We start from the raw sequence: 114,709 nt of genomic DNA, 5'->3' as shown, positions 1-114,709 counted from the left end.
TCGACCGGGTGATCAACCCCTTCTACGGCGCCCCGCAATCCATCTACTCCGACCATTTCCAGTGGGATGACGGCGCCACCGGGCGCATGTCCTACAAGCTGGAAGTGCCACCGTTGCAGCCCGCGCTCACCACCACCCTGCTGGGCCGCTTCGGCGTCGACAACGCCCTGCGCATGGAGCAACTGCCCCACACCAACGTGATGCTGGCGCTGATGCGCGACGGCTTCCACCCGGACAGCGCCGAAGGCACGGTGGAGCTGCGAGGCGACGGCAGCCCGGTGCTCGACTACCGCATGACCGACTACACCTGGGATGGCATCCGCCGGGCCTTCCACGTCATGGCCGAGATCCAGTTCGCCGCCGGCGCCCGCGCCGTGCTGCCGCTGCACAGCGACGCCGACTACGTGAAGACCCTGGCCGAGGCGCGCAGCCTGATCGACGGCCTGCCCATGGAGCTGTACCGCGCCCGCCTGGGCAGCGCCCACGTGATGGGCGGCTGCGCCATGAGCGAGGACCCGCAGCAGGCGGTCACCGACAGCCTTGGGCGCCATCATCAGCTGGGCAACCTGTCGGTTCACGACGGATCGCTGTTCCCCACCAGCATCGGCGCCAACCCGCAGCTGTCGGTCTACGGGCTGACGGCCAAACTGGCCAGCGCCCTGGCCGCACGGCTGGGCCAGGCGTAGCGAACCTCCCGGCAAAGGACACCGATCGGGTGGCCCTGGCCTGCCCGGTCCCGGCGCGATCCTCTGGCATGTCCGTCGGCCGGCTGCCGCAGGGTGAGCCCTCGTCTTGGCCGCCGGGGCCCGCTGCGCTACCATCCGAATCCCTTTCGGCCCCCTGTCAGGACGTGGCGATGAACCGAGTGTTGTATCCGGGCACCTTCGACCCCATCACCAAGGGTCACTGCGATCTGATCGAACGCGCCTCGCGCCTGTTCGATAGCGTGGTAATCGCCGTAGCCGCTAGCCCGAAGAAGAATCCGCTGTTCAGCCTGGAGCAGCGCGTGGAACTGGCCCGCGAAGTCACCAAGCACCTGCCCAACGTCGAAGTGGTGGGCTTCTCCACGCTGCTGGCGCATTTCGTCAAGGAACAGAACGCCAATGTCTTCCTCCGTGGCCTGCGCGCGGTCTCCGACTTCGAGTACGAGTTCCAGCTGGCCAACATGAACCGCCAACTGGCGCCGGACGTGGAGAGCATGTTCCTCACTCCGTCGGAAAAGTACTCCTTCATTTCCTCCACCCTGGTGCGCGAGATCGCAGCCCTGGGCGGCGACATCAGCAAGTTCGTCCATCCCGCGGTGGCCGCGGCGTTGGCCGAGCGCTTCAAGCGCTGAGAGTAGCCCTGCGCGATCGGCGCGTGCGTCGATCGCCCCAATCCGGCACAATTCCGCTATTTTCTGTTCTAGGCCGCCGCTTCAATGGCGACGGCAGGAGTTGTTCCCATGTCCCTCAAGATCACCGACGACTGCATCAACTGCGACGTCTGCGAACCCGAGTGCCCGAACGGCGCGATATCCCAGGGCGAGGAGATCTACGTGATCGACCCCAACCTGTGCACCGAATGCGTCGGCCACTACGACGAACCCCAGTGCCAGCAAGTCTGCCCCGTCGACTGCATACCGCTCGACGAGACCCATGTCGAAAGCAAGGATGAGCTGATGCAGAAGTACCTGAAGCTCACCGGCAAGGCCTGACCCATGGGCCGCCCGGAACGCGGCGCGTACCGTGGTGCGCTGCTCGCGACGCTGCTCCTGCTCTGTGCGGGCGCGCTGCAGGCAGCCGAGCCGGGCCGTGCGGCGGTGGCCACCCCCAGTCCGTCGGCCACGGTAGCCGGCCTGGAAACCCTGGCCCAGGGCGGCAACGCCTTCGATGCCGCAGTGGCCATCAGCGCCGCCCTGGCGGTGGCCGAGCCCTACGGCTCGGGCCTGGGCGGCGGCGGTTTCTTCCTCCTTCGCCAGGGCGGCGACAAGCCCGTCTATCGCTTCCTCGATGCCCGCGAACGCGCGCCTCTCGCCGCCCATCCGCGTCTCTACGTGCGTGACGGCAAGGTTGACGCCAAGCTGTCCCTGGATGGCCCCATGGCCGCCGCCATCCCCGGCCTGCCGGCCGCCCTGGCGGACCTCGCCAGCCGTTACGGCCGCCTGCCCCTGGCCGACAGCCTGACCCCGGCCATCCGCCTGGCCCGCGACGGCATCTCGGTGGACCGCATCTACCGCGAACGCGCCATCTGGCGCCTGTCCTCCCTGCGCGACGACCCCGAGACGGCACGGCTGTTCCTCGACCACAATGGCGAGGTTCCGGAAGAGTTCAGCCTGCTGCGCCAGCCGGAACTGGCCAACACCCTGGAACGCATCGCCCGCTACGGCAAGGCCGGCTTCTACAGCGGGCAGACGGCCGAGAAGCTGGTGCAGGGGGTGAACGCCGCCGGCGGCATCTGGAGCCTGCGCGACCTGGCCGATTACCGCACCGTGGAGCGCCAGCCGATCCGCTTCCGTCTCGCCGAAGGCCGCGAGCTGATCAGCGCCCCGCCACCGTCGGCCGGCGGCATCGCCCTGGCCCAGAGCCTGGCCATGCTGCAGCAGCTGCCCTGGCGCAAGGCCGACCGCGTGCAACGCACCCATTACGTGGTGGAAGCCCTGCGCCGGGCCTACCGCGACCGTGGCCTGCTGGGCGACCCGGATTTCGTCGCCATTCCCCAGGCCAAGCTGCTCGACGCCAGCTACCTGAAGAGCCTCGCCACCGGCATCGACGCCCGCCGCGCCACCCCCAGCAGCAGCCTGCCACCCTCACCGCCCTGGCGCGAAGGCGACCACACCACCCATTTCACGGTGATCGACAAGGACGGCAATGCGGTGGCCGCCACCCTGTCCATCAACCTGCCCTTCGGCGCCGCCTTCACCGTGCCCGGTACCGGCGTGCTGCTGAATGACGAGATGGATGATTTCGCCGCGAATCCGCAAGGCGCCAATGCCTACGGCCTGGCCGCCAGCCAGGCCAACGCGGTGGGTTCGGGCAAACGCCCGCTGTCCTCCATGAGCCCCACCTTCATCGAGAGCGAACAGGAGTTCGCTGCCTTCGGCACGCCGGGGGGCAGCCGGATTCCCAGCATGGTGCTGCTCTCGGTGCTGGAGTACCTGGACGGCCAGCCGGTCAGCCGCTGGCCGGCGGTGGCGCGCTATCACCACCAGTACCTGCCGGACCAGATCGAGCACGAGCCAGGCGCCTTCAGCAGCGCCGAAAGCGCCGAACTGCGGGCCCGTGGCTACAGCCTCAAGCCGCTGGAGCGCAATTACGGCAACCAGCAGGTGCTCTACTGGAACAAGGCCAAGGGCAGCCTCGAGGCCGCCAGCGATCCCCGCGGCCTGGGCCGTTCCGAAGTGCTCGAAGTCGAGACGGTCAGGTAGGAGCGAATTCATTCGCCTGGGGCCGCGCAGCGGTCCCGTAGGGTGGACCACGCTTCACCGGTCCACCGTTGCCCCGGCGCGATCGCGATGGTGGATAGAAAAGCGCTATCCCCCTACGGAGGCCGCAATCCCGCCTGAAGCCTCCCGCCCCCAGTCCTAGAGCACGATCAGCGACTCCTCGTCCTGTTCCATGCGCCGCAGCTCGCGGAACAGCAACTGCCCCTCCCCCAGCATCAGCACATTGCGCAGGCTCTGGAAAATGCGGCTGGCATAGCCCAGGTCGTTCATCAGCGAGCTGGTCTGCAGGCCATCCAGCTCGCCGCTGCGCACGGCGTTGAACAGGCGGGTGCGGAAGGCGCTGTCGAAGGCCGCGGCCTGCTCGTCGAGCCACTTCAGCCGCTGGTTCCAGGCGTCCTCGGGGAGGTCCGAGCGGCCAAGCTCGCGCAGCTCGTGGAGCATCGCCAGCAGGTGCCGGCGCAGGTCCACGTATGCGTTGCGGATGGGAGACGGAGCCTGGTCCAGGTAGCGCCCGAGGTTCTTCTGCAGGTGCTTGGCGTCCTTCACCGCGTCCACCAGCTGCAGGGCGGCGAGCTGGCTGCCGACCCAGAATTGCTGGTGGGCCTCGTCCAGGGGCAGTTCGAGCCGCCCCATGAAGCTCAGCAGGTCGCCATAGACGCCCTTGATATGCCGCTGGTAGAGCGCTTCGGCATCCAGGTGGTGGGGTTCCGGCCGGGCTTGGAGCAGATGCTCGTCGCCCTGGACCCTGGCCAACTGGTCCACCGGCAGGTAGAGGGCGTGGCAGATCACCTCGAGGCTCAGGCGCGCCAGATGGCGCAACTCGCGCACCACGGCATTGGTGGCAGCATCCACCGAGTCCAGGGCGCGCTCGTTCAGGTAGCGCGCGCGAGTGCGCTCGGGGACCACGGGCCCGGCGGCCAGCTCGGTGATCAGCACCTGGGGCTCCTCGCGCTCCGGCAGCCAGCGCACCAGCCACCGGGCGAGGCGTTCCTGCAGCGGCCAGAACAGCAGGACGCCCATGGCATTGATCAGGCTGTGGAACATCGCCAGCTGGATCAGCTCGTTGCCGCCCAGGCCGGTCAGGTCGGCGCTCCGCCCCACCAGCCAGCCGAGCGGCCCGAGCAGGATGAAGGCCAGGGTGCAGGTGACCAGGTTGAACAGTACATGGGCCAGGGCCAGGCGCTGGCCGCTGCGGTTGCCGCCGAGGGAGCCGACGAAGGCGGTGGTGACACTGCTGCCGACATTGGAGCCGATGGCGATGGCGAAGCCCTGGACGAGGTCCAGCTGGCCACCGGCCAGGGCGGCGAGCGTCAGCATCAGGGTGGCGTGGCTGGACTGCAGCACCACGGTCACCAGCAGGCCGACCAGGGTGAACAGCAGGCTGCCCAGCAGGCCGTCGGCCTGGTAGGCGGTGAAGTCCAGGCCATCGCCGAAACTGGCGAATCCCTCCTTGATCTGGTCGATGCCGAGGAAAATGAAGGCGATGCCGAGGACGATGCGCCCGGCGGCCTTGCTCCTCTCGCCGACGAAGCCGCCGAGCACGCCGAACACCAGAAGCGGCAGGGCCAGCGGGCTGAGGCTGAGGTTCTGCCCGGCCAGGGCAAGCAGCCAGATGCCGCTGGTGGCGCCCAGGTTGGCGCCGAAGAGAATGGCGATGCCGCCGGCCAGCTGGATCAGCCCGGCGCTGATGAAGGCGATGGTGAGCAGCGATACCAGGGTGCTGGATTGCAGCAGCAAGGTGCCGCAAATGCCGAACATCAGGCCCTTGAAGGAGGTGGAAGTGCTGCGTGCCAGCAGTTGCTCCAGCTTGCCCCCGGCCAGCTGCCGCAGGCCCTCCTCCAGGCACTGCATGCCGAACAGGAAGAGCGCGAGGCCCGCGCAGAGCTCCAGCCAGCCGGCACTGAACCAGAAGCTGAAAGCCAGCCCGACGGCGGCCAGGACGAGCAGGAGAATGCGGGAGTACTGCTGCATGGGCGGTTTTCCTTCACCAGGACCAGGCCCCAGCTATTACCCGAAGCGCTGGCCGGCCGGCAAGTCACCCGCGAAACGCCGACGGCCCCGCCCGGGAAGGGCTGGGGCCGTCGCTCTTTGGCAGGGGACTCAGTAGCTTTCGCTGGAAGCGTCGTGCCGGTAACCGCTGATGGCGCAGCCCAGGCAGCGTACGAAAGCCTCCCGGCCCGGCACGCCAACCAGCTCGTTGGCGGCTTCCTCGACGTTACCGCCCAGGGCGGAGAAGGGCAGGCTGATGATGAACAGCCCGGCGCCGATCACCGTGGCGCCGATCAGCAGCGGCCGCGCGATGAGGATGTCGCCGGCCATGCGGTAGCCGGTGGGGGCGTCGGCGGTGTACATGGGGTCGCCGCTGACGTTCTCCTGCACAACTTCCGCGTTTGCCGGCAGCGCCAGCAGGCCGGTGGTCAGCGCCAGGACAGCAGCGGTGGTGCGGAACAGGTTCATGCGGACGATCCTTCAGCAATGGGGGTGCGGAAAACTATAACAGCGCATGGCAGGCCGACAGCGTGACGGCCTTCAATCGCCATAGAAAGCGTAGTCCGGTTTTTTCGGCACGTCGGGGCGGGAGCAGGCCGGCCACTGGCGCAGAAGCCGGGACCGGCGCCCGGCGCGGATTCAGCGCTGGCAGCGCGGGCAATAGACGCTGGCCCGCTGGCCAAGGCGGATTTCCCGCAGGGTCGAGCCGCAGACCTTGCAGAACTCGCCGGCACGGCCATAGACGAAGAGTTCCTGCTGGAAATAGCCCGGCTTGCCGTCGCCGCCGACGAAGTCGCGCAGGGTAGTGCCGCCACATTCGATGGCCTGGGCGAGGATGCGCTTGATCTCGACGGCAAGCGCCAGGTAGCGCGCCCGGGAAATCGACCCGGCTTCGCGACGCGGGTCGATGCCGGCTGCGAACAGTGCCTCGGCGGCGTAGATGTTGCCGACGCCCACCACCACGGCGTTGTCCATGATGAAGGGTTTGACCGCCATGCTGCGGCCACGGGACAGCTGGAACAGGCGCTCGCCATCGAAGAGCTCCGTCAGGGGCTCGGGCCCCAGGTGGCGCAGCAATTCATGGTTCAGCGGGTCGATGCTCCAGAGCAGGGCACCGAAACGCCGCGGGTCGGTATAGCGCAGGGCCATGCCCGACTCCAGCTCGATGTCCACGTGCTCGTGCTTGGCCGCGGGCAGTCCGGCCTCCACCAGGCGCAGGCTGCCGGACATGCCGAGGTGGCTGATCAGGGTACCGGCCTCGGCTTCGAGCAGCAGGTACTTGGCGCGGCGCTCGACATGCAGGATGCGCTGGCCGGAGAGGCGCACGTCCAGGTCCTCGGGAATCGGCCAGCGCAGGCGGCGCTCACGCACTATCACCCGGCTGACGCGCTGGCCTTCGAGGAAGGGCGCGATGCCGCGGCGGGTGGTTTCGACTTCGGGTAGTTCAGGCATCGGTTTCTCTGGGATCGGTCGGTAACACGGGTTGGGAGGGTTTCAGCTCGCCCCCAGCTCGCGGATGCTTTCCTTGAGATTCTCGAAGTCGTACTCCGAGAGCCCCACATAGTCCAGCACCTGGGTGCGGATGCTCAGCCACTCGTAGTCCTCGGCCTGGTTGCCCAGCACCAGGTGGGAGGCGCAGATGTGCTCGGCCATCTTGAGGATCGCCAGGAGCGTCTTGAGCGGGGCATCGCGGCCGGACTCGTCGCTGAAGATGGACAAGGCGTTGTGGTGGTTGGCGATGGCCTCGCAAAGGTGTTCCGGCAGCCGCCAGGAACGCGCGGTGAAATAACCCACCACGGCGTGGTTGGTGTTCAGCAGCCGGTTCTCGGTATCCACCACCCGACGCTCCGGGCCGGCGCAGGCGTAGGCCTCCTCCAGCACCATCATGTAGTCGGGGAAGCGCTTGAGCATCAGCGGGATGCCGCAGTTGTGGAACAGGCCGAGGGCATAGGCCTCGTCCGCGGACTGGTAGCCGATGCGCTTGGCCAGGGTCAGGCAGGTCATGGCCACGTCCTGGGCGGTGTCCCAGAAGCGGTTCAGGGTGACGATGGTCTCATCGCTCATCTCGCCCTTGATCGACTGCGCGTTGATCAGGTTGATCACGGTGTTGCAGCCGAGCAGGTTCACCGCCTGCTGGATCGAGGCGATACGGTTGGCCAGGCCGAAGAACGGCGAGTTGACGATCTTCAGCAAGGCGCCGGACAGCCCCGGATCCTGGCTGATCAGGCGGGCGATGGTCTTCAGGTCCGGATTGGGCATGACCTGCTCCATTTGCAGGTCGACCATGATCTGCGGCTGCGGGGGCACGCTGATGCCCTGCAGCACCTGGCGAATCTGATCTGCGGAAAGTTCTTGAGCCATGGGGATGAGGAAGCCTCCGAGCGAGGCGACAGTCTACCCGGTTGCTTCCGCCCATTGCGCGGGATTTCCGGCCGGATACGAGCCCCGCCGGGCGGCCCCCGGCGCCGGTGCGGGCTGGGGTATAATCCCCGCCTTTTTTCCGGAGAGCGACACATGTCCCTGCCCAGCCTGCGCCTCAAAGCCAATGCCGATCGACGCCTGCGCGCCGGCCACCTGTGGGTCTACAGCAACGAGGTGGACGTGGTCGCCACCCCGCTGAACGCCTTCCAGCCGGGCGACCAGGCCATCCTCGAGGCCGCCGGCGGCAAGCCGCTGGGCGTGGTCGCGCTCTCCCCGAACAACCTGATCTGCGCGCGCCTGGTGTCCCGCGACGTCAAGCATGTGCTGGACAAGTCCCTGCTGGTGCACCGCATCAACGTCGCCCTGAGCCTGCGCGAGCGCCTCTTCGACAAACCCTTCTACCGCCTGGTCTACGGCGATTCCGACCTGCTCCCCGGCCTGGTGGTGGACCGTTTCGGCGACCATCTCGTCGTGCAGCTCGCCTCCGCCGCCATGGAGCGCAACAAGGACGCCGTGCTCGACGCCCTGGTGCAGGTACTCAAGCCCCGCGGCGTGCTCTGGAAGAACGATTCCAGCGCCCGTGACGCCGAAGGCCTGGAGCGTTACGTGGACACCGCCTTCGGCGTGGTACCCGAGTGGGTCGCCCTGGAAGAGAACGGCGTGAAGTTCGAGGCCCCGGTGATGGAAGGCCAGAAGACCGGCTGGTTCTACGACCACCGCATGAACCGCGCGCGCCTGGCGCCCTACGTGAAGGGCAAGCGCGTGCTCGACCTGTTCAGCTACATCGGCGGCTGGGGCGTGCAGGCCGCGGCCTTCGGCGCCACCGAGGTGTTCTGCGTCGACGCCTCGGGCTTCGCCCTCGACGGCGTCGAGCGCAATGCCACCCTCAACGGCGTGGCCGAGCAGGTCACCTGCGTGGAAGGCGACGTCTTCGAGGCCCTGAAGGAGCTCAAGGCCGCCGAGGAGCGCTTCGACGTGGTGATCGCCGACCCGCCCGCCTTCATCAAGCGCAAGAAGGACCTGAAGAACGGCGAAGCCGCCTACCGTCGCCTGAACGAACAGGCCATGCGCCTGCTCAACAAGGACGGCATCCTGGTCAGCGCCTCCTGCTCCATGCACCTGCCGGAAGATGACCTGCAGAACATCCTGCTTTCCAGCGCCCGCCACCTGGACCGCAACATCCTGCTGCTGGAGCGCGGCGGCCAGGGTCCGGACCACCCGGTGCACCCGGCCATCGCCGAAACCCGCTACATCAAGAGCCTGACCTGCCGCCTGCTGCCCAACAGCTGAGGACAGGACGCCTGATGGTGGGCTGAAGCGTGTAGGGTGGATAACGCTCTTTTATCCACCAGCGGAGTCGAGCCGAGTATCGCCCGGTGGACAGAAAAGCACTGTCCACCCTACGCAACAGGGCCGCCAGGGCTCGCCGCCAAGCTGCGGCAGACCTTCGGCCTGCTTGGCGAATGAATTCGCCCCTACAGGATTCAGTGCAGGATCTGCGACAGGAACGCCTTCGCCCGCTCGCTCTTCGGGGCGTTGAAGAAGGTTTCCGGCGGGCTGTCCTCGACGATGCGCCCGCCCTCCAGGAACAGCACCCGTTCCGCCACCTGCCGCGCGAAGCCCATCTCGTGGGTCACGCAGAGCATGGTCATGCCGCTGCCGGCCAGCTTCACCATCACGTCCAGCACCTCGCCGACCATTTCCGGGTCCAGCGCCGAGGTGGGCTCGTCGAACAGCATGATCTTCGGCTCCATGCACAGCGCCCGGGCGATGGCCACGCGCTGCTGCTGGCCGCCGGAGAGCTGGCTGGGATACTTGTGCGCGTGGCTTTCGATGCCGACCTTGCGCAGGAACTCCCTGGCGCGCGCCTCCGCCTCCGTGCGGGACAGGCCACGCACCGACATCGGCGCCAGGGTGCAGTTGTCCAGCACGCTCATGTGCGGGAACAGGTTGAAGTGCTGGAACACCATGCCCACCTCGCGCAGCGCGGCGGCGCCGCGCGCGGGATCGGCCTGCGGGTCGCAGCCGTTGATGAGGATGCGCCCGCCGCTGATGCCTTCCAGCCGGTTGATGCAGCGGATCAGGGTCGACTTGCCGGAGCCCGAGGGCCCGCACAGGACGATGCGCTCGCCCGGCCGGACCACCAGATCGATGCCCTTGAGCACGGCGAAGTCGCCGTACTGCTTCTCGAGGCCCTCGATCACCACCGCCGGAGCCTGTGGCACGGCACTGAGGCGGGGCGGTTGGGCGGGGGCGGCTTTCATGCTCGATAACATCTTGTTGTCCTCTTTGTTGCGTATCGGCAAGTCGGAACGCCCGGGCGCTCAGCGGAAACGCTGGGCGCCGTAGGGCGTCGGGTCGGTGAAGGGGCGGGCGCCGGTCATCATCTCCGCCAGCAGGCGGCCGCTGACCGGCCCCAGGGTCAGGCCGTGGTGGGCATGACCGAAGTTGAACCAGAGGCCCGGGTGATCGGGCGCCGGGCCGATCACCGGGCGCATGTCCGGCAGGCAGGGGCGGCGCCCCAGCCAGGGCTCGGCGTCCAGGCGGCGGCCCAGGGGGAACAGTTCGCGGGCGAGGCGTTCGGCACGGCGCAACTGGATCTCGTTGGCCGGGTCATCGGGAGCGGCGAATTCGATGCCGGTGGTCAGGCGGATGCCGCGCGCCATGGGCGCCAGCACGTAGCCGCTCTGGGCATCGCAGACGGAATGGCCCAGTTCGGCGCCTTCGGCCGGCGCGTAGTGCATGTGGTAGCCGCGCTTGATCGCCAGCGGGATGCGATAACCCAGGGCACGGAACAGATCGCCCGATTGCGGCCCCATCGCCACCACCACATCGGGCGCGCGCAGCTCGGCGCCGTCCACGCTGAAGCTCCAGGCGCCGTTACGCTGGCGCAGGCCCTTGGCGTCGCCCGTGAGCAGGCGCCCGCCGCGCCGCACGAAGAGCTCGGCGTAACCGCGCACCAGGGCACCGGGGTCGAGCACCGTCTTCGGGTCGTGCCAATGGATGCCACCTGCGGCGATGGAGCCCAGGTGCGGTTCGCGCTGGCGCAGGGTTGCCCCATCCAGCACCTCGAAGCGCAGGCCGAAGCGGTCCAGCGCGCGGGCTTCCGCCACGGCCTGGTCGAGTGCCTCGCGGCTGCGGTAGACGTCCATCCAGCCCCGCGCGCGAATCAGGTGCCCGAGCCCGGCTTCGGCCACCAGTCGGTCATGCTCCTCCACGCAGCGTTCCACCAGCGGCAGCATGGCCCGCGACGCCTCCTCCAGCCGGCGCGCGGAGGAGTTGTGCCAGTAGGACGCCAGCCAGGGCGCGAGCTTCGGCAGGTAGCTCGGGCTGTAGCGCACGTCCGGCTGCCGGTTCAGGCCGTAGCGCAGCAATGCCGAAAAGCTGCGCGGAAAGGCGTAGGGCACCACGCTGGAACGCTCGATCAGGCCGGCGTTGCCGTGGCTGGTGCCCGAGCCCGGCTCGGCGCGGTCCACCAGGCAGACGTCACGGCCGCGCGCCTGGAGGTGAAGGGCAGTGGAAACGCCGACTATGCCGGCGCCCAGGACGAGAATGTCGCAGTCCATGAAAGGATCCTTCGATGGGTACCCCTGAGGGTGCCTGGATGTGGGTTGGTCTAGTTCAGGTGGCGGCCGAGGCGCCCTTCGGCCAGCAGCAGGCCGCGCCGGATCAGCTCCACCAGTACCAGGTAGAGGATCGCCGCCCAGAGGTAGAGCTGGAAGTCGAAGGTGCGCGAGAAACCGGCCTTGGCCACGCCCATCAGGTCGTGGATGGTCACCAGGGAGGCGATGGCGCTGGCCTTGATCATCAGGATCAGCTCGTTGCCCAGCGGCGCGATGGCCACCAGCAGCGACTGCGGCAGCACCACCTTGAAGAAGGTGGTGGCACGCGACAGGCCGAGCGCCGAGGCGGCCTCGTACTGGCCGGGGGCGATGGCCAGCAGGCTGCCGCGGAAGATCTCCGCCTGGTAGGCGGCGGTGTTCAGGGTGAAGGCCGCCAGCGCGCAGTACCAGGCATCGCGGAAGAACCACCAGAGCCCCACGTCCTGCCAGAACTCGCGGAAGGAACCCACGCCGTAGTAGAGCAGGAACAGCTGGGCCAGCAGCGGCGAGCCGCGGAACAGGTAGATGTAGCCGCCGCTGAAGCCACGCAACAGCCTGTTGCGCGAATTGCGCGCCAGCGCCAGCAGCAGCCCCAGCAACATGCCCAGCGTGAAGGAGATGGCCACCAATCTGGCGGTCACCAGCAGGCCGTCCAGCAGGCGCAGGCCATAGCGGTCGAACAGTTCGGGATCGACGAAGAAATGCAGGAACTCGCTCATGCGCGCTGACTCCTGTAACCGAGGCTGTAGCGCTTCTCGGCGTAGCTGAAGACACGACCGGACAGGGCCGAGAAGAGCAGGTAGATCAGGCAGGCGCTGCCGTAGAACAGCATCGGCTCCTTGGTGGCGCTGACCGCCAGGTTGGTCTGGCGCATCACGTCCACCAGGGAGATGGTGGACACCAGCGAGGTGTCCTTCAGCAGGCTCAGCCAGTTATTCGACAGGCCCGGCAGGGCGACCCGGGTCAACTGCGGCAGGATCACCTTGAAGAAGGCCGTGGCGCGGGACAGGCCCAGCACCTGGGCGGCCTCGTACTGGCCCCGGCCCACCACCTTGAAGGCGCCCAGCCAGACCTGGCTGGAGAAGGCGGCGAAGACCAGGCTGAAGGCGACCATGGCGGCGAGGAAGGCGTTGATGGTGACCTCGGTGTGGTGACCGAAGTGGGCCAGCAACTTCTGCACGCCGATCTGGCAACCGTAGTAGACGATCAGCAGGGTCAGCAGCTCCGGCAGGCCACGGAACACGGTGGCGAAGGCCAAAGCCAGGCCGCGCCGCCAGCGGCGCGGCGAGCGGGCACCGAGGGCGACGATCAGCCCCAGGGAGAGCCCCAGGGGCACGCAGGCCAGCGCCAGGGACAGGGTGACCAGGGCGCCGGCCAGCAGGGCCATGCCCCAGCCGCCCTCGCCCAGGGAAAGTAGAGCCAACTGCTCGAACATGATTCAGGCCTCGCATCGAGGTGCCCGGCCGGGGCCGGACACGCGGCGGACTATCAATAGATGTCGAAGGGGAAGTAGCGGCTGGCGATCTGCTTGTAGGTGCCATCCTCGATGATTTCCGCCAGGGCCTTGTTCAGGCGCTCGCGCAGGGCGTTGTCTTCCTGGCGCACGGCGATGGCGACCTCGTCGTCGGTGCCCTGGATGTCGCCGAGCAGGGTGCAGCAGTCCTTGCCGTCCTTGGCCAGCCAGTCGAGCAGGGGGAACTTGTCGTGGACCAGGGCATCGAGTCGGCCGGTGTTCAGGTCGGCGTTGGCTTCGTCCTGGGAGGGATAGAGCTTGACCTCGGCGCCGGCTGCGCCGAACACGTCCTCGGCGTACATGCCCTGGGTGGTGGCGGACTGGGCGCCGACCACCAGGCCCTTGAAGTTCTCGGGGTTGGTGTCCTTGAGTTCGGAGCCCTTGGCGACCGCCACGGCGAGGCGGGTGCGGTAGTAGCGATCGGTGAAGGCCACCTTCTTCTGGCGCTCTTCGGTGATCACCATGGAGGCGACCACGGCGTCGTATTTCCTGGCCAGCAAGGCAGGGATGATGCCGTCCCAGTCCTGGGCCACCAGCTCGCATTCCACCTTCATCTTCGCGCACAGGGCATTGGCGATATCGACGTCGAAGCCGTGCAGCTGGTTGCTGGAATCCACATAGTTGAAGGGCGGGTAGGCCCCTTCGGTCGCGATGCGAATCGTCTCGGCCTGAGCGGTCGCGACGGCGCCGCAGAGAGCCAGGGATGCCAATGCCAAGCGGGTGAGTCGTTTCATCGGTGCTGCCTCTTTCTTATTAGGGTTGTTCTAGCGGGGTGAACCGGGTGAGGAGGTGTAGCCAACAAACTCGTTGTGCAGGGCGGCGACGGACTCCAGGCGCTGCTCGACATCGGGGCCGAGGCACTTGAACACGTCGTTGAGCAAGAGATTGACCAGGGAGAGCATCGGGCCGGTGGACTCCCAGAACAGTCCGAGGTCCGTGGGTACGCGGAAGACCTCGTCCGCGTGCTGCTCCGCCCAGTCGCAGTAGTCGTCGGTGATGAGCGTCACCGGGATGCCCGCCTCCCGCGCATGGCGGCAGAGGCTCAGGGCATGACGTGAGTAGCGCCGCGCCTCGAAGACCACCAGCGCAGCCTGTCCAGGGGCGGACAGCAGCACATCCCCGAAGTAGCCGGACGAGCCATCCACCAGCTGCACGCCGTCGCGCAGGTACTGCAGCAGGTGGACGAAGGACACGGAAATGCCGCGCTCGGTCTGGAAGCCGGCGGCGTAGACGCGCGGAATGCTCGCCAGGCGCTCGCAGACCGTGCGCCACTGCGGCGTGCGGCTGTGTTCGTAGACGCGCACCAGGGCGGCCATCTCCCGCTGCAGGCTGACCGACAGGGCATCTTCGCCGGCCACTTCCTGCTGGCGGAATTCCTTGAGGCGATCGCCGATCAGCCAGGGGCTGTCGCCCAGGTCGTCCTTGAGGTCGGCCTTCAATGCCTTGAAGTGCTCATAGCCGAGGGCGCGACAGAAGCGCCCGACGGTGGACTCGCTGATGCCGAGCTTGCCGGCGATGGCGGCGGAGGTCTCGAACGGCAGCTCCTGCAGGTTGGCCAGCATGTAGTTGGCGATCGCCCGCGACGACGCAGTGCGGGCGGACAGGCTGGTTTCCAGGCGTTCTTTGAGGGATCGATTCATGAGGACCTCCGGTGGCGAGGAAAATGATTGTTTTCTGTCACCAAGTCAATATTTGACAGATAACTTGCAAATCTTATGATGCGGGACCATCGACCAACCACGAGAGCCCATCCATGCAGAGTCACTCCGGCGACACGGTCCACCTGTCCTTCAATGAGCTGCGGGACCTGCTCGCGCGCATCTTCGAGCGTCACGGCACCTCATCGACAACGGCCGCCATCCTCGCCGAGAACTGCGCCTCGGCCCAGCGCGACGGCTCCGACAGCCATGGCGTGTTCCGCATCCCCGGTTACCTGTCGTCGCTGGCCAGCGGCTGGGTGAACGGCCAGGCCGAAGCCGAAGTGGAAGATGTGGGCCCCTCCTTCGTGCGTGTGGATGCCGGCGGCGGCTTCGCCCAGCCGGCGCTGGAAGCGGCCCGGGAATTGGTCATGGCAAAAGTGCGGGCAAGCGGCATGGCGCTGCTGGCGATCCGCAACTCCCACCACTTCGCCGCCCTCTGGCCGGACGTCGAGCCCTTCGCCCGCGAGGGCCTGGTGGCGCTCAGCTTCGTCAACAGCATGACCTGCGTGGTGCCCCACGGCGGCCACAGTGCGCTGTTCGGCACCAACCCCATCGCCTTCGCCGCACCACGCGCGGGTGGCCATCCGCTGGTGTTCGACCTGGCCACCAGCGCCATCGCCCACGGCGACGTGCAGATCGCCGCCCGCGAGGGCAGGACCCTGCCGGAAGGCTACGGTGTGGACGCCCAGGGCCAGCCGAGCCGCGACCCGAAGGCGATCCTGGACGGCGGCGCCCTGCTCTCCTTCGGCGGCTACAAGGGCTCGGCCCTGTCGATGATGGTGGAGCTGCTGGCCGCGGCGCTGACCGGCGGCAACTTCTCCTTCGAGTTCGACTGGTCCGGCCACCCCGGCGCCCAGACGCCCTGGACCGGCCAGCTCGTGATCCTCATCGACCCGGACCGTGGCGCCACGCGCCCCTTCGCCGAGCGCTGCGAAACCCTGATCAGCCGCATGCTGGAAGCCGGCCAGGAGCGCCAGCCGGGGGATCGCCGCTACCGCCAGCGCGAGCGTGCCGAACGTGAGGGCATTGCCCTGCCGGCGGCCGAGCTGGCGCGCCTGCGCGAGCTCGCCGACCGCTGAGCGGCGCGCCCCCGCGCCTTTCCAGTGCCGCGCGGCCGGGGTTAGAATCGGGCATCCCTCGCCAGCTACCCTTCGGCAGGCCGAACGAGCCCCTGCCGGGCACGCGGAGACCCCGCTACCCCGGCACCCTGCAGACGCGACCATCACCACGCCTGCACGCGCCCCGGGCTCCATACGCACATGACTCTTACAAGCGGGTCGTGCAGGACTCGCAACCGTATCAGCCGCAGGAATCCCCATGCCCGACTATCGCTCGAAAACCTCCACCCACGGCCGCAACATGGCCGGCGCCCGCGCCCTCTGGCGCGCCACCGGGATGAAGGACGAAGACTTCAAGAAGCCGATCATCGCCATCGCCAACTCCTTCACCCAGTTCGTGCCCGGCCACGTGCACCTGAAGGACCTGGGCCAGCTGGTGGCCCGCGAGATCGAGAAGCACGGCGGCGTGGCCAAGGAGTTCAACACCATCGCGGTCGACGACGGCATCGCCATGGGCCATGACGGCATGCTCTATTCCCTGCCGAGCCGCGAGATCATCGCCGACTCCGTGGAATACATGGTCAACGCCCACTGCGCCGACGCCATCGTCTGCATCTCCAACTGCGACAAGATCACCCCCGGCATGCTGATGGCCGCCCTGCGCCTGAACATCCCGGTGGTGTTCGTCTCCGGCGGCCCGATGGAAGCCGGCAAGACCAAGCTGGCCAACCACGGCCTGGACCTGGTGGACGCAATGGTGGTGGCCGCCGACGACTCCTGCTCCGACGAGAAGGTCGCCGAGTACGAGCGCAGCGCCTGCCCGACCTGCGGTTCCTGCTCCGGCATGTTCACCGCCAACTCGATGAACTGCCTGACCGAAGCCCTCGGCCTGTCCCTGCCCGGCAACGGCTCCACCCTGGCCACCCATGCCGACCGCGAGCAACTGTTCCTGCGCGCCGGCCGCCTGGCCGTCGAACTGTGCCAGCGCTACTACGGCGAAGGCGACGACAGCGTGCTGCCGCGCAACGTCGCCAGCTTCAAGGCCTTCGAGAACGCCATGACCCTGGATATCGCCATGGGCGGCTCGACCAACACCATCCTGCACCTGCTGGCCGCCGCCCAGGAGGCGGAGATCGACTTCGACCTGCGCGACATCGATCGCCTGTCACGCCGCGTGCCGCAGCTGTGCAAGGTGGCGCCGAACATCCAGAAGTACCACATGGAAGACGTGCACCGCGCCGGCGGCATCTTCAGCATCCTCGGCGAGCTGGCCCGGGGCGGCCTGCTGCATACCGACGTGCCCACGGTGCACAGCCCGAGCATGGCCGACGCCATCGCCCAGTGGGACATCACCCAGACCAGCGACGAAGCCGTCCACACCTTCTTCAAGGCGGGCCCGGCCGGCATCCCCACCCAGGTCGCCTTCAGCCAGGCGACCCGCTGGCCGACCCTGGACCTGGACCGTGCCGAGGGCTGCATCCGCAGCGTCGAGCACGCCTACTCCCAGGAGGGCGGCCTGGCCGTGCTCTACGGCAACATCGCCCTGGACGGCTGCGTGGTGAAGACCGCCGGCGTGGATGAATCCATCCATGTGTTCGAAGGCACGGCGAAGATCTTCGAGAGCCAGGACGCCGCCGTGAAGGGCATCCTCGCCGACGAAGTGAAGCCGGGCGACGTGGTGATCATCCGCTACGAAGGTCCGAAAGGCGGCCCGGGCATGCAGGAAATGCTCTACCCCACCAGCTACCTGAAGTCCAAGGGCCTGGGCAAGCAGTGCGCCCTGCTCACCGACGGCCGCTTCTCCGGCGGCACCTCGGGCCTGTCCATCGGCCACGCCTCCCCGGAAGCCGCTGCCGGCGGCGCCATCGGCCTGGTGGAAGATGGCGACAAGATCCACATCGACATCCACAATCGCAGCATCCAGCTGCTGGTCAGCGACGAGGAGCTGTCCCACCGCCGCCACGCCCAGGACAAGAAGGGCTGGAAGCCGGCCGCACCCCGCGCGCGCCGCGTGACCACCGCCCTCAAGGCCTACGCCCTGCTGGCCACCAGCGCCGACAAGGGCGCGGTGCGCAACAAGGCGATGCTGGAAGGCTGATCGACCCTGCCCCAGAAAGCCCGGCCCCGCGCCGTAATGCTGTTCATATAAGCATTTGAGCTGCAGCTGGGGCTCCCCGAAAATCCGATGCCATACCTCTGGCATCGGATTTTTTATGTCCTTTCAACAGCAGTTGCTCGACCTGGGCGAGTTGTTTCACTTCTCCGATTTGAGCACCTTCACCCAGAACATCCCGGTCGAGTGGGTGGCGTCTGCGCTGGACCTTTCTTCCCAGGCCACCATCCGGCGGCGGCGCCTGCCCAGCGATCAGGTGCTCTGGCTGGTACTCGGCATGGCCTTGTTCCGCGACGAGCCGGTCCATGAGGTGGCGCGGCGCCTGAACATCTGCGCCCAGGGCCTGGCCTCCGACCACCTGCTGGCCAGAAGTGGTGTCACCGAGGCACGCAAACGACTGGGGGCTGATCCGGTTGAATGGCTGTTTCGCCAGACTGGCCAGCAATGGGGTTGCGAGCGCTATGACGGCGATAGCTGGCAGGGTCTGCAGGTATTGGCCGTGGATGGTGCGCTCCTGCGCACCCCGGATACCCCCGAACTCCGAGAGCATTTCGGCTCCGGCAACACCTCCACCGACCGCCAGACGCCGTATCCCCTGTTGCGGCTCGTGGCGTTGATGAATGTGCGTTCGCACCTGATTCTGGATGCCCAGTTGAGCCCCTACCGGCGCAGTGAAATGCGCTTGGCCGATACGTTCATGCAGCAGATTCCCGACCACTCGGTGACACTGTTCGACAAGGGGTTCTGGAGTGCCGACTTGCTGCTGGGGCTGGCCACGCAGGGTGACAACCGGCATTGGTTGATTCCGGCGCGCAAGGCACTGGTCAGTGAAGAGGTGACGCGTTATGGCAAGGGGGATCGCTTACTGCGTATGAAGGTGTCGGCCCAGGCCCGAAAGCGCAACTCGAACCTGCCAACGCACTGGGAGGTGCGCGAAGTCAGTTGCGAGATACAGGGCAAGGTCAGAACCCTATTGACCTCTCTGCCAGCCAGCCGCTACAGCGCCAAAGCTGTCGCCAAGCTGTATCAGGAGCGCTGGGAGATCGAATTGGGCTTTCGGGATATCAAAAGCTCCCTGCAGCAGAACGCAGTCACCCTGCGCAGCAAGGTAAAGGACCTGATCTACCAGGAGGTTTGGGGAATACTGCTGGCCTATAACGTCATCCGCCGCGAGGCGAGCCAAGCCGCAGTGGCTTTTGGCCACTCCCCCTCCGACATACGTTTTAAACCGGTAGCCCAATACATCGCCGTACAGTTGATTGTGATGGCGGCGGCCAATCCGCTTTCAGCAACGGGAAGACGATTGTCGGAGTTGAGGGCGGGAATCGGAGGGCTGTTTCTGGATCACCGCCCAAGGCCCTCAAGGCCAAGGACGGTGAAGATCTCGAAGTCCCGCTATCCGGTGGACCGCAATGCTGCTCCTCTAAAGTGAACAGCATTACGGCCCCGCGCCGGGCTTTTTGCTTTTCTGTAGGGGCGAATTTATTCGCCAAGCAGGCCGCAGGTCTGCCCTGCGAGATCTCAGGGGGCAGCTGCGCCGCCCTTGGCGAATGAATTCGCCCCTACAAGAGCCAGCGCCCTCACCAAACCTGACCGCTCAGGTAGAATCGCCGCTTTTTTTGCGGTCGATCGCCATGACTTCACTGGAAAAGCCCCCCATTCCCGACGCTCGCAACGAGCTGCTCTACGGCCTGGAAGACAAGCCGCGCCCGCTGGCCGCCCTGCTCGCCGCGCTGCAGCACCTGCTCGCCATCATCGTCCCCATCGTCACGCCGGGCCTCTTGATCTGCCAGGCGCTGGGCGTGTCGGCGCGCGATACCAACCTGATCGTCTCCATGTCGCTGGTGGTCTCCGGCATCGCCACCTACGTGCAGTGCAAGCGCTTCGGGCCCTTTGGCGCCGGGCTGCTGATCGTCCAGGGCACCAGCTTCAACTTCGTCGGCCCGCTGATCGCCGGCGGCGCACTGATGGTCAAGCAGGGCACGCCGGTGGAAGCGGTGATGGCCGCCATCTTCGGCGTGGTGATGGCCGGCGCCTTCGTCGAGATGGGCATCTCCCGCGTGCTGCCCTTCGTCAAGCGGCTGATCAATCCGCTGGTGACCGGTATCGTGGTGCTGATGATCGGCCTGACCCTGATCAAGGTGGGCCTGATCAGCATGGGCGGCGGCTTCGGCGCCATGGCCGACGGCAGCTTCGCCAACGGCGAGAACCTGCTGCTGTCCGGCACCGTGCTGGGGGTGATCCTGCTGCTCAACCGCATCCCGCTGGTGTGGATGCGCAGCTGCGCCATCGTCATCGCCCTGCTGGTGGGCTACGCCCTGGCCGCCTGGCTCGGCCGCCTGGACTTCAGCGGCCTGCACGATGCGCCGCTGGTACAGGTGCCGGCGCCGCTGCACTTCGGAGTGGGCTTCTCCTGGTCGCTGTTCGTGCCGATGCTGGTGATCTACCTGGTGACCTCGCTGGAAGCCATCGGCGACGTCACCGCCACCAGCAAGGTGTCGCGCCAGCCGGTGGAAGGCCCGCTGTGGATGCAGCGGATCAAGGGGGGCGTGCTGGTGAACGGAGCCAACTCGCTGCTGGCGGGCATCTTCAACACCTTCCCCAGCTCGGTGTTCGCACAGAACAACGGCGTAATCCAGCTCACCGGCATCGCCAGCCGCCACATCGGCCTGTGGATCGCCCTGATGCTGGTGCTGCTGGGCCTGTTCCCGGCGGTGGCCGGCGTGCTCCAGGCGATTCCCGAGCCGGTGCTGGGTGGCGCCGCCATGGTGATGTTCGGCGCCGTGGCCGCCTCCGGCATCAATATCCTCGCCGGCACCACCCTGGACCGCCGCGCCCTGCTGATCATCGCGGTGTCCCTGGCCCTGGGCCTGGGTGTGTCCCAGGTGCCGGAGTTCCTCGCCCACATGCCGGCGGCCCTGCGCAATATCCTCGAATCCGGCGTCGCCACCGGCGGCCTCTGCGCCCTGCTGCTGAACTGGTTCCTGCCGGAAACCCCGCAGTCCCGCTAAGTGGCAGAATGGGCCCTGTCTCCCGGCAGGGCCCCGTCCATGTCCATCCTTCGCATCGGCCTGATCTCCGACACCCACGGCCTCCTCCGCCCCCAGGCCCTCGCTGCGCTGCAAGGCTGCGACCATATCCTGCATGCCGGCGACATCGGCAAACCCGGGATACTCGACGCCCTGCGCCAACTGGCGCCGCTCAGCGTCGTACGTGGCAACAACGACCGCGAGGATTGGGCCGATGCCGTCCCGGAAGTGGAAGAACTCCGCCTGGGCGGGGTCGGCATCTACCTGGTGCATGACCAGGCGGATATTCCCGCCGATCTCGCCGAGCGCGGCTTCGCCGTGGTGGTCACCGGCCACTCCCACAAACCATTGATCACCCAACGCGCCGGGCTGCTGCACGTCAATCCGGGCAGCGCCGGGCCACGGCGCTTCAGCCTGCCGGTGTCGGTGGCACTGCTGAGGATCGGTGGACGCCGGATCGAAGCAGAGCTGATCACCCTGGCTATTGACCATTGAACCCTCTACTCCGACCATCCCCATTTTTCGTTCCGGGCATCCCCAAATGAGCACACCTTCCCCGGCCATCACGGCCCTGCCCGCTGCCGGTCGCGCCGTACTGTACTCACTGGCAACGACGGCGTCCGGCAGGGGCAAGAACAGCCTGCTCAAGCGACTGCAGGCCCAGCAGGTCACCATGCCGGACGGCAGGGCCGCCAGTAACGAGAACCTCTCCGCCCTGCTCGACCTCCTGGAGCACGCCGGCTGGATCACGCGGACGATCACCACCAAGGGACACAGCAACCGGTTGGTGGAAGGGCAACGCTATGCCGTCCTGCTCCATCTGCATCAGTGGCCCGACGCCAGGTCCTGGCTCCAGGCAGCGCGCAAGCACCTCCAACCGGCCAATTCCTGGCAAGGGATTCCCCTGGACGCCGCCCAGGAGCTCGTCTGGCTGGAGTTGCTGGAAGGCGGGCTCCCCGGGGTCACCCATTCGCTCCAGACGCTGAATCGTTACATGTCGCTCGAGCGCCTCCACGCCATTCACCCCATGCATCAGTTGTCGAACGATGCACAGGGACTGGAGCTGTTCTGCCGTCTCGGCGATGAAATACGGTTGCTGCTGCTCGAGGACTACCTGGACCTGTGCAACCAGTACCTGACGCCCTGCCGCGCAGCCTACGAACTGGGGCTGGAGCACGCTCGCCGCATACCTCCGGAGGAGGAAGGCGAGCTGCATTTCCAGCTTATCCTCCAGGCATTCTGGCGCGGCGACTGGCACAGCCTGGAAAGCCTGTGCCGGAACGGCTACAGCCAGTTCCACGATACGTTCGCCAGCTTGCTGAAGGGCGATACCGCACGCACCCTGGAGCTCGTCCAGGACTGGATGAGCGACCTGCGCAAGCAGACCGGCAAACGCAAGATCAACCTGCCGCCTATCCTCAATGCGCTATACGGCCTGGCCCTGATCGGCGGCTACCAGCCCGCGCATCGCACCGCACTCAAGCAAGTGCTGTCGACAGGCCTCAAGGCCGGCTACGGTTCCGCCTACCCCGTTCTGGAACGCTACTTCGAACGGCTCCAGGGCCTTGCGCCCCAGCAGCGGAGCCTGCACCTTCCAACCCGGCTCAACGGACTCGACGGCCTGATGCTGGCACTCGGGCTGTACTGGCAGGACGCGGAACCCTCGCGAACCAAGGAATGGCGGAACGCCCTCGAGGACTATCGCCGGACGCTGGAGGACGCCCATCTCGCCTGGCTCGCGGCGGAATTCGACGCGCTGCTGGCGGCGCAGTTCGGCGAGCCGCGCCGCCTCGCGCATGTCCACCGGGAAGCCGGACTGCGCCCGCTGCTGGAGCTCCAGCAGCGGCAGGAATCCTGGCAGCAGGCGCTTCAGGCGCTGGCCAGGCTCAAGCCGGCCAACGCCAGCGCCGCGTCGCCCAACACCAGGACTTCGCGCCTGGCGTGGTTCATCGAGTCCTCCACCTACCGACGCAGGGTCGAACCACGGGAGCAGAAGCTCGGCGCCAGGGGACAGTGGAGCAAGGGAAAGGCAGTGGCGCTGCGCCGCCTGGTGGAAGAGGGCCAGGCAATGGAGTTCCTCACGGAACAGGACCGCCTGGTCATCGGCAGGATCCAGATCGTCCAGAACTTCTACGGCTCACCCACTTACGAATTGCCGGCCGACGCGGCCTTGCCGGACCTGGCGGGGCATCCCTCGTTGTACTGGATGGACGCACCGGACGTGCGCCTGGAGCTCGTGGCGGGTCAACCCCGGCTGCAGTTGCGGGCAGAGGGCGAGCAGGTTCAGCTGCAGCTCCACCCCGATGGACTGGGCGCGGGACAAATGCTGGTCATCCACAAGGAGACGCCGACACGGATGTGCCTCTACCCCTGCACCCCGGACATCAGGCAGATCGCCGCCATCGTCGGCAATGGCCTGAGCGTGCCGCTCTCGGCCAAGGCGCAACTGGTCGAAGCCATGGCCTCGGTCGCCCCGCTGCTGGCAATCCACTCGGAAATTCCGGATCTGGCCGGCGAACTCGACACCATCCCGGCGGACGAACGGCTCTACGTCCACCTGCTGCCTCTGCAGACCGGCCTGCGCCTGCAGCTACTGGTCCGCCCTCTGCGCAGCGGCAGCTGGTTCCGCCCGGGCCAGGGCAGCCGCAGCCTGGTGGGGGAGCAGGAAGGCAAGGCGGTGCAGGTCCTGCGGGATCTCGAAAACGAGAGAAAGCGCTTCGAGGACGTGCTGGAAAAGTGCCCCGGCCTGTCCCTGGCCGAGAGCGACGGCACCGAATGGCAATTGCAGCAGCCCCAGGACGCCCTGCAAGCCCTCGGCGAACTGAAGGCCCTGGAGGGCGAAGCGCTGCAGTGCGTCTGGCCGGAAGGCGAACACATGCGCATCAGGGGCCGCTTCGCCCTGGGCCAGTTGCGCCTGGGCCTGAAGCAGCGGGGCGACTGGTTCGTCCTGCAAGGCGGCATCGACCTGGACGACGGCAAGGTCCTGCAGCTGCGCCAATTGCTGGAGTTGCTCAAGGCCTCTCCGGGGCGCTTCATCAACCTGGGCGACCGCGACTGGCTGGCCCTGGACGACCGCCTGCGCAGGCAGCTGGAAGAGCTCGGCGGCCTGGCCGAACGCATCACCGACCGAGGCCTGCAACTCAGCACCCTCAGTGCGCCACTGCTGGAGACGCTGGCCGGCGAGGCCGGCGCCTTCGAGGCAGACAGCCACTGGCGGGCCCACCTCGAGCGCCTCGCCGCGATGCGCAACCACCAGCCACAGCTGCCGCGAACGCTGCAGGCCCAGTTGCGCGACTACCAGCTGGAGGGCTTCTGCTGGCTGTCCCGGCTGGCGCACTGGGGCGTCGGCGCCTGCCTGGCCGACGACATGGGCCTGGGCAAGACGGTGCAGATCCTGGCGCTGCTGCTGGAACGGTCGGCCCAGGGGCCCCAGCTGGTGGTCGCCCCCACCTCGGTGACCCTCAACTGGCGCGCCGAATGCGCCCGCTTCGCCCCCGGCCTGAGAACGCACCTCTACCACGAAGCGCGCAGCCTGGAAGACCTGGGCCCCATGGACCTGCTGATCGTCAGCTACGGCCTGCTGCAGCAGGACAGCGAAGCCTTCGCCGCCCGCCGCTGGACCAGTGTCGTGCTCGATGAAGCGCAGGCCATCAAGAATGCCCAGACCAAACGCTCCCAGGCGGCGATGGCCTTGCAAGCGGACTTCCGCATGGTGGCCACCGGCACTCCGCTGGAGAACCACCTGGGCGAACTGTGGAACCTGTTCCGCTTCATCAACCCCGGCCTGCTCGGCAGCCAGGAAAGCTTCACCGCCCGCTTCGCCACGCCCATCGAACAGGGCGATGCAGCGGCACGCCGCGCCCTGCGCAAACTGATCCAGCCATTCATCCTGCGCCGCCTGAAGAGCCAGGTGCTGGACGAGCTGCCGGCACGCACCGAGATCACCTACCGGGTATCGCTCTCCAGCGAAGAGGCGCATCTGTACGAGGCTCTGCGCCAACAAGCGCTGGACACCATCGAACAGGTCGCGACGGACGGAGCCCGTCCCCTCCAGGTGCTGGCCGAGATCACCCGTTTGCGCCGCTTCTGCTGCCACCCTTCGCTATCGGTGCCCGGCAGCCCGCTGGCCGGAAGCAAGCTGCAAGCCTTCGCCGAGATCGTCGAAGAACTGCGGGAAAGCGGCCACCGGGCCCTGGTCTTCAGCCAGTTCGTCGACCACCTGCAGATCGTGCGCGCCTGGCTGGAGCGCGAGGGGATCGAACACCAGTATCTGGACGGCTCGACAGCCACCAAGGAGCGCCAGAGGCGCGTCGAGGCCTTCCAGGCCGGAAGCGGCGATCTGTTCCTGATCAGCCTCAAGGCGGGAGGCAGCGGGCTCAACCTGACCGCCGCCGACTATGTGATCCACCTCGACCCCTGGTGGAACCCGGCGGTGGAGGACCAGGCCAGCGACCGCGCCCACCGCATTGGCCAGCAACGGCCGGTCACCATCTATCGGCTGGTGACCGAAAACACCATCGAGGAACAGATCGTTGCCCTGCACCGGAAGAAACGCGATCTGGCCGACAGCCTGCTGGAGGGAGGGGAGATGAGCGCCCGACTGGATGCCGACGCCCTGTTGCGCCTGCTGCGCGGAGAGGAGGACTGAGGCGGTAACGACCGCCTCGGAATCGTAGCCGGATGAAATCCGGGAGCGGCGCCTGGCTTTCCCCGGATTCCATCCGGGCTACTTACTGCTGAGACTATTGCGCGGCGAATCGGACTGAAGCAGCGTCAGCGCCGCTCCCACACCTCGAAGGCATAGGCGGGTGTGTCCGTCGTCGCCTCGTGCTCGATGCTGAAGGCCAGCCGCCAATCCTGCTGCGACACTTCAGGGAAATAGGCATCGCCTTCCGGGGCGAGCTCCACGCGAGTCAGGTAGAGGCGATCAGCCAGTGCCAGGCCTTCGGCGTAGAGCTGGGCGCCGCCGATCAGCATCAGCTCCTCGGCCTCCTCTTCGCGGGCCCAGGCTTCGGCGCGTTCGATGGCCGCTTCCAGGCTGGGGAAGACTTCCGCCCCCTCCAGCACCAGGTCGCTCTGGCGGCTGACCACCAGATTGAGCCGGCCGGGCAGCGGGCGGCCGAGGGAATCCCAGGTCTTGCGGCCCATGATGATCGGCTTGCCGAGGGTCATGGCCTTGAAGTGCTTGAGGTCCGCCGGCAGGTGCCAGGGCAGTTGGTTGTCGCGGCCGATCACGCGGTTCTGCGCGAGGGCGGCGATAAGGCAGAGGGGCAGGGTCTTGTTCATGGCGGCGAGGATACCGGCTGGCACGGTCCAGAGAAAGCCAACGGACGTTGGGCGCCCGAGGCCTGTCCGGCCGAGTCCCGGGTGGACTTCGCGACCTCGCTCCCCCTGTACCTCGGCACCATTCGTCGCCAATCCCGTTCCTGATCATAAGGTCAGCTACCTGTTTCCCACAGATCAGAGAAGTTGTTTCGCATTACCCAGGAGATTGGCGAAAAAGCCCGCTTTAAAAATTGTATACAAACCACTAGTCAACGGTTGCATTAATTGTCTACAGTTGCCGCCACAATAACAAAAGCGAGTGCTCACCATGACAGTCCCATCCGCAAGTCCGTCTCCGGTGCAACGCCCCGAAGACGAAAACCTCGGCATTGGAGCCAACCTCGCCTATGGTCTGCAGCATGTGCTGACCATGTATGGCGGCATTGTCGCGGTACCCCTGATCATCGGCCAGGCGGCAGGGCTATCGCCCGCCGACATCGGCCTGCTGATCGCAGCCTCACTGTTCGCCGGTGGCCTGGCCACCCTGCTGCAAACCATCGGCCTGCCGTTCTTCGGCTGCCAGTTGCCGCTGGTCCAGGGCGTCTCCTTCGCCGGCGTGGCGACCATGATCGCCATCATCGGCAGCAACGGCGCAGGCGGAATCCCCGCGGTGCTGGGGGCGGTGATCGCCGCCTCGTTGATCGGCCTGCTGATCACCCCGGTGTTCTCGCGCATCACCAAGTTCTTCCCGCCCCTGGTGACCGGCATCGTCATCACCACCATCGGCCTGACCCTGATGCCCGTGGCCGCTCGCTGGGCCATGGGTGGCAACAGCCAGTCGCCGGAGTTCGGCAGCATGGCCAACGTCTGCCTGGCCGCCTTCACCCTCGGCACCGTCCTGCTGCTGAGCAAGCTGGGCAGCGCCGCCATCTCGCGCCTGTCGATCCTGCTCGCCATGGTGATCGGCACCGTGGTGGCGGTGTTCTTCGGCATGGCGGACTTCTCCAAGGTGCTCGAAGGCCCGCTGGTGGCCATGCCCACCCCGCTGCACTTCGGCATGCCGGAATTCCATATCGCGGCGATCCTGTCGATGCTGATCGTGATCATCGTGACCTTGGTGGAAACCTCGGCCGACATCCTCGCGGTGGGCGAAATCATCGGCACCAAGGTCGACTCCAAGCGCCTCGGCAACGGCCTGCGCGCGGACATGATCTCCAGCTCCCTGGCACCGCTGTTCGGCTCCTTCACCCAGAGCGCCTTCGCCCAGAACGTCGGCCTGGTGGCCGTGACCGGGGTGAAGAGCCGCTATGTGGTGGCCACCGCCGGCCTGATCCTGGTGACCCTCGGCCTGCTGCCGGTCATGGGCCGCCTGATCGCCGCCGTTCCCACCTCGGTGCTGGGCGGTGCTGGCGTGGTGCTGTTCGGCACCGTGGCCGCCTCGGGCATCCGCACCCTGGCCCAGGTGGACTACCGCAACAACATGAACCTGATCATCGTCGCCACCTCCATCGGCTTCGGCATGATCCCGATCGCCGCGCCGACCTTCTACCACCACTTCCCGGCCTGGTTCGAAACCATCTTCCACTCCGGCATCAGCTCGGCGGCGATCATGGCCATCGTGCTGAACCTGGTCTTCAACCACCTGAAGGCCGGCAACTCGGACCAGCAGTCGGTATTCGTCGCCGCCAGCGAACGCACCCTGCGCTACCAGGACATCGCCGCCCTGCACGAGGGCGACTATTTCCGCGACGGCAAGCTCTACGATTGCGAAGGCAACGAAGTGAAGATCACCGGCCACGACGACCACCATGGCGCGCCGCCGGCACCGCCCCGCAGCAAGGTGGCGGCGGGCTCCACCACGGGCTGAATCGGCAAGGCCGGCGCAATGCGCCGGCCTTCTTCTGTCGATGGGGCCCGCCACAGCGGTTATTCTCTGGGCTCACCCTTGGCCAAGAGGCCCTTCGTGAGCGAACCCAACACCCTGTCCACCTCCCTCTCCCGCCTCGACCGGCTCTGGCTGACCGAAGCCATCCGCCTGCGCGAGGAACACGCCGGCCCCCTCGAAGACGCGGAAGCCAATCGTCGCGCCAACGCCGCCGGGGGCGACCTGGCACAACGCATCCAGGCCCGCGCGCTCTGGCTCGCCCAACGCGACGGCCAGTCGCAGGCCCTGCCGCACTGGCGCCAAGGCGCGCGGCTGGCCGGCCTGCTGCTGGCGATCCTGGCACTGGCCGGCGGCGCCGGCCTGGCAGTCGCCGCCCTGGGCGACGGCCAGCGCCCGGTCAACCTGTTCTGGGCCCTGGGCAGCCTGCTCGGGCTGCACCTCCTGATGCTGCTGGGCTGGGCCCTGACGTTCGGCTTGGGCAGCAGCGCCAGCCTGCTCGGCCGTCTCTGGCTCTGGGCGAGCGGCAAGCTGGCGCGCGATGCCCAGGCCGCACACCTGGCGCCCGCCCTGCTCCTGCTGCTGCAACGCCAGGGCCTGACCCGCTGGGGCCTCGGCGCCCTGGTCCACGGCCTCTGGTCGCTGACCCTGGGAGCGGCCCTGGTGATACTCCTGCTGCTGCTCGCGACAAGGCGCTACGGCTTCGTCTGGGAAACCACCATTCTCGGCAGCGACACCTTCGTCTTCCTCACCCAGGCCCTCGGCGCCCTGCCGTCCCTGCTGGGCTTCAGCCTGCCGGACGCGCAGACCATCCGCGCCAGCAGCAGTGCGCTGGCCGAGGAAGGCGCGCGCCAGGCCTGGTCCGGCTGGCTGTTGGGGGTCACCTTCACCTACGGCCTGCTGCCACGCCTGCTGCTCGGCCTGTTCTGCCTCTGGCGCTGGTTGCAGGGCCGCGCACGCCTTGGCCTGGATCTCGGCCTCCCCGGCTACAGCCTGCTGCGCGATCGCCTGCAGCCGGCCAGCGAGCGCCTCGGCGTCTGCGATGCCGCGCCCAGCGAACTGGCCGCACCCCGCGCCGGCAACCTGAATGGCGACAGCCGGGGAGCCCTGCTGGTGGCCATAGAACTGGACGACCGCCGTCCCTGGCCACCCGTCCTGCCCAAGGGCGTGGGCGACGCCGGCGTGCTGGACAGCCGCGAGCAGCGCCAACGCCTGCTGGACCAGCTCAGCCGCTTTCCGCCGGAGCGACTGGCGGTGGCCTGCGACCCACGACGCTCACCGGACCGCGGCACCCTGGCACTGATCGGCGAACTCTCCCGCAGTGCCGCGGCGACCCGAATCTGGCTGCTGCCCGCGCCTCCCGGCGAAGCCCTGGACGCGCAGCGCCTCGAGGACTGGCAGCAGGCCCTGGAGCGCCTGGCGCTGCCCCACGCCCAGGGCGCGCCGATGAACTGGCTGGAGACCGGCCATGACTAAGCCGCTGAAGCTGGCCGTGGTCGGCCATACCAACGTGGGCAAGACCTCGCTGCTGCGTACCCTGCTGCGGGACCGCGATTTCGGCGAGGTGTCCCACCGCCCCAGCACCACCCGCCACGTGGAAGGTGCGCGGCTCTCGGTGGACGGCCAGCCACTGCTAGAGCTCTACGACACCCCCGGACTGGAAGATGCCATCGCCCTGCTCGACCACCTGGAACGCCTGGAGCGCCCTGGCGAACGCCTGGATGGCCCGGCCCGGCTCGCCCGCTTCCTCGACGGCAGCGAAGCGCGCCAGCGCTTCGAACAGGAAGCCAAGGTGCTGCGCCAGTTGCTGGCTTCCGATGCCGGGCTCTATGTGATCGACGCCCGGGAACCCGTACTGGCCAAGTACCGCGACGAGCTGGCGGTGCTCGCCATGTGCGGGCGGCCGCTGCTGCCGGTACTGAACTTCGTCGCCAGCGAGGGCCACCGCGAAGCGGAATGGCGCGAAGCCCTGGCCCGCCTCGGCCTGCACGCGCTGGTTCGCTTCGACAGCGTGGCGCCGCCGCTGGATGGCGAGCAGCGCCTCTATGACAGCCTGGCCCTGCTGCTGGAACGGGCGCGCCCGCAGCTGCAGCGACTGGTGGAAGACCATCAGGCGCAGCGCCGCCTGCGCCTGGAAGCCGGCAGCCGCTTGATCGCCGAACTGCTGCTGGACGTGGCCGCCTGCCGTCGCAGCGTGCCGGCCCAGGAGGCGGCGCTGCAGGCCGCCACCGAGGCCCTGCGCCAGCAGGTGCGCCAGCGCGAGCAGCGCTGCGTGGAAGCCCTGCTGCGGCTCTACGCCTTCGGCCGGGACGCCGCCGCCGCCAGTGACTTGCCGCTGCTGGGCGGCCGCTGGGGCGATGACCTGTTCAACCCGGAAACCCTCAAGCAACTGGGTGTGCGCCTGGGCGGCGGCATGGCGGCGGGCGCGGCGGCCGGCGCCGGCGTCGACCTGCTGGTGGGCGGCCTCACCCTCGGCGCCGCCGCGGCCCTTGGCGCCATCGCCGGCGGCGCCTGGCAGACCTTCGGCCACTACGGCGAACGCTTGCTGGGCAAGATCAAGGGACAGCGCGAGCTGACCGTGGACGATGCCATCCTGCGCCTGCTCGCCCTGCGCCAGCGCCAGCTGCTGGCGGCCCTGGACGCCCGTGGCCACGCCGCCTTCGAGGCGATCCGCGTGGGCACGCCGGAAGAGCAGCAGTGGCGCGAAGGCAAGCTGCCGGCGGTGCTGGGCAAGGCGCGCGCCCATCCGGAATGGTCGTCGCTGAACCCTGGTGCCGAGCTGGAGCAGGCGGAACGCCAGGGCTGGGTAGCCAGCCTGGCGAAAGGACTGGAACCCTAGAGGCCGCCCGCTTCGATCAGGATACGGTCGGCGCGACACTCGCTGCGGTCGCTCGGCCGGCGGCTGGCGAACCGGCCGTCGACCACGCCCACCAGGCTGTCGGCCGCTTTCAGCTCGCGGGGCAGCGAAACGCGGATTTCCTGCAGGTACTGGCCGCTGCAGATGAGCAGGAAGTTGTTCTGCGCCTCCGTGCTGCCGAACTCGTCCTCCACCTTCTGGTAGAAGGCGCGCCTGGAGATGGCGCCGCCGATATTGGCGACCACATACCGCCCCGCCTTCGACTCGTCCAGCTGGCGCACCAGGTCGGCGGCACGGCGGAAGTAGGCGTCGTCGTCCATCTGCGTCTGGCAGATGCCGTGCTTGTCCCACTGGTAGCGGCCGAAGCTGGTGCCATAACGGAAGTTCGGCATCCAGGGCCGCACATAGGCCAGGGTGTCGGCGCGGAGGTCCAGCCCCGGGCCGTCGCAATGGCCGTAGTTCTTGCCGCAGGACTGGCGGTTGGGCCAGAGGCCGTGCAGGGTCAGGTGGGAGATCTGCAGCTCGCCCGATTCCAGGCCCTCGCATTCGGGCTTGCTGCCCTTGTAGGCGGCGTGTTCGCAGAAGCCCGGCTGCCAGGTGGCGGCCAGCACGTAACCGTCGTGCTGGTCCGGCAGGCTGCAGATATCGCCGCCAGCGGCCGGCGGCGCGGCCTTGCCGGTATTGAAGCCCAGACCCTCCACCGCGCCGCAGTCGGCGGAGACCCAGCGCAGCGGTGTGGCTCCGCCCGGAACACGGATGCGCAGCCAGTCGTAGTCGCGCCTGTTCACTTCCACCACTTCGTAGCGCTGGCCCGGTTTCACTTCGAGCCCGTCCGGGTTGCTCTGCTTGCGGATGGACTGGAAGGCCTCGCAGCGCTGGCTGGCGACGAAGCTGCCTTGAGCGGGCTCGGCCCAGGCGGCGAAGGGGGACGCGAAACCGACAAGCCCCGTGAGCAGGGCCGCGAACGGGGCTTTCATGGACACTCCTGGCGGGGAACGGCCGGGGCGGGGCGCCCCGGCACGCGGGGTCAGACGGCGACCGGCGCCTTGATATGCGGATGGGACTGGTAGCCCACCAGCTCGAAGTCCTCGAAGGTGAAGGCGAACAGGTCCTTCACCTCGGGGTTGAGCTTCATGGTCGGCAGCGGCAGCGGCTCGCGGGTCAGTTGCAGGTCGGTCTGCTCGATGTGGTTGGCGTAGAGGTGGCAGTCGCCGCCGGTCCAGATGAACTCGCCCGGCTCAAGATCGCACACCTGCGCCACCATCAGGGTCAGCAGGGCATAGCTGGCGATGTTGAAGGGCACGCCGAGCCCTCTCTTCACCCCTACTTTTCGCACATTACGCCTAGCTACACAGCCTTCCAAGCGATTAGCTATATGTTCATTATTCATAATGCACATAACGGATGCAAGCTTTTTTTTCAAGAGCCGGAGCCTGCCGGCGCTGCCGCCCCCAGCGGCCCCGGACTCTACAACCGCATCGCCTGGCCCAGCGTCCGTGACCTTGCGGTTGACGCTCCCTTATTCCTCGACCGGAAGATTGAGCTTCTCAAGCACCAGATCGAACTGACCCCAGAGCTCCTCGGCCTGAGACTCCTTGAATCGGAACATCTCTGTCACTGAGCCGACCATGTAGTTAGGGGGGAAATACTCCTTCAAATTGTCCCCATCCCTGAAGCAATGGATGACCCGATGGAACAGCTCTGGTTCCAGAGGGATTGCCGCGTTGGGGTTGTGAAACATGAAGATCCCGTCATGCCAAGCTTCGTGATATCTGGGGTCTTCCACGACAGCTTTGAAAGGCTGTATTACGCCTTGCGCGTCCGTACGAAGGCCAGAGACCTTGGCCATGGAGGTTTTGCTCCGAATCCCTGCGAGCCGCCCCATACGATTGAATTTCGGTATCGTTGCACCTGTAACCAACATGACTGCCGAAACGTGCCTGTTTCCTGCCTGAGCAAAGAAGTTCGAAGAAATAGTCCTTCCGTTGTGCTCATGCCGCTCAATAGGCACCATCTTGCCGTCGACCAGTTCCAGGCCATAGAGTAGTTTTTGCAAGGCGCCTTGGGATGCGGCCATCGACAGCCCCATCGAATAATCGTGGACAGCGATGACGAAAGGATGCCCTTTGGTATGGGGCAACTCCCAATACGGCACCTTCAACGGCTCTGGTTTATGACGAACCTTTTTGGCTAGCGTTCGCTGAAATTTGAAAGGCATTTCATTTTCAACGTGCTCGAGCACAGCGGCGATTGCTCCTTCATCAAGCCGCTTTTCAACTCTCTCCTCTTCACCTTCTAGTTCTGCCACAGTTGCGGCCTCTACCGCGACAACCATGCCGCCCTTGGAGAGCAAGTAATCCGGCTGAGGATGCGAGTGATCAATCAGAAAATCCAGTTCATAAAATGCAGCCTGCAAATATAGTTCAAACAGGCGCGAATTGAACTCATTGCCTTGTAGACCGCGAATGAATATCCCATCAGGATCTTCAAACCAATGCGCCAACTCCTCCATAGTGACCCTGGCCGGATAATAAGTCGGATCATTGAGTAGCATCTTAAGATAGCGATTTCGCTTATGCTCAGGAACTTTGGCCGCAAAGATAGAAAAGGGGCTTTCTTCTTCATCGCCCTGCGCTATTAATCCATTCACAGCCGAATCTACGATTTTTTGAATATGTTCGGACGCTTTCTGAATCGCCTCATCAATTGAGGGCAAAGATGACTGCACATTAACGGGCCGAAATCGCTTATTGAGATCTCTCGCCAAAACAATGGCATTGTAGTCCTTGTCGATGTGACAGAACAATATCACTGCCAGCAGTGTTATATCTTCAGACTCAAAAGAGTACCATTTTGTTTCCGTTGTAAATTGCTTTACATAAGGCGAGCGCCCGTAAAAATAGGTTTCAAATTTTCGCCGACTAATAGACTTAAACATTTACAAGGAACTCCAAGAAACAGTGCGAACCATCCGGAAACGGACTCAAATCCCAACAGCGAGCGAACGCATGAAAGCACCGACATCACTCCCGATATATTCGAAGCCAGCCCTATTTTTGAAGCTCTCGTTTTCCAGATATGTAGCACACCTCATCGATATAGGAATTTGATGACCCTCGCCATCAAGCGAAAAATAAGTTTCTGCCTGATAGATAACACCCATCACATCATCATCCATCTTGCAGTCTTGGCTTCGACCATCAAACATACTATGGAAGGAGAATTCAAGAATTGCGCAACTAATATTCTGAAGCGCCCCTCTAAAATTTTTGTCATCCTCCGCAAGCTTCAGCAAGGCCTCTTCTTGGCCGAACCCTAGCTTACGGTAACCCTCATAAAACAAAGGAATAGTATTTCTTGCGATCTCTCTGAAGCCCTGATGATCAAAAACATTTGTCAACTCGAAGGCAATAAGACCATTCTTAACACTATCATCCCGGGCTATTCTCGTAACTATTTGTTTATTTGCAGTCCTAAAATTTCTGCGAAAGGATTTAACAGAATGAACCTTCTTGCACTCAATCGCGGTCTCCTTATTGAAGATCACGTCAGTTTCGGTGCCATCAATTTTGGAGCCAATATCTATCGTGCGAAAGGATGTTAACTTGTGCAGTCGCGCCGCAAAGTCAAATTCGAAAAATGCATCCTCTGATTCATCGCTATAAAACGGTGCAATCTCAGAGCCCTTGAGCATTTTCTTTAGATCATTAACACTTAGATTAACCTCTGAATCTTCAATTATCCCTCGTACTCTTTTGAATCTATTGGCTTCAATTAGGTACCTGCAATAGTCAGAGCCATCCATCCCCCGCTCTTTTATTATCGAATGAATTCTCTGTAGCTTAGTGCTTGCTATATCTTTTACACCAAGACCAGCAAAGTACTCTAGAAGCGCTTCGTAACTAGACAGAAGCTCATCTATTTCAGATCCACTGACGACGTCATTGCTTTTTTTGTCCACCAAAAACTCTCCTTGTCGTTATGCATTGATCTAATGGGATGCCTGAGAAGACCCCGTCCTGCGAAGACACTGCCTTGTAGCAGATGTAATTAATGCAGGGGCTGAGGTCTGGATTCTCCAGACCAGCGCTAGTTGGGATGTTACTGGTTCAGAAGCCTGTGGGAACTGTCATTCCTAGAGGGGCAATGATGTGGGCCCCGATGGCCTCCCTGGGGACATGGAATGCGCGCCCCGGTTCGAGCTGGATGACCATCCAGATCAGCTGCATCCTGGTAGGCCTCTCGCTGCTCACTGCCTACCCCAGTAACGCAACGACATTATCCCGGGAAGCCAGACGCTCATTGAACTGAGCGGACACCTGGCCCCTCTCAACCGGCTGACTCTTGAGGCCCAATTAGACCTGCTTATCTTGCTGTTTCCGCTCTTTCTTCTCCCTGTCCCGATCTATTCGGAAAGCAGTCACCCGCTGGGCTGTTTTCAACAGATCCTCAAGATTGTTCAGCGATAGATCGGGAGAGATCAGTGGACATCCCTGCACGTCGTTGACGGTGAAGCCAACCTCGCACGGTGAGGCCTGATGTTCGAGCCAGAGTATCCTGTCGTCGTCCTCCTCGACTGGAATTCCCTGTGCACTAAAGCGATACCAGTATGTCGCAAGGTCGTCGCCATCAGCCGTCAACTCCTTCCGGCGGAGCCTAGAGACACGTCGACAGTCGGGCACGCATAGTTCTGCAAGCTCCTCAGCCAAATGCCCGAGAATGGGCTCGATGACCAGATTCAATACAGAATCCGGTACAGGGCCACTCTCCCGTTCTGCAATGAAGGTTTTTAGAAACCAGGCAATACCTGCCGCTGAGGTGTGTCTCAGCGCGTTGAGGAGAACGTAGGTCAACGATTTGAAGATCGGGGCTTGGTTAGCACCGGCCCTATGCATACGCAAAAACAGGTAATAAACGTTCAACAATGCAAGCTGAAGCGTATCCACAGCTGCTTCCGGCGTTGCGGCAGCACCCCAAGGGCGCCTCTCAAGGGTTCTGTTCGCGCATTCGTTTGCAATCAGGGCGAACCTTTCGAGAGGGCCCAAGTCGAGCGAGTCGCGATTCGCCCATAGATCTTCAAGCAACCTGATCGGAGCGTATTCCAGTCGACTCCAGAATCTCGAACTCAAGGCTTGAAGGCGTCCCGAAAGGCTCAGTGAGTCGCTAAAAAGTCGAAGGACAACGCTGGGCTGGCGGGAGATCAGCTGTTCGAGTTTTGATTTGTCCCACAGCTGAACTTGCGGCCGAGGGTGAGTGCGATTCCAAGCCTTGACCCAGTCCACGGTCGGGTTTGAAAAGGTGGTGTTGGTGGCGATAACAATAGTGTCAACGTGGCTGTAGGCCAAAGCGTTGACCGCAGCATCCTTCACCGCCTCTCGCTCAACTGTGCCTTTCCTGCCTTTGCATTCGAACCAGAACGTCTTGGGCGTCAGGTCACCGTCCTCCGACGGCACAAGAATCTTCGCCTCCAGGTCTCGCCCACCATCAGAAGCCCCGCCTCCTGTACCACCTACCCGCCACTCAATGTCCTGGGCGCCCATCGCGTCCAGCAGCCAGTAAACGCATTCCTCAAGGTCTTTGGCCTTGAGTTCTTCGAATGGAATGGAGGCGGGAATGAGCCAGTCCACGTCATCCTTGGTAGTCATGGTCATGTTGCTCTGAGGGTAGCTGGTAAGTTCAATTTCCTGAACAGCAGACGATGCACCAAAGCTCGGCCTCCCGCCAGTTCCCCTCCGCTCAGGACGCTGAGAATCGATGCGCCATGTCATTCCGATCATCCGGACTGGCGCGATCCATTCCGGATGGGCCAAACCATGCCAGGAACAGTGAGCGAGCGAGTAGGTCGGCCAGGGTGGGATGGCCGCAAGGACACTGCTGCGCCTCCTCAAGCTCACTCAAACTCCCAATCTGGCAGACCTTGGGGTTACGAATTCATCAGGTTCTTCACCGAGTTGGAATCCGATCACGTACAGCACGGTCACAGGTATCGCGCGCTGCCCGTCAGCGTCCGACTTCCAGCTGAAGTTGAGTTTTCTCGTCGCGTACCGAAGACCTACCCCCTGTTCTGAAAGCAGACTGATATGGGATTGGAGCTCATCGTAGACCTCAAGCTTACTGGTCTCGGAGTACACATCAGCGCAGTCGCGGAATTCCCGCAGATAATCCGCAAGCTGTGCGAAGGTCTCCACTGCTTCGCGGTTCATTTCGAAGGCCGGTTCGATCAAGTCGGCCGCACTTTCCTCGGCTAGCTTTGCCAACTGCCTCCCCGTCGTCACAGGGTGGGCCTTCAGCGTAACGAAGTCCTTCTCGAACTTCTCCTTCACGGCCTTAAGCTCATCGTCCGAGAGGATGGGATAGGGCTTGTTGAATAGGTCGATGTCTTCGAAATCGAAAGCGTTTGCCAGTGCGCGGAGGGTGTCAGGGCTTGCCCCAGAGCCAGCTTCTACACGTTGAACTGTCCGGGGCGTCACCTTGGCGATGCTGGCCAAGGTTTCTTGCGACCACTTCCGCATCTCGCGGTAGTGCTTCACAAGCAGCCCGAGTTCGGCCTTCGTTAGCAGACGTGGTTCGGGGATCTCGGTCGTATTCATTTTTCTCTCACTCAGTGTGGTGGGTGAGGCCGAGTATGGAGTGAGGCTTCCTCGGGTAACACGACAGTCGCACGACAGTGAGCCGACAGCTAGGCTTGACTCCCGCTAAAGAGGTTTGGCTCATCCAGGCAATGGGGGGCCACGCTTTTAAGGGCTCCCTGTATACCTAGTTTTTTCTATAGTCCGAGTTCACTCGGAGACAGTTCTGGCTCTTGATAATCGTACGCAAATTCAAGCGCAAGCTCATAAATCTCATCCAGCGCGGCGTGCCATTCATCGATAGTGATCTTGCATCGGCCGTTCTTGTAAAAGAACTCGGAACACATGTCCTCATCAAGCTTTGTCCTCATTTCGTCGGCAAACTCCTCGGGAGATTCGTCGTCGCTAATCCATCCCCCAAAATCTTGTTCTGCGCGGGTGATGATAGACTCGACTAAGGAGGACATGGATTATCTCTTTTGGTTTGTTGTTATAGTTCTTATTTTAACACTGCGATTGATTGCCTGGTAGTTTCCAACTCGGCGAAACTTAGTTATACATCCGACTTTATTGGAGTCGAGCCGGCGTGAGGTGTACAGAAGACTGTAGGTTCTTCAGGAAATACTGAAGGGAGGGCCTCCCCTCGTATTTCTTGAATGACACGATGACGTACCGGCTGTTCAACGTCGTCAGTACCCAGAACGGCCCTTCCTTCCTGGCATACCTCACGTCAGATGTTCTGATGAGATGCCCATCCGCGAAACGGCCAAACACGTCGGCGCGAACATGCCCATAAACAAAACCAAGACCGCTCGCAGAAACGATCCGGACGTGAGTCAGGTATCCGGTGACGGGCTCGACGAAGGCGTGCGACATCGCCTCTTTGAGCCGCCTCCTAACTTTCCCTGACATTGGCCTCACGAGCCGGCCTGCATACACCGTGTCCATCCTTTCTCCGTTGGCCGGCGTGGCTAGTAATCCCGGTGTGTTCGCTTGGATCCGTATGGACTCAGTGCGGCGTGGCCATGGCAGGCACCACAGTCGGACGCACATAGAGCACCCTCCAGTCGCGTAGCTGCTCGAGTTTCAGCGTATCGTCCGGCAGGTCGTAGTAGGCATGGCCATCGACTGTCGTGTAGATGTGCGCGACTTCATGGCCAGGAGTTTTTGCTAGCTCCAGTTTCGCCAAAGGCTCCATCAGCCAACGCCCTTTTTTGTTCAGCCGCTCCGGAGTGACTACTTGCACATCGACCACTTGGACAGGGCCTTCTGGCTGGTTTAGCAAGTCAACGAACAGCGACACGTCGCCTGGCATAACCGTGTGCGTCGAGGTTTGACCGTCGGCGAAGCAGCACAGCGTCAAATGGAACCACGGCGTTAGCTCATTTCGTTCAACCATTCTCCAGTACGTACGGTCTTCGCTGAAGAACCGCATAAAGCCCAGCTCGTGGCTGTGGTGAGTCGTGAACATCAGAAATCCTCGCCGGCCCTGAACCAGCATTTAATTGGCAACAATTGACAGATACCTCAGGTATGCGGCACACCTGGCGGGACACAAGGTAATGCTACGGCAATAGGATATGTCCCGTCAAAGCTGGCTTGATGCTTTCTTTTTGGATTCAAAGAGATGCGCTACGAGCAGGTTTTGGGCGAGGTGATTCGGGACGTGAGGCTGCAAGCCGGTCTTACCCATGATGCTTGTGCAGAAGTCATCAGTGAGATGCATCTGCGTCAGGTTGAGAAGGGGCTAGCTACTATCAAGATCGATACGCTGATGGCGCTCTGCGGCGTGCTTGGGGTCACACCCAGCCAGTTGCTCTTGGTCGTGGAAGCGCGCCTTGCCAATCAAGATGTTGAAGAGCACCTGGCTTCGAGCACAGCGCAATTCCGTTCTCTCATCGATGCTGGGCGCTTTGAACGTGTTGCTCTGGAAGATGCCGCCCGAGGTATCAGAGGCCGGAAAGCGGATGAGACACGCGATGAGACGCGGCGCTTGCAAGCCGATGGCCTCACGAAGCCGGAGATCGCACGTCGTTTGGGTGTAACAGTTCGAACTATTCGTCGCTATTGGACGAAGCCCGCACGCGATACAGGCATGGACGACGAGTAAGACGAACGCGTTCTGACAGTCGCTGATGGGAAATGCGTTCCCTCCTAGCGCATTAAATCAAGCGTTGCTCGGCCTGCTATCACGACAAGAATCGCGACATGGCGTGTCGCCTAATAGTAGTTGGGCCCATATGAAAGCTTACACATATTTCATCATTGAAAATGAAGAAAACAAAAGTCATCGAATAAAAATAGGGTTCAGCAATAACCCCAGCAAGAGGATTAAAACCCTTCAAACCGGAAACTCAAGAAAGCTTGCTCTTATGGGCTGGATTGAATGCGCTGACAAATCTCTAGAAAAGCATCTTCAAAGTAAATACAAGGGAAACAATCTAAATGGAGAGTGGTTTTCTATCGAGCCATGCGATGTTCTTGAAGAGCTAAAATCTCAAAGCACATCATCATTCATTTGCGTTCAATCTAACGTAGGAAAATTTCTTGGCTGCGATAAGGATGCGACTCCAGAGTACTTGGGGCCGTGGGAGTGGTTAGACACAGAAATTGAAGAGTTTTGCCCCCGATGCGGTTGGGGTGGCGGAGTTCATTACAATGACGCACTCGGGGCAGAAAACTGCTTAAGGTGCGGCTATCCACAATTCTGAGCGAAGCGCTAACAGCGCGCTCAACTGTCACTCACTTCGCTCCATGCCCCTTTTCAACGTGTTACACGGCTTAAGTTATACTCATTTATGTACCTACTTTGATTGTGCTCGCAATAGTCGACAATATCCAGCTTAAACTGGTGAGAGTGGATGAAGGCCTCCCTAACTCGAATGCCAAGAGCACGACATTTCTCGTTCACTTCTTTTTTCTGCTCGACTGGCATTTGGCATCCAAGAATCACCGACTTGATCATATTTGGTTCAAGGGCATAAAAGAGCAGGACTTTACCTTTTACTATCTGACTCTGAGCGTGATCGATAGGAAGGAGTAACCTCAACTCTTTCTCGTAACTCCATTCAGGCGACTTAACGAACCAAGATTCTGTATTATATTCAAGCTCTCGTGGATCCAGGTATGTTGGCCGTTCAATCTTGTACTCAACGGGCCTTAGCACACCTATATTTTCGTAGCAGTCTTTTGAAGGCTTTCCTTTCGAAAAAGGCGATGGAGCATCCTTGTACTTTCCATTGAATAGGTCTGCATTTCTATCCAGCTCAATGCAGATCCCTTCATGGTTGTTAGCATAATGGGCCCACATCAACAAATTATCTTCTTTTGACGCGAAGCATAAGACACCCACACTGGCTCTTACACCACATTGAGCATCCCCCGCAGCATCGATATATGAGGCACAGTCAGATAACACGCATGATGACTGCATGATTTCATCATGCTCTTCTTGAGAGATGGAATATAAATAATTCCCCATGACCATCTCAAAAGGGTCGTTAAAATCCCCAAACCTCGATAATTTGAGAAAGAAATTATCGAAAAATTCCGACCTATACTGCGTATATTTATATATAGATGCCACGATTTCCCCCGAACGCATTCCACAGAAGGGCTAACTATAAGTAAGCGCCATACGGTGCGTCCATGTGGTGCATAACACGACGCGTTGAAGCTAGTGGAGGGCAGTGGTGAAACAGTAGATTACCCCACTGATGACACGCGGTGGATCACGCAGGGGCAAGGGAACACTCCGTCCCCTGAGGTGCGCCCAGGACACCTGATTGGAGCATGCGGCGCGAGTGGATGAGTCAGAGCTCTACGACGTGGCCATCTGCGGACTGAAACGTGCGGGGGCGGCGAGAGATATGGCTACAGTCTTCCTTAAGCCGACTCGGGTTGAGGTTACCGAACCGGCGTGCGAACGTGGCTGAGCAATGCCTGTATCGGATGAGCGATAAGTAAACCCTCATGGCGCTTCACTTGGCTGCGGCACGAATAGCCATCCGCGACCAATCGCCCTTCTGCGGCATGCGCCTCTACCAGCGGATTCCACGACTGCCTGTAGATGGTTTCGGAGGTTTTCGCATTTTTGGTTTCGTGGCCATAAGTGCCGGACATCCCGCAGCACCCGCTCGGCAGCACCTGGAGCTTCAATCCCATCTGCTCGAACACTTTCTGCCAGAGGCCAATGCTGCCTGGTTCGTTGGTCTTTTCAGTGCAATGGGGAAGAAATTTATAGGTTTCGGCAGGCGGCATATGGGGCAGCGGTTGAAGGGAGGTGGCCAGCCACTCCTGCGGCAACAACACGTTCGGTGCCAACTGGTCGCCCAGGGTCTTCCGGTACTCCTGCCGATAGACGAGGGTCATCGCAGGATCCAGGCCTACGAGGGGTACTCCGTAGTCCTGCAACTGACGCAGCGACTTCGCATTGAACTGAGCCGCTTTCTCGAACGCCCGTAAGAAACCTTGGACTTGGAGAGGCTTTCCATTTGGAGAAAATGGAGCCAGGTAAACGCGGAAGCCGAGTCGGGCAATCAGCTCGATCCAGTCTGCGGCCAGTTGGGTTTCGAAGTAGCGCGTGAAGGCATCCTGGACAAGCACAACGCTGTGCTTGCGCTGGTCGGCGGTCAGTGCTGCGAGTTTTTCTGGTGTGGCGATCTCAACGCCCCAACGTTCACATGCCGACTGGAAGTCGAATCGGCTTAGCAGAGGACTGTCCACCATCCCGGCGAGCTTCTCGAGAAGGAAGCGCACTGGACGGGCTCCCATCAAGGCGTTGTAGACGCGCGGGACTCTGGCGAAATAGGGAATGCTGAACTCAAGCGAGCCAATCAGGTAGTCCTTGAGCGGACGCAGGTACCGGCTGTGATAGATCTCAAGAAAGCGAGACCGAAACTCCGGAACGTTCACCTTCACCGGGCATTGTCCCGCGCACGACTTACAGGCCAGACACCCAGCCATCGCGTCGTAAACCTCGTGCGAGAAGTCCTCACGACCAGCCAGGCGAGCTATTGAATTAGCGGTGCGACGTACGACGCTGGCAATCCCAATCGATGAGCGCACCTGTCGACTGACCGCGAGTACGTCGACGCCATTCTTGCCCTGAAGACGCAACCATTCCCGAATCAACGAGGCTCGCCCTTTGGGTGAGTGAATCCTGTCGCGGGTGGCCTTCCAGGACGGGCACATCGCATCATCGAAGTCGTAGTTGTAGCAGGCACCGTTACCGTTGCAGTGAACGGCCGATTCGTAGCTTGCCCACACGCGCTCGTCGATAGTGCGGTCTAGCTCTCCCCGCAACTGGACAGCATCCACAAGGGTCAACTGCGCCGCAGGTGTTGTCTTTGGCGTGGCGATTTTCCCGGGGTTGAGCTGGTTAAATGGATCGAACGAGGCTTTGAGCTCCTGGAGGGCGGGGTACAGTTCGCCGAAGTAGGCGGGGACATATTGGGAGCGAAGTCCCTTGCCGTGTTCCCCCCAGAGCAGACCACCGTACTTGTGCGTGAGGGCGGCCACCGCATCGGAAATTGGGCGAACCAGCGCCGCTTGAGCGGGATCTTTCATATCCAGTATCGGCCGTACGTGCAGCACACCCGCGTCGACATGACCGAACATACCGTACTGGAGCTCGTACCCATCCAGCAGTGCGCGGAACTCCTGGATGAAGTCGGCGAGGTTCTCCGGGGGCACTGCCGTGTCCTCAACGAACGGCTGCGGACGTGCTTCCCCTGGCACATTTCCAAGCAACCCGACTGCCCGCTTGCGCATGGCATAGACCCGCTTAACGGCACCTTCGCCGATTGCCAAGGTGTGGCCCAGGCGGATGACGGATTGGTCGGAGTTCAGGTGCTCAATGAATTCATGGACACGCTGCTCGAGGGCCGCGAGATCATCGCCACAGAACTCGATGAGATTGATGCCAAGGGTTGGGGTGTCTGAACTCTCTGGAAAGTACTCGGCGACGCCATGCCAGACGATGTCCTTCATGGCCAGCAGCAACACCTTCGAGTCTACCGTCTCAATGGACAGCGGCTTCAGCTCCATCAGGGCCTTGGCGTCCCGAAGTGCGTCCATGAAGCTGGCGTAGCGAACGTTCACCAGGATGGTGTGCCGAGGAATCGGCAGCACGTTGAGTTTGGCCTCGACAATGAAACCGAGCGACCCCTCAGAACCACACAGCACACTGTTGAGATTGAAGCGTCCGTCTGCTTCGCGCAGATGAGCCAAGTCATACCCGGTCAGGCAACGATTCAACTTTGGGAACGTGGCCGCAATCAGGTCGGCTTGATGGTCGGCAATGCCGGTGGCGCATCGGTAGATCTCTCCGATCCGATCAGCACGCCCCTTCGCAAGTTGCAGGTCGCGTTCGTTCAGCGCCTTGCTGCTAAGGAAGTCGCCGCCCAGTAGAACAGTGGAGAGTTCGAGTACGTGATCGCGTGTCTTACCGTATGTGCAGCTGCCCTGACCGCTCGCATCGGTATTGATCATGCCCCCAACCGTCGCGCGATTGGAGGTCGACAGCTCTGGTGCGAAGAACAGTCCGTGCGGTTTCAAAGCCGCGTTGAGCTGATCCTTCACTACGCCGCCTTGTACGCGAACCCAGCGCCCCTGAACGTTGATTTCCAGAATGCGATTCAGGTGACGAGACAGATCCACAACCACCCCGTCGGTAAGCGACTGGCCGTTAGTGCCTGTACCACCGCCGCGAGGCGTGAGCACAACATCTCGGTGAGCCGGCTGCGCGACGAGTCTCGCGAGGATCTCAACATCAGCCTGGTCGAGCGGGAAAACTGCCGCCTGAGGCAATCGCTGATAGATCGAGTTATCAGTGGCCAACACCGTACGAGCACCGTAGTCCCGAGCGATCTCACCTCGAAATCCTTTGATCTCAAGTGCACGCAGAAACTCATCGTACTGCGCATGCTGTTCACGATTGGGGGGCAAGACTGCAATCATGGAGAGTCAACCTGAGTAGGAAAGGAATGAGGAGTCGACAACCCGGGCAGACGCCTCAGGAGGGACGTTGGTGATGGAGGAGAGGGAGGACGACGAAGTCGTCCTCCGCATGGGGTCAGGAGTGGTTAGCTCCCGCCAGGATCAGGTCAGCCGCGCGCTCCGCAACCGCCATCACTGCTCCCTGAATGTTCCCCGAGACCATGGAGGGTATTACCGAAGCATCCACGACACGGAGACCTTTCAAGCCACGCACGCGAAGCGACGAGTCCACCACGGCATCAGCGTCCTCGCCCATCCGGCAGGTACCTAGCGGGTGATAGATGGTCTGGCCATTCTCGCGGGCGAAGTCCAACCATTGGCTATCGTTGCGCGTTCCGTTACCCGGGCTCACTTCTGACTGAACGAGATCACGAATGGCAGGCTGCTCCATGATCTGGCGAGCGGTTTTCATCCCATTGATCAGGCTCACCCGATCCTCTTCCTCGGCCAGGAAGTTGGGGCGGATTGCTGGCATCTGATTCGGGTCGGCAGACTGAATGTGAATGCTGCCTTTCGATTTCGGGCGCAGTTGGCTGACGCCGATGGTCAGGCCCGGATGCTTGTCCAGAATGCGCTCCGCCGCGTTGGCGTAACTCGCATGCACGACGAAGTACTGCACATCAGGAGTCGGCATGGAGGCTTCGGTTTTCACAAAGCCGTGTACCAAACCGGTGCCCAGCGTCAGGATGCCTGTACGCTTGGTGAAGTACTCTGCAACAGCCAGTCCCAACCTCCAGCCTTGAGCCATCTCGTTGAGGGTGACTAAGCCGTCCTTGAGGCGCCAGTTCATGCGCGTCGCGAAGTGGTCGATGTAGTTTTCGCCGACACCGCTCAACTCGTGGCGAACCTTGATGCCGGCCTTCGAGAGAACGTCTCTCCGACCGATGCCCGACAGTTCGAGGAGCTGTGGCGACTGGATGGCACCCGCGCAGAGGATTACGTCGCGGGCTGCTTTGACCGTAATCTCCTTGCCGTTCTTCCGATAGGTGATGCCACTGCATTGCTGGCCCTCGAGCTCAATCCGCAGCACATGTGCGTTGGTCTCGATCTTCAGGTTGCCGCGCTTACGAGCTTGCTTCAGGTAGCCATCCACAACGCTCCAGCGACGCCCTTGGTGCTGGATGACCTGGTAGTAACCAAAGCCGGTCTGGTCTTCACCGTTGTAGTCTTCGTTGAACCGGTGACCAGCTTCATGTGCTGCTTGCATGAACGCATCGGACACAGGGAAGCGCTCGCTGACCTGATGAATATGCATCGGGCCCTCATGACCACGATTGCCGTCGCCGCGAGCGTAGTTCTCGAACTTCTTGAAGTAGGGCTTCAGGGTGTCGAAGTTCCAGCCTTTAGCACCAAGGGCTTCCCACTGGTCGTAGTCACCTTTCTGGCCGCGCACATAGATGCCGCCATTGATCAGCGTCGAGCCGCCCAGCCCCTTTCCTCGCGGCACCGAGATCTCACGGCCCAAGGTGGCTTCTTCCGCCTGGGTCTTGAAACGCCAGTTGTATTCCTTGTTGGTCAGCAGCTTGCTAAAGCCCGCCGGAATGGGGATCCAGAAGCCATTGGGTTCTCCCCCAGCTTCCAAAACCAGTACACGGAAACGCCCAGAGGCAGTGAGACGATCCGCAAGAATGCAGCCGGCGGTGCCGCCACCAACGATGATGTAGTCGAATGTGCTCATGGTTACGCTCGTTCTTATTTGGACGCCATCGCCGCTGCCATCAGCTCGATCTGGCAAAGCAGCATCGGAAGACCTTCATGCACTCGGCAGCCAACCTCCTTGGCGGCTGCCAGCAGCGGCGTAATGGCCGGCTGCATGATGATTTCGGCCACGATCTGGTTCGGGGTCAGCTTGCTTGCCTCGCAGGGCAAGGCGTCACCGGGTCGTAGACCCAGCGAGGTACCGTTGACGACCAGGTCGTGGCCTGACGGGTCAGCGGTGCCGACAGCGAGTTCGACGGAGGAGAAGGAGCCGGCGATGCGTTCGACGAGGTCTTGCGCTTTTTCGGCTGTCCGGTTGGCGATGGTCAGGCGCTTCACACCGGCCTCTGCCAAGGCGAAGGCGATTGCGTTGGCAGCGCCGCCGGCACCGGCGAGGTAGACAGAGAGGCCTTTCGGCTCGATGCCCGCTTGCCGCAGACCGGCAACGAAGCCCGCCCCATCCAGGATATCGCCGTGCAGCTTGCCTTCCTTGGTTCTGGTTACGACGTTCACCGCGCCGACGATTCTTGCTGCCTCGGTTACCGAGTCGCAGAGATCGACAATGGTGGTCTTGTGCGGGACGGTAACGATAAAGCCCTCTAGGCTACGGATTCCCCGCAGGCCGGCGACAACGGTCGCCAGATCTTCCGGAGCCACGTGGAAAGGAACCAGCACGCTGTCATCTCCACGTTCAGCGAAGAGGCTGTTCATGGCCCCAGGCGTTTTCACATGGTGAATGGGGTCAGCGAGGATGGCGAATACCTTGGTGTTGCCACTGATCTTGTTGATATTGGTCATGGCGTCACGCGAGGGTGTAGGCAGTTTTGACGGAGGTGTAGAACTCGCGAGCGTAGCTACCTTGTTCGCGGGAGCCGTAGCTCGAGTCCTTTCGCCCACCGAAGGGCGCGTGATAATCCACACCGGCAGTGGGAACGTTCACCATCACCATTCCGGCGGTGGAGCGCTCTTTGAAGTCCGTAGCGTGCTTCAGCGAGGTTGTACAGATGCCGGAAGACAGGCCGAACGGGGTGTCGTTGGCAACAGCGACAGCCTCGTCGTAGTCGTTCACGCGAATGACACTCGCCACTGGCCCGAACACCTCTTCGCGGTTGATCCGCATCTGATTGTCGGTATCGACGATCAGCGCCGGAGAGAGGTAGTAGCCAGGAGTGGCACGCTGGAGAAGCTCTCCGCCGAACACAACTCGGCCACCCTCATCGCGAGCGATCTGGATGTAGTCGCAGTCCTGCTTGAGTTGCGCCTGCGAAACGACCGGGCCGATGTCGCAGCCTGCCGCCAGTGCGTTATCGACCTTGAGACCAGCCAGTCGCTGAGCAACCGCCGCGACGAATTTGTCATGGATGCCGTCTTCAACGATCAGTCGGCTGGATGCGGTACAGCGCTGTCCTGTCGAGAAGTAGGAGCCCGATACCGCCACTTCGACCGCCTGCTCGAGGTTGGCGTCATTCAGAATGATCAGCGGGTTCTTGCCGCCCATTTCAAGTTGGACTTTGGCCCCGCGCTCGACGCAGGCCATGCCGATTCGCCGCCCCGTATCGGTCGAGCCAGTGAAGGTGATGGCTTTGACCTTTTTCGATTTGGCGAAGACGTCACCGACCTTCGATCCCGGCCCCATCACCAGGTTGAATACGCCGGGCGGAAGCTGGCCGGCTCGGACAATGATCTCGGACAGGGCCCAGGCACTACCGGGAACCAGGTCGGCAGGCTTGAATACGACGGAGTTACCGAAGGCCAGTGCGGGGGCAATCTTCCATGCAGGAATCGCAATGGGGAAGTTCCAAGGGGTGATGATCCCCACCACGCCTTCCGGCTCGCGGCGAACATCCGCCTCAACCCCGGGGCGAATCGAGACCAGGCGCTCACCCGAAAGCCTCAGCGCTTCACCAGCAAAAAACTTGAAGACGCGCCCGGCTCTCACCGCTTCGCCGATGCCTTCGGCGAGGGTCTTGCCCTCTTCGCGTGCGAGCAGAGTGCCGAGCTCCTCGCGGCGACTCAGCACCTCGCTGCCAATTCGATCCAACGCATCGCTGCGTTGCTCGGCGGTCAACTTTCGCCATCCTTGGGCAGCATCGTATGCCGCATCAACTGCAAGCTCAGCCTGGGCGGCATCCGCCCGCGCATACTCGCCGACGATGTCGTTGGTATCGGAAGGGTTGATATTCAGATTGATGTCAGCACCTGAAACCCATTCCCCGGCTATGTAGTTCTTATGCATACGTGCTCCTGTGGATGGCAGCGGTGAAGCTGGGTGAAAACACTTTCCTCAGGACGAAGAAAGGCGCGAAAACAAGTTCCGTGAAAAAGTGATATTCAAAACCCAGAAAGTTATGTGGCGAGCTCCTGATTCGCTCAGGCGCTATCAGCAGGCGTCAGGCGAATTGGGGCTCGTGGCCCGAACAGTATTTCAGGCTATTTACCAAGTCTAGGCATTCAGCTGTGACGGGGCGTCATAGCGGATATGACGAAAATCACCTAATGGCCAACTCATTCATCTGCTTGGAAATTTAGATGCGCACCGGCAGAAGCCAAAGAGCATCGCGCCTCCTTTCAGGGCCTGTATCAGCTCCCTGATGGGGATCACGGGAGAGCTGTAGGCCTGATGTGGCGCGGCCTTGCGCATACACGTGTCGTAGCCATCGCCTCCCTACTGACCGCTGCTGTGAATTCTCGTCATACCCGCTATGCGTTTGGCTGGGGTTATCGACTTTTCGTTCATCTGTAGCATTTGCCGACCACGCCGCCAGGCGATGGAACAAATACAAAAACAGTCCTTCGTGCCGAGGTATAGCCGATGAACGAGAGAAACTGCGCTGGCCAAAAGAGCGGTCAGTTGGGCCATGGACTAAAAGGCCGACAAGTCACCATGATCTCGATTGGTGGCGTCATTGGAGCCGGCTTGTTCGTGGGCTCGTCCAACGCAATTGCCGCCGCAGGGCCGGCAGTCATCATCTCCTACCTTGTTGCTGCGGCGATTGTCGTGCTGGTCATGCAGATGCTGGGCGAGATGGCCACTGCCCGACCGGACACCGGTTCCTTCTCCTCCTATGCGGATCAGGCAATGGGCCGCTGGGCGGGCTTCTCCATTGGCTGGCTCTACTGGTGGTTCTATGTCCTGGTGATCGCGATTGAGGCCATCGTTGCCGGGAACATTCTTGGCGCCTGGTTGGGGATCCCACACTGGGTTGCAGCACTGGGCATCACATTGGTGCTGGTGGGCACCAACTGCCTGAGCGTGGGGAACTACGGGGAGCTCGAGTACTGGCTCTCGTTCTTCAAGGTTGCGTCCATTGTCACCTTCATCATCCTCGGGGTGCTGGCCATCTTCGGCATGCTGCCGGGCTCTTCTACCAGTGGCATTCAAAACCTCTATTCCAATGGCGGGTTTGCTCCGCAAGGCAACGTGGCGATAGTTGCTGCGGTGCTTACGGCGATGTTCAGCTTCCAGGGCAGCGAGGTGGTCACTATCGCAGCAGCTGAATCCGAGAACCCGAAGGCCAACATCAAGAAGGCAATTCGTGCGGTGGTTTGGCGCCTGGGTCTGTTCTATCTCGGCTCGATGTTTGTGGTCGTGTGTCTGGTGCCGTGGAATGCCCCCGGCCTGTCCCAGGGCTCCTACCAAGCTGTACTCAGCGCTATGAACATCCCCGGCGCGGCCGAGATCATGGGCGTTGTGGTACTGGTCGCCGTCACCAGCTGCCTCAACTCGGCCATCTACACCGCCTCTCGCATGTCGTACTCGCTGTCGATCCGTGGCGACGCTCCCAAGGGCCTCTCCCGCACGTCCAGCAAAGGCGTACCACTCGTTGCCGTTAGTTGCACCACGGCGGCCGCACTGGTGGCCCTTGCAGCCAACTACATCCTGCCCAAAGCGGTGTTTGAATTCCTGCTGGCAACCAGCGGTGCCATCGCTCTGCTCATGTACCTGGTCATCGCCGTAACTCAGCTCTGCATGCGCAAAAAGCTAATCGCTGAGGGTAAAGAGCTTGAGGTCAAGATGTGGATGTTCCCGTACCTCACCATCTTCACCATCGCGTTCATCATGGCCATCTTCGCGATCATGGCCATCTTCCCGGGGCATCGCGTGGAACTGCTGTCGACGTTGGGGTTGGCCAGCGTTCTGGTGATCATTGGCGTCGCTCTGCAACGCCGGCAACCTGAGATTTCGCGCCAACGCGCGCAGGCAGCTTCACGCCCCGCGTTCGCCTGACTCACCACGTTCTGAGTTTTCTTGCTCAACCGCCGCTAGGAGGGCTGGCTCCCCCTGCGGCGGCTTTTTTTGATGCTGTGACTATTGAGTGCCCGAAGGAAACCCTGCTCCTCCTTCGGATGGCACGCTATCGCCCGGACGCGCCCACCATCGCCACACGCGCAGCAGCCAGATTCTTGAGCATACTGCGCAGCGGAGTGCAGTCGGGATACGAGGAGACCAGGATCGAGTGCACTCGATCCACGGCCATCAACTGATCTTCAACCGTCTGGTAGCGCACGGTTTCTTCACCGCCGTAGTAGACATCGTTCTCCGTACTCTCGCGCTCCTCCCAGCGGTCTTCTGCATACATCCAGTCTTCGAGCTCTGACCGAATGGCGCCGAGCTTCCGATGCGCTGCATACGGCGTGGGGGACAAGTACAGGCGCTTGAACTCTTCACCCACCACAACGTGATTGGCCAGACTCATAGGCCGATCAGGGCGCCACAATGAGCGGTGCCCCACACGACGCACGTACTCAACAGCGTTCTTGCTCGTCCCATACGTGGTACCGAGACGCGGCTTGCGTTTAGTGCCAGCGGCTTGCCTTGCGGGACTCACAAATTGAGACCAGTACTCCTGGGTGACCCCTGCCCACTCAACCAAATCTCCCGCTACAACCGATGGCAGGGACTCTACAACCCCTACCACCTGGTCGAGCAGCGCCCGGTCGGCCGCAATCAGATGGGGGATGGCGCGACCAGGGTAATAGAGCCCGTTCCAGGCAGGCCTTGCCCAGTGCAGGTTCTGTTCCGTTACCCAAGCCTCCCGCGCCCCCAAATACGGCTGCTCAAGGACGTGTTCATAAGGCTCATCCAGAACAATCCATTGCCCGGTTTGCGCCACCCAACGAGATTGGTGATCTATACGGGGAAGCGCCTCTGCGCGCTTCATGCTTTTCCGCTGAAGCTTAGTCGTCGCAGGACGAAGCCCGCTTGCTTCAATGAACTGCAAGGTAAGCGCTGCCCGGTAAAGGAGTTTGCGAGCCCGCTCCTGCGAATCCGCATTCGAACGCATTTCGACATGGTCTTCGTACTCGATGTAGAAGCCTTCGAGATTGCGAGCGCTGCTGCATTGATGCTTTAGCAGGAAGGAAAGGAGCGGCCTCGGCAATTCGATTTTGAGCGTTTCAAGACCTGCGTCCACCGGCTTCTTCGACGCATCGCGCCAGTAGGCGGAAAGGAAGATGCTGTGGGAATGCTTGAAGGGGACGAAAGCTTCCGCACGCTCCAGAGTGCGCCGGGCATGATGGAAATTCTCATAGCCGCAGCGTTGAGCAACTACGTCAAGCGCTTGGAAATGTGGGATTTGATCCTGCCGGCTGATGGACTTCGCCAACCGTTTGATGCCGGAAAGGGTGGAAGGAAGTACGGATTGAGGGAGATGGCGCATGTATTCTTCTCCGCCCCTCTTTGCAAACGTCACCCGCCTACGCCGCTACGGGGCCTCGAAAAAATCATGGCCTTGAGCTTGAGATCCTACGGGTAGTGCCGTTTCCAGCTGCCACGGACGGGTGAGTTGCGCCTACCCAGCGCGACCTCAATCTAACAACAGGGCAGTTTCAGAGCAAGAGGCTCCGGCTTTCGCGAAGCCACATGCCCCGGACAGCATCGGCCGGCATCCTGCTGTTTTGCTCCCAGAGCGCTCATGGCTCTGGCTCGCAAGTAGGCCAAGACATCGGTCGGCTCTAGGTCAACCAGGAAACGTCGCATCGTTTCTTAGCACGGCTGGCATCCTCGCGCCGAAGATAGTGTGTCCAAGGCTTACTGGCTTCAGGACGCCCGCCCCATCACTTCCGACAGCTGTGAACCACGATCACACCTAGTGTGACTTTCAAGCAGTTTTTGTGAATGCTTGATTGAAATACGCTGCCTGCAACTGGAGACCCAAGCAGCAGTTTTCGGCTCCGGTGATTAGACTTTTCCTGTTTGAGGAACCTACGATGACCGCCGCGCCGAAGCCCGATGAACTCGCAATCCCCTACCAACTGCCCCAGGTGCCCTTCATGTCGCCCGACATGGTGCATCCGGGAGTCATGACCAAGTGGCTGGAAGACGACAAGCTCTGGGTACCTGTGACCAATAGCGTTTCCTTCAAGCCGCTGCTGCTCAGCGTGAGTGGGGGTTACTACATCAACCTGCTGCGGGTGCGTCAGGCTGGTGTCCTGTCGCGTCATCGCCACACCGGCGCGGTTCACGCCATCGTGTTGAAGGGTCGCTGGTACTACCTGGAACACGACTGGATTGCCGAAGAGGGCTCCTTCGCTTACGAGCCGCCGGGCGAAACCCACACCCTGTTCGTGCCGGAAGATGTGGAAGAGATGATCACTTGGTTCCACGTTCAAGGTGGTTACACCTACGTTGATCCGCAGGGCGTTGCTGTCGGCTACGAGGACGTGTTCACCAAGCTCGAAGCCGCGCGTAAGCACTACAAAGAGATCGGCCTGCCGGACGACTACATCGAGCAGTTCATTCGCTGATCTTGGCTCCCCCCCGAAAAAGCGCGCCTCTGGCGCGTTTTTTCTTTGCGGGCAAGGCGGGATGGGATGGCCTGATATCATCGAAGTAATCATGAGCGCTGGGTGACTTCATGGATAACTACTCGCAGATGCTGGCCTTCATCTGGGCTACCGAACACGGAAACTTTTCAGCGGCAGCCCGAGCTCATGACATGTCTCCGTCTGCGATCAGCAAGCTCATTTCTCGCTTGGAGGATCGGCTTCAAGTGCGGCTGTTCCAGCGCGGAACCCGTAGCCTCACCCTGACCGAAGAAGGCAATGCGTATCTGCGTAGCGCCAGAGCAGTGATGGATGCCATGGCGGAAGCGGACTCCTTGGCAGAAGCGTTGCCGTCGAGGGTGAGTGGCACCTTGCGGCTTCACACCATGACTACGTTCGCCAAGCATCAAATTGTGCCGTGGCTATCGGAGTTCCTGAGTCAGTACCCCGCGCTGTCCGTGGAGATTCAGGTGGGCGCCCAGTACGTCGACCAGTTCGAGCAGGGATTGGATCTGGCAATCCATAGTGGGGTCTTGCCCAGCTCGTCCCGGGTGGCGCGGAAGATTGGTGAAAGCGAATGGGTGACCTGTGCCGCGCCTGCATACTTGGAAGCATACGGAGAGCCTCAGCATCCCAAAGATTTGTTGCAGCACACGTGCTTCAACTTCAGCTTCGACAGCCCCTGGAACAATTGGTCTTTTAACGTAGACGGGCAGCCGGTGACGGTGCCTGTTGCCCCCAAGTCCACCTTTGCCCAGGGTGATCTTCTACGTGACATGGCGTTGTCCGGCGCCGGCATTGTCAGACTGGCTGACTTCCACATCGGCGCCGATATCAAGGCAGGCAGGCTGGTACCGCTGCTGGGTGAGTTCCGACTGGGTATCAAGGAACCGATCTACATGATCTATTCCAACCGGAAGAATCTCAGCCCCAGGATCAAGGTGTTCCGGGATTTCCTGGAGGAGAAATTGGGGTCGCATCCCTGGACGCTCTGAAGCGCCCAAAGGAAGAGGCTAGATCAGAAGGTCGGCGGGGAAACGGCGCTGACCACAACGCACTCTTCGTCGAACGGATTTCTCATGCGGTGGGGCAGGCGGCTGTCGAAGTAGTAGGCGTCGCCAGTTTCCAGGATGCGTGTCTCGTTTCCGACGGTCATTTCCAGGCGGCCCTTCACAACTACACCGCCTTCCTCCGCTTCGTGGGCGTAGAGCTCTTCACCCGTGTCGGCATTCGGAGCGTAGCGTTCGTGAAGAATCATCATGGAGCTGTTCAGCAGGTTGGCGCCGACCTGGCGGTACGAAAGCAGCTTGCCATCGGCCAGTTCAACAAGGTCGCTGGCCTTATAGAACACCGCACGATCCAGCACGTCCGAATCCGAGAAGAAGGTGCTCAACGTGACGTTCATAGGCTCCAGCAGGCGCTTCAGGATACTGACGGAGGGGCTCGAACCATCGCGTTCGATCAGCGAGATATTCGGATGGGAAACGCCGCTCAGTTCAGCCAGCTTCCGTAGGGAGAGGCCTCGTGCCTGACGCAATGTCTTCAGGCGCTGACCAACTGAGGGGGCGGCCTCAGGCTCCTTATCAATCACGCCAAGCGTGGTTCTCTCAACGGCTGCGGACATCTCAGTCACGTCTATTTCCTCGGTACGGCTCTCAGGTGTCCCTGTTACCTCTCTAGCGGGGGCTGCGGGGGACTGGCGGTAATCCAAATCATCGTAACACAGCATTTTGGACTGCCGATTTCCGTTCGCGCCCCTCTGAATCTGTCACCGAAATGCCCCGCTCTGGTAACACGTGTTTCTTCTTGGTGCTCACGTGTAACGCGGGAAGGGCTTTCGACGACCGAGCTAGAGAGGTCAGACAGGGAAGGCTGGCGTGATGCTGCTGAGAAGGGCGCGGCGGATGATGCTGAGAGGTACAAACAAAAAGACGAGCAAAAACAACCGCTTACCTTATAACCGATAGCGATTGCGGCGTAGGGCGATCACAACAAAATAAACCTTGATCGGGCTCAACGCAGAGTGGTAAAAATTCTTACCGGTGGTAGAAATTCTTACCACCCTTACCAACCACCCTGGTCGAGGTCTAACAATGCACAACTCATGCCGCACCCTGGTTGCTATTGCTATTGCTGTGTCGTCCGCCGCTGTAACCCAAGCCGCCGTTGCCCGAGATCTGACCATCGTCTCCTGGGGCGGCAACTTCCAGGACGCTCAGCGTGAAATCTACTTCAAGCCCTTCGGTAAGCAGATCGGCAAGACCGTTCTCGATCAGAGCTGGGATGGTGGCGTGGGGGTGCTGGACGCCAAGGTAAGCGTCGGCAGCCCGAACTGGGATGTTGTTGAGGTCGAGGCCGAGGATCTGGCGCTGGGCTGTGACTCGGGCCTGTACGAGAAAATCGACTGGGCCAAGATCGGTGACAAGAGCCACTTCATCCCCGAGGCAGTGAATGAATGCGGTGTCGGGGCCATCGTCTGGAACACTGGCCTGGCTTATGACGCCGACCGCCTGAAGACCAGCCCGACCTCCTGGGCCGATTTCTGGGATCTGAAGAAATTCCCGGGCAAGCGTGGCTTGCGCAAGGGCCCGAAATACGCGCTGGAGTTCGCCCTGCTGGCTGATGGGGTGAAACCAAGCGAGGTGTACAACGTCCTTCGCACTCCGGAAGGCGTTGACCGGGCCTTCGCCAAGCTGAACGAGATCAAGCCAAGCATCGTCTGGTGGGAGGCCGGTGCACAGCCCCTGCAAATGCTGTCAGCCGGGGATGTGGTGATGAGCTCCGCCTACAACGGTCGTATCAGTGGCTTCAACCGCAACGAAGGCAAGAACTTCAAGCTGGTCTGGAACGGCAGCGTCTCCGCCGTCGACTCCTGGGTCGTCCTGAAAGGCAGCGAAAACAAGGGCCTGGCCATGGACTTCATCGCCTACGCGAGCAAGCCCGAAAACCAAGCCAAGCTGCCGCAGTACATCGCGTACGGTCTGACCAACAAGCACGCCAACGACCTGGTAGCGGCTGAACTCAAGGCCGAGCTGCCGACCGATCCGAAGAACATGGCGGAAGCCCTCCCGCTGGATACCGAGTTCTGGGTAGAGAACGTTGAGTCATTGACCGAGCGCTTCAACGCCTGGATCGCGCAGAACTAACAGCTAGCACGTCCCGACTGATCACTCGACTTCAGGTGCTGGAGTCGAGTGATTCACCTCCTACGACACCACCACGCCGGCGGCTCCTACAGCGGTCGGGCGACAACGTATTGCTTCTTCATTTCGCATGAATAGGCAGGTTGGTTGAGTGAAAGGCCTCGCGCCTATTCAAAGAATGAGGGTTGCCTTGTGAACAATCTGGTCAGCTTCCGAAATATTCAAAAAACTTACGACGGTGAAAAACTGGTCGTAAAAAATCTCAACCTGGACATCAAGGAAGGTGAGTTCGTCACGCTGCTGGGCCCGTCCGGCTCGGGCAAGACTACCAGCCTGATGATGCTGGCCGGCTTCGAAACCCCGACGCAGGGCGAGATCCTGCTGAAGGACAAACCTCTGCATAACCTGCCGCCGCACAAGCGTGACATCGGCATGGTGTTCCAGAACTACGCCCTGTTCCCGCACATGACCGTCGAAGAGAACCTGGCGTTCCCCCTCTCGGTGCGCAAGATGAATCGGCTCGAAAGCGCCGAGAAAGTCCGTCGCGCGCTGTCGATGGTGAAGTTGAACGACCTGGCCAAGCGCTATCCGGCGCAGATGTCGGGTGGCCAGCAGCAGCGGGTGGCCCTCGCACGAGCCTTGGTGTTCGAGCCCAAGCTGGTATTGATGGACGAGCCACTGGGAGCGCTGGACAAGCAGTTGCGCGAGCACATGCAGCTGGAGATCAAGCATCTGCACAAAGAGCTCGGCCTGACCGTGGTGTACGTCACCCACGACCAGAGCGAAGCGCTGACCATGTCGGATCGCGTCGCCGTATTCAATGATGGCGTGATCCAGCAGATCGATAACCCAGCCACCATCTACGAATCGCCAAACAACTCCTTCGTGGCGCGTTTCATCGGTGAGAACAACTCGCTTATGGGCACGCTGGAATCCGCGAACGGGGAGCACTGCCATGTGCGCCTGGGTGACGGTTCCATCATCCAGGCACTCTCCGTGGTGCCGGTTCCGACCGGTCACAAAGTGGCGCTGTGCATCCGCCCGGAGCGCGTGCAGGTGCGTCCTTTCTCCGGTGCTCAACTGACTGCGCGAATTCAGGAGTACATCTACCTCGGCGACCACGTTCGCATGATCACGGAGGTCGCCGGACAGTCCAACTTCATGATCAAGCTGCCCGCTGCGCAAATGGATAGCAGCTGGACTGTCGGCAGTCTGATCGGCTTGTCCTGGGCGCCCGAACATGTCCGGGCCCTCGATGCCACCGAGCACTGAGGATACCGACCATGAGCCAGACAATTACTGCTGCCATGCCGGCAGAACTCGAGACCGGCAGCTTGAAAGCAAAACTGAGAAGGGCCGAGCGCAACTACAAGCTGAAGTCGATTGCACTGATCGCTCCCTTGTTCCTGTTCGTCCTGGTCTGCTTCGCCTTTCCGATTGGCACCATGCTGACCCGCAGCGTCGACAACCCCGAGGTGAACACTGCGCTACCTGACACGGCAGTGGCTCTCCAGACATGGGACGGTGCGTCGGTTCCTGACGAGGCTCTGTTCACCACCCTGGTGAGCGACCTGCGTAACGCCAAGGAGGCCGGCCAGATCGGTGCCCTCTCCAAGCGCCTGAATTATGAAGTCAACGGCTTCCGCAACGTCATCACCAAGACCGTGCGCAAACTGCCCGAGACGCACACCACGGGCCAGCGAGACGCCTTGATTGGGATCGACAAGGCATGGGGCGATGTCACCTATTGGCGTGCGCTCAAGCAGGCTGCGTCCCCCACGACTTCGCTGTACCTGCTTGCTGCCTTGGATCACCGTATCGATCCCGCCCAAGACAAACTGGTCAAGGCGGACGCCAACCAGGCGATCTACCTGGATATCTTCGCGCGCACCTTCTACATCGGCGGCATCGTCACCGTACTTTGCGTCCTCCTCGGATTCCCGGTGGCCTACTGGCTGGCGAACATGCCTGAGGGGAAGAGCAATCTGCTGATGATTCTCGTATTGCTGCCGTTCTGGACGTCACTGATTGTGCGGACAGCCGCGTGGATCGTTCTGCTGCAATCGGACGGCCTGATCAATCGCTCGCTGATGCTCCTTGGCATCGTGGATGAGCCAATCCAACTCGTGTTCAACCGTACCGGCGTCGTCATTGCGATGACCCATGTGCTGCTGCCCTTCATGATCCTGCCGCTCTATAGCGTCATGAAGAGCATCCCGCCGAGCTATGTGCGCGCTGCTGTTTCACTCGGTGCCCATCCGTTTGTGGCCTTCTGGCGGATCTACATTCCGCAGACCCTGGCAGGCCTGGCCGCAGGTGGATTGCTGACCTTCATCCTCGCCATTGGCTATTACGTCACCCCCGCGCTGGTGGGCGGTGCAGCCGACCAGATGGTGAGCTACTTCGTCGCCTTCTACACGAACAAGACCGTCAACTGGGGAATGGCCTCAGCACTGGGCAGCCTGCTGCTGATCGCAACCCTCTTGCTCTACATGGTGTACGGGAAGCTCGTCGCCACTAGTCCCAACTCGGTGAGGAGGTAATCCAGATGCTGCAACCCTATGCATCCCCGGTAGAGAAGCTCGTACGGTTCGGCCTGGTCGCTTCCTGCATCCTGATCCTGGCCTTCCTGATCGTACCAATCCTGGTCATTGTGCCGCTGTCGTTCAACTCGAGTTCGTTTCTGACCTACCCCATGGATGGCTTCTCGTTCCGTTGGTACGAGGAACTCGCGAATTCGGCAGAGTGGCGCCAGGCGTTCAAGAACAGCTTCATCATCGCTCCCGGCGCAACCTTGCTGGCGATGGTGCTCGGCACCACTGCGGCGGTCGGGCTGTGCCGTGGGGAGTTCCCCGGCAAGAACATCGTGATGGCCTTCATCATCTCGCCCATGATCGTGCCGCTGATCATCGTCGCTGTCGGCCTGTACTTCTTCTTCGCGAAGCTGAACCTGCTCAATAGCTACTTCGGCCTGATCCTCGCGCACGGCATGCTCGGTGTGCCCTTTGTGGTGATCACCGTGACGGCTACGCTCCAGGGCTTCAACACCAACCTCAGTCGCGCAGCTGCCAGCCTGGGCGCGCCGCCGCTGACAGTGTTCTTCAAGGTGGTGCTGCCGCTGATTGCGCCGGGGGTGATTTCGGGCGCGCTGTTCGCCTTCGCCACCTCCTTCGACGAGGTGGTGGTGACCCTCTTCATGGCCAGCCCGGTGCAGAGAACCCTGCCCCTGCAAATGTTCGCCGGCATTCGGGAAAACATCAGCCCGAACATCGCCGCCGTGGCGACCATCATGGTCATCATCTCGGTGCTCATGCTGCTGACAATCGAGTTGCTTCGTCGCCGCAGTGAACGCCTGAAGTTAGGACAAAAATAAGACGGCTCCGGGCGCTCCCGGAGCGCCCTCCAGTGTCCGCTCTTTGCTCGTCGCTGAGCCGTGCTCAGCGTGAAACAATCTTTTCTGAAATTCTGGAGTCTTGTATGCCTAACTTAGTTGGAGACGTATCGAGCGCAGCGCGCATCCTGCCGGATCTCAACGGCGAGAAGCTGTTCATCAGCCACGGCAAAGGTGCCTACCTGTGGGACGAGCATGGCCGCAAGTACATCGATACTGCCCTCGGTTTCGGTGCTGTTCTGGTCGGGCACTCCAATGATCAGGTGATCGCCGAAGTCACCAAGGCATTGAATGATGCTGCCGCGCCTTCGTGGGCTCACGTTCGTGAGCACGGTGCTGCCACTGCACTGGCCTCGCACACCGGGGCGTTGGAGAAGGTCATCTTCACCAACTCGGGCAGTGAGGCCGTGCACCTGGCTTGCCGTGCTGCCCGGGCCTACACCGGCAAACCCAAGATCGCCAAGATGGCCGCCGGCTTCGATGGTTGGTTTGACGAAGTCAGCTTCGGCAACGTCCATTCCAAGGAGGCGGAATTCGATCCCAACCAGCGCCCGACGTCCGAGCGCACTACGCTGCTGCGCTTCAATGACTTCGAGGACGTCGAGCGGCTGTTCGCCGAGAACAACGACATCGCAGCCGTGCTGATGGAACCGATGCTGGCCAATGCTGGTTGCATCATGGCCGCGCCGGGCTACCTGAAGCACGTTCAGGACGTTGCGCATAAACACGGCGCCCTGGTGATCTGCGATGAAGTGCTGATGGGGTTCCGCGTCCACGCCGGTCTCGCTAGTCTGCGCGAAGGCCTGGATCCTGACTTGGCTACCGTGGGCAAGGCCATCGGAAACGGTGTCCCGGTTTCCGCCGTCCTGGGTAAGCCCGCCATCCTCGCCGGCTTCGAAGCGGGCCGCGTGCAGCGCGGCGGCACCTTCAGTGGCAACCCGCTGGCGTGTGCAGCGGTTACCAGCACCCTGACTCAACTCGACAAGGCCGACTACGAAGTGCTGATTGCTCGGGGTAACGAGCTGCGCAAATCGATTGAAGCGATCTTCAAGGCCAATGGTCTGGTACTCACCACGACGGGCTACGGCAACGTCTTCGGTATGTGGCTGAGCGACAAAGCGCCCACCAGCTACGCCGAGGCGGCGAAGATTGCCGATTCGAGCTTCACCAAGGCTCTGCATCTGGCGCTGCGCAAGGCTGGCGTCCTGATCATGCCGTCGCCCTATGGCCGCATCTACATCTCGTTCGAGCATACCGACGAGGTCATCCAGGAAATGAAGGCTGCTTTCGAGGTGGCCGTTAAGGAAGTCGCCAAGGACTTCGCTCGCTAATCACCCTCCACGTTTGGGAGGCCAATGGCCTCCCTTTTTTTGCCCGCACACCGATGACGCCCAGACGCCGATCAACTGCCTCGCGTTGACTCCGGAGAGCGTGCTTATGGGCTCAGTCGAACTGAGCTGTACCCGCGACAGGACAGGAAGACCCTGATGAACAAGAGCCTGAAGTTCAGCCAGAAGATTTTGCTGGCGGCCCTGGTAGTTGTGCTCACCATCTTTGCAGTGTTCGCCCTCTACAACGACTCGCTGCTTCGCTCGACGACAAAGCAGAACACCGAGGCCCACCTTCGCGACATCGGGCAGGTGATCGCCAGCAATATACAGAGCTGGATGGGGGGCAGGATTCTCGCAATCGAGACGATGATTCAGAACATCGAGCTTGATCCAAGTCCCGAGCATGTCGACGCCGTGTTGGCCGCTGCCTCTCTGAGCAAGACCTTCAATCTCACCTCCCTCGGTGGAGAGGATGGTTCGTTCCGTACCAACCCGCCCTCGGATATGCCGGATGGCTACGACCCGCGCGTGCGCCCCTGGTACAAGAACGCAGTAGCGGCCGGCGGCACAACGCTAACTGAGCCCTACATCGATCTGGCAACCAACGCCTTGGTGGTTTCGATCATTGCACCGGTACGACACGACGGCCGACTCATCGGCGCAGGTGGCGGCGACCTGAGTCTCGAGGCCTTGGTGAAGATCGTGAACTCCCTCGACCTGGGAGGTTTGGGTTATGCCTTCCTCGTCAGTGGCGATGGCAAGGTCTTGGTCAGTCCGGAGAAAGACCAGGTGATGAAATCGCTGGCCGAGATTTACCCGCAGCGGACACCCGCCCTTAGCCAACAGTTCAGTGAGGTAGAGCTCAACGGCTCGACCCGTGTAATCACCTTCACCAAGATCGATGGATTACCTTCGGTCAACTGGTACATCGGGCTCTCAATCGACAAGGAGGGGGCCTACGCCGCGCTGAATGACTTCCGCTACTCGGCCATCGTGGCGGTCGCCTTCTCGGTCAGCCTGATAGTCGTGCTGCTTGGCCTACTCATTCGCTACCTGCTTCAGCCTCTGCGCGACATGAGCTCGACCATGCGGGACATCGCCGATGGCGAGGGCGACCTGACCAAGCGCCTGGCGTTGAAGTCGCGTGATGAGTTCGGTGAATTGGCGCAATCCTTCAACCGCTTCGTCGAGCGTGTGCACAGCTCGATTCGAGAGGTTTCCACAGCCACCGACGGTGTCTCCCTGGTCGCGCAACATGTGCTCGCGGCGTCCAACTCTTCGCTCACGAACTCGGACGAACAGGCCACACGCACCAACAGTGTCGCGGCGGCCATCAACGAGCTTGGTGCTGCCGCGCAGGAGATCGCACGAAACGCGGCGGATGCCTCTCAGCAAGCCTCGAACGCCCGGTCACAGACGGACGAGGGCCGGCGAGTCGTCGAGCACACCATGAAGGCGATGAGTGAGCTCTCGGAGAAGATCAGCTCTTCTTGCAGCATCATCGAGACCCTCAACAGCAAGACCGTGAACATCGGTCAGATCCTGGAAGTCATTAAGGGCATTTCGGAGCAGACCAATCTCTTGGCCCTGAACGCGGCGATTGAAGCGGCGCGCGCTGGTGAAGCAGGACGCGGATTTGCGGTGGTCGCCGACGAGGTTCGGAGCCTGGCCCACCGCACCCAGCAGTCTGCGCAGGAGATCCATCGCATGATCGAGGAGCTGCAAGTCGGTGCGCGCGAAGCGGTGGTGACGATGACGGAAAGCCAACGTCATAGCGAGGAGAGTGTGCTGATTGCCAACCAGGCCGGCGACCGCCTCGGCAGCGTGACGCATCGGATAGCCGAGATCGATGGCATGAACCAATCGGTAGCGACCGCTACCGAGGAACAGACTGCGGTGGTCGAGTCCCTAAACGTCGACATCACCGAGATCAACACTCTGAACCAGTCCGGCGTGGAGAATCTGCAAGCCACCTTGAAAGCGTGCTCCGACCTGGATCGGCAGGCAGCCCGACTCCAACAATTGGTCGGCGGCTTCCGGATCTGAAGGATCACCGTGGCTCCATTTCGACGCAACGTCTCTGAAGGGGTTACAACCATGTTCCAGGATTTGAAGGGTGCTCTTGGTATCACACTGATGCTGCTGGCCTCCCAGGCTTCAGCTGACTACCTCACCGTGATTACGTTCGGCGGGGTCAACAAGGACGTTCAGAAGGAAGCATTCTTCAAGCCGTTCAAGGCCGAAACAGGCACTGGGGTCGTGCACGGCTCCTACAACGGCGATTTGGAGAAGCTGAAGCACATGATCGATATCAGCCACGTCACTTGGGACGTAGTTGAGGTCGAGGCGCCTGAGTTGGCCAGAGGTTGCCAGGAGGGAGTCTTCGAGCCGCTGACCCCCAACGTGGTCGAGAACTCTGCCGACTTTGTCCCAGGTGCAATTCAACCGTGCGGCATCGGTGCATTCATCTGGTCAACCGTCCTGGCGTTCGATTCGTCCCGACTGAAGTCGGCACCTGCCGGTTGGGCGGATTTCTGGGATACCCGCTCCTATCCTGGCAAGCGCGGCATGCGGTGGGGCGCCAAGTACAACCTGGAGTTCGCCCTGATGGCTGACGGCGTGGCACCCGCCGACGTGTATCGCGTGCTGGAGAAGCCAGACGGCGTGGAACGGGCCTTCCGAAAGCTGGAGCAGCTCAAGAACAATATTTACTGGTGGAAGGCAGGCGCGGAGCCCGTCCGGGCCCTGAAGGATGGCAAGGTCACGATGACCGTTGCCTACAACGGCAGGATCTCCATTGCCAGGCAAGAGCAGCCTTCGATTCAGATGGTTTGGAACGGCAGCATCTACGACTTCGATTACTGGGCGGTGCCGAAGGGTTCCTGGAAAGGTGATCTCGCGCGCCGGTTCATTGGGTTCGCCAGCCAGCCCGAGCCCCAGAAGAACTTTGCCGAAGGTATTTCCTACAGCCCGGTGAACAACAAGGCCATCCCTCTGATCCGGTCGGACATCCTCGAGACGCTTCCCACCGCCCCCGCCAACCTGGCTGGTTCAGTCCCTATGAACGCTGAGTTCTGGGCCAAGCACGGCGCGGAACTGGAGCTGCGATTCGAGGAGTGGGCGGGGAGTTAGCCTCACTACCCAATCCCGCAGGCTGGCAGAACCGGCCTGCAATCCGAGCATGCGCTCTCCCGCAGCCGTCTTGTGTCGGCAAACTCAGTGGTTGCGGGAAGCGCAGCACCCTTTGCGTCAGCAAAGGCACCTGATACGCCCACAAAGCAAGTCAGGTTTCTTCAGTCAGGTCGCAAGACCAATCTGGAAAGCCGGTAGTCGCCATCCGCGACTGCAATGGTGATCCTGGTACCGGAGGTGCCTGCATTCTCCGGTACCTTCTCCCCGCGCTCCTACTCAAGCCAATCCCATTCGTCAGGCGTCCCGTTGTCGGAAAGGTCTATCGTCTATTACTGTATATAAATACAGTAATCGGACAAATCCTATGGCCTTTGACGTTGTTGCGCGGCTCGTAGCCCGTAACCTTCGGCATCCGCTCTTCTCGTTTCGTGTGCCTGCTGGCTTTCCTTCACCGGCACAAGACCATCTGGAGCGGACTATTTCCTTGGACGAGATTTTGGAGATACGTGCGCCACATACCTACCTCGTTCGTGCCGGCGGAGACAGCATGATCGGCGCCGGCATTTACGACGGCGACCTCATGGTGGTGAACCGCTCCAAAGAGGCTGTATCTGGCGAGATCGTTGTGGCGGCGGTGAACGGCGAGCCGACGGTGAAGCGGCTCCACCTCGACGATAGCTGGCCGAAGCAAGTGTCGTTGCGCCCGGAGAACCCGAAGTACGCGCCGCGCTACATCCTGGAGGGCGATGAGCTGCTGATCTGGGGCGTTGTTGGCTACAGCATCCGGTGCCATGGCCAGCGCTGAACGGGCCATTGCCCTGATCGACTGCAACTCGTTCTACGCGAGCTGCGAACGGGTGTTTCGACCTGATTTGGCGCGCACGCCCATCGTCGTCCTCTCCAACAACGACGGCTGCGTGATTGCCCGGAGCGCTTGCGCAAAACCTTTCGTGGAGATGGGGGAACCGTACTTTCAGATCAAGCACAAGCTCCGTAAACACGGCATCTTGGCGTTCTCGAGCAACTACGCCCTCTACGGCGATATGAGCGACAGGGTGATGGCAATCCTTGAGGAGATGGCACCTGCCACCGAGGTGTACAGCATCGATGAGTGCTTCGCCGACCTGTCCGGCATCCCTGGCGACCTCGTGCGCTTAGGCCGTGAGATGCGGGCTAGGGTGCTGCGTTGCACCGGCATTCCAGTCGGGGTGGGCATCGGCACTTCGAAAACCCTGGCCAAACTGGCCAATCACGGCGCGAAGAAATGGCAGCGGCAAACAGGAGGTGTGTTGGACATTCGCGATCCTGAGCGTCGGGATCGACTGCTGAAAGCTTGCGAGGTGGGCCAGGTGTGGGGCATCGGGCGGCGCATGACCGGGCACCTCAATGCCATGAACATCACGACAGCTTGGGATCTAGCCCAAGCCGATCCGGCGTTGCTCCGGCAGAAATTCAATGTGGTCGTGGAGAAGACCTCCCGCGAATTGCGGGGAGTCGCCTGTCTTGAGCTGGAGGACGCTGCACCACCGAAGCAGGAGATCTGTTGCAGTCGCATGTTCGGTAAGCGTCTTCGTGACCTTCAGCCGATTCGCGAAGCAGTGGCCACCTATACGGCGCGGGCCTGCGAGAAACTTCGCGCCCAAGGCTCAGTCTGCAAACAGGTACGGGTGAGCATCCGCACCGGCATGTTCAATCCCGATGAGCCTAAGTTCGCCAAGGGCGTGAGCATCGAGTTGCCCTACCCGACCGACGACACACGGCTGATCACGAAGGCTGCCGGCGAAGGGCTGGAGCTGATCTATCGAGAGGGTTTCGCTTACAGCAAGGCCGAGGTGCTGTTGCTCGATCTTCGGCAGCCAGGAGAGTTCACCGGCGATCTATTCGCACCGGTTCAATCCGAGCGGGCCACGAAAGCAATGGCAGTGATGGATACGATCAATGCACGCTGGGGCAAGGGAACACTGCGCCCTGGAGGTGTACCCGTTTCGCCGGATTGGGGCATGCGGCGAGAGCTGATGAGCCAGAGCTATACCACCAAGCTCGATCAGTTGTGGACTGTCGTGTGATGCCAGTTTGAGCTAGGAGAAATGAATAATCATTTTGGTGGAATTCATGCTGGTTTTAAGCGTTTTGGTGGGGCAATAACTGTTTTGGCTGCCCGACGTCTGCTCCTACTTGATTAGCATGGCAACTGGTAGTGGGGGGGCAGAACGACGGTACGGCTAGAGAGAGGTGCAGATGACCGAGAACAAATTGAAGCGAGTCGAAGCCTCATGTGACGTATGCGGCGAAAGCACATTCGCTGGGGGAAGGAGGCCACAATTCGGCTCACTGTGCGCACACTGGGAAAGTGGCTCAGCACACACAGGCGAGCGGTATGAGATCAGGTTATGTGAGGGCTGTTTTTTTAGAACGCTTGCGGGGTTGAGGCGCGAGCGAGTGGTTAGCTCGCTATTCGATGAAGGTGATCCAGACTTAAGTCGCTTCGAACCAGTTGCTCGATGAGTCGGCTGGAGTACCTGTTTCCCCGGATATTCCAACCTACTAAACGAGCTTGCCTCCTGACTTTGGCGGCCCTGGAATGAGCACCTGGGCCGCCACTGACCCATTTACTGGAGCCAGGTCTTCACAGCATCGGCGCCGTACTCGGCCTTCCAGGCATTCAGCACCTTGTGGTTGCCGCCTTTGGTTTCTACGACTTCACCAGTGTGCGGGTTCTTGAACCGCTTCACCTCGCGCTCACGACGTTTGGCCGCCTGTGCCGGGCGTGCAGCCTTGACCGGCTCGGGATCGAGGATGTTGATCACCGCTTTCAGCCCAAGGCCATACTCATCCAGAAGCGCGCGGAGTTTGGATTCAAACTCGATTTCGCGCTTCAGTTCAGCATCGTTCTTTAGATTGTTCAGCGCGGCCAGTTGCTCGGCGAGCTCGGCTTCAAGACGTTTGAATTCTGCGAGTTTACTCATGTTGATCTCGGTTGACAAAGAAAGCGAGGACGTTCACCAACGTTAGCAATTCTAGAGAGTTATGGCTACAACCATTCTTTAGTTTCATCGGCGGACGGTAGTAAGCCAGGCACATGATCAAGTCAGGCTTTTAGCTGAGGGTGGCCGAGATACATGGGATCTGCATCTTCACCAAAGCTCGGCAGCCATTCGCGATCATATCTCCCCTCTATTTCATATCGGTAGCTTGAGGTGGAGAAAATAACCTGCGCATTATTCTTCGCGGCCAGCGACTTCAGCTCTTTGACGAAGGCATCCAAGTGCTCGTCTGGGATGTCTTGCTGCTTTGGCGTATCCAGGATAAGTGCCCTATAAGGAGATTTTGGATCGCTCACGCAGATCTCAAAAAGTGCTGCATGATATGCCAAGACTGTTCTAGATTTGGAACTTCCCTTGAAAAGCTCGAGCTTTTCTTCTCCCATAATTGGTTTCAGACCAGAATCGATCTTGATTTGCCTTGGTATATTCCGTGCATGTAGCACGCCAAGCCATTTAGTCATGGTTTCGGATAATTTTATTCTAAAATTAAGCACATCAACCGGTTGCTCGGTCGACTTTTGCGTTGACTCCAGTAACGAAAGTGCACGCTCTCGCTTCTCAAGCAAACCGGCATGCTGGCTGCTTTGATCTTCAAGCTTCTTCAGCTTTCCTTTTTCGAGTTGCAGTTCGAATATTTCCGTAGTTGTGGCGCTTATGGCTTCAATGAAGGCGTCGACCCCGGACTCTCTTTCGGCGAGCACTCTCTTATTAGTAAGCTCTTCAATTTGCTTCTTTAGAATAGTTTTGAAGATCAAAACCTGCTCGGCGGCCTGCATGTTTGCAGCGGTAGCGATTTCCAAGTCCTTGATCTGGTCTTTAAGGTAGAGCAGGCTCTTGCCGTAAGATTCAGCACTAGCCATGAACATTCCACAATTAGGGGTTTTGCAGAGTTCGGAGAATGATATAAAAGCGCGCCTGGCTTCCTCGTTTAAATTCAGAGTTTCAATTTCGCTTTCTATTTCCTCTCTGATCAACCTGGAGCTACGGATTTTGGACTCTAGCTTAATTTCTTCGTTGCTTAGCTCTCGGTACTGGTGTTTCTGCACTGAAATCAGTTCGTCGAGTCCGGAAATGGCTTCACTCTTTAGATTTTTAGTATTTTTTAGGGATTCAAGCCTAGACTTCGCCCTTTCAAGCTGTTGCTCAACCGCCTCGACTTTTCGCACAGGTATGGGTAAGTCTTGCTGTAGCCTCTCCAACAGCTTTCGGCTGGAAACAATGGTGCTGTCAAGGTAATTAACCTCTTTTTGCAGATCGATACCCTTTCTTTTTTTGTCGTAGAGGTTTTGCGGTGGAAGATCGTTTACCAATCTAACCATTTCAGAATATTGATCTTTGATAAAGCTTTGCCGTGGTGAGTAAAACTCGGAATACCCGTGATCTTGATCCAAGTAAAATAAGGGGATAAGGGTGGAGAAGTAGGGCGCTGTCGGCAAGCCATTGGAAGTAATCAGTCTATCAGTTCTGATATCTAACAACCTGAAAAGATACCTGGAGAAATCTTCGTCATTGTAGAAGCGATTGATAGTCTTGGTATTTTCACGAACTGTTATGTCGAATCGCTCGCCAATTATTCGCTCGAAACTTATCTGTCTATCCTCGATGGTTACGGTTAGGCAAGCTGATTTGCAGTTCTTCACAATGTCAGCTCTGAACTTTGCGTCCATTCCCAAACAGAACAGGACTGACATTATAAGTGGGGTCTTCCCACTCTCATTGGTGGCGTAAAGTTGAGTAATAACTTGGCCGAACACTAGCTTTCCTGAACACCAGCCAGTTGCGCCGTTAGCGATTATTTCCAGCGTTTCAAATCTCATAGCTTCGCCTCTGCCGCGCGCTCTTTACATACGTTTCTATAAGCTCTTTGGATCGACAAGAGGCAGACACACAATTTGGTCTCTTCCCTGATGATGCTGTCTATAATTTTCTTGCCATTATCCGTAGCTTCGAGCCTGGACGTGCTTTTGTTAGTGGTGACAAGGTCAGCGGCCTCAAGAAACGTAAGAGCTTTAACAGTGCGAATCCGAAGATTGGCCGACCAGCCCAGCTCCTGACTGGAACCATTAAATGTTGCCAGGCTTCTTTCGAAGCACACCCCTACTAACATTCCAATTTCGTCTAGCCGGGGTTTTGCCTTTCCTTTTGATAGCATTAAAATAGTTAGAGCGATGAGAGGCATGTGAAATAGACTTTCATTTTGCAAGACATCCTTTCGCGAACGAGGAGCGTTGCGTGCAATGATGCGAGGCGCTTCATTGGATGCCAATTCTATAGCTTCAATAAAGTTCAAGTTGCTTCCCCTCTTACCAACTCAGACAGCATTGCTCCAAAAGTAAGCTCGTCGGTAATGTCGGAGCGTCCCAGCTGCTTGCAGAGCTCGACTTGTAACTCTTTAACTTCAGTTGTAATTTCTGAGGTTTGAATTTGACCCCATGCCAACTTCCGGGCGCGCTGAATTACCAATTCAATGGCAATAGTCATTACAAAATCAGGGATTTCATGACGAAATTTACGATACCAGGCCTCCCACTGACACTTGTAGCCGGCGAAGGTATCTACAGTCATAGGAGAGAAACCTGATTTCGTCAGGGTTCTTTTAAGTATAGAGGCCGACTTGATCGCCTTGTCATCTCCGCCGGCCCGAAGGATTTCGTAGGTTGACTTGGAGATGGAGAGTACTTCCAAGACATCGTCTATACAGATGCTTGCTTGCTCGTTGAGCTCTGCTTCAGTAATTTCTCCATGAAACACTATCGCTGATTTTTCTTCGATAGCTGAAAGAAGTCGAACGATAATCTTCTTGACTTCATCGGGGGTCAAGTGAACTTCGCTGAATTTGAAAATCTGGTTTGCGGCCATCGACACGAACAGGTCGTCGTGCTCATTTAATATTTGTTGTCTAGGCTCTAGATTGAGATGGGAAAGAAAATCAAGTATCTCGGCTTCACTTTTCCCCGCAAGCGTAGGTATCAGTTTCTGTGTTTCTTTGATTAACACGCTTGTATGCGCGCCGAGCGGGCCTTTGCTTTGAATATCATTAATTATGCCTTCCACCTCGTCATCGAAGTTTACGTTTGTTTTTATCTCGATTGAGTGACAGGTGTCGGCAAAGTTTTCTATATGAAGAAGAAGTTTCCCAGCAAAACTTCCCGGAAGATCGTGCTTTTGTGCAGTGCGGGATCTTTTCTTTAGCCCAAATATCTCGAGTATCGTGTAGCAATGGTTTAATTTTGATTTAGTCTTGACCTGAACGAAGCGATACTTAGACTTCTCGTTTATTATGTACTTAACAACGTAGTCCTCATGATAATCACAGTAGATTCGCTCGATCTCTTTGTTTTCCAAGAGTGCGAGGCTCTCTATGGTCGCTGCTCTGAACTGCGCGCGAAAGCGATTAATTGTGTCCCTGCCGGCCTGCTCTCGAGGTTCTACTTCATGTAATTTCATATAGTGCTCAACGACTACTTCCACACCGCAAGGGTGAGGAGTGTTCAGTTATTATTTGAGTCGGCAAAAAGCAGGCTCGTTCTGATCGGCAGAACTTTTTTAAACAAAAGTGCAGGAAGGAAAAATGCTTGCTTTCTATTTGCAAGCTTGAAATTAGAGTTTTCGATTAGGTGTCGGAAAAACCCTAAATTGATTGCTGGCGAACAAGCTACCCAGCCAAGTGCTGCATGTAAGCAAGTCTCCATGACAACTCCCTGTATTACCTACACCGGTAGATTCCGGTAGTCTTCCTATTGCGCAGGATGGCGGCATAACGCCATCGTCAAGCTTAATCTCTTCGCGTTCCTCACGGAAGGCGGTTGGGCCACCGTCCACCCCGCTGGATGGTTCATCGCAGGTAGCTGAGATGCGACGCCCATCCGTAGTGTGTGCCAGAAACATTAGAATCAATCCGTCCATGGGTCGCTTGGCATGAGGGGAAACTAGCATTGGACGAGCAATCAGACGAGCAACTCCCGCAGCTTCAGGGAGTGGTCAGCCAAAAAATGGGGCGGTGCATCCTCCGCCTCCAGCAGCTAGAACTCCTGACCAAGGCCATGCTGAGCTACAGCAGCCTTGAGGGCCCAGCCGAGGAGCTGTCGGCCAACTTGGAAAAGCGCAAGAAGACCTTTGCCAACAAAACATTGGGCCAACTCGTTAGCGACTTCGTCGGATCCTACGTTCGCCCTGTTGAAGAAGAGGACACCCCAGAGGATCTCCCCGGTGATCCCGCGCGATCCTATTTCCGCATGTCCTGGGGCGTTCAATTGGCGAGTGATGACCACGCCAGCCTGAAAGACGCGCTCACGAGCTTGGTCGCTCTTCGGAATGAGCTCGTGCATCACTTCATGGAGCGCTTCGACGTGTTCAGTCTCGATGGTTGCGCGGCGGCCATCGCTCATCTGGACGCAGCCTTCGCCGAAATCGAGACGCAGGATCGCGAACTCCGCGCCATGGCCAAGGCAATGGATGAAGTCCGCCAGGAGGTGGGGGCCTTCCTCGCCTCAGAGGCGGGCAGTGACATGCTCGTCTACGGCATCATGCCGGGCGACGCCCCCATGCACTGGCCAGCGACGACCATTGTGCAGTGGTTGCAGAACGCCGAGCGGGCCTGCGCCAGCAACGGATGGACGCGGCTGACGGATGCGATTCGCCACATTGAACAGAGGAACGAGGGGCTGACGCCGAGAAAGTACGGCTGCGCGACTTGGCGCCAAGTCGTGCATGAGTCGAAGCTCTTCCAGACAGAGCGGCGCCGAGAGCAATCAGCCGGTGAATCCGTGCTCTGGTATCGCAGCAAGCCACAGCTCTCTGGAAGCTAGCCAGGCCAGTCCGACTTACCCCTTCGTGATCTGCTTGAGCCTGTCATACAGCGCAACTTGTACCTGCGGATCGCCGAGACCGATCTGAGAGTCGCAGCGCACCAAGTGAGCATCGTGTGCCGGCCAGCTTCCTTCAGGATCGTCGTCGATTGCCAACCAGCTTGTCAGCCGGGCGGCGGCTACCGCCCTGCAAATTTGTTCGTAGCGCGATTGCAGGTCGTATCCCTGGAGCGGCGCTTGCGGCATTGATGAGTGCCACGTCGCCGATACCGTCCGAACCTGAAGCTCAGGTGGGAGTGCCGCTCTTGCACGGCGAAAGCCGAATGACCTTACCCAGGAGGTGCTCAGGGAGATGCACACGTCAGGAAAGTCCGTGAGGATCTTGGCCAGCACATTAGCGTGCATGAGCAGTCGGCCTGGTGCTCGTAGTTCGAGACCATGCTTCGTGCGGTAAACAGCGTCTGGATGCAGCACTCCGTCAAAATCGAGGAAAAGTACACGGTCATACTCGCGCAGCCGGCTGGGCCGCTCTTGCTCGACCAGTTGCCCGAGTCGCTCGGAGACAGTCTGGCCGGCTGCATTGCGAGAGTGAAAGTCGGACATTCGGGCTCCTGCCATATTGGTGCGAGGGGCGGCTACTCACTTTGCTGATCTAGAGGTAGGCCAGGACAATGCAGCCAGGCCTGGACTGCTGTGGCTTCGTCTCAGAGTAACCAACAAGCAGGCGCAAGTGCGTTGCTTGATGCACGGTCAGAAGGGTTTCCGGGCAAGCCGGCAGATAATCCTGGCATCCAGCAGTGCGTGATGAGGCATGACATCCAGGTCGCCTTCATCCACGTCTTCGGCAGGCTCGACCTCACGACAGCCGAGCACGTTGTCAGGCAGCCCGGATGCCCCCGCCAGTTCAATGAGCAGGGGCCAGTCCCACCTAAGTGCATCACCCGCGATCTCAACGGGCCCTTGTTCGGCGAGAAACCGCTGCAACATGGACGAGGCAGCGTCTCGCGTCACGCCGTGCTCGTCGAGCCGAAGCTGCGGCAAGACCGTGGTGCGGGTGAACTCACTACAATCCACCTCTGACCAGCCGTCTAGGAGTTCCACGTAGAACTCCCCGCCATCTTCCGCGACCAGTGCGAGCGAGATGAGCTTCCGGTCGAGCGTCAGGCTGGTGAACTCAGTATCCAAGTACAGCGTCCGCATGACTTCCTCTGCAAACGTAAGCAGCGACAAATACCGAGCTCACGGGCGACTGATCCGGGCTTCCAGCTCAGGCTACGATGCCGTGCTCCAAACGGCATATAAGGTCGGTGACCAGTTCAGTGCCGGTGTGGGTGGATAGGAGTTCGATAGGTCGATGGCCACCAAGGCCAAATTGAGGCCGAAGCATCCACACGGCGGCGGCTTCAGCGTTACCTTCAAATAGCGCAGTGCATTGATCCAGCGTGGAGGCCAGGCGATACAGCCGGTCGCTCTCAGCTGTAGTTAACCGCCCCTGCGACATTCGCCGGTGGAGGGTGGACTCCGAGAAACCTAGGTAAGGCGCCAAAGCCCGCCTGGACAGACTCAGCCGAACAGCAATCTCGTCGACCCAGTCGACCGGGAATCCCGACTGCACCGCGTCCACCAACACTAAACCTCGCGGAGGAAGGTCGGACAGGTGCAGTACACGGGGAGTGGTGGGCCGAGCTGAACTCATCGATCACACTGCGCTGAGGTGCTGGGATAACACTTAGTCAGGGTACGTAGAGTTGCCCGCAAAGTGAACTGGGCCGTGGGGACGAAGCCTCCCCGTCGAACTAGCCTCGGCTTTCAATTACGCCTGACGGGTGTCAGCACCAGTGTCCGCGATCCTATGCGGATTCGCTTCCTACCAGACGAAGTGGGGAGACCGGCACATCGAGTAGGTACAGCTCTGTCACCATTTTCGAAGTGAGGCCCGAGTCCTTCAGCACCCGCCTCCAGATACTGTAATCCAGAAGATTGATGGCTCGCTGAACCAGCGCCGGGGCTTCCATGGGAATCAGTTCGTCGAACTCCTCATGCTTGGTGAAGCCTTTGCGATTGAGATACGTGAACCCAGACTTGGCCTGCTCAGCCGTGAGCAAATCCAAGGTTTGCGCACGGTAGATCAACGCCTTAAAGCTGACCTTCCACCGGAGCTTCATCTCCTTGAGCGCCTGCCAATTGAGGTAACGGCCGCGCATAGGAGGGAACTCAGCAGCGAAGCTTGCCCGAGGCATCAGCAATGCACTGGCGAACTGATTGGCCTGATCCTCTGTCAGCCGGCAGCCAGTCTCGATACCCTGATGCATGATCAGATGCCCGAGCTCATGTGCCAGATCGAATCGCTGACGACCTGGGCTTGCCTTGGCCGTGCTGCGAACGATCAGGGGGTGCTTATTGAACAGCGAAAAGGCATCCACCCTTTCGTCTGCCTCCGCTAAGTCGACCACCAACACGCCGATCTTCTCGGCCAGCTTCGTCACGCTCGAAATGGGGCCAAGCCCAAGCCCCTGCTCGCGACGAAACCTTTCGGCAGCCTGTTCAATCCTGCTCAGGCTATCAATCGGTTCGTCGAAAGTGTTGAAGCTGACTGCTGGAAAGGCAACCTCCTTGTCCAACTCATCGACCAGCAGTTCGAACATCTCAACCTGCGCCGCAATGGTCTTCTTGAGGGTCAGAGTTGAGGCCCTGAGGCTTCGGAAATGGCATTGCTCCAACTCGACGGAGCTGCGGCGGGGTGAAAAGAAAAAGCTCTCTCCTACACTCAGAATTTCGGAAAGTTGCTTGAGCTGAGCGGGCGATGGAATCGCATTCACTTCAAGCTTATGGGCGTACTGACGCGTCACGCCCAGCAGCTCGCCGATGTCCGCCAGGGACTTCCCAGCGGCGCACCTAGCGAGCCTGAGCTTGTCAGGCGAAAACTCATCGCCTAGCGGCAAAAAACCTGTGCTGTCATTCATCTAGCGCATCAACATCTCGAGACTCGCCCAAGTCGGTGTCCTTCTTCCTGCGAGTCGGCATTGGATCCTCGATCTCGACTTCCTGCGGGTATGCAGTCGTACGAACAGATACGAGAGGCACGTAGTTATGAACCCACTGGCATACAACGTTGCGGTTGGTATCAAAACCCACCATGGACGCGGTGAGGGTCGGCCCGTCGGGGTTGCCATCGCTGTCGACATAGAGGCGCCAAGTGACGTTCTGGTCACAAGCCGGGCCTAGTAGGCTGGCCTGGTACAGCTCAACACGGTTGGCTTCAAGCCGATGCGACTTCTTACGCACATTCGGATCGTCCATCACCACTTGCAACAGCACCCCATTCACGCTGGTGGTGTAATCCATGGTCTTGTTAGCCAGCTGAAACCACGGCAATTCAGGGTCGTGATGCATGTGGATGAAGCGCCCCTGTACCCGACCATAAGTCAGTGTTCCCACCGTCCAGTTGGTGTCATCTTCGGTGGAGGCGGCCTCCAGCGCTGCATAGGCTGCGCTCAGAGCGTTGTTGCAGACCAAGTCGAGATACTCCGGCTTGAGCCTTGGCTCCAGTTCGCTTGGATGCTTGGATTGGGGCATCGATTCTCTCCACAAAAGGGTGCAAATCACGAGTACTGTCAACCGTGATTTTTGTGCAAATCCTAAGTTATGTCAACTCAATCCACGGCGACTAGCCTGGAGCAAATTCTCTTTGCTGCGCACGCCGATAAGGACGAGATTTGGCCAAAGAGAGATGCCTTGCTGTCCCTCTGTCGACTTGCGAATGGGTACCTGGGTTTTTACCGTCGCCTGCCCCCAGTGGCGCCTCGAGCTCACGAAACTTCAGTTTCAGTAATCGACGCAGCGCACTAGGTTCTGTACGAAAAGTCGGTGCGGGTAGAATCGCCGCCATGATTGGCTGGAGGCCCGCATGGCAAGGCGCTACGAACTCCCCGATGCGGCATGGGAGTTGGTCAAGGATCTGGTTTCCCCCGAACAGAAGATGGGGCGACCGCGCAGTGATGATCGACTGGTGCTCAATGGCATCTTCTGGATCCTGTGCTCCGGGGCGGCCTGGCGCGACTTGCCGGAACGATTCGGCCCGTGGTCAACGGTGTATCAGCGTTTTCGCGACTGGCGAGACCACGGCACGTTCGAGCAAGTGCTTGAGCGTCTGCATGTTCGGCTGAATCAGGAAGGGCTGATAGATCTGGACACCTGGATGATCGACTCCACCGTGGTACGTGCAACCCGAGCCTCTTCAGGCGCCGGGAAAAAGGGGGGCCGGAAGAACCGCTAGACCATGCCTTGGGACGCAGCCGAGGCGGCCTGACCACCAAGATTCACCTGGTCTGTGATGCCAACGGTGTGCCTCTACGCTTCATGCTTTCGCCAGGGCAAGCCAGCGACATTGGACAGGCCCAGCCGCTCTTGGAGCAGGTACGCATTCCCGGAAAGCCGGGACGGCCGCGCAAACGCTGCCGCTGGTTACTGGCTGACAAGGGGTACGACGCCGAGCACCTGCGTCAGTACTGCGACCGCTACCGCATGCAGCCGGTGATCCCACAGCGCACCATGAAGCGCAAACCCAAGCCTGGGCTGCCCCGGCTGTTTGACCGTCCGAAGTACCGACAGCGGAACATCATCGAGCGGATGTTTGCCTGGCTGAAAGAGAGCCGGCGAATCGGCACCCGCTACGACAAGTTGGCCAAAAGCTTTGCCGCGATGGTCACACTGGCCTGCACGCTTCGATGCCTACGGCATTACTTTTCGTACAAAACCTAGAGTGCCTGCTCACCGATCAAAGCGTTGGCACATGCCGGTCGGAGCTCATTGCTGCGACGCTTCATACCTCATGGAAGAGAACCCATGCAGAAACCGAAAACCGCGTCCGAAGCGTCCGTCGTGGATTGGCTGGTAAATCTGGTTAAGAAAGGCGAGTTTCTAGACGCTATCCAAGGGCAGAAGGCACTGATCGCGTACATCGCGACACACACGCCGTGACCTACTGCTACTGGTATATCGAGCGTGAGGATTCGCCCCAGAGGGAGAAGGTGAGAAGGTGAGAAGGTGAGAAGGTGAGAAGGTGAGAAGGTGAGAAGGTGAGAAGGTGAGAAGGCTAGCTTATGGCTTGATCGAAAGCTTCCGTTCTGGGCCGACCTTCGAGACGCAAAAAAGTAAGGCGTCTTGCGGAACCCAACTAGCTCTGAGGGCTAACACTCAAGTTCTTACCTCCTGTAGTGAAAGCCCAACTGTCTGGACTAGCCATAACGACACACGGGGTGACTTACAGCATACCTACCTAAACACAGATTAGGCCAAGTTCGTGCCTGAGCTGAAACTTCCCTAGGCACTCGGCTTCAGCTCCTTTCATTTAGGATACGATCTCTTTCGTGCTCCGAATATTCAGGCAGAGCATGCCAGTGTGAAAAATCATCAGAGACCAGGAACTTACCCTGCTTTAGGAAAAACTCGGCATCAAGCTCCTCGCGAACAATATCACAGAAAAGATTCGCTGCTTTGGCAAGTTCACCCACCAAAGCAACACACTCCTTTGTCCACGCCCTGTGTGCTTTGTTGTCACGATCATAATTCAGATTCGGGACGATTTTCTTGTAGGTATGAATCCCTTTGTAGGCTTTCTGATTTTCGACATACGTAGCATGCAGCAGCAATTTTTCTACAAGATCGGATGCAATACCCACCATATTTTTTGCGGCATGCTTTACACGATTTAATCCCTCAGGGAAAATTGTCATTGACACTCTAATTCTTGCCATCCTTGCACCATCAACAAAACTTTCCGGAATCGAAATTATGTGTTCGCAGCACGCAAACTCAATCCACCGAATCCAATTGAATAGCTGAAGGTCACCGGCAATCTCATTGACCACCTCAATGACATGCGAATGACGCAAAAAATGGCTAGTGTCGAGACTATTGGAATAGTGCCCGACTCCCTGTTTGTCGGAGCGACTATCGAAAATTTTCTCAATCTCAGCTATGCACCGCCTGTCAAAGACATTCTTTTCTGGAATATGAATGCTCCATGTTTTTTCGTGGCGATTAACCTTGGACTCACCTATCTCGGCCCAATAGGTCTTATTCTCGCCGGGCTCATGAATTAGCAGAAGAACAGGCAGGGAATGGTTCAGCCAATATTCCAGATGCTTGTTTTCAGCAGAGTACACATTCCCAGACTTTGTTTTTTTGATATAGCTACTGCCTGTCTTAACTTGAACAGCCATTAGTTTTCCTGTGGCCTCTCCATTTACCACCAACTCCAAGTGCCCATCGATTCCTACGTCGGACACGAGCTGCTCACGGAATATCCACCCGAACTCGTCCGCCGCTGCAAGTTGAACGGCTGAGACTCCAATTCTTTCCGTAGGATTAAATTTTTTCATTCTTCCACTCTTAATCACATCAGTATGAGGCTGCATTACTTAGTATTCAGCACCAACCACATGGAGCCCGGGATCCGCTTCTCGTGCTTTAGAGAAACATTTCCAACGAAGATTAGATGACATATTGAACACACAAACAAATACACACCGCAAGCCTCATCAACTCAAGCCTTGACCGACCATATTAATCAGCCAGAGGGATGCATTAGAAATTCTCACGTTATTAATCATTTGATATCATTTTATCGAGTACTGCCGACTTCGAGCCCACGAACGGCGCGGAGTTTACGGTATAGTGCAAAATTCTCTCTCCATGAATAAATGTCATGCCGTCTATACAAGCGCCACCTTAACTACACCAGATTTATGGTTGCCTTTATAGAAACCAGAACCCGTGCGGTGGTGATGGCACGGTAAAGCACGAAGAGAGCGTGCGCGCGCTACGCCTAAGCACCCCGCATCCTCGATGCGCAGCGCTTGCCCATGGTGTAGGGCAGCGCTGACGCTCGGGGAGCACTTGGCGAAGATACTTCGGCTTCCTTACCGGATGAGATCCATGATTGTTATCCCTAAGCAGAATCCCGTGATCAAGGTGTAGGGAGAGGCTGGCCCTTTCATTAGCCAAAACCAGACAAATAGACCTGCTTCAATGAGGGCAACCGCAGCCCTGAATTGATCTTCCATGGAAAAGCTCCTGTTGGTTGAGGAGCTTCCCATTCTTCACATGACTGACCTGTACAGACTGCCTATTGAGCCCCCTTTGCGGGTCAGACCTGCTGGATTCATCGGCAAGGTCGCGAATCGTAGCCTTGGGTCACACGTGCCTGGCTGAGTCTGGGAATCCAGGATATTTGGCAGCGTCCCCCACCAACCTCCCATGCTGGATGCAGGCCAATGAAATGGTGACCTCAGTTAGTCGAGTCCACGTGCTCGTGCTCTTTTAACGCTCCTGACTGCACTGGTTCCCCTTAAGCGGAGAGGTCGACTTGCACTTTGAGTCGATGTAAATGCTGGGGAAGCAAGTCAGCCGGGAGGTCGGCCAGGAGGGCGAAGGCCAGTCCGGTGCGAATTTGACGCAGTGCCCGATAGTGGGCGCGGTTCATCGTACGAAGGCCTGCCAGCAGCGGACGCTCATTCGATGCAAGGTCGTCGAGCAGCAGGCGTGCAGCCTGTGCCAGGCCTTCTGCGCTCACGTGCCAGGGCAGTTCCGAGGCAACGACATTTAGGAGAAGCGCCTCAATGTACCGGCACACCTGTTGCTCTAGGACTTCTGATCCATAGGTCGCCAGGGCAATCGTCCAGATAGCTCTCTCTTGCTCGCGCGTCACGACTTGGCCCACGACTACAAGTCCTTGTGGAGAGAGAAAATGAAAAGGGCCGCCCAAGGCGACCCCATTTCGAAATGCAGTGCATTAGATGTCCCACCCAGGTCATGTAGCCTGGCATGCCAGGGTGGGCGGTCAATTGGCCTTGATTGCCTTGACCAATTTCTCCAGGAAAGTGTCCAGATGCTGGGCGAATTTCTCAGCCTTCGAGTCATCAGACTCCGCTGCTTTTTCGAATGCCGCGCGGATGTCCCGACTGAACAGGCTTACCGAAACCATGTTCGCTTGCTTGAAGTAGATCGGCTCGATCTTCGTGTCGGTCGGATACTCGGTGGTGTAGTTGACCTTCAGAGTGTCCTTGTCCCGGTAACCACTGACAGACGGGAGGAATTCCACTTCCTGATCGACTCCGACAACCTCCGTAGGCTTGCCGACCGATTGGATGTACCCGACGTAGACCTTCCGGTCGTCCATCGAAATCATGACTTCACTTTTGGTGGCAAACGCCTCTACAAGCGTCAGCATTAGCGGACTGTGCGCGACTGTCTCACGCAGAATGTAGGCCATTGCTTGCGAATCTTCTGTGGCTTGGCACTGGCGTTTCATCAGCCAAAAGCTAACAGCGGCCCAGCACGAGGGCATGAACAGGGTCGCGATGCCTGTGAGAATGGCAAACACACCAAGCTGGGCGTTATCCGCAGTGAAGAGGTGCGCGAGCTCGGCCTTCTTGCCCAGGTACGCCAGAAAATCGGTCGAGAAAGGAGGAATGCACAGCTGACCACAGATGTCCGAGCAGTAGCCGTCCCAGGAGTGCGATACGAGGGCGCTGATGGTGCCTACGATCACCAGTGCCCACAGGAAGCACCAAATGCCGTAGCGACCGACCTGGAGGTAGAGCAACTGCCCATCGTAGCGATGAAGCTTGTAGTAGATAACGGGGTCTTTGAGACAGACGAGATAGCCGCTAACCAGCAACGGCAAAAGAAGCAGCAACGCCATACTGCACGGTCACTCCGATTTGACCAGTTTCCTTGCCTCTTCACGCGAAGCACGAACCTTGTCTTCTAGTTCCGAAGCGTCCATGGACATGCGCCCATCCGTGACCACCAGAGTCTCGATGTTCTTGATGGCCTGCATGAAGGCCTCATCTTTAGCCTTCTCAGAGCTGCTTTTCTGTCCGATACGATTGAAAAACATAGTGCCTGCTCGGTGGGGGGATCCGGTGATCCTTCATCAAAAATATACCATAGATGGGCATCTGCCACTACCGCGCCTGGTGACGAGCAGGTCGAGAAGGCCGTTCAGCACCCGCCTCCGGGAGCTATGGGTGAATCCAATTGAGCACCGCCTCAGCCTGCCGCCCCGCCTCGATTGACTGCTTCCGGTTGACCACGGCCACGCCGCTGAGGATAAGCGCGTAACCGCTTCCGGTGGTTCTGACAGCATGAACGAGCAGATCATGGTTCGCGATACCTGTCGCATCAAACAGGAATTCGAGCTGTACTTGGTCATCTACCCTTACAGTCACTCGCCACAGAAAACGTGGAAGTTCCTTATACAAGGACTCGCGAGGATCTATCCCCCAGGATAGGTAGTCTTCACGCACAGAGGTTTTGTAGTCGCTGGCCGTGGTCAGGTAGATATCCCACTCGGCTCTAGACACTTGAGGCATCAGCCGAACGCGCACACCCTCAGCGATGCGATCCAGCTCCAGCATTGCGTCGTGGATCTCGGAGTAGGGAATCCGAATCTTGTGGTAAAGCGGCAAGAGCACGAAGCCGATGTCCGCATACACATTGTTCTGCCATGACGTTTTCAGAATTCCCTCTTCGCTTGGCAAGCCTAAGGCTGCATCAGCTGCCGTGGGCCAAGACATGCGAGCGAACGGGCCTACCTGATCATCATGGCCATACAGCTTGTCAATCCGTCCAGACCTGAGCTGAAAGCCTGTGTCTACATGAGATTGTGGAGGTGTATCCGGCAGCGAGAATCCAGTAACAGCTACCGCGTGCTGCCCTATCGACTCGAAGCCGCCGTCTTTCCATACCTTCAGCGAGCACACGAGGACGCAAGGGATTCTTCCCCTTAGAAAGGCGTACGCTACGCCATTCAAGCCGTGACGATCTTTGGTGCCCACCACCACGGGTTCAAGTCCCACCCGGCGAACTGCATAAGCCATCTGGCTCGCGGTCAGACCGGCATTGGGGAACGCCCTGGCACTGGCCACAACGATGTTTTCCGGCATGTGCTCGCCAGCCCAGTTGGTAATCTCCACAGGAGGCGGGATGCTGTGCTGGAAGAGCTTGCCTGTCCCCTGAAAGCACGACCACAGCGCGCTCGTCGCACAGGCGGCCACAACCGTGTCCTGCTCCTGGTAGGCGAGACTCTGCACCTCTAGTCGCAAGCCAAACAGGTGCACTTCGTAGGTACGCAGGCTGGGAAAAAATCTACGGCCGTTATCGGATGGATACGTCTTCAGGCAGGTTCGACCGACCACCGATTGCGGCAGCGGCTTAACGACGACAAATCCAAGGTAGCTTGCTTGGAGCTGTTGCTCCGAAAGCAGGTCGCTGCCACCCGCCAGAAACGCGTCAAAGTCGTCTTCGGTAAACTCGATATCGAAGAAGTGAAGGCGATGCGTGCGCCTTGGGTAATCACGAAAACAACGGTCGTAGTAGGCCGCATAGTCTTCAAGATAATCCCGGTCGATATAATTCTCTTCCACGACAATGGTCTTGGCCTTGAGCTCGTGGAAGTATTCTTCGAAGTAAATTCGGTGCAGCTTCTGTTTGACCTCACCGTATGTCGTGAAGGTCGAACCGTTAACGAAGCATTGGATGAGCGTTCCAATAGCGTAGGGGCGAACTGCAAAAGCCAATTACGACCCCTACATCAAGGTGATGGGGCGATGGAGTTCCTCGCGGCCAACCTCGCGTGACTCATTGAGTTTATCAATGGCTCGTTTGGCTTCCGCTGCCGCATCAAGGATCTGCCTGTAGGCTTCGTCTGACTCGAGCCAGCGCATGACCGCCTCATCGAAACCCGCTAAGCGGGGAGTAGCAAGCTGTCGCTTGTTCATGTCCAATCCTAGGAGATGGGGCTTTTTGCCCTTTAAGGTTATCTGCTGCTGTCTACTTAGGTCAAGTCGGCCTGAGTTTACCGAATTTGGACAACCCCCTCCGCAGCCAGCCCAGCTGACAAGTCGACTCGGCGCTTCTGGCTTCGCACAGGAGCCATGCTCCCGATGACTCCTGTGCGAGCAACATTCGACGTAATCAGATTGAGACCGGCGCTGCAATGTGGGGGTGTGGCTCGTACCCGACCAGCTCGAAGTCCTCGAAGGTGTAGTCATAGATGCTAGCCGGCTTGCGCTTGATCACAAGCTTGGGCAGCGGCCTGGGCTCGCGGGTCAGCTGAAGCTTCACCTGCTCTAGGTGGTTCAGGTAGATGTGCGCATCACTCATGGTCACAACAATCTCGCCAACGCCCAGGTCACACTGCTGAGCCAGCATGTGCGTCAGGGTCGCGAGGGACGCGCAGTTATACGGCCAACCCAGGAACAGGTCTGACGAGCGGATCAGCAGGTGCGCAGAGAGCTTGTTGTTGGCGACGTAGAACTGATACAGCAGATGGCATGGGGGCAGAGCCATCTTTCCGTTCTTCACGTTTTCCTGTGCGCTAACCTTCTCGTCAGGCAAATACTCGACGTTCCAGCCATGGAACAGGATTCGACGGCTATTTGGATTGTTCTTCAGCGTATCAACGACGTAGTCAATCTGGTTGATGGTCTTGCCGTCCTTTGTCGGCCATTGAGTCCACTGCTTGCCATAGATCGGGCCGAGATCGCCGTCTTCGGTTGCCCACTCATCCCAGATGCTGACGCCGTTTTCCTTTAGCCATTTGGTATTCGTGTCGCCCTTCAGGAACCAGAGCAGCTCATTCACGATGCCTTTGAAGTGCAGCTTCTTGGTAGTCAGAAGGGGGAAACCTTCCTCCAGGTTATGACGAAACTGCCGACCAAACACACTGATGGTACCAGTGCCTGTTCGGTCGCCTTTTTGGACACCGCTCTCTAGTACATCCGAAAGAAGCTCTTGGTAAGCCTTCATTTTGAACCCTCTAAATTTGAATTTATTAAATCGAGCGCGTCACGCAATTTTTTGATCTCAATCTCTTGCTCTTTGACTTTTGCGCGCTCTTCATCAATCTTCTTAACGTAGAAATCCCTTGATTCACGAATCGAATTTAGCCGCTTCTCCAGTGTAAAAAGCGAACTTTCAGAATCCTGAAATCTGTTAAACCAATAAAGAACCTCTAAACGACTCTTTTCTAATCGATTCATTAGAATGGTCTTAGGATCTTGCTTCTTCTCGGCTTTTACTTTTTGAGCAAGTACTTCTACTCGCCGGCTATCCTTGATTGCCTCAAGGCGTTCTAGCGGCCATTTACGTTGCCGAATGGTATTTCGGTGGATACCAGTAATTCGGCTGAGCTCCGCCGCTGTAGGCTTTAACGAATTGTCTTTCGCGATCCGCAGGATGCCCTCAGCGAGTGCGTCAGTGTTCCTATCAAAGTCAATCCGGTTTTTTTCATCGAAAGCTTGGCCTGTCATACTTCGACCTCTTCGCCCAAGTACTCCAAAACTCCTTTCGCTTCATTCATGGCGGCCCGAATTTCTTCTTCCCGTTTTTCCGAAACGGGCGACATCAGCGCCAGGTGGTTTTGGACGTAGATTTCCCTCCACTTCGGCGCATTGGCCTTTGTCACCACCGCATTCTTGCAACGGTTCGGGTTGCAGCGGAGCGATCCAATGCAAGGAAGGGACTCATCGAAATCCTCTTTCCGACCACCGTAGCAAAACCCTTGCCCGACGTTAATAACGGCAAGGCGCTTCTTGACCATCTGAGCAAAGATTTCGTCCTTCGTGTGCCCGGCGGCCATGTAGCCATCGAACACCTTCTTGAGGCGCGTCCTATGGCCTTCGGCATTAGGCCCGGCGTAGCTTCCATCCGGGTCGCAGAAATTCTCAACGTATTCCCGATCTGCCAAGTCACGCGGGGATTGCCCACCTGACCGACCTCCTTTCGAAAGGATGTCAGCAATCGCACCATAGCCAAGGGTGACTTCGCTGAAGGCCTTGTTCTGGCCTGCGGCCCCGATCAGATCCCCGAAATGCTTGAGCTGATAGGAGATGAAGGGCAGTCCCAGCTCAGCCCTCGCCATCTGGTACGCAAGCGTGTGACGAAGCGTGTAGGGCGAGAATTCCAGAGATTCGTATTCCTCGTCCGAGAGAATTTCCATGAAAAAGTTGCTGAACTGATGCGTTATTCCGGTCGAGCCCATCGAACTGGGAGTTGCCCCCTGGGCCACAGTATCCACATTCGAGAACAGGTAAGGATTCTGCTTAATCTTTGCGATGAACTGGGCGGCTCGAATGGCATCTCGCACAATTGGGATAGCGATCCACTTATCATCGAAAAGCTTAGAAAGGTTTTGGCGATGCTTGATGATATTACTGACAACCAGCCAATAACCACTCTCTTCCTCAAGACAAGTGTCAACCAGGATATCTGATAGCTCAGATGGGCGCATGCCCGTGTACTGCGCCACAAGATAACAAGCGCTATACGAAACAAAATTAATATAAAGCCTGAATTCATTATCCAGATCAGTTTCGCTGAGCCCCTGCAAGTACAAAGAGTTTTTAAAGCGCCCCTCAAATTTTTCCGAATAGAATTCAGGCCAGACATCATCAAGTGCCGCCTCCAAGCCATTCGTATCGTAACCCTTTCGCCGCAAGCGCAGAGCTACGTAAAGATTAAACTTATAGCGCGTCAACCCCTGCCCGGCAGCCAAAGAGTACCCTTTAGCATTACGACGTCCGAGGGTGTCTAAATCCAGAATCGTTTCACCCAAAGCATCCAGAAAATCGACAACTGCATACGATGCTTCTCGCGATCCTTTCTCGAAAATGTCGTTTGGCAAAATACGGTAGGCTTTCTCAGACTCGCTCGACTCTTTTGCTCTTTTTGCCCAGACCAGTGCATCCAGTTCGACATACGGTAGTGATTCACCAAAAACATGCTCGCACAGAAACGGTGATCTCAGGACATTAAAGAACTGTCGGATATCTGGCCCATAGGCAAATGGATGCACAGCGGCTGCATCTCGATATGACCCCGCATCAAAATAGGCCACTCCATGATGCTCACTCTCAAAGAAATCATCGGTCAGAATTTTTCGAGCCTGAGCCGACATAGTATTGAGATAATGCAACCCAGACTTAAAGACAGCTATCGCGGTATTTGCCTTAAGGGACTTACCGCTAGTCATGAAAGTCTTGAAACTTGAGGGCATCTTGAGGCGGCAGAATAGAGCAATCTTTACCTCAAGTAGCGCAAGCTGATTAAGATTCTGGAACTGCCCAAAGTCAATGCGTAGCTTGGGGCCTTGAACATTGCGAGCTGCATTTGGTTCATCAGCGTTGAAATCCCAGACCTGATCACCAATCGTCGACAGCTTACTTACAGGCAATGCCAGCAGGCTTTCGTACCACGCAAGCATCCTGAGCGAGTCCGCATTGTGTTGACCAGCAGCTTGACTAATCCCATTGAGAACATGGTGGATAGCATGGCGCCACTGCCTAAACTCAATAACTTTTGACATCAAAAATTCGGTCATAGCACAACCCCTTCTACCAGAATGTTTGTTTCAACATTCTCTGAAAGCCGCTCTGCCTGTGACAGTTCATCCGCCGAGAAGTCGGAAGTTTCCGGATCCAAAATTGAGTTTAGGATATCCATATTTTCCAAGATCACTTCCCCATATGGGGTATCCAGCACACGGTTTACCTCAATCATGCGTTGGTAGTCTCTTCGCATCGCGAAAAGCTCTGGAAGGTGGGAGACCGTAATAATGCTATTACTGCATGACAGGCATTTATTCAAAAGCGTGCAAGGTTTACTGGGATCATAGCCTTTCAGATTTTTAATAAAATCTGGTGGATCGAACACATTCCTGCACGTGACCAGGCCCGTTCTAATAGAGGTGTGCTCGCTCGGGGCCTCAACCGTTCGGGTCGGTATGATTACCGGCGCTTCATCCAATGTCCCCTGATGCATATCATGCAGCGCTTTGTTCAGCATTTTTCGCGCAGTCAGGTTGAAATCCATGCGATCCAGATAAGCCAACGTAGTTCTAATGCTTTTATGACCAAGCAGCACTTGGATCTCACGAATGGAGACGCCTTTCTCTACTAACTCACTAATGAAGCTAGGTCTGAATCGTGATGCCGATAGCTTAAGTGCGCTACCATCGTCGTCCAACAATCCATGATCAGCTGATAGGTCAGCAAAAATTCTACTGATCATGGTATTGGCGGACGCCTCAACCGAGTCAATGACGCCAAACTTCCTGGTCGAACTGGATCGATAGATGAATAGCTTATTCTTTACGTGCTCCGGGGCTAAAGCTCGAATGTTTCTTGTGAGATACTTAACATCCTCAAAAATCTGTTTGACGACGCGCCCCTGAGAACTTGTCAGCCACGTGATTTCCGCATGAAATAGATCGAGGTGGTACATTTTCTCACCACCAGACCTTTCTTTCCAATAAAGCAAGCAAGGTCTATCGGTCAGGTCGTGGCTCTCAATAAAGTCATCCAACTCAAGCCCTATGAGCGAATCTGCATTAAGCCCCGTAACTTGTGCGAGTCGAGCCATATAAGGCGCTAGCACCCTCCCGTCCACCTGATAAAGGTAGCCCCAACTCCGATACACCTGATTGATCGACTTATCCGAAGAGTCAATTATTCTCAGGAAGGCTTTATGATATTTGTTATTACTGTCTGCGGTTGCATATCCTATTGGCTCGCACCCTAATTTGTTCTCAAATATCCATCGAGCATTATCAAGCGTGGCCGAATCACGAGGCATCCTGCCATTTTTATCCAGCGGATCCTCACCCACGTGGCTAACCACATAGGGATGTGCTAGTTGGTTGGTATCTTCAATCTCGCGAAGAATTGCTTCCGATATCCTGCTGCGCACTGCGGTGGAGTATGGCCTATACATATCGGTTTCACGCACAACATCGAAACCTTCCGCAGCCATGAAACTCTCCACCCCGAAACCTTCAATCTGAAGCACCCGATTCATCATTATCCGGGCGGAGCTCATCATCGTATTGCAATGGCTGGTCGAAAGGGCACGCTCAATGATTCTCTGTTCGAGATAGCCCCTGAACCGAGGTAGTGTGTATGCAGTCACAAGCTCCGTTATGGCCTCCATTCCACTGAAGCCAGCAGACGCCAGATAGCTGCACATGTTTTTAAATGCCTCGATAAAATTACTTTGCCCGGAATGGCTGCTGCTGTTCATTGAAGAGGCGCTAAATATGTGCAGCAAATGATTGAACGGCTCTTCCTCCGTGACGCCAACAATATCGGTGAGGGTATTGATAGGCACCCTCCTCAACTCTCTAAACTTCTCACTAACCGATTTATTTTTCTCTACGGGCTTTTCTAGCGCCGCACGACGTTGCTTAACAGTTTTGTATTCACTATCAAGCACTCCTAGTGACCTTAGGTCATCAAGGATATCATTAAATGTTTCTCGAACTAATCCATATATATGTCGAGCACTAGAGAATCCAGAAAGCTCCTCAATGTCCTCTAGGTAACCACGAACTTTTATAGTGTTCGCTGTAACGGGGATCAGTTTTTTCTCGTCAGAGGACATACCCTCGTACCAGGCGAGCAGCCGTCGCCTCCATTCGCAGGCACCAGACGGGTGTCCCGGTACGATAATTCCTTGCTCGCGCATTGCCTCCAATACGGGAGCAAACTGGTTAATCCTTTTCCATACTGTCGACTCACTTAACTTGGTCTGTTCAGCCAGGTAAGACGATGACAAGCACGCCTCACGACCTTGGCCTAGACGCACTGTTAGGAGTGTCTCGCGATCATCTGTGGCACGTGCCACCCACGCCTCGATGACAGCATCAACTTCTGCGGGACGTATTCTTCTGGTCACTTCACTGCCCCCGCATCAATTCGCAGGCGGGTTTGCTTGACGAGCTCTTCCATCTCACCGGCTTTGGTCTTGCTTTCGGAGCCCGGACGGAGAAGCTTTTGATAAAGGTCGTACGGGATCTGGGTATAGATCTCGGAGGTCGAAAGCCGCGCATGACCTAACGACTTCTGGACAGCGACCAAGCGATCCAAATGATCCTTGCCGATGTCGGGGCTACGAAGTAGGGAGTAGGCGTTGCCATGACGCAGCTTGTGCGGAGAGATTTTCTTGGCAATCCGCATCTTCGCCAGTGCACGTTCGGACACCCGATCCAGGAGCTTCGTGACGGAATTTGGGGTGTAAGAAGTGCCTTCGGCATTCAGAAATGCAGGTGTCTCCTCCGCCTTGCCGAACTGACTCCTGTACATCTTATATAGCGGGGAGGAGTGGTACTTCCTTACCCGCTGCAAGGTTGCTCGGCAAACCAGCGTAGTCCGGGGTTTAATTTTGTCAGCGAGCCCCTTGCTACCTGCGATGTAGAGAGGGCAGTAATCAGCGTTGATGGGCTCCTCCACACCCGGTGAAATGAAGAGGGTGTTCTGAAAGTTCAGAGCGTCGTCGATGGCAGCCAGCGTCACTCGCGGCACCTCGGAGCGCCGGATTCCTGTGTCGTAGATGAACTGGAGAAGGCACCGTTCGCGCTCGCTTTCGGTCGCCAGAATCAGTTGCTTCAGGTCTGCCAGGGTGCAGGCCTGGACGAGCTTGCTGTTTGGCCGTCGCGTCAACAGACCGTTGAAGTAGGGATTGGGGGCTTCCCGGGGAGCAGGGACGTCATCTACGCCACGGCACAGGTACTTGTTGAAGAACGCCATCAGGGACGAATCCCTATTTCGCACCGTTTTCTCGGATAGCTCCTCGATTTCGCGCAGGTGAGCGAAGTATTCCTCAAGAACGTGGGTGCGAGCCTCCAGGTAAGCCAAGTCGCGCTCACAGCCGGCGAATTCCCGGCGCCCCATCAGGTACTCGTGGAAATACCCTAGGTTCTTCCCATACGTCAGACCGGACTGATAGGACATAAGGCCGTTCCTGAACTCATGCGAGAGGAACCCGGAAACCAAGGGCAGTAGGCGCTCCTCGTCGTCGAAGACACCCGCGCCTGTGAGCGCCTGCGCACCCACAACCAAAGGCTCACCAGATCCTCCCTCCCCAAGGGTTGGAGACTCGCTGAGATCCAAAGCCTTGGCCCGCACCGCTAGAACCTTCATTTTTACTTCCCCTCCACCTGAGCGCGTGCACTATACAGAATGTGCATTTTTCACGCGGCACAATAATTATGCTCGGAAGGGAAATTTTTTTACGCAGCCATCACGTACTGTGCGTTTTTCTTGAGGGGGCGTAAAAGGAAGATGTCGGCCGAGCGCTGGTACAGCTGGCAGGAGAGCTTGCCGTCGGCCACATAGAACTGGAACAGCGCATGGCAGGGCGGCAGCGCCATCTCGTCCACCAGGGCCGGGTTCCAGGCGGAGACGATCAGCCGGCGCGAGTCCGGGTTCTTCTTGATCATCTCCACCACCTTGGCGATCTGGTCGATCGACTCGCCGTTCGGGGCCGGCCAGGAACGCCACTGGTAACCGTAGACCGGCCCCAGGTTGCCCTCTTCGTCCGCCCACTCGTCCCAGATGGAGACGCCGTTGTCCTTCAGGTACTTGATATTGGTATCACCCTGGAGGAACCACAGCAGCTCGTGGACGATGGATTTCAGGTGGCACTTCTTGGTGGTCACCAGGGGAAAGCCCTCGGCCAGGTCGAAGCGCATCTGGTGGCCGAACACGCTGTAGGTGCCGGTGCCGGTGCGGTCGCTCTTGAAGGCGCCGGTCTCGCGCACGCGGCGCATCAGATCGAGATACTGTTTCATCAGACGGCTCCTTGGGCGGCCTGGCGGCGGTGGGCCCAGACGATCAGGGCGATGCCGCCGACGATCATCGGCAGGCAGAGGACCTGGCCCATGGTCAGCCAGCCGAAGGCCAGGTAACCGAGCTGGGCGTCAGGTACGCGGACGAACTCCACCGCGAAGCGGAAAATGCCGTAAAACAACGCGAACATGCCGGAAACCGCCATGGTCGGACGGGGTTTGCGCGAGTAGAACCAGAGGATGGCGAACAGCGCCACGCCTTCCAGGGCGAACTGGTACAGCTGCGACGGATGGCGCGGCAGCTGCGCCGGGTCGGTGGGGAAGATCATCGCCCAGGGCAGGTCGGTGGCCTTGCCCCAGAGCTCGGCGTTGATGAAGTTGCCGATGCGGCCGGCGCCCAGGCCGATGGGCACCAGGGGCGCGATGAAGTCCATCAGCTGGAAGAAACTCTTGTTGTTGCGCTTGCCGAACCAGAGGGTGGCCAGCATCACGCCGATCAGGCCGCCGTGGAAGGACATGCCACCCTTCCAGACCTCGAAGATCAGCAGGGGATTGGCGATGTAGGCCGACAGGTCATAGAACAGCACATAGCCCAGGCGGCCACCGGCGATCACGCCGAGGGCGACCCAGAACACCAGGTCGGAAAGCTTTTCCTTCGTCCAGGTCGGGTCGAAGGCCTTCAGCCGGCGCGAAGCCAGCCACCATGCGCCACCGATGCCGATCAGGTACATCAGGCCGTACCAGTGGATCTTCAGCGGGCCGATGGCCAGGGCCACCGGATCGATCTGGGGATAAGCCAGCATCACAGCTCCTTAGATCAGGAAGTTCAGGCCCACTGCCAGCAGCAGCAGGGCGAACAGGCGCTTCAGCAGGCGCGGCGACAGCCGGTGGGCCAGGCGCGCGCCGAAGCGGGCAAAGAACATACTGGTGACGGCGATGCCCACCAGCGCCGGAAGGTAGACGAAACCCAGGCTATAGGGCGGCAGGTGCGCATCCTTCCAGCCCAGCACCATGAACGACAGCGCGCTCGCCGCGGCGATGGGCAGGCCGCAGGCCGCGGATGTGGCCACCGCCTGCTGGATGGGCACGCTGCGCCAGGTGAGGAAGGGCACGGTCAGCGATCCGCCACCTATGCCGAATATCGCCGAAGCCCAGCCGATCGTCGCGCCGGCCAGGGTCAGTCCCGGCTTGCCTGGGACATCGCGGCTGGCCGTGGGTTTCAGGTCCAGGCCCATCTGCACTGCAACAAGTATGGCGAAGATGCCGATGATCTTCTGCAGCATCGGTCCCTGGATCGCGGCCGCGGTCAGGGAGCCGAGGCCGGCGCCGACGAGGATGCCGACGGCCATCCAGGTGAACACCGGCCAGCGCACCGCCCCCCTGCGGTGATGCTCGCGCACCGAGTTGACCGAAGTGAAGATGATGGTCGCCAGGGAGGTGCCCACGGCCAGGTGGGTGAGGATGTCGGGGGCGAATCCTTGGGCGGTGAAACTGAACACCAGCACCGGCACGATGATCATGCCGCCGCCAACGCCGAACAACCCGGCCAGCACGCCCGCACAGGCGCCAAGCACCAGGTAGAGCAGGAATTCCATGGACACCCCCGAAAACAAAGCGGCATGTTAACGGAAGGCCGATTCCCACTCCACCTGGGGCGATGGACGCTTGCCGGAAGCTGCCGAAAACCCGGAAGAAAACTCCGCGCAGCTGATGTAGTTTTCCTCCCGACTGCTAAACTCCGGCTCATAAAAAGGAGACGACTCCATGTGCCTGATCGTATTCGCATGGCGCCCTGGACACGAAGTCCCGCTGGTGCTCGCCGCAAACCGTGATGAATTCTATGCACGTCCCACCCTTCCCATGGCGAAATGGGAAGACGCGCCCGGCGTGATTGCCGGCCGCGACCTGGAGGCCGGAGGTACCTGGCTCGGCGCCGGGCCCGGAGGCCGCTTCGCCGCCCTCACCAACATCCGCGACCCGCGCACGCCCCCGGTGGGCCGCACCCGCGGCGAGCTCTGCGTGCAGTTCCTGCGTGGCAACATGGGGCCGGGCGAGTTCCTCGAGGACGCCCTGCGCCGCGCCGGCGACTATTCCGGCTTCAACCTGCTGGTGGGGGACGACCGCGAGCTGTGGTTCCTCAACCCGCGCAGCGGCGGCCCGATCAATCTCAGGCCGGGCATCTACGGCGTCTCCAACGCCGACCTGGACACCCCCTGGCCCAAGGTCGAGCGCGGCAAGGCGGCCATCGCCGAGTGCCTGAACCCACCGTCCACCGACGCCCTGCTGAACCTGCTGCATGATCCCGAGCAGGCGCCAGACCATATCCTGCCGGAGACCGGCGTGGGGCTGAACACCGAGCGCATGCTCTCCAGCGTGTTCATCGCCACCCGCACCTATGGCACCCGCGCCAGCTCGGCGCTGATCGTCCGCGCCGACGGCAGCCGCGAACTGGTGGAGCGCAGCTACGGCCCCTACGGCGCCAAGCTGGGCGACGTGCGCCTCGAACTGCGGGGCTGAACTCGCCGGAGGCATCTCTGACTGTAGGGGCGATTTCAATCGCCAGGCGGACCGCAGGTTCGCTCCTCGGCCTCGAATGGGGCGGCTATGCCGCCCTTGGCGAATGAATTCGCCCCTACATAAAAGCCGTCCGAGCTCCGGACTGAACCATGGGTGTGATTTCAATCGCGAATGAATTCGCTCCCACCCAAAATGCTTCCTGGAAATACAAAGGCCACCCGAAGGTGGCCTTTGTGCTTTGCAGCGCCGGGTCAGGCAGCCTGGCTGGTGGCCTGGGTCGGGCTGGTCGGTTTCCAACTGGAAGCGGAGGCTTCCTCGGCCATGGTTTCCATCGCCTGCTGGATGGCGCGCTTGCGACGTTCCTCGGCCTGGCGGGTGAAGAACCAGGCGAAGAAGGTGAACAGCGACACGGTCAGCAGGATCAGGCTGGCCACCGCGTTGATCTCCGGTTTCACGCCCAGGCGCACGGCGGAGAAGACCTCCATCGGCAGGGTAGTGGAACCGGGGCCGGACACGAAGCTGGCCAGAACCAGGTCGTCCAGGGACAGGGCGAAGGACATCATGCCGCCCGCCGCCAGGGACGGCGCGATCATCGGGATGGTGATCAGGATGAACACCTTCCACGGCCGCGCGCCCAGGTCCATGGCTGCCTCTTCGATGGACAGGTCCAGCTCGCGCAGGCGTGCCGACACCACGATGGCCACATAGGCCGAGCAGAAGGTGGTGTGGGCGATCCAGATGGTGACGATGCCACGCTCCTGGGGCCAGCCGATCAGTTGCGCCATGGCCACGAAGAGCAGCAGCAGCGACAGGCCGGTGATCACCTCGGGCATCACCAGCGGCGCGGTGACCATGCCGCCGAACAGGGTGCGGCCACGGAAACGCGGGATGCGGGTCAGCACGAAGGCGGCCAGGGTACCCAGGGCCACGGCGGCGACCGCGGTGTAGAGGGCGATCTCCAGGGAACGACCCACCGAGTTCATCAGCTGGGTGTTGTCCAGCAGGCCCACGTACCACTTCACCGACCAGCCGCCCCAGACGGTCACCAGCTTGGAGGCGTTGAAGGAGTAGATGACCAGGATGACCATCGGCAGGTAGATGAACAGCAGGCCCGCCCACAGCATCACGGAAGAGAAACTGAAGCGCTTCATACCTTGCCCTCCAGTTCTTTCGCCTGGTTCTTGTTAAAGAGAATGATTGGCACGATCAGGATCGCCAGCATCACCACCGCCAGGGCGGATGCCACCGGCCAGTCGCGGTTGTTGAAGAATTCCTGCCAGAGCACCTTGCCGATCATCAGGGTCTCGGGGCCGCCGAGCAGCTCCGGGATCACGAACTCGCCCACCACCGGGATGAACACCAGCATGGAGCCGGCGATGATGCCGTTCTTCGACAGCGGCACGGTGATTTTCCAGAAGCTGTTGAAGGTGCTCGAACCGAGGTCCGAGGCAGCCTCCAGCAGGCTCGGGTCATGCTTCACCAGGTTGGCGTACAGCGGCAGCACCATGAACGGCAGGTACGAATAGACGACGCCTATGTACACCGCGAGGTTGGTGTTGAGGATCTGCAGCGGCTCGTCGATCAGCCCCAGGCCCATGAGGAAGCTGTTGAGCAGGCCGTTGTTGCTGAGGATCCCCATCCAGGCGTAGACGCGGATCAGGATCGCGGTCCAGGTCGGCATCATGATCAGCAGCAGCAGCACGGTCTGGGCTTCCTTGCTGGCACGGGCGATGGCATAGGCCATCGGGTAGCCGATCAGCAGGCAGAGCAGGGTGCTGAGCAGGGCGACCTTCAGCGAGCCCAGATAGGCGGCCAGGTACAGCTCGTCTTCGCTGAGCATCAGGTAGTTGCCCAGGTTGAGCACGACCTGTAGCTGGCTTTCCGCCCAGGTGTAGATCTCCGTGTAGGGCGGGATCGCCACGTCGGCTTCGGCGAAGCTGATCTTCAGCACGATGGCGAAGGGCAGCAGGAAGAACAGGAACAGCCAGAAGAACGGAACCCCGATGACGAGGTGCCGGCCGGTCGGCAGCAGGTTTTTCAGTTGGGGAATTTTCATGACCGCAGTACCACGCCGCTGTCGTCTTCCCACCACACGAACACTTCGTCATCCCAGGTCGGACGGGCGCCGCGGCGCTCGGCGTTGGCGACGAAGGACTGCACGACGGTGCCGTTGGGCAGCTTGACGTAGAAGACCGAATGACCACCCAGGTAGGCGATGTCGTGGACCCGGCCGCGCGACCAGTTGTACTCGCAGGTCGGCTGCTCGGTGGTCACCAGCAGCTTCTCCGGGCGCAGGGCGTAGGTGATGCGCTTGTCCTGCACCGAGGTGGTCACGCCGTGACCGACATAGATCGGGCGCTCCAGCTGCGGGCAGGCGATCAGCGCATGGGCCTCGGCGTCTTCCACCACTTCGCCGTCGAAGAGGTTGACGTTGCCGATGAACTCGCACACCAGGCGGCTGATGGGGGTCTCGTAGATGTCCACCGGGCTGCCGATCTGCTCGATGCAACCCAGGTGCATGATGGCGATGCGCTGGGCCATGGTCATGGCCTCTTCCTGGTCGTGGGTCACCATCACGCAGGTCACGCCCACGCGCTCGATGATCTCCACCAGCTCCAGCTGCATCTGCGAGCGCAGCTTCTTGTCCAGGGCACCCATGGGTTCGTCGAGCAGCAGCAGCTTCGGACGCTTGGCCAGCGAGCGGGCCAGGGCCACGCGCTGGCGCTGGCCGCCGGACAGCTGGTGCGGCTTGCGCTTGGCGAACTGGGTCATCTGCACGAGCTTGAGCATCTCGTTGACGCGCGCGTCGATCTCGGCGGCCGGCAGCTTGTCCTGTTTAAGTCCGAAGGCGATGTTCTGCGCAACAGTCATATGCGGGAAGAGCGCATAGGACTGGAACATCATGTTGATCGGGCGCTCGTAGGGCGGCATGTCGGTGATGTCGACGCCGTCGAGCATGATGCGCCCTTCGGTAGGCCGCTCGAAGCCCGCGAGCATACGCAACAGAGTTGATTTACCCGAACCGGAACCGCCGAGCAGGGCGAAGATCTCGCCCTTCTTGATGTCCAGGGACACGCTGTCCACAGCCACCGTCTCGTCGAACTTCTTGGTCACCCGGTCGATCTTGACCAGCACCTCTTTGGGTTGCTGGCTGCCCTCGAGGGCTTTCTTGTAGGCACCGGAGGCTATTGCCATTACCACACTCCCAGAATTTGCTACCCGACCACCGCGGCCGGGCGCGTTTATACAGCATGGGCGCGAGCCAGGCTTCCTGCCCGTCACCGCCAGGTTGTTCCCGGTGCGCGCCACACTATGGGCGCCACCGGCCTTGCATCATTTGCCCGACTTGACCTTGGTCCAGCTGCGGGTCATCAGCCGCTGGACTTTCGGCGGCAGCTCCGCCGACACATAGAGCTTGTCCAGCACCGCTTGTGGCGGGTAGACGGACTCGTCGGTGCGTACTTCCTGATCCATTAGCTCCCCGGCCTTGAGGTTGGGGTTCGCATAGCCGACATAATCGCTGACCTTGGCGATCACCTCGGGCTTGAGCAGATAGTTGATGAAGGCGTGGGCTTCCCTGGGGTTCGCGGCGTCGGCCGGGATGGCCAGCATGTCGAACCAGAGGTTGCCGCCCTCTTTCGGGATCGAGTAGGTGATCTCGATGCCCTTGCCGGCTTCCTCGGCACGGGCCGCGGCCTGGAAGATGTCGCCGGAGAAACCGGCGGCGACGCAGATGTCGCCATTGGCCAGGTCGCCGATGTACTTGGACGAGTGGAAATAGGTGACGTAGGGACGTACCGCCATCAGCTTCTCCTCGGCCTTCTTGTAGTCGTCCGGGTTGGTGCTGTTGGGGTCCAGGCCCATGTAATTGAGCACGGCGGGGATCATCTCGTCCGCCGAGTCGAGGAAGGCCACGCCGCACTGGCTGAGCTTCTTGATGTTCTCGGGCTCGAAGAGCACCGCCCAGGAGTCGATGCTGTCGACGCCGAGCACGGCCTTGACCTTCTCGACGTTGTAGCCGATGCCGTTGGTGCCCCACAGGTAGGGGACGGCGTACTGGTTGCCCGCGTCGTTGCGCTCGAGCTGCTTGAGCAGGTTGGGGTCCAGGTTCTGCCAGTTGGGCAGCTGGCTGCGGTCGAGTTTCTGGAACGCGCCCGCCTTTATCTGTTTGCCGAGGAAGTGGTTGGACGGCACGACGACGTCGTAGCCGGTACGGCCTGCCAGCAACTTGCCTTCCAGGGTCTCGTTGGAATCGAAGACGTCATACACCGGCTTGATGCCGGTTTCCTTCTGGAAATCCGCCAGAGTGGTCTCGCCGATGTAGTCCGACCAGTTGTAGATATGCACCGTCTGATCCGCCTGGGCCTGGGAAACCAGGGTCAGTGCGGCTGCGGCAGTGATCATCATCTTGCGGATGTGGAAGTGCACGGAATCGTCCTCTCGTTGTGTCCGGCAGTGCCGGAAGAAACCCAGGTCTGTCCCGCAACCCGGACATTTGAACGGGCGGTCCTTCGCCGCGGGGTCCAGGCACCGGCGGGCAAGTGCCCACCGGGCCTGACAGTCGTGCTTACTTGCCCGACTTGATGGTGGTCCAGCTACGGGTCATGGCGCGCTGCACCTTGGGCGGCAGGTCCGGGAAGGCGTAGAGCTTGGCCATGGTCTCCGCGCTCGGGTAGATGCCCGGATCCTTGCGGATCGCCTCGTCGACCAGTTCGGTAGCAGCGGCGTTGCCGTTGGGGAACTGCACCTCGTTGGTGATCTCGGCCATGATTTCCGGCTTCATCAGGAAGTTCATGAAGGCGTAGGCACCTGCGGGGTTCGCGGCGTCCGCCGGAATGGCGACCATGTCGAAGAAGGTACCGGCGCCTTCCTTCGGAATGTTGTAGGCCACGTTCACGCCGCCCTTGGCCTCTTCGGCGCGGGACTTGGCCTGGTAGACGTCACCCGAGTAGCCGACTGCCACGCAGAGGTTGCCGTTGGCGAGGTCCGAGATGTACTTGGAGGAGTGGAAGTAGGTGATGTGCGGACGGATCTTCAGGAACAGCGCTTCGGCCTCCTTCAGCTCCTTGGGATCCTGGCTGACCGGGCTGTAGCCCAGGTAGTGCAGCGCGATCGGCAGGATCTCGGTCGGCGAGTCGAGGAAGGACACGCCGCAGGCCTTCAGCTTCTCGATGTTCTCCGGCTTGAACAGCAGGTCCCAGGAATCCACCGGGGCGTTCTCGCCCAGCACGGCCTTGACCTTGTCCGGGTTGTAGCCGATGCCGATGGAACCCCACATGTAGGGGAAGGCGTACTGGTTGCCCGGGTCGGAGACTTCGACCGTCTTCAGCAGGTTGGTGTCCAGGTTCTTCCAGTTCGGCAGCTTGGACTTGTCCAGGGGCTGATAGACCTTGGCCTTGATCTGCTTGGCCAGGAAGTTGTTGGACGGCACGACGATGTCGTAGCCGGACTTGCCGGCCAGGAGCTTGGCTTCGAGGGTCTCGTTGGAGTCGAAGACGTCGTAGACGACCTTGATGCCGGTTTCCTTGGTGAACTTCTCGACGGTATCCGGGGCGATGTAGTCCGACCAGTTGTAGACGTGCAGCACCTTGTCATCAGCCTGTGCCATGCCGGCCACAGCGCCCGCCAGGGTGATGGCGAGCAGGGTCTTGCCGAAGGTTTTGATCATGCGGGTAGCTCCATTTTTGTTGAAGTGTCCGAGTGGCGTCGTACCGAATACGTCACCACTCGGTGAGCCTGGCCAACGCACCGGCGAAGTCTGGCAAGGGAGAGGGCCTGCTTACAACAGGCGCCATGGCGAAATGCCGCAAGCGCGCCCTCTTTTTCTCAGCCTTTGACTTCCGCCGCGGTGAGGTCCAGGCATTTGCGTGCCTTGGTCACCAGTTCGTCGACTTCGTCTTTGCTGATCACCAGCGGCGGCGAGATGATCATGGTGTCGCCCACCGCCCGCATGATCAGACCGTTACGGAAGCAGTGCTCGCGGCACAGCATCCCGATACCACCAGCGAAACGCTCGCGGGTCTGCTTGTTCTTGACCAGTTCCAGGGCGGCCACCATGCCGACCCCGCGCGCTTCGCCAACCAGGGGGTGGTCGGCCAGCTCCTGCCAGCGTTGCTGCAAATAAGGTGCCGTTTCAGCCTTCACCTTCTCGACGATCTTCTCTTCGCGCAGGATGCGGATGTTCTCCAGCGCCACTGCCGCCGCCACCGGGTGACCGGAATAGGTGAAGCCGTGGTAGAACTCGCCGCCTTCGTTGAGCACCTCGACGATCTCGTCACGCACGATCACGCCACCCATGGGGATGTAGCCGGAGGTCAGGCCCTTGGCGATCGGCATCAGGTCCGGGGCGTTGCCGTAGTACTGGCTGCCGAACCACTCGCCGGTACGGCCGAAGCCGCAGATCACTTCGTCGGCGATGAAGAGGATGTCGTACTTGGCGAGGATCTCGCGGATCTTCGGCCAGTAGGTTTCCGGCGGGACGACCACGCCGCCCGCGCCCTGGATAGGCTCGGCGATGAAGGCGGCGACCTTGTCCTCGCCCACTTCGAGAATCTTCTTCTCCAGTTGCTCGGCCGCCCAGACGCCGAACTCTGCCGGCGACATATCGCCACCTTCGCCGAACCAGTAGGGCTGGGCGATGTGCTCGATGCCGGGGATCGGCAGGTCACCCTGCTCGTGCAGGGCCTTCATGCCGCCCAGGCTGACACCGGCGACGGTGGAACCGTGGTAGCCGTTCCAGCGGCCGATGATGACTTTTTTCTGCGGCTGCCCCTTGGTCGCCCAGTAGTGGCGGACCATGCGCAGCACGGTGTCGTTGGCTTCCGAGCCGGAACCGGTGAAGAACACGTGGTTCATGCCTTCCGGCGCGATCTCGGCGATCGCCTTGGCCAGTTCCACCGCCGGCGGATGCGCGGTCTGGAAGAACAGGTTGTAGAAGGGCAGTTCACGCATCTGCCGGGTCGCCGCCTGCACCAGTTCCTCGCGGCCGTAACCGACGTTGACGCACCACAGGCCGGCCATGCCGTCGAGGATCTTGTTGCCCTCGCTGTCCCATATGTACACGCCTTCGGCCTTGGTGATGATCCGCGCACCCTTGGCGTTCAGCGCCTTGTAGTCGGTGAACGGCGGCAGGTGATGCTCGCGACCGAGCTTTTGCCATTCAAGGGTCTGGGGGTTGGTCACTTGGCTATTCATTTCCATACCTCAATCAACACACGTCTGGAGGGCCGGCCCCGGGCCGGCCTTCCGTTTACGATCAGACGGAGAGCAGCAGGAACTCGCGTTCCCAGGAGCTGATCACCCGCTTGAAGTTTTCATGCTCGGCGCGCTTGACCGCCACATAGCCGGTCACGAACTTGCCGCCCAGGTATTTCTCGATGTCCCGGCACGACTCCATGCGCTCCAGTGCCGCCTCGAGGGTCAACGGCAGGCGCAGGTTGCGGCGCTCGTAGCCACGCCCCTTGACCGGCGCGCTCGGTTTCACGCCTTCCACCATGCCGATGTAGCCGCACAGCAGGCTGGCGGCGATGGCCAGGTAGGGATTGGCGTCAGCGCCGGCCAGGCGGTTTTCCACGCGGCGGTTCTGCGGACCGGCATCCGGTACGCGCAGGCCCACGGTGCGGTTCTCCTCGCCCCACTCCACGTTCACCGGCGCCGAGGTGTCCGGCAGGAAGCGGCGGAAGGAGTTCACGTTGGGCGCGAACAGCGGCAACACCTCGGGGATGTACTTCTGCAGCCCGCCGATGTGGTTCAGGAACAGCTCGCTCATGGAACCGTCATCGTTGGAGAAGATGTTCTTCCCGGTCTTGATGTCGATCACGCTCTGGTGCAGGTGCATGGCGCTGCCCGGCTCGTCGGTGATCGGCTTGGCCATGAAGGTCGCCGCCACGTTGTGCTTGAGCGCGGCCTCGCGCATGGTGCGCTTGAACACCAGGATCTGGTCGGCGAGGTCCAGGGCGTCGCCGTGACGGAAGTTGATCTCCATCTGCGCCGGACCTTCCTCGTGGATCAGGGTGTCCAGGTCCAGGTCCTGCATCTCGCACCAGTCGTACATGTCCTCGAACAGCGGATCGAACTCGTTCGCCGCATCGATGGAGAAGGACTGGCGCCCGGTTTCCGGGCGGCCCGAACGGCCCAGCGGGGCCTGCAGCGGGAAGTCCGGGTCGTCGCAGCGCTTGGTCAGGTAGAACTCCATCTCCGGCGCGACTATGGGCTTCCAGCCTTTATCTGCGTAAAGCCTGAGCACCTTCTTCAGCAGGTTGCGCGGAGAGAGTTCGATGGGGTTGCCCTGCTTGTCGAAGGTGTCGTGGATCACCATCGCGGTGGGCTCGATGGCCCAGGGCACCGGATAAACGGCGCTCTCGTCCGGACGGCAGAACATGTCGATGTCCGCCGGGTCGAGCAGCTCGTAATAGATGTCGTCTTCGACATAGTCGCCGGTCACGGTCTGCAGCAGCACGCTCTCGGGGAGGCGCATGCCCTTCTCGTCCAGGAACTTGTTGGTCGGCGAGATCTTGCCGCGGGCAATCCCGGTAAGATCGCTGATCATGCATTCAACTTCGGTGATTTTGCGTTCTTTCAGCCAGCCAGTCAGCTGGTCGAGCTTGGTAGTCATAAAGACCTCAGGGTTGAGAGCTTCACTGGGAGTCATCCACAGGTTCGCGTCCTGCGAGGCGGTCGGCCGCGGAAAGTACAGTCCGATCTGCGCGACACGGCAACTTCGCCGGTTTCCTGGAAGAGGGTCTCCCGCTCAGCGTTTCCCCGCCTTCTCCCTGCAAGCCTCACCAAAGGCCTGGAAGATGGCGAGATAGTTCGGGTTGGTCCGCACTTGCCACTCGGGATGCCACTGCACCCCCAGGGCAAAGCTCCTGGCGCCTTCGACCGAAAAGGCCTCGACCAACCCATCGGGCGCCAGAGCCTCTACACGCAGGCCCGGCGCCAGACGTTCAACGCCCTGGCCATGAATGGAGTTGACTTGAATCTCGGACGGCAAGCCGATGCCGTCGAGCACGCCACCCGGCTGCACCCGCAGCGGATGACGGAGAGCGTATTGCACCTCGAGGGGCTGATCGGCCGGCTCGCGGTGGTCCATGTATCCTTCTACTTCATGCACGCGCTGGTGCAGGGTGCCGCCAAAGGCCACGTTCATTTCCTGGAATCCACGGCAGATGCCCAGGACGGGAATCCCGGCGGCGATGGCCGCACGGACCAGAGGCAGGGTGGTGCGATCCCGGGCGGGATCGTGACGGGTGCCCGGCGCGGAAGCGGGGCCTTGATAATGATGGGGCTCCACATTGGAGGGGGAGCCGGTGAAGAGCAGACCGTCCAGGCTGGCCAGGAGGGTCGCTTGATCCATCAGTTCAGCCAGGGCCGGAATCACCAGCGGTACACCGCCGGCTCCGACCGCCACCGCGCGAAGATACTTGTCACCAGCTATATGATAAGTCTGAGGACCGATCTCTCTGGTGCAAGCGGATACGCCGATCAACGGCAGGCGAGACATGGGACACCCGTTGTATTTGTCAGTTATGGGTTGCGATCGAGCTTAGCGTTGTTCATTTTATTACACAATAGGGCTGTAAAAAATTGAACACGCCCCACTGAGCACCGCGGCCGACATGGCTCGGAGAGAGGTTCGGCTGCCCCAGAACGCCCCAAAACTGGCCATCGAGCCCGTTTTTAGGGCAAAATAGGGCTCGCTTGACATCCTGGGGTGATTCAGATTGACTCACACCTTAGATAGAGCGTGATTGATATTTTTAACAAAAAAGGTGTTGCATCATGTCGGTACCCCCGCGTGCCGTTCAGCTTCAAGAAGCGAACGAATTCCTTAAGGAGCATCCTGAGGTCCAGTTCGTCGACCTGTTGATTGCGGATATGAATGGAGTGGTGCGAGGCAAGCGAATCGAACGCGCCAGCCTGACCAAAGTCTACGAGAAAGGCATCAACCTCCCCGCATCGCTCTTCGCCCTCGACATCAACGGCTCCACCGTCGAAAGCACCGGCCTCGGCCTGGACATCGGCGATGCGGACCGCATCTGCTATCCCATCCCCAACACGCTCAGCGACGAACCCTGGCAGAAACGCCCCACGGCTCAGTTGCTGATGACCATGCACGAGCTCGAAGGCGAACCTTTCTTCGCCGACCCGCGCGAGGTCCTGCGCCAGGTGGTGGAGAAATTCGACGAACTCGGCCTGACCATCTGCGCAGCCTTCGAGCTGGAGTTCTACCTGATCGACCAGGAGAACATCAACGGCCGTCCGCAGCCGCCGCGCTCGCCCATCTCCGGCAAGCGCCCGCAATCCACCCAGGTCTACCTGATCGACGACCTGGACGAGTACGCCGACTGCCTGCAGGACATCCTCGAAGGCGCCAAGGTCCAGGGCATCCCGGCCGACGCCATCGTCAAGGAAAGCGCCCCGGCCCAGTTCGAGGTCAACCTGCACCATGTCGAGGACGCCATCCAGGCCTGCGACTATGCGGTCCTGCTCAAGCGCCTGATCAAGAACATCGCCTACGACCATGAGATGGACACCACCTTCATGGCCAAGCCCTACCCGGGCCAGGCGGGCAACGGTCTGCACGTGCACATTTCGCTCATCGACAAGAAGACCGGCAAGAACATCTTCACTTCCGATGATCCCGAGCAGAACGCCGCCCTGCGCCACGCGGTCGGCGGTGTGCTCGAGACCATGCCTGCTTCCATGGCATTCCTCTGCCCGAACGTGAACTCCTACCGCCGCTTCGGCGCGCAGTTCTATGTGCCGAATGCACCGAGCTGGGGCCTGGACAACCGTACCGTCGCCCTGCGCGTGCCCACCGGCAGTGCGGACGCCGTGCGCCTCGAACACCGCGTGGCCGGTGCCGACGCCAACCCCTACCTGATGATGTCGGCGATCCTGGCCGGTATTCATCACGGCCTGACCAACAAGGTCGAACCGGGCGCGCCCATCGAAGGCAACTCCTACGAGCAACTGGAACAGAGCCTGCCGAACAACCTGCGCGATGCCCTGCGCGAGCTGGACGACAACGAAGTGCTGAACAAATACATCAGCCCGGATTACATCGACATCTTCGTCGCCTGCAAGGAAAGCGAGCTGGAGGAGTTCGAGCACTCCATCTCCGACCTCGAGTACAACTGGTACCTGCATACCGTGTAAGCGAGTCCGCAACGCCGGCCCCAGGGCCGGCGTTGTCGTATCTGCACCCTTGGCAACACCGGCGCGGCGGCCCAGCGAGGCCGCCCGTGCCCCGCTGCACCCGGAATAACAACAACCAGAATCCGCATGTTCCACCAGGGAGGACGTCATGCCCCGCTTGCTCGCCCCGCTGTTGCTCGTATTGCTCCCCGCGCTGGCCCAGGCCGAAGACCTGATCCGTGTCTACAACTGGAACGACTACATCGCCCCGCAAGTGCTCGAAGAGTTCCAGGCGGAAACCGGCATCCGGGTCGAGTACCACACCTTCAGCAGCGCCGACGAACTGGACAAGGCCCTGGCCAGCGGCGACCCCATCGACGTCGCGGTGCCATCCCACAACGACCTGCCCCGGCTGATCAAGGGCGGTCGCCTGCAACCCCTGGACTTCTCCCGCCTACCCAACCGCCAGCACCTGGACAAGCAGCTGCTGAGCAAGCTGGCCGCCATGGACCCGAACAACCAGCACGCCGTGCCCTACCTCTGGGGTGCCGTCGGCCTGGCGGTGAATACCCCGCAGGCGGAAAAGGCCTTCGGCGGCCCGCTGCCCCACAGCTGGAGCCTGCTGTTCGACGCCGAGCAGAGCGCGCGCCTCGGCCAGTGCGGCATCAGCCTGCTGGACGCCCCCGATGAAACCCTCGCCGTGCTGCTCAACTACCAGGGCCGCAACCTCGCCCGCAGCGCACCGAGCCGACTCAAGCGCAGCGCCGAGACCCTCGGCGCCCTGCGCCCGAACCTGCGCTATATCGACAGCGAGCGCTACATCGCCGACCTCAACGCCGGCAGGCTCTGCGTCGCCATGGCCTGGGTCGGCGACGCCCTGAACGCCGCCGCGGCCGGCCAGCCGGTGACCTTCATGGTGCCGGACGAGGGCTCGGTGCTGTTCATCGACAACCTGGTGATCCCCGGCAGTGCCCAGCGCCCCGACCTTGCCCACCGCTTCATCGACTACATGCTGCGCCCGGAAGTGGCGGCGAAGGTCACCAGCGCCACCCTCTACCCCAGCGGCAATGCCGACGCCCGCCAGTACCTGGAGGAGTCCCTGCGCAACCAGCCCGGCCTCTACCCGGACCAGGACACCAAGCGGCGCCTGTTCCCGGTCGAACCCGTGCCGGAGAAGCTCGGCGCCACCCGCGACGAGGTCTGGACCGCCTTCCGCGACGGCAAATGACGGCAGGTTGGCACCGAGCCTGTAGGGGCGAATTCATTCGCCAAGCGGGCCGCAGGCCCGCCCCGCTCTCTTGCCCCTGAACCACCGCCTGGATTCCAATAGCGGCTCACCGGAAAGGAGCCCCCCATGCCGCGTCCCGCCACCGCCCGCAAACCACGCGCCAGCAGCCAGCTGCGCATCGCCGGGATCCTCGACGCCGCCCGCGCCCTGCTGGCCGAACAGGGCGTGGCCAATCTGTCGATCTACAGCGTCGCCGAGCGCGCGGAGATGCCGCCCTCCTCCGTCTACCACTTCTTCTCCAGCGTGCCGGCGATCCTCGAGGCGCTGACCGCCGACATCCACGCCGCCTTCCGCGCCTGCCTGCAACAGCCCATCGCCCACGACGGCCTGCGCCACTGGCACGACCTCTCGCGGCTGGTGGAGGAACGCATGCTGTCGATCTATGCCGACGATGCCGCGGCACGCCAGCTGATCCTCGCCCAGCACGGCCTCACCGAAGTCACCCAGGCCGACCGCCAGCACGACATCGAGCTGGGCCGGCTGATGCACGCCCTCTTCGAGCGGCACTTCGAGCTGCCGGTGCTGCCAGCGGATGTGGACGTCTTCGCCCTGGCCATGGAACTGGGCGACCGCGTCTACGCCCGCTCGGTGCAATTGCACGGCGAAATCACCCCGCGCCTGGCCGAGGAAGGCATGCGCGTGTTCGACGCCTACCTCGGCCTCTACCTGCCACCCTACCTGCCGAAGCGGACCACGGCCCTGGCCATCTGAAGCCACAGAAGCCCGATATTTATCTGCAAATAAATCAGGATTCTTCTCCTGATAGAAAAATCACGCTTCAAATACGGATTTTTATCGGATATAAAGCCAGCATCCGCACGGCGGCCCGTATCCCGCCAGCACGGAATGCCCCGATTGCCGATAGATATCCGGTAATCGACCCGAATTCGTCTGACGAGGTGTCCCCATGTCCCGCATCGTTACCGTCGCCGCCACCCAGATGGCCTGCTCCTGGAATCGCGCCGCGAATATCGCCAACGCCGAGAAGCTGGTGCGCCAGGCCGCCGCCAAGGGCGCACAGATCATCCTGATCCAGGAACTCTTCGAGACTCCCTACTTCTGCCAGAAGCCGAACCCCGACTACCTGCAGCTGGCCACCCCGACCGAAACCAACGAAGCCATCGCGCACTTCCAGAACGTCGCCCGCGAGCTCGAGGTGGTGCTGCCCATCAGCTTCTTCGAACAGGCCGGCCGCGCGCGCTTCAACAGCATCGCTATCATCGATGCCGACGGCTCCAACCTCGGCGTCTACCGCAAGAGCCACATCCCGGACGGTCCCGGCTACCACGAGAAGTACTACTTCAACCCGGGCGACACCGGCTTCAAGGTGTGGAACACCCGCTACGCGAAGATCGGCGTGGGCATCTGCTGGGACCAGTGGTTCCCGGAAGCCGCCCGCAGCATGGCGCTGCTGGGTGCCGAGATCCTCTTCTACCCGACCGCCATCGGCAGCGAGCCGCATGACGCCAGCATCACTTCCCGCGACCACTGGCAGCGCGTGCAGCAGGGCCATGCCGGCGCCAACCTGATGCCGCTGGTGGCCTCCAACCGCATCGGCAAGGAAGAGCAGGACGGCTACGACATCACCTTCTACGGTTCGTCCTTCATCGCCGACCAGTTCGGCAAGAAGGTCGAGGAACTGAACGAAACCGAGGAAGGCATCCTGGTGCACAGCTTCGACCTGGACAAGCTGGAACACACCCGCAGCGCCTGGGGTGTGTTCCGCGACCGCCGCCCGAACCTATACTCCCCGATCAAGACCCTGGACGGCTCGCTCGAGTCCTGATGCCCGAATTCAGGGGCCAGCCCGATGGCGATGCACTGTTCGCCAGCGGGTTGGCCCCTGCCCTTTCAGACCGATGGTGGATCGATGAACACTCTCAACAGCCTCCCCCGCGACGACGGCTTCCGCATGCCGGCCGAGTGGGAACCCCATACCCGCACCTGGATGGTCTGGCCGGAGCGCCCGGACAACTGGCGCCTGGGCGGCAAGCCCGCGCAGACCGCCTTCACCGCCGTGGCCAAGGCCATCGCCCGCTTCGAACCGGTGACCGTCTGCGTCTCCGCCGGCCAGTACGAGAACGCCCGCGCGCGCCTCGACGAGCCGAACATCCGCGTGGTGGAAATCTCCAACGACGACGCCTGGGTGCGCGACACCGGCCCGACCTTCGTGGTCGACGACCAGGGCGGAGTGCGCGGCGTGGACTGGACCTTCAACGCCTGGGGCGGCTTCGACGGCGGCCTCTACTTCCCCTGGAACCGCGACGACCAGGTGGCGCGCAAGATCCTCGAGATCGAAGGCTGCAAGCGCTACCGCACCGACGGTTTCGTGCTCGAAGGCGGCTCCATCCATGTCGATGGCGAAGGCACCCTGATCACCACCGAGGAATGCCTGCTGAACAAGAACCGCAACCCGCACCTCTCCCGCGAACAGATCGAGGCGGTGCTGCGCGAGCAACTGGCGGTGGACACCGTGATCTGGCTGCCGGACGGCCTCTACAACGACGAGACCGACGGCCATGTGGACAACTTCTGCTGCTACGTGCGCCCGGGCGAAGTCCTGCTGGCCTGGACCGACGATCCGCACGACCCGAACTTCCCGCGCTGCCAGGCAGCGATGAAGGTGCTGGAGCACGCCCGCGATGCCAAGGGCCGCCACTTGGTGGTGCACAAGATGCCGATCCCCGGCCCGATCTACGCCACCGAGGAAGAATGCGCCGGCGTCGACCTGGTGGAAGGCACCCAGGAGCGCGATCCGTCGATCCGCCTGGCCGGCTCCTACGTGAACTTCCTGATCGTCAACGGCGGCATCGTCGCACCGAAGTTCGACGACGCGAAGGACGCCACCGCGGAAGCCATCCTCAAGCGCGTGTTCCCGCAGCACGAAGTGGTGATGGTGCCGGGCCGCGAGATCCTCCTCGGCGGTGGCAACATCCACTGCATCACCCAGCAGCAGCCGGCGCCGCAAAAGCGCTGAGCGAAAGCCGGATAAAACGACCCCCCGCACTTGCGGGGGTTCGTTTTTTCAGGCCTGTCGGGGCGACACCTTGTAGGGGCGAATTCATTCGCCGAGGGCAGCGCAGCTGCCCCCTGATGCCCTGCTGGGCAGACCTTCGGCCTGCTTGGCGAATGAATTCGCCCCTACAAAAGGCATCGCCTCCACAAGCCCATCACAGCTTGGCGATGGACACCTCGGTGGACTTCACGAAGGCGATCACCTCGGAGCCCACGCCCAGTTCCAGCTCGCGCACGGAGCGGGTGGTAATGACCGAGGTGACGATCCCGGCGGCGGTCTGCACGTCGATCTCGGAGAGCACCGGGCCCTCGATGATTTCCTTGATGGTGCCCTTGAACTGGTTGCGGACGTTGATGGCTTTGATAGTCATGGCGTTGGTTCCTTTGCTCGGGATACAGGGGTTGGTTCAGAGCGCCCAGCGCAATTGCGTGGGCAGAGGGGAAACAGGTTCGGGCTCCGGCGGTGCCGGCGGCAGCGCCAGCACGCGATCCAATACTTCGGCTTCCAGGGCGGCCAGGCGCGCCGAGCCACGGGCCCGGGGTCGCGCCAGCTCCACCGGCAGGTCGAGGCCGATGGCGCCGTCTTCGATCAGGATCACCCGATCGGCCACGGCCACCGCCTCGTTCACGTCATGGGTCACCAGCAGCACGGTGAAGCCATGCTGCTGCCAGAGGCGCTCGATCAGTTGCTGCATCTCGATGCGGGTCAGGGCATCCAGGGCGCCCAGGGGCTCGTCCAGCAGCAGCAGGCGCGGCTGGTGAATCAGTGCACGGGCCAGCGCCACGCGCTGCTTCTGGCCACCGGACAGCGCCGCCGGCCACTCCCGGGCGCGGTCGGCCAGGCCCACCGCTTCCAGGGCGTCCAGGGCACGCGGGCGCCAGTCGCCGGAGAGGCCCAGGCCGACATTGTCGATCACCCGTTTCCAGGGCAGCAGGCGCGCGTCCTGGAACATCAGGCGGGTGTCCTCGCGGGCGTCTTCCAGCGCTGCCGAACCGGCCAGCAGCTCGCCACGGGAGGGCTTGTCCAGGCCCGCCAGCAGGCGCAGCAGGGTGCTCTTGCCGCAACCGCTGCGGCCGACCACGGCGACGAACTGGCCGGCGGGGATCAAGAGGTCGATGCCCTTGAGCACCTCGCGCTCGCCGAAGGACTTGCCGATGCCGCGCAGCGCCAGCGGGATGCCGCGCTTGAGGCGTTGCGGTGTCTGCAGGGCGGCGTTCATGCGGCACCTCCCTTGGCCTGGTAGGCCGGGTGCCAGCGCAGCCAGACACGTTCCAGGCCACGGGCGGCGACGTCGGCCAGCTTGCCGAGCACCGCGTAGAGCAGGATCGCCAGCACCACCACGTCGGTCTGCAGGAACTCGCGGGCGTTCATCGCCAGGTAGCCGATGCCGGAGCTGGCGGAAATGGTCTCGGCGACGATCAGGGTCAGCCACATGAAGCCGAGGGCGAAGCGCACGCCCACCAGGATCGACGGCAGCGCGCCGGGCAGGATCACCTGGCGGAACAGCGAGAAGCCTGACAGGCCGTAGCTGCGCGCCATCTCCACCAGCGCCGGGTCGACGTTGCGGATGCCGTGGTAGGTGTTCAGGTAGATGGGGAACAGGGTGCCGAGGGCGACCAGGAAGATCTTCGCCGACTCGTCGATGCCGAACCACAGGATCACCAGCGGGATCAGCGCCAGGTGCGGCACGTTGCGGATCATCTGCACCGAGCTGTCGAGCAGGCGCTCGCCCCACTTCGACAGGCCGGTGGTGAAGCCCAGCAGCAAACCCAGGCCGCCACCGATGGCGAAGCCGATGCCGGCGCGCCAGCCGCTGATGGCCAGGTGGGTCCAGATCTCGCCGCTGGAGAGCAGGTCCCAGCCCGCCGCCAGCACGGCGCTAGGCGCCGGCAGGATGCGGGTGGAGAGCAGGCCGGTCACCACCGCGCCCTGCCAGATCGCCAGCAGCGCCACGGGCAGGGCCCAGGGCGCCAGGCGCGGGAGTACGGAATTGAGTGTCATCCCCGCGCCCTCAGCTCTGCGACGCCAGCTTGGCTTCGGGCAGTGCCTCGTTGGCCACCATCTCGCCGAAGGGGCTGACGAAGCCCAGGCCGTCGTTGGTGCGCGGGCGCGCCACGTCCAGGTGCGGGAACAGCAGCTCGGCGACGCGGTAGGACTCTTCCAGGTGCGGGTAGCCGGAGAAGATGAAGGTGTCGATGCCCAGATCGGCGTATTCCTTCACCCGCGCCGCCACGGTGGGGCCGTCCCCCACCAGGGCGGTGCCGGCACCGCCACGCACCAGGCCGACGCCGGCCCAGAGGTTGGGGCTGACTTCCAGCTGGTCGCGCTTGCCATTGTGCAGGGCGGCCATGCGCTGCTGGCCCACCGAGTCGAAGCGGGCGAAAGCGGCCTGGGCCTTGGCGATGGTGGCGTCGTCAAGGTTCTCGATCAGCCGGTCGGCGGCGGCCCAGGCCGCTTCGTTGGTTTCCCGCACGATCACGTGCAGGCGGATGCCGAAGCGCACCGAGCGGCCCTGCTTCGCAGCCTTGGCGCGCACCTGCTCGATCTTCTCCTTCACCGCCGCCGGCGGCTCGCCCCAGGTCAGGTACAGCTCCACCTGCTCGGCGGCCAGGTCCTGGGCGGCCTCGGAGGAACCGCCGAAGTACAGCGGCGGGCGCGGCTTCTGCAGCGGCGGGTAGAACAGCTTGGCGCCCTTCACCTGGATGTGCTTGCCGTCGTAGTCGACGGTCTCGCCCTCCAGCACCCGGCGCCAGATACGGGTGAATTCCACCGAGGCCTCGTAGCGCTCTTCGTGGTTCAGGTGCAGGCCATCGGCGGCCAGCTCGTCCGGGTCGCCGCCGGTCACCAGGTTGAACAGGGCGCGGCCGCCGGACAGGCGATCCAGGGTCGCCGCCTGGCGCGCGGCCACGGTCGGCGAAATGATCCCCGGACGCAGGGCGACGAGGAACTTCAGGCGCTGGGTCACCGGGATCAGCGAGGCGGCCACCAGCCAGGAGTCCTCGCAGGAACGCCCGGTGGGGATCAGCACGCCGCCGAAGCCGAGGCGGTCGGCGGCCTGGGCGATCTGTTGCAGGTAGCCGTGGTCGACGGCGCGGGCGCCCTCGGATGTGCCGAGGTAGTGGCCGTCGCCGTGGGTCGGCAGGAACCAGAAGATGTTCAAGCTCATGGAGTGGTCTCCTTAAAGTCCTCCCCTCTCCCGCTTGCGGGAGAGGGGCCGGGGGTGAGGGCGGGAATTACTGCTGCGCGACCTTGGCCGGCGGCGTCCAGATAACGTCCTTGATGCTGAGCGTCTTCGGGATCAGCTTCAGGTCGGTGAAGGTGTCGGCGATCTTCTGCTGCGCGGCCACCACCTCGGCGGTCAGCGGCTGGGCGCCGTAGCCCTGGCGTTTCACCGCGACGGAGGTGATGTCCCTGGGCAGGCCGAGCAGCGGCGCCACCTGTTCGGTGACCTTGTCCGGATCAGCCCTGGAGTCCTCGCCCACGGCACGCACTTCCTCGATCAGGGTGCTGATCACCTGCGGATGCTTCTGGGCGTAGGTGCGGGTAGCCAGGTAGAACTGGTGGTTGTCGACGATGCCTTCGCCGTTGCGCAAGGTGCGGGCTTCCAGCTGCTTCTCGGCGGCGGCCTGGAAGGGGTCCCAGATCACCCAGGCGTCCACGCTGCCCCGCTCGAAGGCGGCGCGGGCGTCGGCCGGCGGCAGGTACACGGGCTGGATATCGCTGTACTTCAGGCCGGCCTCTTCCAGGGCGCGAACCAGCAGGTAGTGCACGTTGGAGCCCTTGTTCAGGGCGACCTTCTTGCCGGCCAGCTCCTTGACCGACTGGATGGACGAACCCTTGGGCACCAGGATCGCCTCGCTCTGCGGCGCCGGCGGCTCATGGGCCACGTAGAGCAGGTCGGCGCCGGCGGCCTGGGCGAACACCGGCGGAGTCTCGCCGGTGACGCCGAAGTCGATGGAGCCGACGTTCAGGCCTTCCAGCAATTGCGGGCCGCCGGGGAATTCGGTCCACTTGACCTCGACGCCCTGTTCGGCCAGGCGCTTCTCCAGCGTGCCCTTGGCCTTGAGCAGCACCAGGGTGCCGTATTTCTGGTAGCCGATCCGCAGGGTCTCGGCCTGTGCCTGGGTGATGGCGCCGAAGGCCAGGGCAGCCGCAAAGAGGGCTGCCAGGCTCCGACGCAAAGTGATGGTGCGCATGGCGCTCTCCTCATGACTTTGCTTGTGATGTCGTTGCCTGCTGGCCCGTTGGCGGGTGAGTAAGGCGGGGTATCTCGGTGCGCGCGGGGCGCCGGATGGGTCAGCGGTTGGGTTGCGGGGTCAGGCGCAGGTAGGGCCGGACCGCCTTGTAGCCACGCGGGAAGCGCTGGCGGATCTCGTCTTCGTCCTTGAGCGAGGGGACGATCACCACGTCGTCGCCGTCCTGCCAGTTGGCCGGGGTGGCGACCTTGTGGTTGTCGGTCAACTGCAGGGAGTCGATCACCCGCAGGATCTCGTTGAAGTTGCGCCCGGTGCTGGCCGGGTAGGTGATGACCAGGCGCACCTTCTTGTTCGGGTCGATGACGAACAGCGAACGCACGGTGAGGGTGTCGTTGGCGTTCGGGTGGATCAGGTCGTAGAGGTCGGAGACCTTGCGGTCGGCGTCGGCGATGATCGGGAAGTTCACCAGGGTGCCCTGGGTGTCGTTGATGTCATCGATCCAGCGGTGATGGGACTCCACCGGGTCCACGGAGAGGGCGATCACCTTCACGCCACGGGCGGCGAACTCGTCCTTCAGCTTGGCGGTGAAGCCCAGCTCGGTGGTGCACACTGGGGTGAAGTCGGCCGGGTGCGAGAACAGCACGCCCCAGTTGCTGCCCAGCCAGTCGTGGAAACGGATGCGGCCTTCGCTGGAGTCCTGTTCGAAGTCGGGGGCGATGTCGCCAAGGCGGATGGTCATGCTGCTGCTCCTGTATCCGGGTCATTCCGTGGGGCTCACTATGCGCAAGGCTTTTGTAAATTAAAAAGAATAAATAACGATTTATTTATTACCTATAGAGCTATTGAATCGCAGACGCGGAAAAGCCGGGAAAGCCTCTGCAACGAGGTTCCCGGCGGTTGCGCGAATTCATGCGCGGGGCATGCAAACCGGGTGGATGTCGCTTTTCACATCCACCAGCGAGGCCAGGCTCGACACCGATGGTGGATCGGTGAAGCGTGATCCACCCTACGATTGTCCTGTGGGAGCGCATTCATTCGCGAAGGGCCGCGCAGCGGCCCCGTAGGTTGGGCCAAGCACCGAGCGGGATCGCGCCTCCCTCACCCCCTCTCCCAGAGGGAGAGGGGAGCAATCCGTGCAAGGCAAAACCTACCCTGTAGGGGCGAATTCATTCGCCAAGCAGGCCGCAGGCCTGCCCACCACCCCTTACAACAGCGTCAGGGTGTAGCTGAGGATCAGGCGGTTCTCGTCCTGGTCGCGCACGGCGTCGCTGCGCAGCGCAGCGTTGCGCCAGGACACGCCCAGCCCTTTCAGCGGCCCGCTCTGCAGCACGTAATCCAGGCGCAAGTCGCGTTCCCACTCGCCCTGGTCGCTGGCCTGGGTCTCGATGTTGTCGCCCTTGAGGTAGGCGGCCTGCGCCCTGAGCCCCGGCACGCCGAGCTTGGCGAAGTCGTAGCCGTACTCGGCCACCCAAGTGCGCTCGCCGGCGCTGAGGAACTTGCCGATCTGGCGGTCGGTGATCAGGTAGGCGGTGGCGCCGTCGCCCTGGTTGAGGAAGGGGAAGGCGCTGTCGCCGGACACCTGCTGGTAGCCCAGGCTGGCCGCGTGACCGCCGAGGCTGTAGGTGAACAGGGCGCTCCAGGTGCGGTTGTCCACCTCGAAGCGGTCCGGGTCGTTGGCGGCCCAGTTGCCCGCGCTGCGGAAGCCTTCGGCCCGCCCGGCGACGCTGCCGTTCTTGCCGTCGGAGTCGCTGTGGAAGTAGCGCAGGTCGGACTTCAGCGCGCCCACCGGCAGCGCCCAGTTGTGGGTCAGGCCGACGAAGTGCTGCTGGTAGAAGTCTTCCAGGTTGCCGTAGTAGTACTGCGCGAGCAGGGTGTCGCTGACCTTGTAGTCGCCGCCGGCGAAGTAGAACTTGTTGACGAACTGGCCGGTGCGGGCGTTGTTCGCGCCGGCGATGGACAGGCCGCGGGCATCGCTGGAGTTGCGCCCCTTGGCGTGTTCCAGCTGGCCGCCGACCAGGGTCAGGCCGGCGATCTCGCTGGAGGTGACCTGCCCGCCCTCGAAGGTCTGCGGCAGCAGGCGGCCGTCGTTGTAGGTCACCACCGGCAGCTTCGGCAGCAGGGTGCCGAGGCGCGCCTCGGTCTTGGAAATGCGCAGCTTGCCGGTCACCCCCAGGCTGCCGAAGTCGTCG

Annotated in this window: 101 protein-coding genes and 1 pseudogene (1 of these 102 running past the window's edge); 37 read left to right on the top strand and 65 right to left on the bottom strand. The window is 60.7% G+C overall.

Features of this window, described 5'->3' with window-relative positions; genetic code table 11:
• The 4 genes from ACFPU0_RS05000 to ggt all read left to right on the top strand — a co-directional run.
• Positions 1–686, top strand: the 3' portion of a protein-coding gene (locus ACFPU0_RS05000) for a GMC family oxidoreductase (protein ID WP_377691679.1). The gene continues 910 nt to the left of window position 1, outside the view; 686 of the gene's 1,596 nt are visible here — the last part of the coding sequence; its start codon lies beyond the left edge, outside the window; it ends in the stop codon at positions 684–686.
• A 170-nt stretch (positions 687–856) separates the two neighbouring features.
• Positions 857–1,336: a pantetheine-phosphate adenylyltransferase gene (gene coaD, locus ACFPU0_RS04995; protein WP_377691678.1), complete on the top strand. Its 480-nt coding sequence runs from the start codon at positions 857–859 to the stop codon at positions 1,334–1,336.
• A 108-nt stretch (positions 1,337–1,444) separates the two neighbouring features.
• On the top strand, positions 1,445–1,696 hold the full coding sequence (locus ACFPU0_RS04990; protein ID WP_028629061.1) for a YfhL family 4Fe-4S dicluster ferredoxin: 252 nt from the start codon (positions 1,445–1,447) through the stop codon (positions 1,694–1,696).
• 3 nt (positions 1,697–1,699) lie between these two features.
• Positions 1,700–3,406, top strand: a complete 1,707-nt coding sequence (gene ggt / locus ACFPU0_RS04985) for a gamma-glutamyltransferase (RefSeq protein ID WP_377691677.1) — start codon at positions 1,700–1,702, stop codon at positions 3,404–3,406.
• A gap of 156 nt (positions 3,407–3,562) precedes the next feature.
• On the opposite strand, the gene ACFPU0_RS04980 is transcribed toward ggt, so the two are convergent.
• The 4 genes from ACFPU0_RS04980 to ACFPU0_RS04965 form a co-directional block, all read right to left on the bottom strand.
• Positions 3,563–5,395 carry a Na/Pi cotransporter family protein gene (locus ACFPU0_RS04980; protein ID WP_377691676.1) on the bottom strand — a complete coding sequence of 611 codons (1,833 nt, stop codon included), beginning with the start codon at positions 5,393–5,395 and terminating at the stop codon, positions 3,563–3,565.
• A gap of 129 nt (positions 5,396–5,524) precedes the next feature.
• Complete coding sequence (locus ACFPU0_RS04975; protein WP_377691675.1) at positions 5,525–5,881, bottom strand: multidrug transporter; 357 nt, start codon at positions 5,879–5,881, stop codon at positions 5,525–5,527.
• A gap of 171 nt (positions 5,882–6,052) precedes the next feature.
• Positions 6,053–6,865: a bifunctional DNA-formamidopyrimidine glycosylase/DNA-(apurinic or apyrimidinic site) lyase gene (gene mutM, locus ACFPU0_RS04970; RefSeq protein WP_377691674.1), complete on the bottom strand. Its 813-nt coding sequence runs from the start codon at positions 6,863–6,865 to the stop codon at positions 6,053–6,055.
• A 42-nt stretch (positions 6,866–6,907) separates the two neighbouring features.
• On the bottom strand, positions 6,908–7,720 hold the full coding sequence (locus ACFPU0_RS04965; RefSeq protein ID WP_377691813.1) for an HDOD domain-containing protein: 813 nt from the start codon (positions 7,718–7,720) through the stop codon (positions 6,908–6,910).
• Between the two features lie 207 nt (positions 7,721–7,927).
• Between ACFPU0_RS04965 and ACFPU0_RS04960 the strand changes: the two genes are divergently transcribed.
• A complete protein-coding gene (locus ACFPU0_RS04960) occupies positions 7,928–9,124 on the top strand; it encodes a class I SAM-dependent rRNA methyltransferase (protein ID WP_377691673.1) in 1,197 nt (398 codons plus the stop codon).
• A gap of 194 nt (positions 9,125–9,318) precedes the next feature.
• Here ACFPU0_RS04960 and ACFPU0_RS04955 read toward each other — a convergent pair whose 3' ends face one another.
• Genes ACFPU0_RS04955 through ACFPU0_RS04930 form a run of 6 tightly spaced genes read right to left on the bottom strand, consistent with a single transcriptional unit; the run spans position 9,319 to position 14,589 of the window.
• Positions 9,319–10,098: an amino acid ABC transporter ATP-binding protein gene (locus ACFPU0_RS04955; RefSeq protein ID WP_377691672.1), complete on the bottom strand. Its 780-nt coding sequence runs from the start codon at positions 10,096–10,098 to the stop codon at positions 9,319–9,321.
• 60 nt (positions 10,099–10,158) lie between these two features.
• Complete coding sequence (locus tag ACFPU0_RS04950) at positions 10,159–11,400, bottom strand: NAD(P)/FAD-dependent oxidoreductase (RefSeq protein WP_377691671.1); 1,242 nt, start codon at positions 11,398–11,400, stop codon at positions 10,159–10,161.
• Positions 11,401–11,450: 50 nt separating this feature from the next.
• The gene (locus ACFPU0_RS04945) at positions 11,451–12,155 is read right to left on the bottom strand and encodes an ABC transporter permease (protein WP_377691670.1); all 705 of its coding nucleotides are present in this window, start codon (positions 12,153–12,155) and stop codon (positions 11,451–11,453) included.
• The gene (locus ACFPU0_RS04940) at positions 12,152–12,871 is read right to left on the bottom strand and encodes an ABC transporter permease (protein ID WP_377691669.1); all 720 of its coding nucleotides are present in this window, start codon (positions 12,869–12,871) and stop codon (positions 12,152–12,154) included. Before ACFPU0_RS04940 ends, ACFPU0_RS04945 begins: the two co-directional genes overlap by 4 nt.
• 53 nt (positions 12,872–12,924) lie before the next feature.
• Positions 12,925–13,683: an ABC transporter substrate-binding protein gene (locus tag ACFPU0_RS04935; RefSeq protein WP_377691668.1), complete on the bottom strand. Its 759-nt coding sequence runs from the start codon at positions 13,681–13,683 to the stop codon at positions 12,925–12,927.
• 30 nt (positions 13,684–13,713) lie between these two features.
• Entirely contained in the window at positions 13,714–14,589 is an 876-nt protein-coding gene (locus tag ACFPU0_RS04930) for a MurR/RpiR family transcriptional regulator (RefSeq protein WP_377691667.1), read from the bottom strand.
• A 113-nt stretch (positions 14,590–14,702) separates the two neighbouring features.
• Here ACFPU0_RS04930 and ACFPU0_RS04925 point away from each other — a divergent pair, with 113 nt between their 5' ends.
• From ACFPU0_RS04925 to ACFPU0_RS04900, 6 genes are all read left to right on the top strand, one after another.
• Positions 14,703–15,728, top strand: a complete 1,026-nt coding sequence (locus ACFPU0_RS04925; protein WP_377691666.1) for an Ldh family oxidoreductase — start codon at positions 14,703–14,705, stop codon at positions 15,726–15,728.
• Between the two features lie 238 nt (positions 15,729–15,966).
• A complete protein-coding gene (ilvD, locus tag ACFPU0_RS04920) occupies positions 15,967–17,805 on the top strand; it encodes a dihydroxy-acid dehydratase (protein WP_377691665.1) in 1,839 nt (612 codons plus the stop codon).
• A gap of 115 nt (positions 17,806–17,920) precedes the next feature.
• On the top strand, positions 17,921–19,252 hold the full coding sequence (locus tag ACFPU0_RS04915; RefSeq protein WP_377691664.1) for an IS4 family transposase: 1,332 nt from the start codon (positions 17,921–17,923) through the stop codon (positions 19,250–19,252).
• Between the two features lie 202 nt (positions 19,253–19,454).
• Positions 19,455–20,831 (top strand): nucleobase:cation symporter-2 family protein, encoded by a 1,377-nt coding sequence (locus ACFPU0_RS04910; RefSeq protein WP_377691663.1) that lies wholly within the window; start codon positions 19,455–19,457, stop codon positions 20,829–20,831.
• A 39-nt stretch (positions 20,832–20,870) separates the two neighbouring features.
• A complete protein-coding gene (locus tag ACFPU0_RS04905) occupies positions 20,871–21,344 on the top strand; it encodes a metallophosphoesterase family protein (protein ID WP_377691662.1) in 474 nt (157 codons plus the stop codon).
• A 46-nt stretch (positions 21,345–21,390) separates the two neighbouring features.
• The gene (locus ACFPU0_RS04900) at positions 21,391–25,497 is read left to right on the top strand and encodes a DEAD/DEAH box helicase (protein WP_377691661.1); all 4,107 of its coding nucleotides are present in this window, start codon (positions 21,391–21,393) and stop codon (positions 25,495–25,497) included.
• Between the two features lie 125 nt (positions 25,498–25,622).
• Here the strand turns inward: ACFPU0_RS04900 and ACFPU0_RS04895 are convergent, their stop codons facing one another.
• Positions 25,623–26,135, bottom strand: a complete 513-nt coding sequence (locus ACFPU0_RS04895; RefSeq protein WP_377691660.1) for a dihydrofolate reductase — start codon at positions 26,133–26,135, stop codon at positions 25,623–25,625.
• Between the two features lie 307 nt (positions 26,136–26,442).
• On the opposite strand from ACFPU0_RS04895, the gene ACFPU0_RS04890 reads away from it, so the two are divergent.
• The 3 genes from ACFPU0_RS04890 (at position 26,443) to ACFPU0_RS04880 (ending at position 30,835) form a co-directional block, all read left to right on the top strand.
• Positions 26,443–27,981 (top strand): nucleobase:cation symporter-2 family protein, encoded by a 1,539-nt coding sequence (locus ACFPU0_RS04890; protein ID WP_377691659.1) that lies wholly within the window; start codon positions 26,443–26,445, stop codon positions 27,979–27,981.
• 96 nt (positions 27,982–28,077) lie between these two features.
• Positions 28,078–29,472, top strand: a complete 1,395-nt coding sequence (locus ACFPU0_RS04885) for a DUF2868 domain-containing protein (RefSeq protein WP_377691658.1) — start codon at positions 28,078–28,080, stop codon at positions 29,470–29,472.
• Positions 29,465–30,835 carry a GTPase/DUF3482 domain-containing protein gene (locus ACFPU0_RS04880; RefSeq protein ID WP_377691657.1) on the top strand — a complete coding sequence of 457 codons (1,371 nt, stop codon included), beginning with the start codon at positions 29,465–29,467 and terminating at the stop codon, positions 30,833–30,835. Before ACFPU0_RS04885 ends, ACFPU0_RS04880 begins: the two co-directional genes overlap by 8 nt.
• Here ACFPU0_RS04880 and ACFPU0_RS04875 read toward each other — a convergent pair.
• From ACFPU0_RS04875 to ACFPU0_RS04835, 9 genes and pseudogenes are all read right to left on the bottom strand, one after another.
• Positions 30,832–31,830 (bottom strand): ribonuclease T2 family protein, encoded by a 999-nt coding sequence (locus tag ACFPU0_RS04875; RefSeq protein ID WP_377691656.1) that lies wholly within the window; start codon positions 31,828–31,830, stop codon positions 30,832–30,834. The genes ACFPU0_RS04880 and ACFPU0_RS04875 overlap by 4 nt on opposite strands.
• Before the next feature lie 50 nt (positions 31,831–31,880).
• Positions 31,881–32,162: pseudogene (gene thyA, locus ACFPU0_RS04870) on the bottom strand (thymidylate synthase); the annotation flags it as partial.
• Positions 32,163–32,372: 210 nt separating this feature from the next.
• Positions 32,373–33,791, bottom strand: a complete 1,419-nt coding sequence (locus ACFPU0_RS04865) for a hypothetical protein (protein ID WP_377691655.1) — start codon at positions 33,789–33,791, stop codon at positions 32,373–32,375.
• Positions 33,792–33,836: 45 nt separating this feature from the next.
• Positions 33,837–34,814: a hypothetical protein gene (locus tag ACFPU0_RS04860; RefSeq protein WP_377691654.1), complete on the bottom strand. Its 978-nt coding sequence runs from the start codon at positions 34,812–34,814 to the stop codon at positions 33,837–33,839.
• A 394-nt stretch (positions 34,815–35,208) separates the two neighbouring features.
• The gene (locus ACFPU0_RS04855; RefSeq protein WP_377691653.1) at positions 35,209–36,621 is read right to left on the bottom strand and encodes a restriction endonuclease; all 1,413 of its coding nucleotides are present in this window, start codon (positions 36,619–36,621) and stop codon (positions 35,209–35,211) included.
• Between the two features lie 126 nt (positions 36,622–36,747).
• The gene (locus ACFPU0_RS04850; RefSeq protein ID WP_377691652.1) at positions 36,748–37,443 is read right to left on the bottom strand and encodes a helix-turn-helix domain-containing protein; all 696 of its coding nucleotides are present in this window, start codon (positions 37,441–37,443) and stop codon (positions 36,748–36,750) included.
• Between the two features lie 176 nt (positions 37,444–37,619).
• Positions 37,620–37,889 carry a hypothetical protein gene (locus ACFPU0_RS04845; RefSeq protein ID WP_377691651.1) on the bottom strand — a complete coding sequence of 90 codons (270 nt, stop codon included), beginning with the start codon at positions 37,887–37,889 and terminating at the stop codon, positions 37,620–37,622.
• A 100-nt stretch (positions 37,890–37,989) separates the two neighbouring features.
• Entirely contained in the window at positions 37,990–38,370 is a 381-nt protein-coding gene (locus tag ACFPU0_RS04840; protein ID WP_377691650.1) for a hypothetical protein, read from the bottom strand.
• A gap of 61 nt (positions 38,371–38,431) precedes the next feature.
• Positions 38,432–38,893, bottom strand: a complete 462-nt coding sequence (locus tag ACFPU0_RS04835) for a hypothetical protein (RefSeq protein ID WP_377691649.1) — start codon at positions 38,891–38,893, stop codon at positions 38,432–38,434.
• Between the two features lie 156 nt (positions 38,894–39,049).
• On the opposite strand from ACFPU0_RS04835, the gene ACFPU0_RS04830 reads away from it, so the two are divergent.
• Positions 39,050–39,532 carry a helix-turn-helix domain-containing protein gene (locus tag ACFPU0_RS04830; RefSeq protein ID WP_377691648.1) on the top strand — a complete coding sequence of 161 codons (483 nt, stop codon included), beginning with the start codon at positions 39,050–39,052 and terminating at the stop codon, positions 39,530–39,532.
• Between the two features lie 130 nt (positions 39,533–39,662).
• Complete coding sequence (locus ACFPU0_RS04825; RefSeq protein ID WP_377691647.1) at positions 39,663–40,133, top strand: GIY-YIG nuclease family protein; 471 nt, start codon at positions 39,663–39,665, stop codon at positions 40,131–40,133.
• Positions 40,134–40,186: 53 nt separating this feature from the next.
• Here the strand turns inward: ACFPU0_RS04825 and ACFPU0_RS04820 are convergent, their stop codons facing one another.
• From ACFPU0_RS04820 to ACFPU0_RS04800, 5 genes are all read right to left on the bottom strand, one after another.
• Positions 40,187–41,008, bottom strand: a complete 822-nt coding sequence (locus ACFPU0_RS04820) for a DUF2971 domain-containing protein (protein ID WP_377691646.1) — start codon at positions 41,006–41,008, stop codon at positions 40,187–40,189.
• A 320-nt stretch (positions 41,009–41,328) separates the two neighbouring features.
• Entirely contained in the window at positions 41,329–44,382 is a 3,054-nt protein-coding gene (locus tag ACFPU0_RS04815; RefSeq protein WP_377691645.1) for an FAD-binding and (Fe-S)-binding domain-containing protein, read from the bottom strand.
• Positions 44,383–44,497: 115 nt separating this feature from the next.
• Positions 44,498–46,099, bottom strand: coding sequence for a GMC family oxidoreductase (locus ACFPU0_RS04810; protein WP_377691644.1), 1,602 nt, complete (start codon positions 46,097–46,099; stop codon positions 44,498–44,500).
• A gap of 14 nt (positions 46,100–46,113) precedes the next feature.
• Positions 46,114–46,917: a shikimate dehydrogenase family protein gene (locus ACFPU0_RS04805; protein WP_377691643.1), complete on the bottom strand. Its 804-nt coding sequence runs from the start codon at positions 46,915–46,917 to the stop codon at positions 46,114–46,116.
• Between the two features lie 4 nt (positions 46,918–46,921).
• Positions 46,922–48,355, bottom strand: coding sequence for an aldehyde dehydrogenase family protein (locus tag ACFPU0_RS04800; protein ID WP_377691642.1), 1,434 nt, complete (start codon positions 48,353–48,355; stop codon positions 46,922–46,924).
• A gap of 576 nt (positions 48,356–48,931) precedes the next feature.
• On the opposite strand from ACFPU0_RS04800, the gene ACFPU0_RS04795 reads away from it, so the two are divergent.
• A complete protein-coding gene (locus ACFPU0_RS04795; RefSeq protein WP_377691641.1) occupies positions 48,932–50,347 on the top strand; it encodes an amino acid permease in 1,416 nt (471 codons plus the stop codon).
• Positions 50,348–50,474: 127 nt separating this feature from the next.
• Here ACFPU0_RS04795 and ACFPU0_RS04790 read toward each other — a convergent pair whose 3' ends face one another.
• Positions 50,475–51,779 carry a DUF5623 domain-containing protein gene (locus ACFPU0_RS04790; protein ID WP_377691640.1) on the bottom strand — a complete coding sequence of 435 codons (1,305 nt, stop codon included), beginning with the start codon at positions 51,777–51,779 and terminating at the stop codon, positions 50,475–50,477.
• A 550-nt stretch (positions 51,780–52,329) separates the two neighbouring features.
• Between ACFPU0_RS04790 and ACFPU0_RS04785 the strand changes: the two genes are divergently transcribed.
• Entirely contained in the window at positions 52,330–52,866 is a 537-nt protein-coding gene (locus ACFPU0_RS04785; protein ID WP_377691639.1) for a 2,4'-dihydroxyacetophenone dioxygenase family protein, read from the top strand.
• Between the two features lie 110 nt (positions 52,867–52,976).
• Complete coding sequence (locus ACFPU0_RS04780; RefSeq protein WP_377691638.1) at positions 52,977–53,879, top strand: LysR family transcriptional regulator; 903 nt, start codon at positions 52,977–52,979, stop codon at positions 53,877–53,879.
• Positions 53,880–53,902: 23 nt separating this feature from the next.
• On the opposite strand, the gene ACFPU0_RS04775 is transcribed toward ACFPU0_RS04780, so the two are convergent.
• Entirely contained in the window at positions 53,903–54,508 is a 606-nt protein-coding gene (locus ACFPU0_RS04775) for a cupin domain-containing protein (protein ID WP_377691812.1), read from the bottom strand.
• Between the two features lie 469 nt (positions 54,509–54,977).
• Here ACFPU0_RS04775 and ACFPU0_RS04770 point away from each other — a divergent pair, with 469 nt between their 5' ends.
• The 9 genes from ACFPU0_RS04770 (at position 54,978) to ACFPU0_RS04730 (ending at position 65,947) form a co-directional block, all read left to right on the top strand.
• Positions 54,978–56,030 carry a polyamine ABC transporter substrate-binding protein gene (locus tag ACFPU0_RS04770; protein WP_377691637.1) on the top strand — a complete coding sequence of 351 codons (1,053 nt, stop codon included), beginning with the start codon at positions 54,978–54,980 and terminating at the stop codon, positions 56,028–56,030.
• 189 nt (positions 56,031–56,219) lie between these two features.
• Positions 56,220–57,299, top strand: coding sequence for an ABC transporter ATP-binding protein (locus ACFPU0_RS04765; RefSeq protein ID WP_377691636.1), 1,080 nt, complete (start codon positions 56,220–56,222; stop codon positions 57,297–57,299).
• Between the two features lie 23 nt (positions 57,300–57,322).
• Positions 57,323–58,570, top strand: a complete 1,248-nt coding sequence (locus ACFPU0_RS04760) for an ABC transporter permease (RefSeq protein WP_377691811.1) — start codon at positions 57,323–57,325, stop codon at positions 58,568–58,570.
• 5 nt (positions 58,571–58,575) lie between these two features.
• Positions 58,576–59,400: an ABC transporter permease gene (locus ACFPU0_RS04755; protein ID WP_377691635.1), complete on the top strand. Its 825-nt coding sequence runs from the start codon at positions 58,576–58,578 to the stop codon at positions 59,398–59,400.
• 104 nt (positions 59,401–59,504) lie between these two features.
• Positions 59,505–60,749, top strand: a complete 1,245-nt coding sequence (locus ACFPU0_RS04750; RefSeq protein ID WP_377691634.1) for an aspartate aminotransferase family protein — start codon at positions 59,505–59,507, stop codon at positions 60,747–60,749.
• Positions 60,750–60,905: 156 nt separating this feature from the next.
• Positions 60,906–62,795: a methyl-accepting chemotaxis protein gene (locus ACFPU0_RS04745; protein WP_377691633.1), complete on the top strand. Its 1,890-nt coding sequence runs from the start codon at positions 60,906–60,908 to the stop codon at positions 62,793–62,795.
• Positions 62,796–62,846: 51 nt separating this feature from the next.
• The gene (locus tag ACFPU0_RS04740) at positions 62,847–63,881 is read left to right on the top strand and encodes an ABC transporter substrate-binding protein (RefSeq protein WP_377691632.1); all 1,035 of its coding nucleotides are present in this window, start codon (positions 62,847–62,849) and stop codon (positions 63,879–63,881) included.
• A gap of 364 nt (positions 63,882–64,245) precedes the next feature.
• Positions 64,246–64,686 carry a LexA family protein gene (locus ACFPU0_RS04735; RefSeq protein ID WP_377691631.1) on the top strand — a complete coding sequence of 147 codons (441 nt, stop codon included), beginning with the start codon at positions 64,246–64,248 and terminating at the stop codon, positions 64,684–64,686.
• A complete protein-coding gene (locus ACFPU0_RS04730; protein ID WP_377691630.1) occupies positions 64,673–65,947 on the top strand; it encodes a Y-family DNA polymerase in 1,275 nt (424 codons plus the stop codon). Before ACFPU0_RS04735 ends, ACFPU0_RS04730 begins: the two co-directional genes overlap by 14 nt.
• Positions 65,948–66,490: 543 nt before the next feature.
• Here ACFPU0_RS04730 and ACFPU0_RS04725 read toward each other — a convergent pair.
• The 4 genes from ACFPU0_RS04725 to ACFPU0_RS04710 all read right to left on the bottom strand — a co-directional run bounded on the left by ACFPU0_RS04725 (position 66,491) and on the right by ACFPU0_RS04710 (position 70,372).
• Positions 66,491–66,847, bottom strand: a complete 357-nt coding sequence (locus ACFPU0_RS04725; RefSeq protein WP_377691629.1) for a histone-like nucleoid-structuring protein, MvaT/MvaU family — start codon at positions 66,845–66,847, stop codon at positions 66,491–66,493.
• 122 nt (positions 66,848–66,969) lie between these two features.
• Entirely contained in the window at positions 66,970–68,742 is a 1,773-nt protein-coding gene (locus ACFPU0_RS04720) for a hypothetical protein (RefSeq protein WP_377691628.1), read from the bottom strand.
• The gene (locus ACFPU0_RS04715; protein ID WP_377691627.1) at positions 68,739–69,215 is read right to left on the bottom strand and encodes a hypothetical protein; all 477 of its coding nucleotides are present in this window, start codon (positions 69,213–69,215) and stop codon (positions 68,739–68,741) included. The genes ACFPU0_RS04720 and ACFPU0_RS04715 overlap by 4 nt, the downstream gene beginning before the upstream one ends.
• A complete protein-coding gene (locus tag ACFPU0_RS04710; RefSeq protein WP_377691626.1) occupies positions 69,212–70,372 on the bottom strand; it encodes a dsDNA nuclease domain-containing protein in 1,161 nt (386 codons plus the stop codon). Before ACFPU0_RS04710 ends, ACFPU0_RS04715 begins: the two co-directional genes overlap by 4 nt.
• A 488-nt stretch (positions 70,373–70,860) precedes the next feature.
• Here ACFPU0_RS04710 and ACFPU0_RS04705 point away from each other — a divergent pair, with 488 nt between their 5' ends.
• Positions 70,861–71,733, top strand: coding sequence for an OST-HTH/LOTUS domain-containing protein (locus ACFPU0_RS04705; protein ID WP_377691625.1), 873 nt, complete (start codon positions 70,861–70,863; stop codon positions 71,731–71,733).
• Between the two features lie 15 nt (positions 71,734–71,748).
• Here ACFPU0_RS04705 and ACFPU0_RS04700 read toward each other — a convergent pair whose 3' ends face one another.
• The 5 genes from ACFPU0_RS04700 to ACFPU0_RS04680 all read right to left on the bottom strand — a co-directional run bounded on the left by ACFPU0_RS04700 (position 71,749) and on the right by ACFPU0_RS04680 (position 75,309).
• Positions 71,749–72,336, bottom strand: coding sequence for an HAD domain-containing protein (locus ACFPU0_RS04700; RefSeq protein ID WP_377691624.1), 588 nt, complete (start codon positions 72,334–72,336; stop codon positions 71,749–71,751).
• A 147-nt stretch (positions 72,337–72,483) separates the two neighbouring features.
• Positions 72,484–72,933, bottom strand: coding sequence for a hypothetical protein (locus tag ACFPU0_RS04695; protein ID WP_377691623.1), 450 nt, complete (start codon positions 72,931–72,933; stop codon positions 72,484–72,486).
• Positions 72,934–73,000: 67 nt separating this feature from the next.
• Positions 73,001–73,429: an antitoxin Xre-like helix-turn-helix domain-containing protein gene (locus ACFPU0_RS04690; RefSeq protein ID WP_377691622.1), complete on the bottom strand. Its 429-nt coding sequence runs from the start codon at positions 73,427–73,429 to the stop codon at positions 73,001–73,003.
• 154 nt (positions 73,430–73,583) lie between these two features.
• Complete coding sequence (locus ACFPU0_RS04685; protein WP_377691621.1) at positions 73,584–74,696, bottom strand: ImmA/IrrE family metallo-endopeptidase; 1,113 nt, start codon at positions 74,694–74,696, stop codon at positions 73,584–73,586.
• Complete coding sequence (locus tag ACFPU0_RS04680) at positions 74,689–75,309, bottom strand: hypothetical protein (RefSeq protein WP_377691620.1); 621 nt, start codon at positions 75,307–75,309, stop codon at positions 74,689–74,691. The genes ACFPU0_RS04685 and ACFPU0_RS04680 overlap by 8 nt, the downstream gene beginning before the upstream one ends.
• 331 nt (positions 75,310–75,640) lie before the next feature.
• Here ACFPU0_RS04680 and ACFPU0_RS04675 point away from each other — a divergent pair.
• Positions 75,641–76,494, top strand: a protein-coding gene (locus tag ACFPU0_RS04675) for an IS5 family transposase (protein WP_377691619.1) whose coding sequence is annotated in 2 segments (ribosomal slippage) — positions 75,641–75,983 and positions 75,983–76,494 — 855 coding nt in all. Because the reading frame shifts where the segments join, the coding sequence is not laid out codon by codon here.
• Between the two features lie 84 nt (positions 76,495–76,578).
• The gene (locus ACFPU0_RS04670) at positions 76,579–76,713 is read left to right on the top strand and encodes a hypothetical protein (RefSeq protein ID WP_377691618.1); all 135 of its coding nucleotides are present in this window, start codon (positions 76,579–76,581) and stop codon (positions 76,711–76,713) included.
• Positions 76,714–77,069: 356 nt separating this feature from the next.
• Here the strand turns inward: ACFPU0_RS04670 and ACFPU0_RS04665 are convergent, their stop codons facing one another.
• The 14 genes from ACFPU0_RS04665 to ACFPU0_RS04600 form a co-directional block, all read right to left on the bottom strand.
• Entirely contained in the window at positions 77,070–78,116 is a 1,047-nt protein-coding gene (locus ACFPU0_RS04665; RefSeq protein ID WP_377691617.1) for a DUF4365 domain-containing protein, read from the bottom strand.
• A 968-nt stretch (positions 78,117–79,084) separates the two neighbouring features.
• Positions 79,085–79,456 carry a hypothetical protein gene (locus ACFPU0_RS04660; RefSeq protein WP_377691616.1) on the bottom strand — a complete coding sequence of 124 codons (372 nt, stop codon included), beginning with the start codon at positions 79,454–79,456 and terminating at the stop codon, positions 79,085–79,087.
• A 120-nt stretch (positions 79,457–79,576) separates the two neighbouring features.
• Positions 79,577–80,440: a hypothetical protein gene (locus ACFPU0_RS04655; protein ID WP_377691615.1), complete on the bottom strand. Its 864-nt coding sequence runs from the start codon at positions 80,438–80,440 to the stop codon at positions 79,577–79,579.
• Positions 80,441–80,449: 9 nt separating this feature from the next.
• Positions 80,450–80,638 (bottom strand): hypothetical protein, encoded by a 189-nt coding sequence (locus ACFPU0_RS04650; RefSeq protein WP_377691614.1) that lies wholly within the window; start codon positions 80,636–80,638, stop codon positions 80,450–80,452.
• 124 nt (positions 80,639–80,762) lie between these two features.
• Positions 80,763–82,319 (bottom strand): hypothetical protein, encoded by a 1,557-nt coding sequence (locus tag ACFPU0_RS04645; RefSeq protein ID WP_377691613.1) that lies wholly within the window; start codon positions 82,317–82,319, stop codon positions 80,763–80,765.
• Positions 82,320–82,328: 9 nt separating this feature from the next.
• Positions 82,329–82,520, bottom strand: a complete 192-nt coding sequence (locus ACFPU0_RS04640; RefSeq protein WP_377691612.1) for a hypothetical protein — start codon at positions 82,518–82,520, stop codon at positions 82,329–82,331.
• A 196-nt stretch (positions 82,521–82,716) separates the two neighbouring features.
• Positions 82,717–83,550 (bottom strand): thymidylate synthase, encoded by an 834-nt coding sequence (locus ACFPU0_RS04635; RefSeq protein WP_377691611.1) that lies wholly within the window; start codon positions 83,548–83,550, stop codon positions 82,717–82,719.
• On the bottom strand, positions 83,547–84,053 hold the full coding sequence (locus tag ACFPU0_RS04630; RefSeq protein ID WP_377691610.1) for a hypothetical protein: 507 nt from the start codon (positions 84,051–84,053) through the stop codon (positions 83,547–83,549). Before ACFPU0_RS04630 ends, ACFPU0_RS04635 begins: the two co-directional genes overlap by 4 nt.
• Positions 84,050–86,122: a tyrosine-type recombinase/integrase gene (locus ACFPU0_RS04625; RefSeq protein ID WP_377691609.1), complete on the bottom strand. Its 2,073-nt coding sequence runs from the start codon at positions 86,120–86,122 to the stop codon at positions 84,050–84,052. The genes ACFPU0_RS04630 and ACFPU0_RS04625 overlap by 4 nt, the downstream gene beginning before the upstream one ends.
• Positions 86,119–88,179: a site-specific integrase gene (locus tag ACFPU0_RS04620; protein ID WP_377691608.1), complete on the bottom strand. Its 2,061-nt coding sequence runs from the start codon at positions 88,177–88,179 to the stop codon at positions 86,119–86,121. Before ACFPU0_RS04620 ends, ACFPU0_RS04625 begins: the two co-directional genes overlap by 4 nt.
• A gap of 290 nt (positions 88,180–88,469) precedes the next feature.
• Complete coding sequence (locus tag ACFPU0_RS04615; protein WP_377691607.1) at positions 88,470–89,717, bottom strand: tyrosine-type recombinase/integrase; 1,248 nt, start codon at positions 89,715–89,717, stop codon at positions 88,470–88,472.
• An 89-nt stretch (positions 89,718–89,806) separates the two neighbouring features.
• Entirely contained in the window at positions 89,807–90,367 is a 561-nt protein-coding gene (locus ACFPU0_RS04610) for a thymidylate synthase (protein ID WP_377691606.1), read from the bottom strand.
• A complete protein-coding gene (gene lgt / locus ACFPU0_RS04605; RefSeq protein WP_377691605.1) occupies positions 90,367–91,167 on the bottom strand; it encodes a prolipoprotein diacylglyceryl transferase in 801 nt (266 codons plus the stop codon). Before lgt ends, ACFPU0_RS04610 begins: the two co-directional genes overlap by 1 nt.
• A 9-nt stretch (positions 91,168–91,176) precedes the next feature.
• Positions 91,177–91,959 carry a sulfite exporter TauE/SafE family protein gene (locus ACFPU0_RS04600; protein ID WP_377691604.1) on the bottom strand — a complete coding sequence of 261 codons (783 nt, stop codon included), beginning with the start codon at positions 91,957–91,959 and terminating at the stop codon, positions 91,177–91,179.
• A 169-nt stretch (positions 91,960–92,128) separates the two neighbouring features.
• Here ACFPU0_RS04600 and ACFPU0_RS04595 point away from each other — a divergent pair, with 169 nt between their 5' ends.
• Positions 92,129–92,881, top strand: a complete 753-nt coding sequence (locus ACFPU0_RS04595) for an NRDE family protein (protein WP_377691603.1) — start codon at positions 92,129–92,131, stop codon at positions 92,879–92,881.
• Positions 92,882–93,132: 251 nt separating this feature from the next.
• Here ACFPU0_RS04595 and ACFPU0_RS04590 read toward each other — a convergent pair whose 3' ends face one another.
• The 8 genes from ACFPU0_RS04590 to ACFPU0_RS04555 form a co-directional block, all read right to left on the bottom strand.
• A complete protein-coding gene (locus ACFPU0_RS04590) occupies positions 93,133–94,032 on the bottom strand; it encodes an ABC transporter permease subunit (protein WP_377691602.1) in 900 nt (299 codons plus the stop codon).
• Positions 94,029–94,910 (bottom strand): ABC transporter permease subunit, encoded by an 882-nt coding sequence (locus ACFPU0_RS04585; protein WP_377691810.1) that lies wholly within the window; start codon positions 94,908–94,910, stop codon positions 94,029–94,031. Before ACFPU0_RS04585 ends, ACFPU0_RS04590 begins: the two co-directional genes overlap by 4 nt.
• A gap of 23 nt (positions 94,911–94,933) precedes the next feature.
• Positions 94,934–96,076 carry a polyamine ABC transporter ATP-binding protein gene (gene potA / locus ACFPU0_RS04580; protein WP_377691601.1) on the bottom strand — a complete coding sequence of 381 codons (1,143 nt, stop codon included), beginning with the start codon at positions 96,074–96,076 and terminating at the stop codon, positions 94,934–94,936.
• A 138-nt stretch (positions 96,077–96,214) separates the two neighbouring features.
• Positions 96,215–97,285: a polyamine ABC transporter substrate-binding protein gene (locus ACFPU0_RS04575; protein WP_377691809.1), complete on the bottom strand. Its 1,071-nt coding sequence runs from the start codon at positions 97,283–97,285 to the stop codon at positions 96,215–96,217.
• A 163-nt stretch (positions 97,286–97,448) separates the two neighbouring features.
• Entirely contained in the window at positions 97,449–98,549 is a 1,101-nt protein-coding gene (locus tag ACFPU0_RS04570) for a polyamine ABC transporter substrate-binding protein (protein WP_377691600.1), read from the bottom strand.
• Between the two features lie 158 nt (positions 98,550–98,707).
• Positions 98,708–100,075 carry an aspartate aminotransferase family protein gene (locus tag ACFPU0_RS04565; protein WP_377691599.1) on the bottom strand — a complete coding sequence of 456 codons (1,368 nt, stop codon included), beginning with the start codon at positions 100,073–100,075 and terminating at the stop codon, positions 98,708–98,710.
• Positions 100,076–100,136: 61 nt separating this feature from the next.
• Positions 100,137–101,495, bottom strand: a complete 1,359-nt coding sequence (locus tag ACFPU0_RS04560; protein WP_377691598.1) for a glutamine synthetase family protein — start codon at positions 101,493–101,495, stop codon at positions 100,137–100,139.
• 135 nt (positions 101,496–101,630) lie between these two features.
• Positions 101,631–102,383, bottom strand: a complete 753-nt coding sequence (locus ACFPU0_RS04555) for a gamma-glutamyl-gamma-aminobutyrate hydrolase family protein (protein WP_377691597.1) — start codon at positions 102,381–102,383, stop codon at positions 101,631–101,633.
• Between the two features lie 278 nt (positions 102,384–102,661).
• Between ACFPU0_RS04555 and ACFPU0_RS04550 the strand changes: the two genes are divergently transcribed.
• The 5 genes from ACFPU0_RS04550 to aguA all read left to right on the top strand — a co-directional run bounded on the left by ACFPU0_RS04550 (position 102,662) and on the right by aguA (position 108,285).
• Positions 102,662–104,041 (top strand): glutamine synthetase family protein, encoded by a 1,380-nt coding sequence (locus tag ACFPU0_RS04550; RefSeq protein ID WP_377691596.1) that lies wholly within the window; start codon positions 102,662–102,664, stop codon positions 104,039–104,041.
• Positions 104,042–104,189: 148 nt separating this feature from the next.
• Positions 104,190–105,248, top strand: a complete 1,059-nt coding sequence (locus ACFPU0_RS04545) for a polyamine ABC transporter substrate-binding protein (protein ID WP_377691595.1) — start codon at positions 104,190–104,192, stop codon at positions 105,246–105,248.
• Positions 105,249–105,374: 126 nt separating this feature from the next.
• Complete coding sequence (locus tag ACFPU0_RS04540; RefSeq protein WP_377691594.1) at positions 105,375–106,019, top strand: TetR/AcrR family transcriptional regulator; 645 nt, start codon at positions 105,375–105,377, stop codon at positions 106,017–106,019.
• Positions 106,020–106,215: 196 nt separating this feature from the next.
• Positions 106,216–107,094, top strand: coding sequence for an N-carbamoylputrescine amidase (aguB, locus tag ACFPU0_RS04535; RefSeq protein WP_377691593.1), 879 nt, complete (start codon positions 106,216–106,218; stop codon positions 107,092–107,094).
• 84 nt (positions 107,095–107,178) lie between these two features.
• Positions 107,179–108,285 (top strand): agmatine deiminase, encoded by a 1,107-nt coding sequence (gene aguA / locus ACFPU0_RS04530; protein ID WP_377691592.1) that lies wholly within the window; start codon positions 107,179–107,181, stop codon positions 108,283–108,285.
• A 193-nt stretch (positions 108,286–108,478) separates the two neighbouring features.
• On the opposite strand, the gene ACFPU0_RS04525 is transcribed toward aguA, so the two are convergent.
• The 7 genes from ACFPU0_RS04525 to ACFPU0_RS04495 all read right to left on the bottom strand — a co-directional run.
• Positions 108,479–108,694, bottom strand: a complete 216-nt coding sequence (locus ACFPU0_RS04525) for a TOBE domain-containing protein (RefSeq protein ID WP_342245091.1) — start codon at positions 108,692–108,694, stop codon at positions 108,479–108,481.
• Positions 108,695–108,730: 36 nt separating this feature from the next.
• On the bottom strand, positions 108,731–109,543 hold the full coding sequence (gene ssuB, locus ACFPU0_RS04520; RefSeq protein WP_377691591.1) for an aliphatic sulfonates ABC transporter ATP-binding protein: 813 nt from the start codon (positions 109,541–109,543) through the stop codon (positions 108,731–108,733).
• On the bottom strand, positions 109,540–110,325 hold the full coding sequence (ssuC, locus tag ACFPU0_RS04515; protein ID WP_377691590.1) for an aliphatic sulfonate ABC transporter permease SsuC: 786 nt from the start codon (positions 110,323–110,325) through the stop codon (positions 109,540–109,542). The genes ssuB and ssuC overlap by 4 nt, the downstream gene beginning before the upstream one ends.
• A 10-nt stretch (positions 110,326–110,335) precedes the next feature.
• On the bottom strand, positions 110,336–111,490 hold the full coding sequence (ssuD, locus tag ACFPU0_RS04510; RefSeq protein WP_377691589.1) for an FMNH2-dependent alkanesulfonate monooxygenase: 1,155 nt from the start codon (positions 111,488–111,490) through the stop codon (positions 110,336–110,338).
• Positions 111,491–111,557: 67 nt separating this feature from the next.
• Positions 111,558–112,520, bottom strand: a complete 963-nt coding sequence (locus tag ACFPU0_RS04505; protein WP_377691588.1) for a sulfonate ABC transporter substrate-binding protein — start codon at positions 112,518–112,520, stop codon at positions 111,558–111,560.
• A 100-nt stretch (positions 112,521–112,620) separates the two neighbouring features.
• Positions 112,621–113,259: a peroxiredoxin gene (locus tag ACFPU0_RS04500; RefSeq protein ID WP_377691587.1), complete on the bottom strand. Its 639-nt coding sequence runs from the start codon at positions 113,257–113,259 to the stop codon at positions 112,621–112,623.
• Positions 113,260–113,724: 465 nt separating this feature from the next.
• The coding region (locus ACFPU0_RS04495) for an OprD family outer membrane porin (protein ID WP_377691586.1) at positions 113,725–114,709 on the bottom strand (985 nt) is incomplete at its 5' end.

Origin of the sequence: Pseudomonas sp. GCM10022186 (assembly GCF_042656385.1) — a bacterium.
In the GTDB taxonomy this organism is placed as follows: domain Bacteria; phylum Pseudomonadota; class Gammaproteobacteria; order Pseudomonadales; family Pseudomonadaceae; genus Metapseudomonas.
The sequence above is the reverse complement of the archived record's forward strand: the minus strand, read 5'-3'. Positions and strand labels throughout refer to the sequence as shown.

What these genes read in the sequence shown, in the direction of transcription:
- coaD (WP_377691678.1), top strand. Translation starts at nt 857, where the DNA reads ATGAACCGAGTGTTGTATCCGGGCACCTTCGACCCCATCACCAAGGGT.
- ACFPU0_RS04825 (WP_377691647.1), top strand. Translation starts at nt 39,663, where the DNA reads ATGAAAGCTTACACATATTTCATCATTGAAAATGAAGAAAACAAAAGT.
- ACFPU0_RS04980 (WP_377691676.1), bottom strand. Translation starts at nt 5,395, where the DNA reads ATGCAGCAGTACTCCCGCATTCTCCTGCTCGTCCTGGCCGCCGTCGGG.
- ACFPU0_RS04800 (WP_377691642.1), bottom strand. Translation starts at nt 48,355, where the DNA reads ATGCATAAGAACTACATAGCCGGGGAATGGGTTTCAGGTGCTGACATC.
- ACFPU0_RS04540 (WP_377691594.1), top strand. Translation starts at nt 105,375, where the DNA reads ATGCCGCGTCCCGCCACCGCCCGCAAACCACGCGCCAGCAGCCAGCTG.
- ACFPU0_RS04700 (WP_377691624.1), bottom strand. Translation starts at nt 72,336, where the DNA reads ATGTCCGACTTTCACTCTCGCAATGCAGCCGGCCAGACTGTCTCCGAG.
- ACFPU0_RS04635 (WP_377691611.1), bottom strand. Translation starts at nt 83,550, where the DNA reads ATGAAGGCTTACCAAGAGCTTCTTTCGGATGTACTAGAGAGCGGTGTC.
- ACFPU0_RS04610 (WP_377691606.1), bottom strand. Translation starts at nt 90,367, where the DNA reads ATGAAACAGTATCTCGATCTGATGCGCCGCGTGCGCGAGACCGGCGCC.
- ACFPU0_RS04925 (WP_377691666.1), top strand. Translation starts at nt 14,703, where the DNA reads ATGCAGAGTCACTCCGGCGACACGGTCCACCTGTCCTTCAATGAGCTG.
- ACFPU0_RS04750 (WP_377691634.1), top strand. Translation starts at nt 59,505, where the DNA reads ATGCCTAACTTAGTTGGAGACGTATCGAGCGCAGCGCGCATCCTGCCG.
- ACFPU0_RS04960 (WP_377691673.1), top strand. Translation starts at nt 7,928, where the DNA reads ATGTCCCTGCCCAGCCTGCGCCTCAAAGCCAATGCCGATCGACGCCTG.
- ACFPU0_RS04775 (WP_377691812.1), bottom strand. Translation starts at nt 54,508, where the DNA reads ATGTCCGCAGCCGTTGAGAGAACCACGCTTGGCGTGATTGATAAGGAG.
- ACFPU0_RS04855 (WP_377691653.1), bottom strand. Translation starts at nt 36,621, where the DNA reads ATGACATGGCGCATCGATTCTCAGCGTCCTGAGCGGAGGGGAACTGGC.
- ACFPU0_RS04770 (WP_377691637.1), top strand. Translation starts at nt 54,978, where the DNA reads ATGCACAACTCATGCCGCACCCTGGTTGCTATTGCTATTGCTGTGTCG.
- ACFPU0_RS04735 (WP_377691631.1), top strand. Translation starts at nt 64,246, where the DNA reads ATGGCCTTTGACGTTGTTGCGCGGCTCGTAGCCCGTAACCTTCGGCAT.
- ssuD (WP_377691589.1), bottom strand. Translation starts at nt 111,490, where the DNA reads ATGAGCTTGAACATCTTCTGGTTCCTGCCGACCCACGGCGACGGCCAC.
- ACFPU0_RS04695 (WP_377691623.1), bottom strand. Translation starts at nt 72,933, where the DNA reads ATGCGGACGCTGTACTTGGATACTGAGTTCACCAGCCTGACGCTCGAC.
- aguB (WP_377691593.1), top strand. Translation starts at nt 106,216, where the DNA reads ATGTCCCGCATCGTTACCGTCGCCGCCACCCAGATGGCCTGCTCCTGG.
- ACFPU0_RS04875 (WP_377691656.1), bottom strand. Translation starts at nt 31,830, where the DNA reads ATGAAAGCCCCGTTCGCGGCCCTGCTCACGGGGCTTGTCGGTTTCGCG.
- ACFPU0_RS04720 (WP_377691628.1), bottom strand. Translation starts at nt 68,742, where the DNA reads ATGAGATTTGAAACGCTGGAAATAATCGCTAACGGCGCAACTGGCTGG.
- ACFPU0_RS04725 (WP_377691629.1), bottom strand. Translation starts at nt 66,847, where the DNA reads ATGAGTAAACTCGCAGAATTCAAACGTCTTGAAGCCGAGCTCGCCGAG.
- ACFPU0_RS04560 (WP_377691598.1), bottom strand. Translation starts at nt 101,495, where the DNA reads ATGACTACCAAGCTCGACCAGCTGACTGGCTGGCTGAAAGAACGCAAA.
- ACFPU0_RS04505 (WP_377691588.1), bottom strand. Translation starts at nt 112,520, where the DNA reads ATGCGCACCATCACTTTGCGTCGGAGCCTGGCAGCCCTCTTTGCGGCT.
- ACFPU0_RS04710 (WP_377691626.1), bottom strand. Translation starts at nt 70,372, where the DNA reads ATGAAATTACATGAAGTAGAACCTCGAGAGCAGGCCGGCAGGGACACA.
- ACFPU0_RS04655 (WP_377691615.1), bottom strand. Translation starts at nt 80,440, where the DNA reads ATGGCGTTGCTGCTTCTTTTGCCGTTGCTGGTTAGCGGCTATCTCGTC.
- ACFPU0_RS04615 (WP_377691607.1), bottom strand. Translation starts at nt 89,717, where the DNA reads ATGAAGGTTCTAGCGGTGCGGGCCAAGGCTTTGGATCTCAGCGAGTCT.
- ACFPU0_RS04910 (WP_377691663.1), top strand. Translation starts at nt 19,455, where the DNA reads ATGACTTCACTGGAAAAGCCCCCCATTCCCGACGCTCGCAACGAGCTG.
- ssuB (WP_377691591.1), bottom strand. Translation starts at nt 109,543, where the DNA reads ATGAACGCCGCCCTGCAGACACCGCAACGCCTCAAGCGCGGCATCCCG.
- ACFPU0_RS04680 (WP_377691620.1), bottom strand. Translation starts at nt 75,309, where the DNA reads ATGCCCCAATCCAAGCATCCAAGCGAACTGGAGCCAAGGCTCAAGCCG.
- ACFPU0_RS04900 (WP_377691661.1), top strand. Translation starts at nt 21,391, where the DNA reads ATGAGCACACCTTCCCCGGCCATCACGGCCCTGCCCGCTGCCGGTCGC.
- ggt (WP_377691677.1), top strand. Translation starts at nt 1,700, where the DNA reads ATGGGCCGCCCGGAACGCGGCGCGTACCGTGGTGCGCTGCTCGCGACG.
- ACFPU0_RS04685 (WP_377691621.1), bottom strand. Translation starts at nt 74,696, where the DNA reads ATGAATGACAGCACAGGTTTTTTGCCGCTAGGCGATGAGTTTTCGCCT.
- ACFPU0_RS04880 (WP_377691657.1), top strand. Translation starts at nt 29,465, where the DNA reads ATGACTAAGCCGCTGAAGCTGGCCGTGGTCGGCCATACCAACGTGGGC.
- ACFPU0_RS04785 (WP_377691639.1), top strand. Translation starts at nt 52,330, where the DNA reads ATGACCGCCGCGCCGAAGCCCGATGAACTCGCAATCCCCTACCAACTG.
- ACFPU0_RS04740 (WP_377691632.1), top strand. Translation starts at nt 62,847, where the DNA reads ATGTTCCAGGATTTGAAGGGTGCTCTTGGTATCACACTGATGCTGCTG.
- ACFPU0_RS04525 (WP_342245091.1), bottom strand. Translation starts at nt 108,694, where the DNA reads ATGACTATCAAAGCCATCAACGTCCGCAACCAGTTCAAGGGCACCATC.
- ACFPU0_RS04590 (WP_377691602.1), bottom strand. Translation starts at nt 94,032, where the DNA reads ATGAAGCGCTTCAGTTTCTCTTCCGTGATGCTGTGGGCGGGCCTGCTG.
- ACFPU0_RS04865 (WP_377691655.1), bottom strand. Translation starts at nt 33,791, where the DNA reads ATGTTTAAGTCTATTAGTCGGCGAAAATTTGAAACCTATTTTTACGGG.
- ACFPU0_RS04805 (WP_377691643.1), bottom strand. Translation starts at nt 46,917, where the DNA reads ATGACCAATATCAACAAGATCAGTGGCAACACCAAGGTATTCGCCATC.
- ilvD (WP_377691665.1), top strand. Translation starts at nt 15,967, where the DNA reads ATGCCCGACTATCGCTCGAAAACCTCCACCCACGGCCGCAACATGGCC.
- ACFPU0_RS04975 (WP_377691675.1), bottom strand. Translation starts at nt 5,881, where the DNA reads ATGAACCTGTTCCGCACCACCGCTGCTGTCCTGGCGCTGACCACCGGC.
- ACFPU0_RS04625 (WP_377691609.1), bottom strand. Translation starts at nt 86,122, where the DNA reads ATGACCGAATTTTTGATGTCAAAAGTTATTGAGTTTAGGCAGTGGCGC.
- ACFPU0_RS04930 (WP_377691667.1), bottom strand. Translation starts at nt 14,589, where the DNA reads ATGAATCGATCCCTCAAAGAACGCCTGGAAACCAGCCTGTCCGCCCGC.
- ACFPU0_RS04950 (WP_377691671.1), bottom strand. Translation starts at nt 11,400, where the DNA reads ATGGACTGCGACATTCTCGTCCTGGGCGCCGGCATAGTCGGCGTTTCC.
- ACFPU0_RS04630 (WP_377691610.1), bottom strand. Translation starts at nt 84,053, where the DNA reads ATGACAGGCCAAGCTTTCGATGAAAAAAACCGGATTGACTTTGATAGG.
- ACFPU0_RS04790 (WP_377691640.1), bottom strand. Translation starts at nt 51,779, where the DNA reads ATGCGCCATCTCCCTCAATCCGTACTTCCTTCCACCCTTTCCGGCATC.
- ACFPU0_RS04665 (WP_377691617.1), bottom strand. Translation starts at nt 78,116, where the DNA reads ATGAAAAAATTTAATCCTACGGAAAGAATTGGAGTCTCAGCCGTTCAA.
- ACFPU0_RS04945 (WP_377691670.1), bottom strand. Translation starts at nt 12,155, where the DNA reads ATGAGCGAGTTCCTGCATTTCTTCGTCGATCCCGAACTGTTCGACCGC.
- ACFPU0_RS04810 (WP_377691644.1), bottom strand. Translation starts at nt 46,099, where the DNA reads ATGAGCACATTCGACTACATCATCGTTGGTGGCGGCACCGCCGGCTGC.
- ACFPU0_RS04895 (WP_377691660.1), bottom strand. Translation starts at nt 26,135, where the DNA reads ATGAACAAGACCCTGCCCCTCTGCCTTATCGCCGCCCTCGCGCAGAAC.
- ACFPU0_RS04780 (WP_377691638.1), top strand. Translation starts at nt 52,977, where the DNA reads ATGGATAACTACTCGCAGATGCTGGCCTTCATCTGGGCTACCGAACAC.
- ACFPU0_RS04595 (WP_377691603.1), top strand. Translation starts at nt 92,129, where the DNA reads ATGTGCCTGATCGTATTCGCATGGCGCCCTGGACACGAAGTCCCGCTG.
- lgt (WP_377691605.1), bottom strand. Translation starts at nt 91,167, where the DNA reads ATGCTGGCTTATCCCCAGATCGATCCGGTGGCCCTGGCCATCGGCCCG.
- ACFPU0_RS04955 (WP_377691672.1), bottom strand. Translation starts at nt 10,098, where the DNA reads ATGAAAGCCGCCCCCGCCCAACCGCCCCGCCTCAGTGCCGTGCCACAG.
- ACFPU0_RS04990 (WP_028629061.1), top strand. Translation starts at nt 1,445, where the DNA reads ATGTCCCTCAAGATCACCGACGACTGCATCAACTGCGACGTCTGCGAA.
- ACFPU0_RS04575 (WP_377691809.1), bottom strand. Translation starts at nt 97,285, where the DNA reads ATGATCACTGCCGCAGCCGCACTGACCCTGGTTTCCCAGGCCCAGGCG.
- ACFPU0_RS04600 (WP_377691604.1), bottom strand. Translation starts at nt 91,959, where the DNA reads ATGGAATTCCTGCTCTACCTGGTGCTTGGCGCCTGTGCGGGCGTGCTG.
- ACFPU0_RS04905 (WP_377691662.1), top strand. Translation starts at nt 20,871, where the DNA reads ATGTCCATCCTTCGCATCGGCCTGATCTCCGACACCCACGGCCTCCTC.
- ACFPU0_RS04555 (WP_377691597.1), bottom strand. Translation starts at nt 102,383, where the DNA reads ATGTCTCGCCTGCCGTTGATCGGCGTATCCGCTTGCACCAGAGAGATC.
- ACFPU0_RS04730 (WP_377691630.1), top strand. Translation starts at nt 64,673, where the DNA reads ATGGCCAGCGCTGAACGGGCCATTGCCCTGATCGACTGCAACTCGTTC.
- ACFPU0_RS04670 (WP_377691618.1), top strand. Translation starts at nt 76,579, where the DNA reads ATGCAGAAACCGAAAACCGCGTCCGAAGCGTCCGTCGTGGATTGGCTG.
- ACFPU0_RS04565 (WP_377691599.1), bottom strand. Translation starts at nt 100,075, where the DNA reads ATGAATAGCCAAGTGACCAACCCCCAGACCCTTGAATGGCAAAAGCTC.
- ACFPU0_RS04620 (WP_377691608.1), bottom strand. Translation starts at nt 88,179, where the DNA reads ATGTCCTCTGACGAGAAAAAACTGATCCCCGTTACAGCGAACACTATA.
- ACFPU0_RS04745 (WP_377691633.1), top strand. Translation starts at nt 60,906, where the DNA reads ATGAACAAGAGCCTGAAGTTCAGCCAGAAGATTTTGCTGGCGGCCCTG.
- ACFPU0_RS04940 (WP_377691669.1), bottom strand. Translation starts at nt 12,871, where the DNA reads ATGTTCGAGCAGTTGGCTCTACTTTCCCTGGGCGAGGGCGGCTGGGGC.
- potA (WP_377691601.1), bottom strand. Translation starts at nt 96,076, where the DNA reads ATGGCAATAGCCTCCGGTGCCTACAAGAAAGCCCTCGAGGGCAGCCAG.
- ACFPU0_RS04890 (WP_377691659.1), top strand. Translation starts at nt 26,443, where the DNA reads ATGACAGTCCCATCCGCAAGTCCGTCTCCGGTGCAACGCCCCGAAGAC.
- ACFPU0_RS04570 (WP_377691600.1), bottom strand. Translation starts at nt 98,549, where the DNA reads ATGATCAAAACCTTCGGCAAGACCCTGCTCGCCATCACCCTGGCGGGC.
- ACFPU0_RS04935 (WP_377691668.1), bottom strand. Translation starts at nt 13,683, where the DNA reads ATGAAACGACTCACCCGCTTGGCATTGGCATCCCTGGCTCTCTGCGGC.
- ACFPU0_RS04545 (WP_377691595.1), top strand. Translation starts at nt 104,190, where the DNA reads ATGCCCCGCTTGCTCGCCCCGCTGTTGCTCGTATTGCTCCCCGCGCTG.
- ACFPU0_RS04650 (WP_377691614.1), bottom strand. Translation starts at nt 80,638, where the DNA reads ATGTTTTTCAATCGTATCGGACAGAAAAGCAGCTCTGAGAAGGCTAAA.
- aguA (WP_377691592.1), top strand. Translation starts at nt 107,179, where the DNA reads ATGAACACTCTCAACAGCCTCCCCCGCGACGACGGCTTCCGCATGCCG.
- ACFPU0_RS04850 (WP_377691652.1), bottom strand. Translation starts at nt 37,443, where the DNA reads ATGAATACGACCGAGATCCCCGAACCACGTCTGCTAACGAAGGCCGAA.
- ACFPU0_RS04755 (WP_377691635.1), top strand. Translation starts at nt 58,576, where the DNA reads ATGCTGCAACCCTATGCATCCCCGGTAGAGAAGCTCGTACGGTTCGGC.
- ACFPU0_RS04690 (WP_377691622.1), bottom strand. Translation starts at nt 73,429, where the DNA reads ATGAGTTCAGCTCGGCCCACCACTCCCCGTGTACTGCACCTGTCCGAC.
- mutM (WP_377691674.1), bottom strand. Translation starts at nt 6,865, where the DNA reads ATGCCTGAACTACCCGAAGTCGAAACCACCCGCCGCGGCATCGCGCCC.
- ssuC (WP_377691590.1), bottom strand. Translation starts at nt 110,325, where the DNA reads ATGACACTCAATTCCGTACTCCCGCGCCTGGCGCCCTGGGCCCTGCCC.
- ACFPU0_RS04815 (WP_377691645.1), bottom strand. Translation starts at nt 44,382, where the DNA reads ATGATTGCAGTCTTGCCCCCCAATCGTGAACAGCATGCGCAGTACGAT.
- ACFPU0_RS04915 (WP_377691664.1), top strand. Translation starts at nt 17,921, where the DNA reads ATGTCCTTTCAACAGCAGTTGCTCGACCTGGGCGAGTTGTTTCACTTC.
- ACFPU0_RS04835 (WP_377691649.1), bottom strand. Translation starts at nt 38,893, where the DNA reads ATGTTCACGACTCACCACAGCCACGAGCTGGGCTTTATGCGGTTCTTC.
- ACFPU0_RS04795 (WP_377691641.1), top strand. Translation starts at nt 48,932, where the DNA reads ATGAACGAGAGAAACTGCGCTGGCCAAAAGAGCGGTCAGTTGGGCCAT.
- ACFPU0_RS04500 (WP_377691587.1), bottom strand. Translation starts at nt 113,259, where the DNA reads ATGACCATCCGCCTTGGCGACATCGCCCCCGACTTCGAACAGGACTCC.
- ACFPU0_RS04640 (WP_377691612.1), bottom strand. Translation starts at nt 82,520, where the DNA reads ATGAACAAGCGACAGCTTGCTACTCCCCGCTTAGCGGGTTTCGATGAG.
- ACFPU0_RS04840 (WP_377691650.1), bottom strand. Translation starts at nt 38,370, where the DNA reads ATGGACACGGTGTATGCAGGCCGGCTCGTGAGGCCAATGTCAGGGAAA.
- ACFPU0_RS04845 (WP_377691651.1), bottom strand. Translation starts at nt 37,889, where the DNA reads ATGTCCTCCTTAGTCGAGTCTATCATCACCCGCGCAGAACAAGATTTT.
- ACFPU0_RS04830 (WP_377691648.1), top strand. Translation starts at nt 39,050, where the DNA reads ATGCGCTACGAGCAGGTTTTGGGCGAGGTGATTCGGGACGTGAGGCTG.
- ACFPU0_RS04550 (WP_377691596.1), top strand. Translation starts at nt 102,662, where the DNA reads ATGTCGGTACCCCCGCGTGCCGTTCAGCTTCAAGAAGCGAACGAATTC.